This window comes from Streptomyces sp. CNZ301 (assembly GCF_004217425.1).
On record NZ_SHLG01000001.1, the window covers coordinates 5,028,996 to 5,144,338 of the forward strand.

The 115,343-nt window shown below is 72.1% G+C and carries 96 protein-coding genes and 2 pseudogenes (2 of these 98 cut by a window edge); 48 read left to right on the forward strand and 50 right to left on the reverse strand.

Annotated elements, in window-relative coordinates; genetic code table 11:
• Positions 1–534, reverse strand: partial view of a MurR/RpiR family transcriptional regulator gene (locus EV375_RS21750; protein WP_130301080.1) — the 5' portion only. 513 nt of this gene lie to the left of the window's left edge; only the first 534 of its 1,047 coding nucleotides appear in the window; it begins with the start codon at positions 532–534; the stop codon falls past the left edge of the window.
• Between the two features lie 220 nt (positions 535–754).
• Here EV375_RS21750 and EV375_RS21755 point away from each other — a divergent pair, with 220 nt between their 5' ends.
• Together EV375_RS21755 and EV375_RS21760 are read left to right on the forward strand one after the other, a co-directional pair.
• Positions 755–1,111: a hypothetical protein gene (locus EV375_RS21755; RefSeq protein WP_130301081.1), complete on the forward strand. Its 357-nt coding sequence runs from the start codon at positions 755–757 to the stop codon at positions 1,109–1,111.
• Positions 1,112–1,217: 106 nt separating this feature from the next.
• Complete coding sequence (locus EV375_RS21760; protein ID WP_130301082.1) at positions 1,218–1,496, forward strand: DUF4031 domain-containing protein; 279 nt, start codon at positions 1,218–1,220, stop codon at positions 1,494–1,496.
• Here the strand turns inward: EV375_RS21760 and EV375_RS21765 are convergent.
• The 7 genes from EV375_RS21765 to EV375_RS21795 form a co-directional block, all read right to left on the reverse strand.
• Positions 1,456–2,667 (reverse strand): Cmx/CmrA family chloramphenicol efflux MFS transporter, encoded by a 1,212-nt coding sequence (locus tag EV375_RS21765; RefSeq protein WP_165434791.1) that lies wholly within the window; start codon positions 2,665–2,667, stop codon positions 1,456–1,458. The genes EV375_RS21760 and EV375_RS21765 overlap by 41 nt on opposite strands.
• A gap of 510 nt (positions 2,668–3,177) precedes the next feature.
• Entirely contained in the window at positions 3,178–3,741 is a 564-nt protein-coding gene (locus tag EV375_RS21770; protein WP_130301086.1) for a TIGR03086 family metal-binding protein, read from the reverse strand.
• Between the two features lie 863 nt (positions 3,742–4,604).
• Positions 4,605–4,811 (reverse strand): hypothetical protein, encoded by a 207-nt coding sequence (locus EV375_RS29410; RefSeq protein ID WP_207228213.1) that lies wholly within the window; start codon positions 4,809–4,811, stop codon positions 4,605–4,607.
• Between the two features lie 275 nt (positions 4,812–5,086).
• Positions 5,087–5,917, reverse strand: a complete 831-nt coding sequence (locus tag EV375_RS21780) for an HD domain-containing protein (protein WP_486588629.1) — start codon at positions 5,915–5,917, stop codon at positions 5,087–5,089.
• Between the two features lie 117 nt (positions 5,918–6,034).
• Entirely contained in the window at positions 6,035–6,625 is a 591-nt protein-coding gene (locus EV375_RS21785; RefSeq protein ID WP_130301088.1) for a GNAT family N-acetyltransferase, read from the reverse strand.
• A gap of 250 nt (positions 6,626–6,875) precedes the next feature.
• Positions 6,876–7,667, reverse strand: coding sequence for a VOC family protein (locus tag EV375_RS21790; RefSeq protein WP_130301090.1), 792 nt, complete (start codon positions 7,665–7,667; stop codon positions 6,876–6,878).
• A 307-nt stretch (positions 7,668–7,974) separates the two neighbouring features.
• Positions 7,975–8,934: an NAD-dependent epimerase/dehydratase family protein gene (locus tag EV375_RS21795; protein ID WP_130301092.1), complete on the reverse strand. Its 960-nt coding sequence runs from the start codon at positions 8,932–8,934 to the stop codon at positions 7,975–7,977.
• Positions 8,935–9,184: 250 nt separating this feature from the next.
• Here EV375_RS21795 and EV375_RS21800 point away from each other — a divergent pair, with 250 nt between their 5' ends.
• Positions 9,185–9,967 carry a DUF899 family protein gene (locus EV375_RS21800; protein ID WP_130301094.1) on the forward strand — a complete coding sequence of 261 codons (783 nt, stop codon included), beginning with the start codon at positions 9,185–9,187 and terminating at the stop codon, positions 9,965–9,967.
• A 124-nt stretch (positions 9,968–10,091) separates the two neighbouring features.
• Here the strand turns inward: EV375_RS21800 and EV375_RS21805 are convergent, their stop codons facing one another.
• Positions 10,092–10,751 carry a DUF6226 family protein gene (locus EV375_RS21805; RefSeq protein ID WP_130301096.1) on the reverse strand — a complete coding sequence of 220 codons (660 nt, stop codon included), beginning with the start codon at positions 10,749–10,751 and terminating at the stop codon, positions 10,092–10,094.
• A gap of 150 nt (positions 10,752–10,901) precedes the next feature.
• The gene (locus tag EV375_RS21810; RefSeq protein ID WP_486588630.1) at positions 10,902–12,938 is read right to left on the reverse strand and encodes a HelD family protein; all 2,037 of its coding nucleotides are present in this window, start codon (positions 12,936–12,938) and stop codon (positions 10,902–10,904) included.
• 187 nt (positions 12,939–13,125) lie between these two features.
• Between EV375_RS21810 and EV375_RS21815 the strand changes: the two genes are divergently transcribed.
• Positions 13,126–14,586 (forward strand): glycosyltransferase 87 family protein, encoded by a 1,461-nt coding sequence (locus EV375_RS21815; protein WP_486588631.1) that lies wholly within the window; start codon positions 13,126–13,128, stop codon positions 14,584–14,586.
• Here the strand turns inward: EV375_RS21815 and EV375_RS21820 are convergent.
• The 4 genes from EV375_RS21820 to EV375_RS21835 all read right to left on the reverse strand — a co-directional run bounded on the left by EV375_RS21820 (position 14,514) and on the right by EV375_RS21835 (position 20,356).
• Positions 14,514–16,190, reverse strand: a complete 1,677-nt coding sequence (locus tag EV375_RS21820) for a DNA repair helicase XPB (protein ID WP_130301098.1) — start codon at positions 16,188–16,190, stop codon at positions 14,514–14,516. The genes EV375_RS21815 and EV375_RS21820 overlap by 73 nt on opposite strands.
• A 227-nt stretch (positions 16,191–16,417) precedes the next feature.
• A complete protein-coding gene (locus tag EV375_RS21825; RefSeq protein WP_130301100.1) occupies positions 16,418–18,052 on the reverse strand; it encodes a DASS family sodium-coupled anion symporter in 1,635 nt (544 codons plus the stop codon).
• Between the two features lie 146 nt (positions 18,053–18,198).
• Entirely contained in the window at positions 18,199–19,284 is a 1,086-nt protein-coding gene (locus EV375_RS21830) for a tartrate dehydrogenase (RefSeq protein WP_130301102.1), read from the reverse strand.
• 112 nt (positions 19,285–19,396) lie between these two features.
• On the reverse strand, positions 19,397–20,356 hold the full coding sequence (locus EV375_RS21835; protein ID WP_130301104.1) for a LysR family transcriptional regulator: 960 nt from the start codon (positions 20,354–20,356) through the stop codon (positions 19,397–19,399).
• 302 nt (positions 20,357–20,658) lie between these two features.
• On the opposite strand from EV375_RS21835, the gene EV375_RS21840 reads away from it, so the two are divergent.
• On the forward strand, positions 20,659–21,150 hold the full coding sequence (locus EV375_RS21840) for a hypothetical protein (protein WP_130301106.1): 492 nt from the start codon (positions 20,659–20,661) through the stop codon (positions 21,148–21,150).
• A gap of 100 nt (positions 21,151–21,250) precedes the next feature.
• Here the strand turns inward: EV375_RS21840 and EV375_RS21845 are convergent, their stop codons facing one another.
• Positions 21,251–23,803 carry a helicase-associated domain-containing protein gene (locus EV375_RS21845; protein WP_130301108.1) on the reverse strand — a complete coding sequence of 851 codons (2,553 nt, stop codon included), beginning with the start codon at positions 23,801–23,803 and terminating at the stop codon, positions 21,251–21,253.
• 97 nt (positions 23,804–23,900) lie between these two features.
• On the opposite strand from EV375_RS21845, the gene EV375_RS21850 reads away from it, so the two are divergent.
• From EV375_RS21850 to EV375_RS21860, 3 genes are all read left to right on the forward strand, one after another.
• Positions 23,901–24,971, forward strand: coding sequence for a hypothetical protein (locus EV375_RS21850; protein WP_130301110.1), 1,071 nt, complete (start codon positions 23,901–23,903; stop codon positions 24,969–24,971).
• Positions 24,972–25,003: 32 nt separating this feature from the next.
• Positions 25,004–25,957 (forward strand): carbon-nitrogen hydrolase family protein, encoded by a 954-nt coding sequence (locus EV375_RS21855; protein WP_130301111.1) that lies wholly within the window; start codon positions 25,004–25,006, stop codon positions 25,955–25,957.
• A 65-nt stretch (positions 25,958–26,022) separates the two neighbouring features.
• Entirely contained in the window at positions 26,023–26,688 is a 666-nt protein-coding gene (locus tag EV375_RS21860) for an HAD family hydrolase (protein ID WP_486588632.1), read from the forward strand.
• Here the strand turns inward: EV375_RS21860 and EV375_RS21865 are convergent.
• Positions 26,670–26,894: a hypothetical protein gene (locus tag EV375_RS21865; RefSeq protein ID WP_130301115.1), complete on the reverse strand. Its 225-nt coding sequence runs from the start codon at positions 26,892–26,894 to the stop codon at positions 26,670–26,672. The genes EV375_RS21860 and EV375_RS21865 overlap by 19 nt on opposite strands.
• Positions 26,895–27,098: 204 nt before the next feature.
• Here EV375_RS21865 and EV375_RS21870 point away from each other — a divergent pair, with 204 nt between their 5' ends.
• The gene (locus EV375_RS21870; RefSeq protein WP_028436716.1) at positions 27,099–27,482 is read left to right on the forward strand and encodes a cold-shock protein; all 384 of its coding nucleotides are present in this window, start codon (positions 27,099–27,101) and stop codon (positions 27,480–27,482) included.
• A gap of 40 nt (positions 27,483–27,522) precedes the next feature.
• Here the strand turns inward: EV375_RS21870 and EV375_RS21875 are convergent, their stop codons facing one another.
• Positions 27,523–28,476 (reverse strand): 1,4-dihydroxy-6-naphtoate synthase, encoded by a 954-nt coding sequence (locus EV375_RS21875; RefSeq protein WP_207228217.1) that lies wholly within the window; start codon positions 28,474–28,476, stop codon positions 27,523–27,525.
• Complete coding sequence (locus tag EV375_RS21880; RefSeq protein WP_130301117.1) at positions 28,473–29,159, reverse strand: futalosine hydrolase; 687 nt, start codon at positions 29,157–29,159, stop codon at positions 28,473–28,475. The genes EV375_RS21875 and EV375_RS21880 overlap by 4 nt, the downstream gene beginning before the upstream one ends.
• A 288-nt stretch (positions 29,160–29,447) precedes the next feature.
• Here EV375_RS21880 and EV375_RS21890 point away from each other — a divergent pair, with 288 nt between their 5' ends.
• Entirely contained in the window at positions 29,448–30,416 is a 969-nt protein-coding gene (locus EV375_RS21890) for an IS481 family transposase (RefSeq protein WP_130301119.1), read from the forward strand.
• 12 nt (positions 30,417–30,428) lie between these two features.
• On the opposite strand, the gene EV375_RS21895 is transcribed toward EV375_RS21890, so the two are convergent.
• Positions 30,429–31,844: an MFS transporter gene (locus tag EV375_RS21895; protein WP_165434832.1), complete on the reverse strand. Its 1,416-nt coding sequence runs from the start codon at positions 31,842–31,844 to the stop codon at positions 30,429–30,431.
• Positions 31,845–32,167: 323 nt separating this feature from the next.
• Here EV375_RS21895 and EV375_RS21900 point away from each other — a divergent pair, with 323 nt between their 5' ends.
• The 4 genes from EV375_RS21900 to EV375_RS21915 all read left to right on the forward strand — a co-directional run bounded on the left by EV375_RS21900 (position 32,168) and on the right by EV375_RS21915 (position 38,588).
• Positions 32,168–33,151: a DUF3027 domain-containing protein gene (locus tag EV375_RS21900; protein WP_130301123.1), complete on the forward strand. Its 984-nt coding sequence runs from the start codon at positions 32,168–32,170 to the stop codon at positions 33,149–33,151.
• Between the two features lie 411 nt (positions 33,152–33,562).
• Positions 33,563–36,883 (forward strand): sacsin N-terminal ATP-binding-like domain-containing protein, encoded by a 3,321-nt coding sequence (locus tag EV375_RS21905; protein ID WP_130301125.1) that lies wholly within the window; start codon positions 33,563–33,565, stop codon positions 36,881–36,883.
• Positions 36,884–36,967: 84 nt separating this feature from the next.
• Positions 36,968–37,615, forward strand: a complete 648-nt coding sequence (locus EV375_RS21910; RefSeq protein ID WP_130301127.1) for a dihydrofolate reductase family protein — start codon at positions 36,968–36,970, stop codon at positions 37,613–37,615.
• Between the two features lie 49 nt (positions 37,616–37,664).
• Positions 37,665–38,588 (forward strand): aminoglycoside phosphotransferase family protein, encoded by a 924-nt coding sequence (locus EV375_RS21915; RefSeq protein WP_130301129.1) that lies wholly within the window; start codon positions 37,665–37,667, stop codon positions 38,586–38,588.
• A 25-nt stretch (positions 38,589–38,613) separates the two neighbouring features.
• Here EV375_RS21915 and EV375_RS21920 read toward each other — a convergent pair whose 3' ends face one another.
• From EV375_RS21920 to EV375_RS21930, 3 genes are all read right to left on the reverse strand, one after another.
• The gene (locus tag EV375_RS21920) at positions 38,614–41,145 is read right to left on the reverse strand and encodes an HAD-IC family P-type ATPase (RefSeq protein WP_130301131.1); all 2,532 of its coding nucleotides are present in this window, start codon (positions 41,143–41,145) and stop codon (positions 38,614–38,616) included.
• 21 nt (positions 41,146–41,166) lie between these two features.
• Complete coding sequence (locus EV375_RS21925) at positions 41,167–41,460, reverse strand: ANTAR domain-containing protein (protein ID WP_130301133.1); 294 nt, start codon at positions 41,458–41,460, stop codon at positions 41,167–41,169.
• A gap of 264 nt (positions 41,461–41,724) precedes the next feature.
• Positions 41,725–41,982: a DUF2530 domain-containing protein gene (locus EV375_RS21930; RefSeq protein WP_130302028.1), complete on the reverse strand. Its 258-nt coding sequence runs from the start codon at positions 41,980–41,982 to the stop codon at positions 41,725–41,727.
• A 176-nt stretch (positions 41,983–42,158) separates the two neighbouring features.
• Here EV375_RS21930 and EV375_RS21935 point away from each other — a divergent pair.
• Positions 42,159–43,046 (forward strand): annotated as a pseudogene (locus EV375_RS21935) (solute carrier family 23 protein); the annotation flags it as partial.
• Here EV375_RS21935 and EV375_RS21940 read toward each other — a convergent pair.
• Positions 43,009–43,254, reverse strand: coding sequence for a ribbon-helix-helix protein, CopG family (locus EV375_RS21940; RefSeq protein ID WP_130301135.1), 246 nt, complete (start codon positions 43,252–43,254; stop codon positions 43,009–43,011). The pseudogene EV375_RS21935 and the gene EV375_RS21940 overlap by 38 nt on opposite strands.
• Before the next feature lie 138 nt (positions 43,255–43,392).
• Here EV375_RS21940 and EV375_RS21945 point away from each other — a divergent pair, with 138 nt between their 5' ends.
• The 4 genes from EV375_RS21945 (at position 43,393) to EV375_RS21960 (ending at position 46,957) form a co-directional block, all read left to right on the forward strand.
• A complete protein-coding gene (locus EV375_RS21945) occupies positions 43,393–43,860 on the forward strand; it encodes a MarR family winged helix-turn-helix transcriptional regulator (RefSeq protein ID WP_486588633.1) in 468 nt (155 codons plus the stop codon).
• Positions 43,861–43,984: 124 nt separating this feature from the next.
• The gene (locus EV375_RS21950; RefSeq protein WP_486588634.1) at positions 43,985–45,460 is read left to right on the forward strand and encodes an MFS transporter; all 1,476 of its coding nucleotides are present in this window, start codon (positions 43,985–43,987) and stop codon (positions 45,458–45,460) included.
• Between the two features lie 124 nt (positions 45,461–45,584).
• Positions 45,585–46,214 carry a 2'-5' RNA ligase family protein gene (locus tag EV375_RS21955; protein ID WP_130301139.1) on the forward strand — a complete coding sequence of 210 codons (630 nt, stop codon included), beginning with the start codon at positions 45,585–45,587 and terminating at the stop codon, positions 46,212–46,214.
• A 197-nt stretch (positions 46,215–46,411) separates the two neighbouring features.
• On the forward strand, positions 46,412–46,957 hold the full coding sequence (locus tag EV375_RS21960; protein WP_130301141.1) for a GNAT family N-acetyltransferase: 546 nt from the start codon (positions 46,412–46,414) through the stop codon (positions 46,955–46,957).
• A gap of 117 nt (positions 46,958–47,074) precedes the next feature.
• On the opposite strand, the gene EV375_RS21965 is transcribed toward EV375_RS21960, so the two are convergent.
• Positions 47,075–48,076 (reverse strand): aldo/keto reductase, encoded by a 1,002-nt coding sequence (locus EV375_RS21965; protein ID WP_130301142.1) that lies wholly within the window; start codon positions 48,074–48,076, stop codon positions 47,075–47,077.
• Positions 48,077–48,193: 117 nt separating this feature from the next.
• Here EV375_RS21965 and EV375_RS21970 point away from each other — a divergent pair, with 117 nt between their 5' ends.
• The gene (locus EV375_RS21970; protein ID WP_486588635.1) at positions 48,194–49,261 is read left to right on the forward strand and encodes a hypothetical protein; all 1,068 of its coding nucleotides are present in this window, start codon (positions 48,194–48,196) and stop codon (positions 49,259–49,261) included.
• An 82-nt stretch (positions 49,262–49,343) separates the two neighbouring features.
• On the opposite strand, the gene EV375_RS21975 is transcribed toward EV375_RS21970, so the two are convergent.
• Positions 49,344–49,682, reverse strand: coding sequence for a TetR/AcrR family transcriptional regulator C-terminal domain-containing protein (locus tag EV375_RS21975; protein WP_486588636.1), 339 nt, complete (start codon positions 49,680–49,682; stop codon positions 49,344–49,346).
• A gap of 52 nt (positions 49,683–49,734) precedes the next feature.
• On the opposite strand from EV375_RS21975, the pseudogene EV375_RS29860 reads away from it, so the two are divergent.
• Positions 49,735–50,019: pseudogene (locus tag EV375_RS29860) on the forward strand (ABC transporter permease); the annotation flags it as partial.
• A 78-nt stretch (positions 50,020–50,097) separates the two neighbouring features.
• On the opposite strand, the gene serC reads toward EV375_RS29860, so the two are convergent.
• The 3 genes from serC to EV375_RS21990 all read right to left on the reverse strand — a co-directional run bounded on the left by serC (position 50,098) and on the right by EV375_RS21990 (position 52,438).
• Positions 50,098–51,216: a phosphoserine transaminase gene (gene serC, locus EV375_RS21980; protein WP_130301146.1), complete on the reverse strand. Its 1,119-nt coding sequence runs from the start codon at positions 51,214–51,216 to the stop codon at positions 50,098–50,100.
• 279 nt (positions 51,217–51,495) lie between these two features.
• Positions 51,496–52,203: a DUF1990 family protein gene (locus EV375_RS21985; RefSeq protein ID WP_130301147.1), complete on the reverse strand. Its 708-nt coding sequence runs from the start codon at positions 52,201–52,203 to the stop codon at positions 51,496–51,498.
• A 19-nt stretch (positions 52,204–52,222) separates the two neighbouring features.
• Positions 52,223–52,438: a hypothetical protein gene (locus EV375_RS21990; RefSeq protein WP_130301148.1), complete on the reverse strand. Its 216-nt coding sequence runs from the start codon at positions 52,436–52,438 to the stop codon at positions 52,223–52,225.
• A gap of 75 nt (positions 52,439–52,513) precedes the next feature.
• On the opposite strand from EV375_RS21990, the gene EV375_RS21995 reads away from it, so the two are divergent.
• From EV375_RS21995 to EV375_RS29865, 12 genes are all read left to right on the forward strand, one after another.
• The gene (locus EV375_RS21995) at positions 52,514–53,260 is read left to right on the forward strand and encodes a DUF1990 family protein (RefSeq protein WP_130301150.1); all 747 of its coding nucleotides are present in this window, start codon (positions 52,514–52,516) and stop codon (positions 53,258–53,260) included.
• A 190-nt stretch (positions 53,261–53,450) separates the two neighbouring features.
• On the forward strand, positions 53,451–56,354 hold the full coding sequence (locus tag EV375_RS22000; protein ID WP_207228404.1) for an FAD-binding and (Fe-S)-binding domain-containing protein: 2,904 nt from the start codon (positions 53,451–53,453) through the stop codon (positions 56,352–56,354).
• Positions 56,355–56,453: 99 nt separating this feature from the next.
• Positions 56,454–57,260 carry a TIGR03084 family metal-binding protein gene (locus tag EV375_RS22005; protein WP_130301152.1) on the forward strand — a complete coding sequence of 269 codons (807 nt, stop codon included), beginning with the start codon at positions 56,454–56,456 and terminating at the stop codon, positions 57,258–57,260.
• A 65-nt stretch (positions 57,261–57,325) separates the two neighbouring features.
• Positions 57,326–58,993 carry an acyclic terpene utilization AtuA family protein gene (locus EV375_RS22010; RefSeq protein WP_207228406.1) on the forward strand — a complete coding sequence of 556 codons (1,668 nt, stop codon included), beginning with the start codon at positions 57,326–57,328 and terminating at the stop codon, positions 58,991–58,993.
• A complete protein-coding gene (locus EV375_RS22015; protein ID WP_130301154.1) occupies positions 58,990–60,591 on the forward strand; it encodes a carboxyl transferase domain-containing protein in 1,602 nt (533 codons plus the stop codon). The genes EV375_RS22010 and EV375_RS22015 overlap by 4 nt, the downstream gene beginning before the upstream one ends.
• Positions 60,592–60,686: 95 nt before the next feature.
• Positions 60,687–62,915: an ATP-binding protein gene (locus EV375_RS22020; protein ID WP_130302031.1), complete on the forward strand. Its 2,229-nt coding sequence runs from the start codon at positions 60,687–60,689 to the stop codon at positions 62,913–62,915.
• The gene (locus EV375_RS22025; protein ID WP_130301155.1) at positions 62,912–64,111 is read left to right on the forward strand and encodes an acyl-CoA dehydrogenase family protein; all 1,200 of its coding nucleotides are present in this window, start codon (positions 62,912–62,914) and stop codon (positions 64,109–64,111) included. Before EV375_RS22020 ends, EV375_RS22025 begins: the two co-directional genes overlap by 4 nt.
• A gap of 147 nt (positions 64,112–64,258) precedes the next feature.
• On the forward strand, positions 64,259–65,845 hold the full coding sequence (locus tag EV375_RS22030; RefSeq protein WP_130301156.1) for a 4-coumarate--CoA ligase family protein: 1,587 nt from the start codon (positions 64,259–64,261) through the stop codon (positions 65,843–65,845).
• A gap of 134 nt (positions 65,846–65,979) precedes the next feature.
• Positions 65,980–66,813, forward strand: coding sequence for an enoyl-CoA hydratase family protein (locus EV375_RS22035; protein WP_130301157.1), 834 nt, complete (start codon positions 65,980–65,982; stop codon positions 66,811–66,813).
• Positions 66,798–67,409: a TetR/AcrR family transcriptional regulator gene (locus EV375_RS22040; protein ID WP_130301158.1), complete on the forward strand. Its 612-nt coding sequence runs from the start codon at positions 66,798–66,800 to the stop codon at positions 67,407–67,409. Before EV375_RS22035 ends, EV375_RS22040 begins: the two co-directional genes overlap by 16 nt.
• A gap of 280 nt (positions 67,410–67,689) precedes the next feature.
• The gene (locus EV375_RS22045) at positions 67,690–69,255 is read left to right on the forward strand and encodes a sodium:solute symporter family protein (RefSeq protein WP_130301159.1); all 1,566 of its coding nucleotides are present in this window, start codon (positions 67,690–67,692) and stop codon (positions 69,253–69,255) included.
• 127 nt (positions 69,256–69,382) lie between these two features.
• Entirely contained in the window at positions 69,383–69,514 is a 132-nt protein-coding gene (locus tag EV375_RS29865) for a hypothetical protein (RefSeq protein ID WP_486588637.1), read from the forward strand.
• Positions 69,515–69,623: 109 nt separating this feature from the next.
• Here EV375_RS29865 and EV375_RS22050 read toward each other — a convergent pair whose 3' ends face one another.
• From EV375_RS22050 to EV375_RS22060, 3 genes are all read right to left on the reverse strand, one after another.
• Entirely contained in the window at positions 69,624–70,811 is a 1,188-nt protein-coding gene (locus EV375_RS22050; protein ID WP_130301160.1) for a S8 family peptidase, read from the reverse strand.
• Positions 70,812–71,082: 271 nt separating this feature from the next.
• Positions 71,083–71,274 carry a hypothetical protein gene (locus EV375_RS22055; protein WP_130301161.1) on the reverse strand — a complete coding sequence of 64 codons (192 nt, stop codon included), beginning with the start codon at positions 71,272–71,274 and terminating at the stop codon, positions 71,083–71,085.
• Positions 71,275–71,571: 297 nt separating this feature from the next.
• On the reverse strand, positions 71,572–72,672 hold the full coding sequence (locus tag EV375_RS22060) for a citrate synthase 2 (protein ID WP_207228221.1): 1,101 nt from the start codon (positions 72,670–72,672) through the stop codon (positions 71,572–71,574).
• A gap of 426 nt (positions 72,673–73,098) precedes the next feature.
• On the opposite strand from EV375_RS22060, the gene pdxH reads away from it, so the two are divergent.
• Both pdxH and EV375_RS22070 read left to right on the forward strand, forming a co-directional pair.
• Positions 73,099–73,740, forward strand: a complete 642-nt coding sequence (gene pdxH, locus EV375_RS22065; protein ID WP_130302032.1) for a pyridoxamine 5'-phosphate oxidase — start codon at positions 73,099–73,101, stop codon at positions 73,738–73,740.
• Positions 73,741–74,191: 451 nt separating this feature from the next.
• Complete coding sequence (locus EV375_RS22070) at positions 74,192–75,736, forward strand: PAS domain-containing protein (protein ID WP_130301163.1); 1,545 nt, start codon at positions 74,192–74,194, stop codon at positions 75,734–75,736.
• A 41-nt stretch (positions 75,737–75,777) separates the two neighbouring features.
• On the opposite strand, the gene EV375_RS22075 is transcribed toward EV375_RS22070, so the two are convergent.
• Positions 75,778–76,530 carry an SIS domain-containing protein gene (locus EV375_RS22075; RefSeq protein WP_130301164.1) on the reverse strand — a complete coding sequence of 251 codons (753 nt, stop codon included), beginning with the start codon at positions 76,528–76,530 and terminating at the stop codon, positions 75,778–75,780.
• Positions 76,531–76,765: 235 nt separating this feature from the next.
• On the opposite strand from EV375_RS22075, the gene EV375_RS22080 reads away from it, so the two are divergent.
• From EV375_RS22080 to EV375_RS22095, 4 genes are all read left to right on the forward strand, one after another.
• The gene (locus EV375_RS22080) at positions 76,766–77,461 is read left to right on the forward strand and encodes an iron-dependent transcriptional repressor DtxR (RefSeq protein ID WP_130301165.1); all 696 of its coding nucleotides are present in this window, start codon (positions 76,766–76,768) and stop codon (positions 77,459–77,461) included.
• A 667-nt stretch (positions 77,462–78,128) separates the two neighbouring features.
• Positions 78,129–79,046, forward strand: a complete 918-nt coding sequence (locus tag EV375_RS22085; RefSeq protein WP_130302033.1) for an alpha/beta fold hydrolase — start codon at positions 78,129–78,131, stop codon at positions 79,044–79,046.
• A 225-nt stretch (positions 79,047–79,271) separates the two neighbouring features.
• Entirely contained in the window at positions 79,272–80,660 is a 1,389-nt protein-coding gene (locus tag EV375_RS22090) for an NsdA family TPR-like regulatory protein (protein WP_130301166.1), read from the forward strand.
• Between the two features lie 139 nt (positions 80,661–80,799).
• Positions 80,800–82,701 carry a hypothetical protein gene (locus EV375_RS22095; protein ID WP_486588638.1) on the forward strand — a complete coding sequence of 634 codons (1,902 nt, stop codon included), beginning with the start codon at positions 80,800–80,802 and terminating at the stop codon, positions 82,699–82,701.
• A gap of 188 nt (positions 82,702–82,889) precedes the next feature.
• Here the strand turns inward: EV375_RS22095 and EV375_RS22100 are convergent, their stop codons facing one another.
• On the reverse strand, positions 82,890–84,185 hold the full coding sequence (locus EV375_RS22100) for an ABC transporter substrate-binding protein (protein WP_130301167.1): 1,296 nt from the start codon (positions 84,183–84,185) through the stop codon (positions 82,890–82,892).
• 214 nt (positions 84,186–84,399) lie between these two features.
• Between EV375_RS22100 and EV375_RS22105 the strand changes: the two genes are divergently transcribed.
• Both EV375_RS22105 and purU read left to right on the forward strand, forming a co-directional pair.
• On the forward strand, positions 84,400–84,846 hold the full coding sequence (locus EV375_RS22105) for an SCO4402 family protein (RefSeq protein ID WP_130301168.1): 447 nt from the start codon (positions 84,400–84,402) through the stop codon (positions 84,844–84,846).
• A 160-nt stretch (positions 84,847–85,006) separates the two neighbouring features.
• Positions 85,007–85,966, forward strand: a complete 960-nt coding sequence (purU, locus tag EV375_RS22110; RefSeq protein WP_130301169.1) for a formyltetrahydrofolate deformylase — start codon at positions 85,007–85,009, stop codon at positions 85,964–85,966.
• An 88-nt stretch (positions 85,967–86,054) separates the two neighbouring features.
• Here purU and EV375_RS22115 read toward each other — a convergent pair whose 3' ends face one another.
• Both EV375_RS22115 and EV375_RS22120 read right to left on the reverse strand, forming a co-directional pair.
• Positions 86,055–87,611, reverse strand: coding sequence for an MDMPI N domain containing protein (locus EV375_RS22115; RefSeq protein WP_130301170.1), 1,557 nt, complete (start codon positions 87,609–87,611; stop codon positions 86,055–86,057).
• Positions 87,608–88,192, reverse strand: a complete 585-nt coding sequence (locus EV375_RS22120; RefSeq protein WP_130301171.1) for a sigma-70 family RNA polymerase sigma factor — start codon at positions 88,190–88,192, stop codon at positions 87,608–87,610. Before EV375_RS22120 ends, EV375_RS22115 begins: the two co-directional genes overlap by 4 nt.
• Before the next feature lie 467 nt (positions 88,193–88,659).
• Between EV375_RS22120 and EV375_RS22125 the strand changes: the two genes are divergently transcribed.
• Entirely contained in the window at positions 88,660–89,037 is a 378-nt protein-coding gene (locus tag EV375_RS22125; protein WP_165434794.1) for an STAS domain-containing protein, read from the forward strand.
• Positions 89,038–89,442: 405 nt separating this feature from the next.
• Positions 89,443–89,937 carry an ATP-binding protein gene (locus EV375_RS22130; RefSeq protein WP_130301172.1) on the forward strand — a complete coding sequence of 165 codons (495 nt, stop codon included), beginning with the start codon at positions 89,443–89,445 and terminating at the stop codon, positions 89,935–89,937.
• Positions 89,938–90,020: 83 nt separating this feature from the next.
• Here EV375_RS22130 and EV375_RS22135 read toward each other — a convergent pair whose 3' ends face one another.
• Positions 90,021–91,085, reverse strand: coding sequence for a helix-turn-helix domain-containing protein (locus EV375_RS22135; protein ID WP_130301173.1), 1,065 nt, complete (start codon positions 91,083–91,085; stop codon positions 90,021–90,023).
• A 316-nt stretch (positions 91,086–91,401) separates the two neighbouring features.
• On the opposite strand from EV375_RS22135, the gene EV375_RS22140 reads away from it, so the two are divergent.
• Complete coding sequence (locus EV375_RS22140) at positions 91,402–92,784, forward strand: MFS transporter (RefSeq protein ID WP_486588639.1); 1,383 nt, start codon at positions 91,402–91,404, stop codon at positions 92,782–92,784.
• Between the two features lie 115 nt (positions 92,785–92,899).
• On the opposite strand, the gene EV375_RS22145 is transcribed toward EV375_RS22140, so the two are convergent.
• Positions 92,900–93,895 (reverse strand): GlxA family transcriptional regulator, encoded by a 996-nt coding sequence (locus EV375_RS22145; protein ID WP_486588767.1) that lies wholly within the window; start codon positions 93,893–93,895, stop codon positions 92,900–92,902.
• 184 nt (positions 93,896–94,079) lie between these two features.
• Between EV375_RS22145 and EV375_RS22150 the strand changes: the two genes are divergently transcribed.
• Positions 94,080–94,865, forward strand: a complete 786-nt coding sequence (locus EV375_RS22150) for an NAD(P)H-dependent oxidoreductase (protein WP_130301176.1) — start codon at positions 94,080–94,082, stop codon at positions 94,863–94,865.
• A gap of 37 nt (positions 94,866–94,902) precedes the next feature.
• Here the strand turns inward: EV375_RS22150 and EV375_RS22155 are convergent, their stop codons facing one another.
• Positions 94,903–96,039 (reverse strand): flavin-containing monooxygenase, encoded by a 1,137-nt coding sequence (locus EV375_RS22155; protein WP_130302036.1) that lies wholly within the window; start codon positions 96,037–96,039, stop codon positions 94,903–94,905.
• A 198-nt stretch (positions 96,040–96,237) separates the two neighbouring features.
• Entirely contained in the window at positions 96,238–96,885 is a 648-nt protein-coding gene (locus EV375_RS22160; RefSeq protein WP_130301177.1) for a TetR/AcrR family transcriptional regulator, read from the reverse strand.
• Positions 96,886–97,610: 725 nt separating this feature from the next.
• Here EV375_RS22160 and afsK point away from each other — a divergent pair.
• Positions 97,611–100,208: a protein serine/threonine kinase AfsK gene (gene afsK / locus EV375_RS22165; protein ID WP_130301178.1), complete on the forward strand. Its 2,598-nt coding sequence runs from the start codon at positions 97,611–97,613 to the stop codon at positions 100,206–100,208.
• A 91-nt stretch (positions 100,209–100,299) separates the two neighbouring features.
• Positions 100,300–100,680 (forward strand): VOC family protein, encoded by a 381-nt coding sequence (locus EV375_RS22170; RefSeq protein WP_130301179.1) that lies wholly within the window; start codon positions 100,300–100,302, stop codon positions 100,678–100,680.
• 19 nt (positions 100,681–100,699) lie between these two features.
• Here the strand turns inward: EV375_RS22170 and EV375_RS22175 are convergent, their stop codons facing one another.
• Positions 100,700–101,656 carry a hypothetical protein gene (locus EV375_RS22175; RefSeq protein ID WP_130301180.1) on the reverse strand — a complete coding sequence of 319 codons (957 nt, stop codon included), beginning with the start codon at positions 101,654–101,656 and terminating at the stop codon, positions 100,700–100,702.
• A 194-nt stretch (positions 101,657–101,850) separates the two neighbouring features.
• Between EV375_RS22175 and EV375_RS22180 the strand changes: the two genes are divergently transcribed.
• Positions 101,851–102,393 (forward strand): hypothetical protein, encoded by a 543-nt coding sequence (locus EV375_RS22180; RefSeq protein WP_130301181.1) that lies wholly within the window; start codon positions 101,851–101,853, stop codon positions 102,391–102,393.
• 435 nt (positions 102,394–102,828) lie between these two features.
• On the opposite strand, the gene EV375_RS22185 is transcribed toward EV375_RS22180, so the two are convergent.
• From EV375_RS22185 to EV375_RS29240, 10 genes are all read right to left on the reverse strand, one after another.
• Positions 102,829–103,077: a hypothetical protein gene (locus EV375_RS22185; RefSeq protein ID WP_130301182.1), complete on the reverse strand. Its 249-nt coding sequence runs from the start codon at positions 103,075–103,077 to the stop codon at positions 102,829–102,831.
• A gap of 221 nt (positions 103,078–103,298) precedes the next feature.
• Positions 103,299–106,253, reverse strand: a complete 2,955-nt coding sequence (gene afsR, locus EV375_RS22190) for an SARP-family global regulator AfsR (protein ID WP_130301183.1) — start codon at positions 106,251–106,253, stop codon at positions 103,299–103,301.
• Positions 106,254–106,515: 262 nt separating this feature from the next.
• Positions 106,516–107,724 carry a cytochrome P450 family protein gene (locus EV375_RS22195; protein WP_486588768.1) on the reverse strand — a complete coding sequence of 403 codons (1,209 nt, stop codon included), beginning with the start codon at positions 107,722–107,724 and terminating at the stop codon, positions 106,516–106,518.
• 71 nt (positions 107,725–107,795) lie between these two features.
• Entirely contained in the window at positions 107,796–109,184 is a 1,389-nt protein-coding gene (locus EV375_RS22200; RefSeq protein WP_486588769.1) for a cytochrome P450 family protein, read from the reverse strand.
• A gap of 188 nt (positions 109,185–109,372) precedes the next feature.
• Positions 109,373–109,948: a GTP-binding protein gene (locus EV375_RS22210; protein ID WP_055484464.1), complete on the reverse strand. Its 576-nt coding sequence runs from the start codon at positions 109,946–109,948 to the stop codon at positions 109,373–109,375.
• 139 nt (positions 109,949–110,087) lie between these two features.
• Positions 110,088–110,456, reverse strand: coding sequence for a DUF742 domain-containing protein (locus tag EV375_RS22215; RefSeq protein WP_130301185.1), 369 nt, complete (start codon positions 110,454–110,456; stop codon positions 110,088–110,090).
• Positions 110,453–110,878, reverse strand: a complete 426-nt coding sequence (locus EV375_RS22220) for a roadblock/LC7 domain-containing protein (protein WP_130301186.1) — start codon at positions 110,876–110,878, stop codon at positions 110,453–110,455. Before EV375_RS22220 ends, EV375_RS22215 begins: the two co-directional genes overlap by 4 nt.
• Positions 110,875–112,497: an ATP-binding protein gene (locus tag EV375_RS22225; protein WP_165434795.1), complete on the reverse strand. Its 1,623-nt coding sequence runs from the start codon at positions 112,495–112,497 to the stop codon at positions 110,875–110,877. Before EV375_RS22225 ends, EV375_RS22220 begins: the two co-directional genes overlap by 4 nt.
• 462 nt (positions 112,498–112,959) lie before the next feature.
• A complete protein-coding gene (locus tag EV375_RS22235; protein WP_486588770.1) occupies positions 112,960–114,459 on the reverse strand; it encodes a CehA/McbA family metallohydrolase in 1,500 nt (499 codons plus the stop codon).
• A 283-nt stretch (positions 114,460–114,742) separates the two neighbouring features.
• On the reverse strand, positions 114,743–115,343 hold the 3' portion of the coding sequence (locus EV375_RS29240; RefSeq protein WP_165434796.1) for a hypothetical protein. 8 nt of this gene lie beyond the right edge of the window; only the last 601 of its 609 coding nucleotides appear in the window; its start codon lies off the right edge, out of view; the stop codon is at positions 114,743–114,745.

Sequence of the window (115,343 nt, forward strand, 5' to 3'; positions counted from 1 at the left end):
GTCGAGGCCTGCCGCTGTGTCGGCCAGGGTCTGCCGCTCGTCGTGGGCGAGCTTGGCGACGACGTCGGCGATCGGATCGTCGACGGCGATGTCGGCGGTCACCGACGGCGCGGCGCCGGACTCCTGCTGCGCGGCGAGACCCGCGAGCGCGAGACGCAGATCGCGGTATCCCGGGAAGCCGAGCAGACGGGAGGTCCGCACGACGGTGGCTTCGCTCGTGCCGGTCCGTTCGGCGAGGCCGGTGACGGTGAGCTGCGCGCACCCCGCGGGATCTGCGGCGACGGTCTCGGCGACGCGCTGCATGGAGCGCGTCATGGACGGAGCCATGGTGCGGACCTTGGCTGCGAGAGCGCCCGGTCCGGGCGGTCCGGGCCTGCCGGTGGGCGCGGGCCGGGCGGCGGGCTGGCCCGTGGCGCCGGAACCGGCCCCCCGCGGGCCGGCGGCGTGGTGGGCGCCCCCTGCGGAGCTGCCGCCGCTGGGTCTGCCGTGCGGTCTGCCGCCTCTGGCGAAACTTTCTTTCAGGTAGGTGGTCATCGGTGGAAGGTATTTTCCCGTCATGCCCAAGTCAAGGGTTGTGCACATCGGTTCACCACGCTTCCGTTGCCGCATCTTCGCGGGACCTCCGCCGGACCCCGCGTGATCATCACGGGCCGTGGACGAGGCCGGTCCTGGGCTCCCGCGAGAGCCCCCGGACCGGCCTCGGCGACGGCCGAGACCGTCGCACGGGCCTCCGCGTCTTTGGTGCAATGGAGACATGGACCAGCTTGAGCAGACACTTCACGCGGCCCGTGCCCTCGTACTCGCCGACCTCGAGGCGGGCAAGGTCGCTCAGGCGGATGTGGTCTCGCTCGTCGAGGAAGCGGTCTCCCACCGCAGGTGGTGGGTCGAGCAGTGGCCGGAGGGCATCGGGTTCGTGAACGGGCTGATAGCCCAGGACGTGCAGGACGCGTTGCTCGACCGGTACGGGCGCTGGCCGCTGTGCCCCGTGTGTCTCGGCTCCGACCCGCATGCGCTGGAGGTCGAACCGCCGCTTGGAGAGGACCCCCACTGGGTCTGCACCGAGACCGAGACCTCCGTCGCCAGGGTGGGAGCGCTGAACAAGTGGCTCTGAGCGGACGGACGTTCCCGCACGAGCCCGCTGCGTGCGAACCGGCCTCTCCGCGGCGCGGAACGCGGAACCGGCCCGCTCCCCGCAGGCGCGGGCAGGCGGTGACGCGGTGACCGTATACATAGATCCGCCCGTCTGGCCGGGCGGCGGGCGGCTGTGGTCGCACCTGGTCAGCGACGTCTCCTACGACGAACTGCACACCTTCGCGGCCGTCATCGGCTGCCCGCGCCAGGCCTTCGACCGCGACCACTACGACGTGCCGAGCGCCCGCTACACGGCGGCCGTGGCGGCCGGCGCCGTCGAGGTCGGCAGCAAGGAACTGGTGCGCCGGCTGACCGACGCGGGCCTCAGGCGCCCCAAGAGCCGGGGGCCGTCGAGGGGCACGTGACGCCGGGCCGCCGGCGGGACCGCCGCCGCAGCGTGAGCGAGGCGAGAGCCGTGGTGGCCACGGCCGCGGCCGCGAGTACGGCGCCCGTCCATGCCACTGCCTGGTAGCCCCATCCGGCGCTGATGACCAGGCCGCCCAGCCACGGGCCGAGGGTGTTGCCGATGTTGAAGGACGACGTCGTGGTGGCCCCCGCCAGCGTCGGCGCGGCATCGGCGACTTCGAACATGCGGGCGTTCAGTGCCGGAGCGGCCGTGAACGCCGCCACTCCCAGCAGTACCGCCAGCGCGACCGCCGCCACCGGGCTGCGGGCCAGGACCGCGAGCAGCGCCAGCGTGACGGCCGAGGCGGCGATGCCGCCGTACATCGTGCCGAACAGATGACCGTCGGCGATCCGCCCGCCGATGGCGGTGCCTATGAGCCCGCCGAGCCCGAAGAGGGCCAGCACGGTGGGGAGCCGGTTCTCGTCCATGCCGGCCACGTCCGTCAGGAGCGGGCCGAGGTACGAGAAGACGGCGAAGACTGCGGCGGCGTTGAGCGCGATCGTGACGACATTGAGCCATACCTGCCTGTCCGCGTAGATGCGCAGTTCGCGGCGGAGCCGCGGCTTCTGCGCACCCCTCCCGGGCTCCGTCCGCGGAACGAGCGCGACCACCCCGGCCAGGGCGATCGCCGACATCGCCGCCACCGCCCAGAACGCCGAGCGCCACCCCGCGTGCTGTCCGAGCAGCGAACCGGCGGGCACGCCGAGGATGTTGGCGATGCTGAGCCCGCCGATCATGACTGCCATGGCGCGGGCCCGGGCGTCCACCGGCACCAGCGACATCGCGACCGCGGCACCCACCGCCCAGAAGCCCGCGCAGGCGAGGGCGCTGACAACGCGGGAGGCGAAGAGCACCCCGTACGTGGGCGCGAGAGCACCGGCGACCTGGCCGAGGCCGAACGCTGTCAGCAGCGCGACCAGCGTCAGGCGGCGCGGAAGCCGCAGCGTGACGGCCGCGAGGAGCGGGGCACCCACGACCATCCCGACCGCGAAGGCGGACACCAGGAGCCCGGCCCTGGGAATGGAGACGTTCAGATCACGGGCGAGTGGCTGGAGCAGCCCGGCGAGCATGAACTCGGAGGTGCCCAGCGCGAAGACCGACAGCCCCAGAACGTGGACGCCCAGCGGCATGCGGCGCCGTGGCGCACGGGGGCCGGAGCGGCCGCGCGCGGGACGGGACGGACCGCGGCCGGACGCACTCGACGACGCGGAGCCGGGCGCACCGGATGGCGCGGTGGCGGGCGCGCCGGATGGCGCGGTGGCGGACGGCCCCGCGGGGCCCGGCCCGGCGTGGCCCGATCCGGGGTGGCCCGGTCCCTCGTGCGCCGGCTCGGCGTGTGCGGGGCCGGAACGGGGGTCCGTCACCTGTCGCGTCTCCGGCCCTGCCTGGGCACCGGCTGATTCGGGGGGCATGCCAGGCACGAACCACCGCGCGCCGCCTCGCATTCCGGGCCGGGGCGGGGCGGCGCACTTCAGGGGCACTGTTCTTCGGGCGTACGAGGGCGAGGCTTTCGGACGTACGGGGCGAGGAGCGGCGGGTTCTCGGGACGGGGTCGCAGGACGGGGCGGGCACCGCCCCGGCTCGCCTCGGAGGCCCGGACGCCCCGCACGCCCCCATGCCTCAGGGGGAGTCGGAAGGCATCAGGGGTGCCGGCCGAGGAGCGCCACCAGCCGGTCCTGCGGCACCGCGTCGTCCGGGACCGGTACGGGCGGGTCGAAGATCCCGCTCTCGTGCCAGCTCTCGGCCTGCGGTGCGACGTGCTCGTAGACCGCGTCGGCGAGTTCGTCCGGCATCCGCGACCGCACGCCGATGCCCTGCGCCAGGTCCCAGCCGTGCACGGCGAGGTCCGTCGTCATCTGCCAGCCGTACTCGCTCGCCGGTGTCTTGCCGCCGGTGACGTGCACACTCCCGCGGAGCGCCCCCTTCCGGTGGAACGCCGAGCGTGACGCGCTGCCGGCCTGCTCCCACATCGCCACCGGGGCGTCGCCGACCACGTCGCCGTCGAAGCGGTCGCCGACCTCGGCGAGCGTCTCGCCGTTCAGTAGGTGCGGGGCCCAAAGATGCTCGCCGACAAGGTGGTTGACCAGCTCCCGCACATTCCACTCGCTGCACGGGGTGGGGTCCTCCCACTGCCGTTCCCCGACCTCGTGGACGAGCCGGTCCCATTCCTTGAAGGCCGTCTCGAAGGCGTCGATCAGTTCCATGCGTCAATCGTGCGCCCGTTGCCCGGTTCGGCATCCCGGGTCACCCGTACGAGGGCGCGGCCGGGTGACGGCGGGCATTCCCGTGACGGGCAGGCGGAACGGCCTGACACGAGCCGGTGTGACGCAGATCTCACTGACAAATGTCATACGTGCGGATCCGCACGCACGTGTAGCGGGTGCCCTGCCCCACCGTGGCAGGACGCAACGCGCGGTCCACGGGCCGCGCGTGCTCGGGGGAGTGCCGGGGCGCCCGAGACGGGTGACATGGCCTGCCGTCATGCCGGCCGCGTCGCTGCCGGACACGACAGCCACGTGTCACCCGTCCGGCGTCCCGGCACCGCGTCCCGTGGTGCCGGGCACGTCCGCCCGTCCCACGTCCGCCCGTCCCACGTCGGCCGCACCGGCGCGTGCTGCCGCGCGGGCTCGACTTCCGGCTCAGCTCCCCTGCTTTCCCTGCTTCCCCTGCTTCTCGGGCTTCCCGGGCTTCTCGGCGCCCGAGCAGAGCCGGACCTCGGTCGAGTTCCTGGTACGCACCCCCGGCAGCCAGCCCTCGAACCGCTTGCCTCCGCCGCCCCGGCTGCCTTCTCGAAGCCGTCCAGGTCCACCAGCACGACGACACCGGCCTGCCGCACGGTCAACTGCCGCAGCAGACGCACCGTTTCGAGTTCCGCCGTCCGCCGTTCCACACCTCCGTCGTCCCACTGCGCGCCCGGCGGCGGCATCCCCGCTCTCGCCGCGCCGTTCCCGCCGCCGGTCCCGCCCCCGCTCTCGCCGGTGAACTCGACGTCCGCGACGAGCACTTGGCGCTTCTCCTTGCGCCAGGCGTCGCGGATCACGCTGAGGAGGCAGGAGAAGGCGTATGCCTAGGGCTCGGGGTGCGCGAGGAACTTCCCGGGTCTGGCGGCCAGTTTGAGATACACCTCGTGCACGGCGTCCTCCGCCGACTGCCGCGACCCTGCGAGCATGGCGGCACGCCGGTAGAGCCGGTGGAGCAGTCCGCAGAAGACGTCGTCGAACGACGGGTCGGGAGAGTGGGCGTCCTCGCCGGTGGCGGTGGAAGAAGTGACCACGTGGCCTGCGATTCTCTGTGAGTGGTCTCTTGGCGGATGTGAAGTCTGTCGACGTGCGGGCGCGGGTGCGGTGCCGGTGGTGGCGGGCGGTGCCGCCGGTGTGCCGCGCGTGGGCGGCCAGGGCCCGCAGCGCGCGGGCTCGGGCACGCGGATCTGCCGACTGCGCGCCATACGCCCGTACTTCGTTCCCGGCCGCGGGGGTTCGGCGTCCACCCGGGGCCGGGCCGGCAGCAAGGGTGCTGGCAACCCGGGTTCGCCGCAAGTGGGTTCTTGAGTCAATCCCCCCTGACGAGCAACTCCATCTCCGTCCGCAGATTGCGGCGCGCCACATGTTCCCACCGACCCTGTGCGTACGGGGTGCGGAACAGGTGCGGCAGGCCCAGGAGTTGACGCAGCACCTCCGCGCGGCCCTCCAGGAACGCGCTGTCCGGCACGAAGCCGTACTCCCTGCGCACCGCTGCCGCGTACCGCGCGTAGTCGCCGGGCGATCCGGCCAGCACGGCGAGGTCGGCGTCGCACAGCAACTCGCCGTTGGTGTCGCCCGGTTCAGGGTCGTGGCTGACGGTCAGGCGCACCAGCCGGACGACTTCTTCCGTACGGGTCCGGGACACCCCGGCCTCGGGAAGCGCCCGTCCGGCGAGTGCGGCGCTGCGTTCCTCGTTCTCGCTGCGGTCGGGGCGGTAGACGGCGTCGTGGAACCAGGCCGCGAGCAGCACGGCGTCGACGTCCGCTCCCCGGGTGTGCGGGGCGAGTTCGTCGACCCGGTCGAGGACGTCCAGCAGATGGTCCGTGGTGTGGTAGTGGCGCTGGGGCTCCGACCAGCGGTCGATCAGGTTCCGCCCGTACGGGACTGGGTCCGGCTCCTCCTCGCCGTCCCTGGCGCTGACGAGCAGCGCGTTCCAGCGTGAGAGCAGCCGGTCGCGGATGCCGCGGCCGGGAGGCTCGGCGGTCCCGGACGTCTCCGATGTCCCGGCGGTCTCCGACGTCCCGGCGGTCTCCGATGCGTCGCCCGGCCCGGGCGTCCTGGGGGTCTCGGGCGCCCGGCCGGGGTGGCGTGCGGGTGCGGGGCGGGCGGCCCCGGCTCCGGAATCGTCGTGTGTCGCCATGGAGGCGATTGTGCCCGCCGGCCGGCGGCGCCCACGAGAACCGGTCGAGCCCGAGGCCGGACGGCGTCGGGCGGCAGGCTCTGTCGCGGGACGGGGCGGCGGGTGACCCGGAAGGGATCACCCGGGAGACGTGATCGCCCAGCGGTCGTGATCGCGCCACTGGCCGCCGACGAGCTGGAAGGCCGGTGAGCGGCCTTCCAGCCGGAACCCCAGACGCTCCACGAGCCTGGACGAACGGACGTTCCCGGGCTGGATGTTGGCCTCGAGGCGGTGGAGGCCCAGCTCCTCGAAGGCGTGACGGATCACGAGCCCCAGCCCTTCGGTCATATAGCCGCGGCCGGTGGTGGACGCGTACGCGACGTAGCCCAGGGCGCCGCTTTGAAGGGAGCCCCGCACGATGTTGTTGATGTTGACGGCTCCCACGATCCGGTGGCCGTGTGCGGAACAGCCCGCCCGGTCGCCGGTTTCCGCGGTGCCGCCACCCGTTGCGCAGAGGCAGATCACGAAGCCTTCATGGGTCGGCAGGCCGCAGCGGGCGATGTAGTCGGCGAACGCCTCGGGGGTCGTCTCCCGCCGGGGCACCCACGGCCGGTGCAGCTCGGCGCTCTCCCGGAGCCTGGCGGTGATTTCCGCGTAGTCGTCGTGTCCGACGTGCCTGATCGCCACGCGAGGTCCGCGGAGAAGCCAGGGTGCTTGTGGGGTCGGCATCGCTCGAAGTCGTCCGTTGGAACTCGAAGTCGTCGGCAGGGCAGGGGAGTCGGGAATTCTACGGCCCCCGCTGCCACGGGTGTCCGAGCCGGTCCGGCGGCCGCACACGCCCCGCCTCCGGCCCCGGCCCGACTGCTTGGTCGCGGGCGGAGCCGGCGGTCCGGGGCGGGGCGAAGCGGGGCGGCGGCAGGTTCCCGTGCGGTCGGGGCCGGGCTGAACCGGGCCGGGCTCAACCCGGGTCGCGGCGGGGTCACATGGACGGCTTGAGGACGACGAAGTCCGCGCCGAAGGGGTCGAGACAGACGGCCATGCGGCCGACGCCCTCCGCGTCCTCCGGGCCCATGACGATGTTGCCGCCGAGCTGGGTGACCTTCGCGATGGTCGCGTCGCAGTCGGTGGTGTGGAAGACGGGGTGCCAGAACGGGCTGCCGCCGGCCAGGGCGAGGGCCTCCTGCGGGACCTCCATCAGGCCGCCGTGCATCCGCTCCTGCGGCGCGCCGGAAGGGCCGATGATCGTGTACGTGCCGGCCTCGTCGCCGGGCATCGGCATGTCGGTGAACTCCCAGCCGTACAGGCCCCGGTAGAAATCCTTCGCCGCGGCGGCCTCGGTCGTGTACAGCTCGACCCACATCAGGGAGCCGGGCTCGTCCACGACATCCACGCCTTCCGTCTTGCCCGGCTGCCAGGCGGCGAACTGCGCGCCCTGCGGATCGGTGAACTGGGCCATGCGGCCTTGGTCGTTGACGTCGAACGGCTCGACCCTGACCGTGCCTCCGGACTCCCGGACCTTCGACACCGCAGCATCCACGTCGGGCGTGCTGAAGTAGATCATCCAGGCCGGGCGCGCCCCCTCGTCGAGGGGCCCGAGAGCGGCGACGGTCCTGCCCTCGGACTTGAAGAGGCCGAACTCTTCCTCGCCCGACCCGAACGGCTGGAACGTCCAGCCGAAGACCCCGCCGTAGAAGGTCTTCGCGGCGGCGGAATCCCTCACACCGAGATCGAGCCAGCAGGGGGAGCCAACGGAAAAATCAGTGGTGATCATGGCGATTCCCTTCGGGAGGTCCCTGACACGAATCAGGCTCCCACCGCCCACCGACACTCGCTCGCCGAGCGGATGCCCGTGCACCGGAGCCGGCGCAAACCCGCTGCTCACAGGTCCGGTGGTGGCTCCGAGGGTCCCGGAGTCCGCCGGCTCCGGGACAGCCGGCACCGCCGACTACCGCACTGCGGCGGGTCGTGCGAGCCGGACCGGCGCGGCCCGGTCCGGCCCCCGCGTCCTCGACCCCGTGTGCGCCGGTGGTGCCGTCCCCGGTCCGGCCGCCAGGACGGCCCTCCGACACCGGCGCCCGTCAGTCCGGCCGCGTGAGCAGACCTTCCGTGACGAGGGCGTTCACGGCTTCCTCGATCGCTTCGAGCGCCGTGTGGCGGGGCCGGTGGCCGAGCAGCCGGCGGGCCTTCTCCATGCTCCGGTGCGGGCTGTGCGCGATGTGGCTGTACGTCGCCCCGGCGTCCTCGGCGGAGACCGTCTCCCGCCACCGCTCCCACGGCACGAACTCCAGGCGGGGCTCCTGCCCGAACCATCCGGCGACGGCCTCCGCGTAACCGCGCAGCGTCACGGCGGTGGACGCGACGGAGTGGAAGCTCTCCCCGAGCGCCGCCGAGCGGCTGGCGATCGCGTCCATGAAGACCTGCGCGACGTCGTCGGCGTGGACGTGGTGGAGCGTCTCCATGCCGAGGTTCGGGAGCGTCACCGTCTCGCCGTCGGCGAGCGCCTGGAAGGTGCCCGGGTTCAGATTCCCCGCGGGATTCACGGGCACCCACCCCGGCCCCGTGATGTGGCCGGGGTGCACGACTGTGGCGGGGAAGCCGTTCAGCTGCGCCTCCGCCAGGAGGTACGCCTCGATGGCCGCCTTGTTTCGCCCGTACTCCTCCAGCGGGCGCCGCGGCTCGGACTCCGGCGAGGGGACCTGCCCGCTCGGCCCGTACACCCAGATCGTCCCGCAGTGCAGGAAGTGCCGTACCCGTCCGGCAAGCGCCTCCACCAAGTGGCGTGCGCTCTCCTCACGGAAGCAGATCATGTCGATGACGACGTCGGCCTCCAGCTCCGCGACGGAGGCGCCGAACGTCCCGTCCGCCTCGGCCGCCTCCCGGTCGGTCACCACCGTCCGCACGTGCCGCCAGGCACCGTGCGGTTGGTAGGGCTCCCGCTGCCCGCGGCTGACCACGACGACGTCGTGGCCCGCGCCGACCAGGCGCGGGACGAGGAAGGAACCGACATGCCCGCTGCCACCGAGTACCGCGACCTTCATGTGCCTGATCGTAGGTGCGGGCGCGCTCCCGTCCCAGGGGGCCGGCCTCACCGGTGGCCTCACCGGTCGGGCCACCGGTGAGGTCGTCGCTGAGGGGGCGCCTGTGAACTTCCCGGGCGGGTGCTGTCCGTGCATGCCTGGCCCAGGGGACCCCCTCTCGCGATGAGTTCCGGCCGGGGCGCGTGTCTGTTCCGGTGACCGTCGTAGCAGGCCGCGCGACGCCGCCCGGCACGAGACCACGGAGGACACCATGACGAGCACGCCGGACGAGACGACCACCGGGCTGCCCGGCCGCCCGCCCGTCGTCGACCTGGCCACCTGGCAGGCCGCGCGTGACGAGCTTCTGGTCCGCGAGAAGGCCCACACCCGCGACGGCGACGCGCTCGCCGCGGCCCGCCGCCGGCTGCCGATGGTGGAGTTCGACGGGACGGTCGAGGTCGTCGGACCCGACGGCCCGGTCCCGTTCCTTGACCTGTTCCAGGACCGCGACGAGCTCCTGGTCTACAAGCACATGTGGCACGACGGCGCGCCGCACCAGGGCCAGTGCGAAGGCTGCACCACAGCCACCTGGCATCTGAAGGACGCCGTCTACCTCAACGCCCGCGGCGTCTCGTTCGCCGTCCTGACCACGGGCCGATGGGACGAGGTGGCCTCCTTCGTCGAGTTCATGGGCTACACCCAGCCCTGGTACTCGGTGCGTGACGTGGAGGAGCCGGTCGGCGGCAGCATGGGTTACCTCGCCTGCTTCCTTCGCGACGGCGACCGTGCCTTCCTCACCTACTCCACGACGGGCCGCGGCAACGAGCCGGCCAGCGGGTTCTTCGCCCTGCTCGACATGACGCCCTACGGCCGCGGCGAGTCGTGGCAGGACAGCCCCGAGGGCTGGCCCGAGGGGCACGACCCGTGCTGGTACTGGCGCTCCGACGCGGACGGGAACGCCACCTGGGGCCCGACCAGCCGCCCCGTGCCGCAGTGGACCCGCCCCGGAGCGACCGCCGTGGAGAGCCTCGGCCGGCACGACCACAACCACTGACGCGCGACGCCGGCGGAGCCGGCAGAGGTGCCGGGCAGAGCCCTGACGCGGTCTGCCACCCGGTCTGCCGCCCGGCTGCGGACAGGTCTGCCGCCCGGCCCGCCGGCAGGTCACCGGCGAGGGGTCACCACCACGCCTCACCCCGCACCACCGGGTGCCGGGAGCGGCCCGAGAGCGCGTCCCTCAGCACGTCCTCCGCACCGCGACGGGAGCGTGCGAACCTGCCGCTGCGCCGCGAGCGCGAGCCCGCCGAGACGAGAGTGTCGTCTCCCTTCCCGACGTGCACGAACTCGCCGGTCACCACGGCCAGTACGCTTTCGTCGAGCACCTCCAGCAGGTCGTCCGACCCGCTGTCGCAGGCGTCGCACCCGCAGTCCGGCAGCGACTCCAGCAGCACCGCGGGCTCCCCGGCACCGACGTGCACCGCCACATCGGGTATGCCGCCCACGGCCCCGAACTCCAGCAGCAGCGGGACGGTCCGGGAACGTACAGGCCGCAGCCGCATGGTGCCGTTGGCCTCGGGGCCGGACGGCGGCTCGTCCCGCCACACGCCGGCGGCGTCCGCGGCTTCCTCGGCCACCGCCAGACCGGCCCCGGTGAGGGCCTGCCGCCAAGCCTCGGCCCGTGCCCGGAGAATCCGGTACTTGCCCGGCTCCAGGCAGCGCGAGTACTCCTCGTCGGCGGGGCTCTCCCCGCCCGGACGAGGGTCCGGCCACGGCGGCGTCTCCGCCCCCGTCACGGCGAACGCCTCGTCCGCGGCCTCACGAAGTCTCGTCGCGTCCATTCCACGAAGCTACGACGGCAACGGACGCCCGCTCACCTGGTTTTCGCGTGCGGAGAGCGGCGAGCCGGCAGGCGTGCGTTCCTCGTGCGGTGTCAACTCCGCGGTGCTGGTGCCCACTTCGGCCGCGACGGTCCGTCCCGGGCATCCGGGTCAGGTCAGCACGGCGGGCAGCGGCCGCGCGTGCAGCACCGCGAGGCCGGAGACGGCGCGGGTGAGGGAGACGTAGAGGCGGCGCAGCCCTGTGCGGATGTCGGGTTCGGCGGCGATGATCGCGGCGGGTTCGTCCAGGACGACGTAGTCGTACTCCAGGCCCTTGGCCAGCGTCGCAGGCACCAGCGTGAGCCGGGATCCTTCGTCGGTCCCGGAGCCCGGAGCCAGGTGCGGCATGCCCGCGGCCTCCAGGGCACCCGCCAGCGCGGGCACCCGTGCGTCCGCGGCGATCACGCCCACCGATCCTTCGTTCCGCAGCGCCGCCCGGCACGCCTCGACGACCTCGGCGTCCAACTCCCCCGCGGGGCAGGCCCGTACGGAGAAGTCCCCCGGCGACTCCCGGACGGAGGTGGCCTCCCGCAGACCCGGCGCGATCTCGGGCAGCAGCCGGGACGCGTACGCGATGACCTGACGCGGCACACGGAAGCCGAGCGTCAACTCCTCGACGGCGGCGGCCGGTTTGCCCAGATGGCGCAGGGCCTCCTCCCAACTGGCCGTCGCCCAAGGGGTCGTGCCCTGCGCGATGTCGCCGAGCACGGTCACGGAGCCCGTGGAGCAGCGGCGGCCGACCGCCCTGTACTGCATGGGTGAGAGGTCCTGCGCCTCGTCGAGGACGACATGGCCCAGCGAGGGGGTGCGCCGCACGAGGTCGTCGACCTCGTCGACGAGGACGGCGTCGGCCGCCGACCACGGCGCCGACTTGACCCCCCGGGCGGGCTTCGGCCACAGCACGGCCCGCTGCTCGGCCTCCGTGAGGATGCCCTCGGCCTGCTCGGCGAGGAACTCCGCGTCCGACAGCAGGCGCAGCACCAGCTTCGCCGGGTCCACCGCCGGCCAGCATGCCTTGACCACCGCCTTCACCGCCGCGTTCCGTGCCACCGCGTCCTGCACGCGATCGTCCGGAGCCTCGCCCGCCTGCTCCATGCGCACCAGCACCGCGTGCGCGATGCGTTGCGGCAGCGCTTCCCGCGCCGCCCCGTACCGCATGTCGCGGGCCAGCAACTCCTCGATCAGGGCGGCCAGTTCGTGCGCCGGGACCCGCCAGCGCCGCGAGCCCCGCACCACCACGCACGGCTCCTGCGGCATGCTCACCCCGGAGCGCACCGCCCTGCGCAGCACGCGCGCCATGCGTGCGTCGCCCTTGACGGCCGCCGCCTCCGCGCCGTCCTCGCGGCGTACGGGGACGTGCGCCACCAGTTCGGTGACCGTCGCCTGGCGCACCGACATCTCGCCGAGCGCCGGCAGTACCTGCTCGATGTAGCGCAGGAACGAGGAGTTGGGCCCGACGACGAGCGTGCCGGAGCGGGAGAGGCGTTCGCGGTGCGTGTAGAGCAGATACGCGACGCGGTGCAGGCCCACGGCCGTCTTCCCGGTGCCGGGCGCACCCTGCACGCACAGGGAGCCCTCGATCCCGGCCCGCACGATCTCGTCCTGCTCGGGCTGGATCGTGGCGACGATGTCCCGCATCGGGCCGACGCGCGGACGCTCGATCTCCGCCTGGAGCAGGCGCGACGTCGTCCCCTCGTCGCCCGGCTCGGTCAGGTGCTCGTCCTCGTACGCGGTCAGCTCGCCGGCGGCGTATCCGAACCGGCGGCGCAGCGCGACGTCCTGCGGGTCCTTCTTCGACGCCCGGTAGAAGGGCTGCGACACCGGCGCGCGCCAGTCGATCACCATCGGATCGCCCTCGGCGTCGTGGACGTGACGGCGGCCGATGTAGAAGGTCCGGGCGGGCACGTAGTCGAGGCGGCCGAAGAAGAGCGGCGTGTGCGCGAGATCGGCGAGCGACCTGATGCGCTCGTCGAGGCCGGCGCGCAGCACTTCGGCGTTGACCCAGTTCGTCGTGACGTCGGTGATGTCGAGGGATTCCGCGTCCTCGCGCATGGCACGGAGCGCGGCTCGGGAGGCCGCCAGATGGGCGCGTTCGTCGTCGAGGGGATTGCGGGCGTGGCCGGGGACGGAATGGGCAGGGGCGGACACTGTTTTGCCTCCGGGCGGAATGCGCGGTACGCGTACGGAACGGAAGGCCGACCGGTTTCCGAGCGGTCGGGGTCCTCCCCGGACCGGGAGGCGGCAGACGCGGAATCCTAGTGGCGCCGCGGCCGGCCGGGCCAACGGATTTCCCCCGTACGGGGCTGAGCCTCATCGGAAGGGAGAGACGGCGCAGGTGACACGGCGGCCGGACACACGCGGCGGGAGCGCCGGCAAGGGCAGGAGCACCACCGCCGACGACGGCAGCAGCGCCGGCACCGGCAGGAGCACCAACGGCACCGGCAGCACCATTGCCGACGGCAGGAGCACCGACTGCGGCGGCAGCATCGCCGACGGCAGGAGCACCGACTGCGGCGGCAGCATCGCCGACGGCAGGAGCACCGACGGCGGCAGTAACACCGCCGACGGCAGTGGGACGCCGGCCGCCGCCGCACTGCTCCTGCTCTCGCTGGGCGCGCTCGCGGCGCTGTTCGCGGTGCGGCGCTTCCCGGTGGCGGACCTGCTGGTCTACCGCGCCGAGGGTGCCGCCGTCGTCAACGGCGGGGACCTGTACGGCTTCACAGTCACGGCATGGGACCTCCCCGCGACCTATCCGCCGTTCGCGGCGCTGCTGTTCGTGCCCACCGTTTGGCTCTCACCCGCGGTTGCGAAGGCCGCGTTCGTCGCCGGAAACGCCGCCCTCGCCGCGTTCCTCGTCCACCTCTCCCTGCGTCTGGCGGACGGGCTGCCGGGCGGAAGCGGAAGCGGTCTTCGTCCGGGGCGGTGGAGCCGCCGGGCCGTGGTGCTGGCGGCGACCGCGGCCGCGCTCTGGCTGGAGCCGGTCTTCCAGACGCTGGTCTTCGGCCAGATCAATCTGCTGCTCGTGTGCCTCGTGCTGTGGGATCTGGGACGTCCCGACGGCGCACGCGGCAAAGGCCTCGCCATCGGCATCGCCACGGGCATCAAGCTCACGCCCGCGGTCTTCGCCGTCCATCTGCTGCTGACCGGACGCGTACGTGCGGGACTCACGGCCCTCGCGGGCTTCGCCGGTACGGTCGCCGCGGGCGCGCTCGTACTGCCGTCCGCCAGCTGGGAGTTCTTCACGCACCGGGTCTTCGAGACGGCCCGCGTCGGCAAGGTGTGGATCGTCGACAACCAGTCGCTCCAGGGCCTGATCGCACGTGTCGCGCACACGTCGGAGCCGGGTGTGCTGTGGCTGGTTCCCGCGGCCGCGCTCGGGGTGGCCGGGCTGGCGCTGGCCCGTCGTCTGCACGTGCGGCACGGGCAGGCCGCGTGGGCCGTCATGGCCGCCGCGTTCACCGCGCTGCTGGTGTCCCCGATCAGCTGGTCCCACCACTGGGTGTGGTGCGTGCCGCTGCTCGCCCTCCTCGCGGCCGAGCGGGCGCGGTCCGGCGCCGGGCTCGGCGCGGTGGCGGCCGTCGCGGCGGTGTTCGCGGCGCGCACGCTGTGGCTCGTGCCGAAGCGCGGCGCCGCGGACCTGAGGCTGGAGTGGTGGCTGCAGCCGTTCGCCTCGCCGTACGCGCTGCTGACGCTGGGCCTGCTGGCGACCGCCGCCCTGCGCTGCTACTCGGTGTCGCTCTCGGGAGCGGCCTCCGGCTGGGCCGTCAGCAGGTCCTGGGAGTCGACGATGCGGTAGGCGTAGCCCTGCTCGGCCAGGAAGCGCTGCCGGTGGGCGGCGAAGTCCTGGTCGATGGTGTCGCGGGCGACCACGGAGTAGAAGCGCGCCTCGTGGCCGTCGGCCTTCGGGCGCAGGATGCGTCCCAGCCGCTGCGCCTCCTCCTGCCGTGAGCCGAAGGTGCCGGAGACCTGGATGGCGACGGTCGCCTCCGGCAGGTCGACGGAGAAGTTGGCGACCTTGGAGACGACCAGCGTGCTCAACTCGCCCTCGCGGAAGGCGTTGAAGAGCTTCTCCCGCTGCTTGTTCGTGGTGTCGCCCTTGATGACGGGCGCGCCGATGTGTTCGCCGAGTTCGTCGAGCTGGTCGATGTACTGGCCGATGACGAGTGTCTGCTGGCCCTCGTGCCGCTTCACCAGCGCCTCGGTCACGCGCCGCTTGCTCTCGGTGGTCGCGCAGAAGCGGTACTTCTCCTCGGTCTCGGCGGTCGCGTACGCGAGCCGTTCCGCGTCGGTGAGGCTCACCCGCACCTCGACGCAGTCGGCGGGCGCGATGTAGCCCTGCGACTCGATCTCCTTCCACGGCGCGTCGAACCGCTTGGGCCCGATGAGGGAGAAGACGTCCGACTCGCGGCCGTCCTCCCGCACGAGCGTCGCGGTCAGGCCGAGGCGCCGGCGGGCCTGGAGGTCCGCGGTGAACTTGAAGACGGGCGCGGGCAGAAGATGCACCTCGTCGTAGATGATCAGGCCCCAGTCGCGCGAGTCGAAGAGCTCCAGATGCGGATGGATGCCCTTCCGCTTCACCGTCACCACCTGGTACGTGGCGATCGTGACCGGCCGGATCTCCTTGCGCGTGCCGCTGTACTCGCCGATCTCGTCCTCCGTGAGCGAAGTGCGGCGCACCAGCTCGTTCTTCCACTGGCGGGCGGCGACGGTGTTGGTGACGAGGATCAGGGTCGTCGCCTGAGCCTGGGCCATCGCACCGGCGCCCACCAGGGTCTTGCCCGCGCCGCAGGGCAGCACGACGACGCCGGAGCCTCCGTGCCAGAAGCCTTCGACGGCCTGCTGCTGGTACGGGCGCAGCGACCAGCCGTCCTCGACCAGGCCGACGGGGTGCGCCTCGCCGTCCACGTAGCCGGCGAGGTCCTCGGCGGGCCAGCCCAGCTTCAGCAGCACCTGCTTGATCTGACCGCGCTCGGAGGGGTGCACGGCGACGGTGTCCGTGTCGATGCGCTCGCCGGTGAGCGGCTGGATCTTCTTCGACCGCAGTACCTCTTCCAGCACCGGCCGGTCGCTGCTCTCCAGTACCAGGCCGTGCGTGGGGTGCTTGAGGAGCCGGAGCCGGCCGTAGCGGGCCATCGTCTCGGCGACGTCGACGAGGAGGGCGTGCGGCACGGGGTACCGGGCGTGGGCGACGAGGGCGTCGACGACCTGCTCGGCGTCGTGCCCTGCGGCACGAGCGTTCCACAGGCCGAGCGGGGTGAGGCGGTAGGTGTGGATGTGCTCCGGTGCCCGCTCCAGCTCGGCGAAGGGAGCGATGGCACGGCGGCATTCGTCGGCCTGCTCGTGGTCGACCTCCAGGAGCAGCGTCTTGTCGCTCTGGACGATCAGGGGGCCACCGTTCACGCGTGCTTCCTCCGTCTCGCGGTGCTGTGCGGGTGCGTCCGGGTCAATCGTCCAGTGTGCCGCATGCGTCCGAATGCGGGCTGTGGAGCTGCTGTGGAGAGGGCGCGCACGGCCACACGGGGGCGCCCTCGCCCGCCCGCACCCGGTGCCACGGGTGGGCGGGCGCAGGCGGCGCTCGCGTTCCGACCCGTACGTGATCTCGTACGTGTTGCCGGCCTCGCGTCCGCCTACAGCAGGGCCGAGGCCAGAACGGGCAGCAGGACGATGATGAGCAGTGCGCCGATGATGTCGAAGGAGAAGCCGGAGCGGATCATCCAGGTGATCGGCACGGTGCCGGAGCCGTAGACGATGGCGTTCTGCGGCGTGGACACCGGGAGCATGAAGCCGAACGACGCGGCGAACGTGGCCGCGATCGCCGGTATGAGCGGGTCGACCCCGGCGGCGGCCGCCAGCGGGATGACGATCGGAACCACGACCGCCGCTGACGCGGTGTTCGAGGTGGTCTCGGAGACCACGATCGCGAGCAGGGCGGCGAAGATCGTGATGGCGACGGCGCTGCCGATGTTCAGGGCGCCGAATGCTCCTTTGCCGATGGTCTCCGCCAGGCCTGTCTCCTCCAGCAGCGTGCCGAACACCACTCCGGAGCCGAACAGCACGATCGTGCCCCAGTCGATCCTCGCGGCGTCGCTCCAGCGCAGCGTGAACTCGCGTGACTTCCAGTCCGTGGGGAGTACGAAGAGCAGGCCCGCACCGAGCACCGCTGCGACGCCTTCGTCCAGGTTGTTCGACGCGGTCTCGTAGGCGGTGGAGCCGGTGCCGGCGACCAGGCCGACCACGGCCGGGAAGGTCCACAGGACGACCGTCACCGCGAACGCGAGCAGCGTGTTCTTCTCGGCACGGCTCATCGGGCCGAGCGCCGCCCGCTCCCGGTGGACGTAGTCCTCGACGCCCGTGAGGTGCCGGATCTCGGGGCGGTTGAGCAGAAGCAGTACGACGGCCAGACCCGCGAACATCAGCGCGCAGATCGGGAACGCCATGGCGATCCACGTCCCGAAGGGGATGGGCTTGTCGGTGGCCTTCTCGATCAGCTCGCGGCCGATGAGATTGGGTGGGCTGCCGACGGGGGTCAGCAGGCCGCCGACGCTGGCGCCGTAAGCCAGCATCAGCATCATCGCGAAGCCGACACGCATCCGGGTGGGGTCGAAGCGGTGCATGGTGCCGTTGGCCTCGTGCTTGTCCTGGACGAGATTGCCGATCACGCCGAGGATGCCGACCGCTGTCGGCATGAGGATCGCGACGGTCGCGGTGTTGGAGATCCACGCGGAGAGGAGGCAGGTGATGAGGCCGAACGCGATGACGATGCGGAAGGAGCTGCGGGCGACGCCGGGTATCGACAGGACGCGGAAGGCGAAACGCCTGGCCAGTCCGTGTACGAGCATGGACTGGGCCAGGATGAAGGCGCCGATGAAGGTGAAGACCGTCCCCGAACCGAACGGGGCCAGCACACCGTCGGCGCCCTCGTCGCCACCGACGCCGAGCAGCACCAGCAACGAGGCGCCGATGAGCCCCGACACCGGGATGGGGATCGGCTCGGTCACCCAGGCGACGATCACCCCCGCCAGAACGGCGGCGACATTGTGCTGGGTCTGCGGAAGGTCCAGGGGCAGGAGGAACACGATGATCGTGGCCAACGGCGCCAGGACGAATCCGGCTGTACGCCGGGCCTTCTCGAACCGCTCCTCTGCCGGGGACAGCTTCTGCTCGGCGAGGCCCCGGTAGGTGGACCCGCCCAGCAGTGCCTTCTCGACGTCGACACGCTCTGGTTTGCTGCTGGGTTTCGACTGATCGCCGGTGATGGCCATGTCATCTCCTTCGAGTTCGGTTCCCCCAGGGTTTTCGTGATGCGGCAACAGGCTGCGAGCGGGCTCCGCCTCGGTGCCGGCCGGCTGGTCGACTGAGTTCCGGCCGGTGAGACTGTCATCTCGCAGATCTCTTCGGAATGGGGCGGTCAGCCGTTGTCCAGATGGCCGATGACGGCCTGCGTGACCTCTTCGGAGGTCGCGGTGCCCCCGACGTCGCGGGTACGGATCCCGCTGCCCGTGGTCGCCTCGATCGCACGGCGGACGGTCTTCGCCTCGTCGCCGAGACCGAAGTGCTCAAGCATGAGGGCCGCGCTGCCGATCGCCCCGACGGGGTTGCAGAGCCCCTGACCGGCGATGTCCGGAGCCGATCCGTGCACCGGCTCGAACATCGAGGGGAAGCGCCGCTCGGGATTCAGGTTCGCGCTGGCCGCGAGACCGAGGCTCCCTGTGATGGCGCTGCCGAGGTCGGAGAGGATGTCGGCGTGCAGGTTGGTGGCGACGACCACCGAGAGATCCTCGGGCTGAAGGACGAACTTGGCGGCCATGGCGTCGACGAGGACGCTTTCGGTCTCGACGTCGGGGTAGTCGGCGGCGACCCTCGCGAAGACCTCGTCCCACAGAACCATGCCGTACTGCTGGGCGTTGCTCTTGGTGACGCTGGAGACCTTCTTGCGTGCGCGGGTCCGCGCGAGGTCGAAGGCGAAGCGCATGATGCGCTCGCACCCGGCCTCCGTGAAGAGCGCGGACTGGACGGCCACCTCCGCGCCGGCACCCCGGCTGGAGAGATTGCGCCCTCCGAGCCCGGCGTATTCACCCTCGGAGTTCTCGCGTACGACCACCCAGCCGAGGTCCTCGCGGTCAGCGGTGCGGAGCGAACTCGGTATGCCCGGCAGGAATTCGACCGGACGCACATTTGCCCACTGGTCGAAGTTCTGGCAGATCCGCAGGCGCAGCCCCCAGAGGCTCACGTGGTCGGGGACTGTCGGCCACCCCACGGCCCCGAAGTAGACGGCGTCGAAGTCCTTGAGCTGTTCGAGACCGTCGTCGGCCATCATCTTCCCGTGCTCGGCGTAGTAGGCCGAGCCCCACGGGAATTCGCTCCAGTCGAAAGCGAAGCGGCCGTTCGAGCGGGCAGCGAGTGCGTCCAGGACTGCTCGTCCTGACTCGACGACTTCGATGCCGACACCGTCTGCGGGGACGGCGGCGATCCGGAAGGTTTGCTCAGCGGTCACTGGTGATCCTCCAGCGTGTCGGCGTCGCGTGGCTCACGGGGGAGTGAACCGTGTGGGTTCCCGCGGCGTCCAAGACGGGCTGTTGATCCCGGTGATAGGCCCTGCCTATGGGTTACGTTCCATGGTCACGGGTGCCGTCGGGCAGCTGTGCGGCGTACCGCTCCACGCACACTGCGAAGGCCTGAGCCGCCGGGGTCAGCGCCGCCGTACGGGCCACGAAGAAGATCCGGAGCAGGGAGACCGGCTCGATGTGGCGGACGAGAGCACCCGCCCTCTCGGCCAGCTGGGTCCAGGACGAAGGCATCACAGCGTGGCCCACGCCTGCCAGGACCATGGGCAGGATCGACGTGCGGTGCTCGACCTCGACCACGATCTGGGCCCGCACACCGCTGGAGAGTATGTCGTCGACCAGTTGACGCATGAGACTCCCCGGCTTGCTGACGACGAGCCGCATCGCGTCGAGTTGCCGGCGCTGGATGGTTGCGGCAGGCCGTGTCACCGGCTGCGTCTGCTCGTGCCGCTCGCGCCGCGGCTCCCCCTCGTCTGCGTCGGGGGGCGAAATGAGCACCAGGGGTTGATCCTCGACGTGCAGGACCTTCAACCCTTCGGTCAAGGGCGTTGACGCCGCACCCAGCAGACCCAGTTCCGCTCGCCCCGTCTTGACCGAGTGAATGACCTCTTCCGGCGTGAATGCCGCTTCCACCGTCACCGAGACGTCGGGATGGGTGCCGGTGAAGTTGCTCGTGATCGTGGCCAGGGGCTCCATGCCAGGGCTCGGCATGGACACCAGCTCGACGCGCCCTCTTTGCAGGCCCCGGACGGACTGGACGGCGGCCTTGGCCGAGTCCAGGTCCCGCAGCACCTGACGGGCCGGCTCGACCAGCTGCGAACCCGCATCGCTCAGCACGATGCCCCGGCCGACACGGTGGAACAGCGGAACGCCGAGTTCGCGCTCCAGCGTTCTCATCGCCTGCGACAGCGACGGCTGCGCGATATGGAGCTGCTCGGCGGCGCGGCCGAAATGCTGGTGCTGGACGACGGCCAGGAAGTAGGCCAGCTGCCGTGCGTCCATGTGCCACCTCCGAAAGACGGACAGGCGCAGCCTACTGACGGGCCGGGGCCCGACCTCGTGCGCTTCCTTCCTCCCGCGCCTCCCGCGGTCGCCGAGCAGCGCGGACGGCTGCCGGGCCCGCCCTGTGTGCGGACTTGTTCGCCGCGCACGGCCACACGGGCGCCTGCCGTGCGTGTGGCCACGAACCAGGTGAAAGCGCCTATACGGTTATACGTCTGGGCACAAGGTGTAGTGGTCCGTATGAGATGCGTGACCGTATCCGAGGGCGCGTTGAACGGAACTGACGAAGGAGAGCGACCGGGATGGCGACGAAAGTTGCGGTAACCGGGCACATGGAGCTGTCCGAGGAAACGGTGCCGCTCGTACGGGCGGAGCTGGAGCGGCTGCTGCGCATGTTCGAGCCCTCCGGGCTCGTGGGCCTCTCGTGCGTGGCGGCCGGAGCCGACTCACTCTTCGCGGAGTCGGTGCTGGCTGCGGGCGGACGGCTGGTGGCGGTGCTGCCAAGCCGCGACTACCGGCAGGCCACGGTGAAACCGGAACATGCCGAGACCTATGACCGGCTCACCGCCGCGGCCGACGAGGTGCTCGTGCTGCCGTACGCGAACGCCGACCGCAAGGCGTACGAGGCGGCCAACGCGGTGCTGCTGGAACGCGCCGACCGGCTCGTGGCCATCTGGGACGGCCAGCCGGGATCGGAGGAGAAGGGCGGCACGACCGCGGACATCGTCGTGAACGCGCGGAACGCCGGTCTCGCCGTCGACGTGGTGTGGCCGGCGGGTGCGTCCCGGGGCTGACCGGTGAAGGGGCCGGGCCCGCGGCCGCACCGCCGGGCCCGGCCCTCGTCCGTGAGTTCGGGCGGGACCTCTGCGCGTGGAGAGCGGGGACTCCGCCCGGTCAGGGCCCGGCCAGTTCGGCGGCGCCCGTGATGCGGTGCAGCGGATAGGTGCGGATCTCGTCCGCGGTGTGGTCGTACGCCGTCACGAATCCGCCCTCCACGCGCACCGGCGCGATGACCCGCTGGCTGGCGGCCCCGTCGGCGTTGACGTAGCCGATCCACACCGCGTCTCCCGACTTCGCCGCCGACCGCATCGTGGCGATGGTGTCCGCCGACGTCGTGCGCGGCAGGGCGCCGCCCCCGGCGGCCGGGGGCTTCGGCACCCGTCCGGACGGCTTCGGTGCCCTGTGCTTCGCCGTCGCCGCGTGGTCGCCCGCCCGGATCGCCCGTACGGCGGCGGTGAGCAGCGCCGCGTCCGGCACCGGGGGGCCGTCGGGCACCGGGTCCGGAGGGGTGCGCGGCGGTGTGCGGCGGGCGTCCGCGCGGGCGATGACCACATCCCCCTCGGCGGACTCGGCGGCCGGTGCGTAGCCCATCTCCCGGAGCTTCGCGAGCAGTTGGTCGGGCGGAAGGGACGAGGCGAGCACCGTCGGCGCCAGCAGCCGCAGTTGCAGCGGCGCGGAGCGCCTGTCCGCGGTGATCTCCGTCAAGAGCGCGTCGTCGTCGCAGCGTACGTACGAGGACGCGGCTCCCACGCGCAGCCTGCCGTGCCTGCGTGCGACGTCGTCGACGAGGTAACTCAGCGGCTGCGGAACGGGAGTTCGCGAGTGCGCGGCCAGGAAGGCGTGGATGTCGCTCGCGGTGCGCCCGGCGTCGAGTGCCCGCCGGACGGACGCCGGAGTGAAGCGGTAGACGGTGGCTCCGCCCTTGGACTCCACGTCGGCGAGCACGCCGAGCATGGCCGCCAGCGGCCGCTGGAGCGGACCTGGCGCCACGGCCGTCAGGTCGGCCTGGAGCAGCATGTGGTCGAGCGGCTCGGGCAGGTGCGGCGCCAGTCCGGCCGCGGCCCGTGCCGCCGCGCTCTCCAGTTCACCCGCGGTGGAGGTGCCTCCCCCAGCTGCCGCTGGGGGTGCCCCCAGCTCGGGCAGGACCAGTTCACGCGCGTACGAGGCGAGGGCGCCGCGACCGGTCAGACCGATCGACTCGGCCTCGTGCAGGGCCCATTCGGCAAGCTGCGTGCGCAGGTCCCCCGCGGACTCGCCGGCTGCGCGCCCGGCGCCGCGCAGCGGGCGCTCCCACCGCAGCCGCGCCAGGACGGAGTGCTGCGCGGGTGCCGAACCCGGGTCGAGGGAGGCGAGCAGTTCGAGGGTGCGGCGGCGCACGTCGGCCGCGAGGCCGCGGTCCAGGCCCTGGCCGAGTGCGGCGAGGGTGCGGCCCTTGGTGTCGCGCGTGCCGACCAGTCCGGGCACGCGGGTGCCGGTGAGCCAGCTCAGCACGATGCGGGACCAGCGTTCGTGTGCCGGGCGGCGCAGCCACTCGTCGTACGCGGGCGTGGGCGCGTAGCCCTCGTCCGGTTCGCCGTCCGGGGCCAGCAGGCCCGCCGCGTAGGCGAGTTCGATCCAGAAGGCGGCCGTCGGCTCGGGCACGTCGAGGAAGGTGGCGGTGCGCTTGAGGTCCCGCACGCCGAGGCCGCCGGCGCGCAGTACGGACGGCGGGTCGGTCTCCCAGTCGGAGAGCAGGTCCTCCAGCGTGTCCAGAGCGGCGAGGGCCTGGCCCGCCGCCGTCTCGTCGGTGGCCTGCCGGGGATACTCCCGCCGGACCTCCAGTGGCGGAGCCAGCGGTTCGACGTCGCGGTGGGCGCGGCCCGCCCGGAGGCCGAGCGCCACCTCGCGGGGGAGTACGACGGTGCGGGGCGCGGTCCTCACCAGCAGGGCGCGGTCGAGCAGCCATCTCACGGGCGCCGAGGGCGAGTCGGTGTGCACGGAACCGTACGGCGGGCCCCACCGCAGCTTGTCGAGCATCGCGAGCGACTCGGGCGGTGCTCCGTCGAGAAGCGCGTCGGTGCGCTCGCGGTCCGCGAAGAGCGAGGTGAGCCCGGCAAGGGCGCTCACCGGGTCGTGCGTCGCGGGCAGGCCGGTCGCGGCGAGGATGTCCTGGAGCCGCCCGGGCGACATTCCGGACGTGGCCTCCGCGAGTGTCGGGCCGAGGCCGGTGGGCGACGGAACGGAGGGGGAGGGAGTGAGCAACTCCCGTGCGGTGCGCACGAGATGGAGCCGGTCGTCGCCGCCCCACAGCAGGGCCTGCTCGCGGAGCGTGCGCAGGGCGCGCGGCAGTTCGGCGGCGATGTCCTCCGGGTCGGCGTCCGCTTCGCCGGTGGCGGCGGGGTCTCCCGTGAGGAGGGCCTTGAGCGTGGCGTACGAGCACGGGTCGGGCGCCACGGCGATGGCCTCGGCGGTCTGCAGGGCGAAACGGTCCAGCCGCTCCACGGCCCGTACGACGGACGCCCTGGTGCCCGCGCGGGTCGCGAGCTGGGTGAGGTCGTTGGGGACGGGCGAGAGAAGGTCCGGGCGGCTGCGGAGCAACTCTGCGAGTGCCGCGTCGTCGCGGGCTCGCAGATCGTCGGCGAGCGTACGGGGTGCGGCGCCGCCGGCGCCGCTGTGCTCGGTGCTCATCCAGCCCACGTTAGCGCGGGCGGCGCAGGGTACCGTCGTGGGCAAGCCTGGCAAACGGCAGGGCAGGCGCCAAGGGCAAGCAGTCGTTGGGGAATTGGTGGGAATCGAGAGCGACAAGCTCGTATTCGATTATCTGAGCCGGATCGGCGACCTGGCCCACAGCACGTCGATGACGGCCGCCGAACGGGCGCGCCTCGTCAGCGGTCTGCGCGGCGAGATCGACCGGCTGCGGGCCGCCGAGGGCGGCGCCGAGAGCAAGGCCGCCGTGAAGAAGATCCTCGCGCGGCTGGGGCGGCCGGAGGAGGTCGTCGCGGCGCGCGGCTCGGCCACGGGCGGCTCGGCGGGCGGTTCCGCCGGAGCTCTGGGCGCTTCCACCGGAGGCGGAGGCGAGGGCGGCGACGAGGGCCCGAAGGTGCCGCTCGGCAAGGGCCGTTCCGGGCCGTCGGCGCCCACCGCCTCCTACGGCGCCTCCGCGCCGCATCTTGCGGGCATGGACGAGCTGGGGCCCGAGGAGTCCGACCCGGACTGGTGGCGTGTCGACCCCAGCCCTTACGGGGACGGGGGCGGCAGCCGCACGTTCGGCGAGCCGGTGCCCGGCTTCGTCGGCGGCATCGAGCTGCCGGAGCTGTTCAACCCGCCGCCCGGCGGCGAGGAGGACGGGGCCCGTCCGGGAAGCGGCCTGACGAAGGCTCCCGTTCCGGCGGCCCGCAAGGCTCCCGACGACGAGGCGGGCGGCGCCGGGGACGCCGAGGCCGGCGTGGCCCTGGCGGGCGGCCGCCGGCGGCTGTGGCCCGGGCGCTCGCGCCTCGTGGCGGCCGGGCCGCGGGCGGGCGGCATCGTGGAGTGGGCGGCGGCGGCGCTGCTGGTGGCGGGAGCCCTCATCGGCTCGCTGATCCCGCTCGGCGCGGGCTGGCTGGCCGCCTGGTGGTCGCCGCGCCTGAGCCGTACCGAGGCCAAGTGGGCAGCCGGCGGGATGCCGGGCCTCGTCGCGGCGGGCACCCTGGTGTGGCTGTGGGGACGTGTGGACGGACGGTGGGGCGAGCCCATCGCGGAGGGCGGCAAGGAACTCGGACGGGCCCTGACGGACTCGGCCCCTGTGGCGCTGCGTGTCGCAGCGGTCGCCAGCGCGCTGTTCCTCGTCTGGCGTGCCCGCAGGCCCCGGGTCTGAGTACGGGAACACGACAGCACAGGGAAGGGTCGATGGCCAGGCTGACGGTGGCGACCTGCCAGTTCCCGGTCGACGCCCGCATCGAGCGCAACTGCCGTTACGTCATGCGCCAGATGAGGTCCGCGAAGGACCGGGGCGCGGACCTCGCGCACTTCCCCGAGGCGGCCCTCTCCGGTTACGCGGGCACGGACTTCGCGGACCACCGGGGATTCGACTGGGAGTCGCTCGAATCCGCGATGCTGCGCGTGATGGGGCTCGCCGCGGAACTGCGGCTGTGGGTGGTGCTGGGTTCGGCGCACCGCCTCACCTGGGGGTCCCCCCAGGCCCGTCAGGGCCGAGGGGGAGGGCACAAGCCGCACAACAGCCTGTATGTCATCGACGACACCGGTGCTCTCGTCGACCGCTACGACAAGCGTTTCTGCTCCGGCGACCCCGACGGCCGCACCGGCGACCTCGCCCACTACACACCGGGCGACCACCCCGTCGTCTTCACCGTGGGCGGCGTCCGTTGCGGAACGCTGATCTGCTATGACTTCCGCTTTCCGGAGCTGTACCGCGAATACGGGCGGCAGGGCGTGCAGTTGGTGCTGCACTCCTTCCACGCGGGGCACGTGCCGCCGGGGAGGATGGCCGCGATCCGCGAGGCCATCGGCGAGGACGTGCTGCACCTCAACACCGCCGACACCTACCCGGGCATCGTGATGCCCGCGACCATGACCGCCGCGGCCGGGGCGAACCACGTCTGGATCAGCTGCCCCAACTCCTCGGCCCGGGAAAGCTGTTGGGGCGCGTTCTTCGTACGCGCGGACGGCGTCACCACCGGCCGCCTGCCGCGCAACCGTGCGGGCGTGCTGATCTCGACCGTCGACACGGACGCGCCGATTTACGACTCCACCGCGCACTGGCGCGGCAGGGCGATGGACGGCGTTCTCAACTCCGGTACTCCCGTGGAAGATCCACGCTCCGCCGACCGAACGTCGCTGTGACCGTCCCAGTTTCGCGGCCCCGTGCCGCCGCCCCGCGTGTGGTGAACGCGCCGCCGCGGGGCAGGATGGCCGGCATGGCACCGCACGACCAGGAAGACCCCGCGGCCGCGCCCGTACCGGCCCCCACCGTCGGCTTCGACCTGGACATGACGCTCATCGACTCGCGGCCCGGCATCAGGGCGGCCTACGAGGCGCTGTCCGCGGAGACGGGCGTCCACATCGACGCCGCCCTGACCGTGACCCGCCTCGGGCCGCCGCTGGAACAGGAGTTGGCCCACTGGTTCCCCGACGAGCAGATCCCCGAGGCCGCCGAGCGCTACCGCGAGCTGTATCCGCGGTACGCGATCGAGCCGTCCACCGCCATGCCCAACGCACGCGAGGCGGTCGCGGCCGTACGGGCGGCCGGCGGAAGAGCCGTCGTCGTCACCGCGAAGCACGAGCCGAACGCCAAGCTGCACCTGGAGCACCTCGGCATCGAACCGGACGCGGTGGCCGGCTGGCTGTGGGCGGAGGCCAAGGCCGAGGCGCTGCTCGAGTTCGGGGCGAGCGTGTACGTGGGCGACCACACCGGCGACGTACGCGGAGCCGCGACGGCCGGCGCCCTCTCCGTCGCCGTGCCGACGGTGCCCTGCGATGCGGAGGAGTTGCGGCGAGCCGGTGCGGATGTCGTGCTGGCCGGAGGGCTCGGCGAGTTCCCCGGCTGGTTCGGCGACTACTGCTCGCGGCGCTGACCCAGGGCCGACCTCACCAGGCCCGCGGCGGCCATCGCGAAGCCGACGCCCATGAGCATGCACACGAAGTAGGCGGGCGCGGGGAATGGCTCGGTGCCGAGGAAGAGCGGGGCCACAGTGATCAGTGTGGCGAGGGCGCCGATGAGGAAGACGACGCCCCCGGATCGTACGAGAAGATCACCGGGCCGGGACGTTTCAGTGTTCACGCGCCCAGGGTAGATCGGTGGGCAACTGTACGGAGAACCGCTCGGCGGCACCTTGTAAGCAGCCGCCGGGCACCGGGGGATTAGCCTTGGTGATGAGCGGGTCAATCGGCCCGCTCAACTTGCTCTCCGGAGCAAGATTCAGGACGAGACGCAGCTTTCAGGACGCAGCCGAGGCTGCCCGGCAGTACGAGGACGAGGACAGACGTGCCTACCGGCAAGGTCAAGTGGTTCAACAGCGAGAAGGGCTTCGGCTTCCTCTCCCGCGACGACGGCGGCGATGTCTTCGTGCATTCGTCCGTGCTGCCCAGCGGAGTGGACGCCCTGAAGCCGGGCCAGAAGGTCGAGTTCGGCGTCGTCGCCGGGCAGCGCGGCGACCAGGCCCTCTCGGTGAGCGTGCTGGACCCGGCCCCGTCGGTCGCCGCGGCGCAGCGCCGCAAGCCCGACGAGCTGGCCTCCATCGTCCAGGACCTCACCACGCTCCTCGACGGTGTGGCACAGGGCCTTGAGCGCGGCCGGTACCCGGACAGGCAGCACGGCCACAAGATCGCCGGGATGCTGCGGGCCGTCGCCGACCAGCTCGACGTCTAGACCGGCCAAGGCCTCTGGCTCCCCGTCGCCCCTCCGGCCGTCACCGTCCGGCGCGGCCGGGCGGCGGGAAGACGAGAGCGTCGTCGGGGATGGGCGGCACCAGGCCCTCCGCGGCGGCGCGGGTGAGCAGCCCGCGCACCGCGGCGATGCCGTCCTCGCCGAGGTCCGCGGTGAACTCGTTGACGTAGAGCCCGATGTGCTGGTCCGCGACGGCGGGGTCCATCTCCTGCGCGTGTTCCATCACATACGGGCGTGACGCCTCCGGGTCCTCCCACGCCATCCGCACCGACTCGCGTGCCGACTCCGCGAGGCGGTTCAGCATCCGCGTGCCCAGCGAACGGCGGGCGATGATGGCGCCGAGCGGGATGGGCAGGCCCGTGGTGTGCTCCCAGTGCTCGCCCATGTCCGCGAGCTTGTGCAGCCCGTACTCCTGGTACGTGAAGCGCGCCTCGTGGATCACCAGGCCGGCGTCGACCCGGCCGTCGCGCACGGCCGGCATGATCTCGTGGAACGGCAGCACGACCACCTCGCCGACCCCGCCCGACGGCACTTCGTCGGCCGCCCAGAGGCGGAAGAGCAGATACGCGGTCGACCGCTCGCTCGGCACGGCCACGGTGGCGCCCTTCAGCGACTCCCCCTGGGCCCGGGGGGAATCGCTGAAGAGACCCCCGCCCTGGGGCCCGTCGACCGGTTCGCGGGTGAGGACCAGCGGTCCGCATCCGCGGCCGAGCGCGCCTCCGCAGGGCAGCAGCGCGTACTCGTCCAGGACCCACGGCAGCATCGCGTACGAGACCTTCAGCAGGTCGCCCTCGCCGCGCTCCGCCATGCCGTTGGTGACGTCGATGTCCGCGAACGTGACGTCGAGCGGCGGCGCGTCCGGTACACGGCCGTGCGCCCAGGCGTCGAAGACGAAGGTGTCGTTCGGACACGGTGAGAAGGCGATGCTCAGTGCGGAAGCCGCGCTGCCGGTGCCGCCGTTGCCGTCGTTGCTCATGCCTCCCATGCTCGCAGCACCGGAAGCACCGTCGCGCATCCGGCCCCGAGAGCCTCCAGCGCCTCGGGAATCCGCCACGCCGCGCGGTCCCGCGGGCCGACGGCGTTGGAGACGGTGCGCAGCTCCAGCACCGGTACGCCGTGCGCGGCGGCCGCCTCGGCGACCCCGAAGCCCTCCATCGCCTCGGCCACCGCTCCGGGATGCCGGGCGGCCAACTCCCGGGCACGGGCGTGCGTTCCGGTCACCGTCGAGACCGTGAGCACCGGTCCTCGCGCTGCCCGCGCCGCCTCGGCCGCCGCCCGTACGAGATCCGGGGGCGGGCGGTGCTCGGCCTTGCCGAAACCGAGTTCCTCGACGGAGGCGAAGCCTGCCGGGCCGTCCCCGTCCGGCTCGGATGTGACGGCGCCCAGATCGGCCGCGACGATCGACGTCGCGACGACCGCGCCGCCCAGCGGCTGCCCGAAACCGCCGGCGATGCCCGCCGAGACGACCACGCCGAACGGCGCCCCGCCGAGGGCGGCCGAGGTGAGCGCGGTGGCGGTGGCCGACGCGGCGGCGGCAGGGCCGACGCCGGCGGCGAGCACCTCGGCTCCGGACGTCGCACCGCCGCGCTCCAGTCCGGAGAGCACCGCCTCCCGCTCTGCGGCGACGGCGGTGACGATCAGGATGCGCGGTGAAGGCATGGCCGAAGGCTAGGCCCTGTCTGACAAATCTCGCCTTGCTCGCGGCGGATGGCACGCACATCCGCTGCGTTGTCGCATCGACCGAGTAGCCCACTACGAGGGCGATCCTCCGCCTTGCGGCTGCACGCACCATCCGCCGCGAGCACCGCCTGGGGCGGACGGCGCCATTGTCAGACAGGCCCTAGCTGTATTGATCATGAGCGTTGTTGACGCCCGCAGGTCTTGATCATGGCGAAGACCTCCGGTGTGGTGGAGGTGTCTAGGCTTCACCGCACAACGGAGGTCTTCGTGTCCCACCGTAATGCCCGGCTGACCGTGCACGGCAGGCGGTTGCTGGTCGAACGTGTCCGCTCGGGGTTTCCGGTAGCGCATGTGGCTGCCCAGATGGGCGTCTCGCGCACCACCGCGCACAAGTGGATACGCCGGTTCGCTGCAGAGGGCGATACCGGCCTGGCCGACCGCTCCAGCCGCCCGCACCACCTGCCGAACCGCACACCGCCGGGCGTTGAGGCCCGCATCTGCGCCTTGCGGGCCGAGCGCAAACTCGGGCCTGCTCGCATCGGCCCGATCCTGGGTATGCCGCCCTCCACCGTCCACCGGGTCCTGACCCGCCATGGCCTGCACCGTCTGTCCTGGCTGGACCGGCCCACCGGCCGGCTCATCCGCCGCTACGAACGCAGCCGGCCCGGCGAACTTGTCCACGTCGATGTGAAGAAGCTCGGGCGCATCCCCGACGGCGGTGGCTGGCGCATCCACGGCCGGGAGGCGGCCCGGGCGGCCCGGCCGCAAAGCCGTCGCCGCACCGGCTACGACTACATTCACTCCGCCGTCGATGACCACACCCGCCTCGCCTACAGCGAGATCCATCCCGATGAGAAGGCCACCACGTGCGCTGCCTTCCTGCGCAGGGCGGCAGCCCACTTCGCCACGCTGGGCATCGACCGCATCGAACGGGTGCTGACCGACAACGCCTGGTCCTACCGCAAGAGCGACCTGTGGAAGCAAGCCCTGACCGATCTCGGCGCGGTCGGCAAGCGCACCCGCATCTACCGGCCGCAGACCAACGGGAAAGTGGAGCGCTTCAACCGCACCTTGCTCGATGAATGGGCCTACCTGCGGCCCTACGCCACCAACGACCAACGCGCCACAGCGCTGACAGACTTCCTCCACAGCTACAACCACCATCGCTGCCACACCGCACTCGAAGGCAAGCCACCGATCAGCCGTGTGAACAACGCATCAGGTCAATACACCTAGCCCTGCGCCACGTCAGGCGGCCCGGGGGTGCGGCGTGCCATGTCTGGCGGCGCGCAGCAGATTCCGTACGGAGAACACGGCGCCCGCGGTGATCACGACCGCCCCGACGCCCATCCCCAGCGGGCCGATCAGCGGCAGAGAGATGCCGAGCCCGCCGCCCACGACCCACGACATCTGCATCAGCGTCTCGGAACGCGCGAAGGCGGACGTACGGACCTCCTCCGGCACGTCCCGCTGGATCAGCGCGTCCAGTGACAGCTTGCCGAGGGCCTGGGAGATTCCCGCGGTCATCGCGACCAGCGCGACCGTGACCGTCCCGTAGACCACCCCTGCCGTGACGACCGCGCCCAGCGCGCAGGCCAGCACCCCCGCGATGATCACCTCGGGGGCCCTGGCCCTGAGCCACGCGCCGATCGCGGTGCCCAGCGCGTTGCCGCCGCCGGCGGCGACGGCAACGAGGCCCAGCGAGAACGCGCCGGACAGACCGGTCAGCGGCTGGTCGCGCAGGAGGAAGGCGAGGAAGAAGGTGAGGAAGCCGGACAGGCCGCGCAGCGCCGAGTTCGCCACCAGGGCACTGCGCACGGACGCGCCCACGGTCCGCAGCCCCGGCCGTCTCTCGCCCCGTCCGCGGCCCTCCCCCTGCCCGTCGCGCCCGTCCCGGCGGTCCCGGTCCGTCCGGCCGGGGTCCCGGAGCCGTGCCGGGGCGAGCCTCGCCTTGCGCTCACCCTTCGCCGAGTCGACCTTGCCGGGCAGGGAGAAGGACAGGAACGTGCCCAGCGCGAAGACGGCGAACGCCGCGTAGAGCGGCAGGGGCGACCCCAGCTGGTGCAGCCCCGCACCGATCGGCGCCGCCACACCCGTCGCCACGAGGCCCGCGAGGGTCACCCGGGAATTCGCCTTCACCAGCGAGAACGTCTGCGGCAGCAGCCTCGGCACCACCGCCGAACGCACCACCCCGTACGCCTTGGAAGACACCAGCACGGCCAGCGCGGCCGGATACAGCTCCAGGCGTCCCGACTCCACCGCGCCGGACATCGCGAGCGCGAGCAGCGCACGGGCCAGCATCGACGCGGCCATCGCGGCTCGGCGTCCGTGCGGCACCTTGTCCAGGAGCGGCCCGATCACCGGAGCGAGAAGGGCGAACGGCGCCATGGTGACGAGGAGATACAGCGCGACCCGGCCGCGCGCCTCCCCGGTGGGTACGGAGAAGAAGATCGTGGAGGCGAGGGCGACCGTGATCAGCATGTCGCCCGCGGAGTTGACCGCGTGCAGTTCGATGAGTTTGCCGAGGCCCGACTCGCCCGCGCCCTCCCCGTGCGTGAAACGCCGGAGTCGACGGGCCACAGCCGCGGGTGGCCGTCGCACGGCACGCGCGGCCCCGCGAAGCAGACGACGTCCGCGCCCAGGCTCGGCAGCCACGAGCTTCAGTCTGCCCCAACGGCGGTGACGGATGCGGACACTCCACGCCGGACGGACATCCGTGCACCCGCGGCTGAGGAATCCCTCCGGAACGGGTCACCGATTCCGTGGGGTAGCGTGGGCGGCGGTGCGTTCCGCACGGCCCCGAGCGGGGCGCGGACGTTCGCAGCGGCTCCCCGGTTCCGCTCCGTCCGCAAACCAAGGGGCGCCCCCGCCGACGGTATGGGGTCTCCCCGCCGCAGGCAGGGGAACCGTCCCTTCGCGGCCGCCTGCGGGAGTGCACGCCGACACCGGCGCTATGGCGTAGGAGAGACGATTCTTGTGAGTGCTGCATGACCGCCGCGACGCGAAGCGGCCGTACCCGTCGCGCCTCAGCCCCCGACCGGCTCTGCGCCGAAGCCGTCGAGCTCGCGCGCGAAGCGGCTCAGACCGCCGCGGGGCCCGGTCAAGTCGGCGATCACATCGAGGTCGTGGCCGACGCGGACCGCGTCGTCACGCACTTCTTCGAATGCCGGGAGTCGGCGTACCGAGGCTGGCGCTGGGCGGTGACCCTGACCCGGGCGTCCCGGGCGAAGGCGGTCACGCTGGACGAGACCGTTCTCCTTCCCGGCCCCGACGCACTGCTCGCCCCCGAGTGGGTTCCGTGGAACGAGCGGCTGCGCCCCGGTGACCTCGGGCCCGGCGATCTGCTGCCCACCGAGGCGGACGACTTGCGCCTGGTGCCGGGCTACGCGGAAGGCGCCGGAAGCGCGGCGGGCACCGGTGACGTGACCGGCGATACGGACGAGGAGGCGGGCGCTGCCGGTGCTGCCGGCGCGGAGGCCCGTACCGCCGAGGCCGACGCTGCCGCCCGTGCCGGGGGAGCCGCCGCCGAGGAGGTCCCCGCCGAGGAGGTCCCCGCCGAGGAGGCGGACTCCGAGCGCGACGAGGCAGAGCCGCAGGCGGAGATCCTCCCGCCTCCGGAGCGCGCCAGGATCGAGGCGGTCGCCGAGGAACTGGGCATGGGCCGCCCGCGCGTGCTGTCCCGCTACGGGCTGGAGACGGCGGCCGACCGCTGGGAGGACGAGTACGGGCCGGACACGGCCATGGCACAGTCCGCGCCGGCGAGCTGCGTCTCGTGCGGCTTCCTGCTGCCGCTGGCGGGCTCGCTGCGTCAGGCCTTCGGGGTCTGCGCGAACGAGTACAGCACTGCGGACGGCCACGTGGTCTCCCTGGCCTACGGGTGCGGCGGCCACTCGGAGGCGGCCGTCATGCCGAAGACTCCGCAGCCGCGGCCCCCGGTGATCGACGAGACGCAGGCGGACGAACTCTCCTGAGCGGCACGGGTTTCGCCTCCGGCGCGTGACGCGCACCGGAGGCGGCCGTGGCCGCCGTCGCCGCGAACCCGGCCTCGAACGGGCCCGGTTCTCCGCGCCGGAGGCGCCAGGCTCCGTCCGGATGCCGGTCGCCCCCCCGGCCTCGGGCCGCCCGCACCTGACCGCCCGCACCTGACCGTCCGGGCGGGACCCGGCGGGCGGGACTCGCACCTGACGGCCCGGGCGGCCTTTCGACAGGCCCTCCACCTCCGGCTCCAGCCCCGGTCCCAACCCCGCCCCGCCGCACCGCACACCGGCCGACGCGAACCGGCGTACGGGCCGACGTGAACCGGCGGGGGAGGAGCCGCCGGAGCGATGCCGTACCGTCACCGGCGGGGCGAGGGTGCCGGTTGCGCGACGAAGGAGACGGCGATGGGGCAGGAAGAACCGCTGGACACATTCGGCACGGCGCGGCTGCGGCGGGGTGTGCTGGACGCCTGGACGGCCTCTCCCGCGCGGTTCCGCGAGGACGCCAACGCCGAACAGCAACTGGCGCTCGGCGGCTACCGGGACCGGCTCGTCGTCGAGTTGGCCCAGAACGCCTCGGACGCGGCCGCCCGCGCACACACCCCGGGAAGGCTGAGGCTCACCCTCCGCGACGATGTTCTCGTCGTCGCCAACAGCGGCGCGCCGCTGGACGCCGAGGGCGTCGAGTCGCTGTCGACGCTGCGCGCGTCGGCGAAGCGCGACGACGAGGACGCGGCCGCCGTGGGCCGGTTCGGTGTGGGTTTCTCGGCGGTGCTCGCGGTCAGCGACGAGCCCGCCGTCGTCGGTACCACGGGCGGCGTGCGGTGGTCGCTGGCCGAGGCGCGGGAGATGGTCGGCGAAGCGGCGCTCGGCACGCCCGCCCTCGGGGAGGAGTTGCGCCGCCGCGAGGGCCACGCGCCGCTGCTGCGGCTGCCGTTGCCCGCGGAGGGCAGCGCACCCGAGGGGTACGACACGGCAGTGGTGCTGCCCCTGCGGGACGTGGGCGCACGGGAGTTGACGGAGCGGCTGCTCGCGGAGACCGACGACTCGCTGCTGCTGACGCTGCCCGGCCTGTGCGAGGTCGTCGTCGAGACCGGCGACGGTGTGCGCACCCTGACGCGCCACGTGGACGGCCCGTTCGTCGAGGTGCGCCGCGACGACGGCGACGGCCGAGGCGGCGCGCGGCGCTGGCGCGTGGCGCAGGAGAGCGGCGTCGTGGAGGGCGCCCTGCTGGAGGACCGTCCCGTCGAGGAACGGATGCGTCCCGCCTGGTCGGTGACGTGGGCGGTGCCGGTGGAGGACGGCTCTCCCGTACGGCCTCACACGGCCCCCTGCGTCCATGCTCCGACGCCGACGGACGAACCGCTGGGCCTGCCGGCGCTGTTGATCGCGAGCTTCCCGCTGGAACCGACGCGCCGCCACGTCGCGCCCGGCCCGCTGAGGGACTTCCTGCTGGAGCGCGCCGCCGACGTCTATGTGCGGCTGCTTCGCGAGTGGCGGCCGGTGACGGCGGATCTGGTGGATCTGGTGCCGGGCCCGCTGGGGAAGGGCGAACTCGACGGAGAGCTGCGGCAGTTGCTGCTGTCGAGGCTTCCGGGGGTGCCGTTCCTCGCAGGTGCCGGCAAGGACGAGGACGGCGAGGCCGTCGTGTTGCGGCCGCGTGAGGCGGAGATCGCGGAGGGGGCCGGCGCCGGCACCGTCGGTGTGCTGGCGGAGCTGTTCCCCAGCCTGCTGCCCGCCGGAATGGAGCGGCGGGCGGAGCTGCGTGCGCTGGACGTCGCGAGGGTGCCGCTCGGCGAAGTGATCGACCGGCTCGCGGGTGTGGTACGGCCCCCGGAGTGGTGGCGTCGGCTCTACGACTCGCTCGCCGGTGTGGAGCCGGACCGGCTCACCGGGCTTCCCGTGCCGCTGGCCGGAGGAACGGCGCGGACGACGATCGGACCACGCCAGGTGCTGCTGCCGCTGCCCGGCCCGTCGGCAGATGCGGGCAGGGCCGGGCAGTTGGCCCGTCTCGGGCTGAAGGTCGCGCACGAGGACGCCGTCCATCCGCTGCTGGAGAAGCTCGGCGCGACGAGCGCGACACCGCGCGCGGTGCTCACCACCCCGCAGGTGCGGGCTGCCGTCGCGGCGTCGCTGGACGAGGACGGCGTCCCCCTTCCCCTGCCTTCGGCGGGGAGGCCCCATGCCTTCGACGGGGAGGCCCCGTGGGAGGCAGGCCCCGGTGCGGAGAACGAAGGGCCCCTGGATGCGGAGGAGTTGGCGGAAGTCGTGCTGGGGCTCGTACGTGACGCGCGGCTGGGGCCGGGTGACGAGCCGTGGCTCGGCGCGCTGGCGCTGCCCGACGAGGACGGGGAGATCGCACCGGCCGGCGAACTCGTCTTCCCCGGCAGTGCCTTCGAGCGCGTCATCCGTGAAGGTGAACTCGCCGCTTGCGACGCCGAGTTGGCGGAGCGGTGGGGCGAGCAGCCGCTCACCGCGGTCGGTGTGCAGGCGGACTTCGCGCTCGTACGGGCCACGGACGTCGTCCTCGACCCGGACGAACTGGAGCCCCGCGAGGGCGACTTCGCGGAACCCGACGACGTGGGCCTGCTGGACGCGGTCGACGTGTGGTGCGAGGACGTGCTCGACCAGCTCCCCGAGTCGGAGGTGGCGGTGCCGCCCGTCGCCTCCGAACTCGTCGCGGTGCGCGATCTGGACCTCGTCGACGACGACAGCTGGCCCGAGGCCCTGGCGATGCTCGCCAGGCCGCCGCTGCGTGACGCGCTGACCGCGCCCGTGCGGATTCTGCTGCCGGACGGCGTGACGGAGACGGTCCGCCCGTACACCGCGTGGTGGCTGCGCGGCCACCCGGTGCTGGACGGGCGTCGCCCCGCGGGCCTGCGCGCGGCAGGCGGGGACCCGCTGCTGGACGGGCTCTACGAGGAGGCCGACGCTTCCCTTCCCCTGCCTTCGGCGGGGAGGCCCCATACCTACGGCGGCGACACCCCGACGCCCTCCGCCGGCGAGGCCGCCTCCGCCGGGGAGCCTGCCTCCGGCGGAACCTCGTGGTTCGGCGATGCGCAGGTGCTGCGGGCGCTGGGAATCCGCACGACCGCGGCGGCGCTGCTGGAGGAACCGGGAGGCGCGGCGGAGCTGCTGGGACGGCTCGCGGACCCGGACTCCGAGGTCTCCCACGCCCAACTGCACGGCCTCTACGGGCTGCTGGCCGGGTTGGACCCCGAAGAGGTCACGCTGCCCGAGGAGTTGCGCACCGTACGCGGCGGGCAGGGCGCCGTCGAGATCACTCCGAGAAGCGAGGCGCTGATCGCGGACGCGCCCGACCTGATGCCGCTGGCGGAGGGCCGGGCGCTGCTGCCGGTGGCCCCCCGGGACGCCGCGGCCCTGGCAGTGGTGCTGGACGTGCCGAGGCTGAGCGAGGAGGTCCCTGGCAGGATCGACACGGCCGAGTCCGGGGAGGGCACCGAGCGGGACGTGCCGGAGGCGGTGCGTGTGCTGCTGCCCGGGGCGCCCCGCACCTACCGCGAGCACGACGAGCTGATCGTCGACGGCACGGACGTGGAGTGGCGCCGCACCCCCGACGGCGTGCTGCACGCGGCGACGTTGGAGGGCGTGGCGGCAGGTCTGGCCTGGGCGGCGGGCCGCTGGGGGCGCCGCTTCGAGGTGGCGGCCCTGCTGGAGGACCCGGAGCGGGTGGCCGAGCTGGAGAGGGCACGCTGGTTCGACTGACCGGTGTGCGGCCGCGGCCGGGCGAGGCCCGGCCGCGCGGTGCGGAGGCAGATGAGTTCCGCCTCGCCGGCCGGTCGGAAGAGCATGACCACTCTCTCGCTCACCACATTCGTGTCCCTGGACGGCGTCATGCAGGCGCCCGGCGGCCCGGCCGAGGACCCCAGCGGCGGCTTCGAGCAGGGCGGCTGGGTCGTCCCCCACATCGACGACGGCATGGGTGCCTTCATCGCCAAGACGTTCGCCGAGGCGGGCGGCTTCGTGCTCGGGCGCCGCACGTACGAGATCTTCGCCTCGTACTGGCCGGGCGTCACCGACCCCGACGACCCGGTGGCCGCCAAGCTCAACAGCTGCCCGAAGTACGTGGCTTCCACGACGCTGAAGTCCGCCGACTGGTACAACACCACGCTGCTGCGCGAGAACGTCCCCGAGCAGGTGGCGGCGCTGAAGCAGCAGCATCAGGGGGGCGGAGAACTCCAGGTCCACGGAAGCGGCGTGCTCGCGCGGTCCCTGATGGCGAACGACCTCGTCGACGTGTTCAGGCTGCTGACCTTCCCCGTGGTCCTCGGCAACGGACGACGGCTGTTCGCGGAGGGGTCGAGGCCGATGGCGATGAGGCTGACGGAGTCCATGACCACCGGAACCGGAATCGCCATCCACACCTACGAGCGCACCGGACCGCCGGAGTACGGCGACTTCGCGCTGCCGGACGAGGACGACGCTCACGACAAGTGACAGGCCACGGCGGGGAATCCGGGCTCCGGCCACCGCCTACGCTGCCGGGATGGATGACGGCACGGAGAAGCAACGGCCGGCGACGGCGGACCGGCCGGTGGCGGGGCCGTTCACCGAGGCGCGGGCGCGGGACGTGCTCGCGTCCGCCGGTGAGCCGGCCGGGGACGCCCGGCTCCTGGCGCTCGGCGAGAACGCGGTCTTCGCGCTGGACGCTCCCGAACCCGTCGTCGTACGCGTCGGCCGCGACCCCTCGCTGCGGGAGCGCGCCGAGCGTGAACTGCGCGTCGCCGGCTGGCTGGAGGAGCATGAGGTGCCCGCCGTGCGTGCCGCGCGGTCCGGCGTCACCGTCGTCGACGGCCATCCCCTCACCTTCTGGCGGCGTCTGGACGAAGCCCGACGGGAGTCCGTGCCCGCGGACCTGGCGGAACTGCTCCGGCTCGTACACGCCCTGCCCGCCCCGCCGTTCGAGCTGCCGCGCCGGGACCTGCTCTCCGGCGTGGAGCGCTGGCTGCGGCTGGCCGGGGACGCGGTGCCCCCGGCGGACGCGGCCTATCTGCGGGCCCGGCGCGACGAGTTCGAGTCCGCCGCCGCCGGACTGACACCCGTCCTGCAGCCGGGTCCGCTGCACGGCGACGCCCTCCCGCGCAACGTCCACGTCGGTCCCGACGGCCCGCTGCTGCTGGACCTGGAGACCTTCTCCGACGATCTGCGCGAACACGACCTGGTGGTACTGGCGTTGAGCCTCGACCGCTACGGCCTGGACGAGGAGTCCTACTCGGGCTTCGTGCGGGTCTACGGCTGGGACGTGCGGGAGTGGCCCGGCTGCGCGGTGCTGCGCGGCGCCCGGGAGACGGCGGCCTGTGCGTGGGTCGCGCAGCACGCACCCGGAAACCCGGCGGCGCGCCGGGAGTTCGCACGACGCGTCGCCTCGCTGCGGCAGGAGGACACGGCCGTGCGCTGGTACGCGTTCTAGGGGCCGTCCGACGGATCTTCGTGGATCAGCGAGCGGCGCCGGCGGGCTCCCACCGGCGCCGCAGGGTGCACCAGGCGACCTCCAGCGTCACGACGGCCGCCGCCGCGACGGCCACCGCGGTCAGCGGCATCGCCCAGCCGACCAGTTCCAGGGCGAAGAAACGCTGAAGGGCGGGCGTGACCAGCACGGTCACGAAGGCGAGCCCCATCGTGGCCACGAGTGCGACCCGCCACCAGCTGTAGGGCCGCGCGACGACCGCGAGCACCCACATCGCGACCAGGAAGAGCGTCAGCGTCGCCACGCTCGTCTCGGCCGTCAGCGCCCCGCGCCCCGCGTAGTGGCCACGGGCCAGCAGATACGTCGCGAATGTCGCCGCCCCCGCGACGAGCCCCGCCGGCACCGAGTACCGCAGGACTCTCCGCACGAAGTGGGGCCGGGCCCGCTCCCGGTTGGGCGCGAGAGCGAGGAAGAAGGCGGGAATGCCGATGGTCAGGGACGACAGCAGCGTCAGATGGCGCGGCAGGAACGGGTAGGGCACCTGCCAGAGGATCACGAGCAGGGCCAGCAGCACCGAGTAGACGGTCTTGGTGAGGAAGAGGTGGGCGACACGTTCGATGTTGCCGATGACCCGGCGGCCCTCCGCCACGACGGAGGGGAGCGTGGCGAAGCTGTCGTCGAGGAGCACGATCTGGGCCACGGCCCGCGTGGCCTCGGAGCCGGTGCCCATCGCGACGCCGATGTCGGCGTCCTTCAGCGCGAGCACATCGTTGACCCCGTCGCCCGTCATCGCGACGTGGTGCCCGTGTTCCTGAAGGGCGTCGACAATCCTCTGCTTCTGCCGCGGTGAGACCCTGCCGAAGACGGTGCCGCTCTCCAGCGCGCGGACGATTCCCGCCGGATCCTCGGGGAGCCGGGCCGCGTCGACGGGGTTCTGCGCGCCCCGCAGCCGCAGCTTGCCCGCCACCGCGCCCACGGAGACCGCGTTGTCACCCGAGAGGACCTTGGCGGTGACGTCCTGCTCCGCGAAGTAGCGGAGGGTTTCCCCGGCTTCGGGCCGCAGCCGCTGCTCCAGCACGACGAGGGCCGCCGGGACGGCTCCGTCGACGGCGTCGGGGGCGTCCGCCACGCGGTCGGTGCGGGTCAGCAGCAGCACCCGCAGCCCCTCGCGGCTGAGCTCGTCGACGTCCGCGAGTGCGGGATGGCCGGGCGGCAGCAGGATGTCGGGGGCGCCCAGCAGCCAGGTGCGGCGGGTGCCGTCGTGCTCGACGAAGGTGGCTCCGCTGTACTTGCGGGCCGAGGAGAAGGGCAGCGACTGCGCGGTCCGCCAGGCCGTGCCGTCGCGCCCGTCGAGGGGGTAGGCGTCGACGATGGCCCGCATGCTCGCGTTCGGGCGGGGATCGGCCGATCCCAGGGCCGCGAGCGCCCGCTCCACGTAGGCCGTGTCCGCGGCCCCGCGACCGCCGGCACCGGGGTGGCCGTCCCCGTCCCGGTCCCCGGCGCTGTCACCGTCGCCGCTCCCGGGGCCGCTCCCGGCGCCGTCCCCGGAGGCCGCGTCGCCTGTGCCGTTCTCGAAAACGCGCACCTCCGCGACGTCCATTCCGCCCTCCGTCAGGGTGCCCGTCTTGTCCAGGCAGACGATGTCCACGCGCGCGAGTCCTTCGATCGCCGGCAGCTCCTGCACGAGGCACTTCCGGCGCCCCAGCCGCACGACGCCGATGGCGAAGGCGATCGAGGTCAGCAGTACCAGGCCCTCGGGCACCATCGGCGCGATGCCGCCGACCATGCGGCGCACGGAACTGTGCAGGTCGTCGTGCTCGACGACGAGCTGGCTGAACACGAGCCCCAGCCCGGTCGGCACGATCACCCAGCTCACGTACTTGAGCAGATCGTTGATGCCGCTGCGCAGCTCGGAGTGGACGAGGGTGAAGCGAGAGGCCTCCTCGGCGAGCTGGGCGGCGTACGCGGCACGCCCCACCCGCGTCGCGGTGAACGCGCCGCTGCCCGCGACGACGAAGCTTCCGGACATGACCGGGTCGCCGGGCTGCTTCGCGACGGGGTCTGCTTCACCGGTCAGCAGGGACTCGTCGATCTCGAGGCCGTCGGCCTCGGTCACCTCGCCGTCCACGACGCACTTGTCGCCCGGCCGGAGCTCCACGAGGTCGTCCAGCACGATCTGCGAGGCGCTGAGACGGACGGATGCGCCGTCCCGTCTGACGACGGGTTTCACCTCGCCGATGACGGCGAGGTTGTCGAGGGTCCTCTTCGCCCGCAGCTCCTGCACGATGCCGATGAGGGTGTTGGCGACGATCACGAACCCGAAGAGGCTGTCCTGCACGGGCCCGACGAAGAGGATGATCAGGAAGAGGGCGCCGATGACGGCGTTGACGCGCGTGAAGACGTTGGCGCGGACGATCTCCGTGAGCGAGCGGCTGCTGCGCACGGGTACGTCGTTGATCTCGCCGCGAGCGGTCCTCGCCTCCACGTCCGCGGCACTGAGCCCGCGCTGCCGGCCGTCTCCGGGAGCCGTCCCGGCGGCGGCGCCCGTCCGCTCCGTCATGCATCAGACGTTACGGGCGTTTCATACGCCTTGCCCTGGTTGATCCCGGGATGCGGTTTTCAGCGCCGTCCTCAGTGCGGTGCTCAGGTGGCCGGGGAGGTCCTTGCCCTGTGTCGTCTCCACCAGCGCCGCGGCCACATGGTGGAGCTTGGTGTTCGTGTGCTGGGAGACGGTGACGAGGACGTGCCACGCCGAGTCGGGCGTGCAACGGTAGGCCGCCATCAGGACACCGTGTGCCTGGTCGATGACCGGGCGCGTCGCCATGGCGCGGCGAAGCTGCTCCAGCTCGGCATGCGGATTCTCCGCGTCGCCCATTCCTGCCCCTATTCAGCTCAGGGTGACCCGTGACGCACCGCCGACACAGCGGGGCTGATGGGCATATGCCCTACCGCGTGATCATACGCATAGCGGTGCTGTGAACGGGAGTTAAGCGGACGACGGCGGACGGCGTCGGCGGAGCGACAGCGGTGCCACGTCCGGGCGGGCCCGGAGTCCGGCGCGGACGGAGGGTGCCGGCTCGCACCCCCGGCAGGGGAAGGGGCGCGGGGTGACGGGAGCAGGGCCGCGGGGTCGGTTCCGTCAGGCGGAGTCGCGAGCGTCCCGCTGCAGGGCCCGCTCCCGCACATGTACGTACCAGAGGCCGATCAGGCCGAGTCCGGCCCCCGCGGCACAGGTCCAGATGAACCAGGTGTGCCCGTGGTCCTCGTACCAGCCGTAGAAGGGGAGCTGCGCGAGAAAGAGGACGAACCAGATGCCGGTGCCGACCAGGACCGTGCCCCTGACCGGGCCTTCGAGCGGCTCGGGGGCCTCGCGCTGGCCGTCGGTCCACCGGTTCATGAGGCCCATCGCCGCAGCTTCCTCTCACGTTCGCTCGGCCGGCGCCGCTCATCCCGCGCCGTCGGCAGGGCACAGCCTATCGAGGGCCGGGAAAGTGCGGGAGGGCGGTGGTTCTACGCGCGGAGATGGAATTCCGCGGAGCTATTTGTTCATACTGCAACCAATTGGAGCTGGCCGGGCTCGGTCAGGGCGGGCAGCTCCAGGGCTGGCCCGTGCTGGTCTTCGTGCTCGGGGTGGCGCTGATGTTCGTGCTGATGGTCCGCAGGGTCAGGGGCGCGATCCTGATCGGCATCGTCACCATGACCGTCGTCGCGATCACCGTCAACGCGGTGGCGGACGTCCCTGCCGCGGCCTGGGGCCTGGATGTGCCGAAGGTGCCGGAATCGCTGGTGAGCACCCCCGACTTCGGACTGATAGGCCAGGTCAGCCTGTTCGGCGGCTTCCAGGAGGTCGCGCTGCTGACCGGCTGCCTCTTCGTCTTCACCGTGCTGCTGTCCGGCTTCTTCGACGCGATGGGCACGATCATCGGCGTCGGCGAGGAGTCGGGGCTCACCGACGAGAACGGCCAACTGCCCCGGATGGGCCGGATTCTGATGGTGGACGGCGTGGGCGTCGCGGGCGGGGGATTCGGCTCGTGCTCGGCGAACACCTGCTTCGTGGAGTCCACCGCCGGAGTCGGCGAGGGCGCCCGCACCGGCCTCGCCAACGTCGTGACCGGCGGCCTCTTCCTGCTCGCCCTCGTGTTCACCCCGCTCGCGACGATCGTGCCGTCGCAGGCGGCCACTCCTGCGCGGGTCGTCGTCGGCTTCCTGATCATGGCGTCGAACGTCGGCTCCATCGACTGGGGCGACTTCACGATCGCCGTTCCCGCCTTCCTGACGGTGGTGGCGATGCCGTTCACCTACAGCATCACCAACGGGATCGGCCTCGGCGTGCTGGCCTTCATCCTGCTCAAGGGTGTGACGGGGCAGATACGTCAGGTGCCGTGGCTGCTGCATGTCGTCGGAGCCTGCTTCCTCGTCTACTTCATGCTCGACCCGATCGAGCAGGCCCTGGGCGTTTAGCGAGCCGGCGCCGCACGCCGGCCGAGCCGAAGAAGCGCTCGGCCTCCTCGACGGATGTCTGGAGCCGTTCGTCGAAGTCGTCGCGCACGAGCGCACGGACCACGTAGTCCTGAACGCTCATGCCGCGCTTGGCGGCGTGGGTGTGCAGCCGGTCGAACAGTTCACCGTCCATCCGCAGGCTGAGCACCTTCGAGGTCGTCGGATTCATGCCTCAACGGTCCCGGGCGGGCCGGGGGTGATGTGTCAGATTTCCGTGCGATGTCACTCGTATGTGTGAGCTGGTGGACGGACGGTGACCAGGCCCCCGGCCTGTTCTTTAGGGCAAGTAATGAGTTACGCTAACAACATGCCGGAAACACCCGAGCGCCGCACCGGCGGCGCGGGCACAGCGAGCGAGCTCGACATGGCAGCGGTGAACTCGCTGCGCACCGCCGTCATGCGCCTCTCGCGGCGCCTGAAGCACCAGCGGGTCGACGAGTCGCTGAGCCCGACGGAGATGTCCGTACTGGGCACACTCGCCCGCTGTGGCTCCGCGACGCCCAGCGAGCTGGCCCGCAAGGAGCACGTCCAGCCCCCCTCGATGACCCGGATCGTCGCCATGCTGGAGGCGAAGGGGCTGGTCCGGCTGGAGCCGCACCCCGACGACCGCCGCCAGAAGACGGTCACGCAGACCGGGCGCGCGGAGTCCATGCTCGCCGCCAGCCGCGAGAAGCGGAACGCCTGGCTGGCCGAACTGGCCGGTCGCCTCGACGATGACGAATGGGAGCGGCTGCGCGCCGCGGCACCCGTGCTGGAGAAGCTGGCGCACTCGTAGCCGGGGAGCCCTGAGGGGGAGCTCTCGGAGCACCTGCGGCACACCCGTAAGGAGTAAAGGAGTAGGGGAGCAGTACGGCAAGACGGAGACGAACGACGCGGACGAATGAGGAGGCGAAGGCGATTTGAGTACGGGCCACGGAACAGATTCCGCACCCGCACCAGATGACAAGCCACAGCACGACCCACAGAACCCACAGCACGACCCACTGAACGGCGCACGGAACGAGCCGCGGGACGCGGCGATCGCCGCGGGCGGGAAGCGGCACCGGCACACGCCGGGCACGGAGGGAAAGCCCGCTCCCAGGCCCTCGATGTTCTCGTCGCTGCGCATCCGCAACTACCGGCTCTTCGCCGCCGGCCAGGCCGTCTCCAACACCGGCACCTGGATGCAGCGCATCGCCCAGGACTGGCTGGTGCTCAGCCTCACCGGCTCGGCCACCGCCGTCGGCATCACCACGGCGCTGCAGTTCCTGCCCATGCTGCTCTTCGGGCTCTACGGCGGCGTCATCGCCGACCGGTGCGACAAGCGCAAGCTGCTCCTGATCACGCAGTCCGTCATGGGGCTGACGGGCCTGGCGCTCGCGGCCCTGACCCTCAGCGGCCAGGTGCACGTCTGGCACGTCTACGCGCTGGCGTTCGTGCTCGGTCTGGCGACGGTGCTCGACAACCCCACCCGGCAGACGTTCGTCTCCGAGATGGTCGGCCCGGAACAGATAGGCAACGCGGTCTCGCTCAACTCCGCGAACTTCCAGAGCGCCCGCCTCGTCGGGCCCGCCATCGCCGGCGTGATGATCTCCGCCGTCGGCAGCGGCTGGGCCTTCCTCTTCAACGGCCTGTCCTTCGTCGCTCCGCTCGCCGGCCTGCTGCTGATGCGCACCGGCGAGCTGCACCGCATCGAGCGCGTGCCCCGCAGCAAGGGCCAGCTGCGGGAAGGGCTGAGCTATGTCCGCAGCCATCCCGAGCTGATCTGGCCGATCGTCCTCGTCGGCTTCGTCGGCACCTTCGGCTTCAACTTCCCGATCTGGCTCACCGCCTTCACCGACCGGGTCTTCGAGGAGGGCGCCGGGACGTACGGGCTGCTCAACACCCTCATGGCCGTGGGTTCCGTGGCGGGGGCGCTGCTGTCCGCGCGGCGGCGCGTGACCCGCATGCGGCTGATGGCCGGGGCGGCGCTGGTCTTCGGCCTGCTGGAGACGGCGGCGGCGCTCTCCCCGTCGTTCTGGCTCTTCGCCGCCCTGATGGCGCCGATCGGGATCATGGGGCTGACCTTCAACGTCACCGCCAACTCGGGCGTGCAGATGGCCTCCGACCCGGCGATGAGGGGCCGGGTGATGAGCCTCTACATGATGGTCTTCATGGGAGGCACGCCGATCGGCGGGCCGCTCATGGGCTGGGTCACCGACACCTTCGGTCCCCGGATCGGCTTCCTCTCCGGCGGCATCATCTCGGCGGTGGTCGCCGTCGGCGTCGGCCTGGCGCTGGCACGGGCCGGAGGGCTCCGGCTCCGCGTGGACCTGCGGCGCGGCCACCGGCACGTGAGGTTCGTGCCGCGGGAGGCGAGGGGCGCCGAGCGGGAGAAGGTGACCTCCGCCGCGTAGGGGCGGCCGGGCGTCGCGCCCGGCACGGGGCCCACGGCACCGGCGCCGGCCGCCGAACGGAACGGCCCCGCCGGCGGCCGGCGCCCGACCCCGGTACCCCGCGCGGCGGCGGCATGCTGGAGACATGAGACTCTTCACGGCTCTGCTGCCCCCGGACCACGTACTCGACGCATCCGGTCAACTGGCCGACAAGGTCGCGGAGTTGCGTTCCATGGACGATGGCGGGCACCTGCGCTGGACCGAGCGGGCCAACTGGCACATCACGCTCGCCTTCTACGGCGAGGTCGGCGGAGGGCAGCTGGACGAGCTGCACGAACGCCTTTCGCGCGCGGCCCGGCGCGGCCGGCCGCTGGGGCTGCGCATCGCGGGAGGGGGCCACTTCGGGCACCGGGCGCTGTGGGCCGCCGTCACGGGCGCACCCTCCGGCGCGGAGCCTCCCGCGGCGTACGAGGGCGCGGGCCACCGGCCCGGCGGCGAGGGCGTGCGGATGCTCGCCACGGCCACCGCCGCCGCCGGGCGCCGCGTGGGACTCGGCACGGACGATCCCCGCAGGTTCCGGGCCCACCTGACGCTGGCCCGCGCCCGGTCGCGCCCGTTCGATCTGCGGGCCTACACCGCGGCTCTCGACGAGTTCGCGGGTGAGCCCTGGACCGCCGGCGAACTCGCGCTCGTACGCAGCAACTTGCCGGAGAGCGGTGTGCAGGGAGAGCAGCCCCGCTACGAGCAGATCGCGGCCTGGCCGCTGGGCGGGTGACGGACTTGGTTACGGTTGGGGGCGTGAATACCAAGACGAGGACGCGCATCGTCAGCGGTGTGCTCGTGCTGATGCTCATCGTGGTGGCCGTCGCAGCTGCGGTCGGCGCCTAGAGTCCTGTGGTCGGCGCCCAGGGTCCACCCTCCCCCGGGGAAACGGATTGCCCCCGGGGCGGGAGCTCGCGTTGGCTGGGCACCATGACGGAACTGCACACCGATCGCCTCACCCTGCGCCGATGGCGCGACTGCGACCTTGAACCGTGGGCGGCGATGAACGCCGATCCGGAGGTCCGCCGGCACCTGGGCGGCCTGCTCACCCGTGAACAGAGCGATGCCTCCGTGGCGCGGTTCGAGGCCGACTGGGACCGGCGCGGCTACGGGTGGTGGGCACTCGAGATCCGGGCCACGGGCGAGTTCATCGGCTTCGCCGGCCTGGATCAGGTGGACGACGGCATGCCCTTCACCGGAGTGGAGATCGGCTGGAGGCTAGCCCGGTCGGCGTGGGGCCACGGCTACGCGACGGAGGCCGCGCGGACAGTCCTGGCCCATGGCTTCGAGACGCTCGAACTGCCGGAGATTCTCGCCGTGACGACTGCCGCCAACCTCCGTTCCCAGGCGGTGATGCGCAGGATCGGCATGACCCGGGACAGGGGAGCCGACTTCGACGACACGTCCGCACCGGAAGGACCGCTCCGTCCGAATGTGCTGTTCCGCATCTCCCGCGGTGACGCGCGCCGCCCGTGACGGACGCTCGCCGGACAGCTCGCCGTGCGGTGGCCGTGCGGTCACCGCACCGGCTCCCCGCGGAGGGGAGCGGCCCCGTGCCTGCCCTCGGGGCACGGGGCCGCGGCTGTCGGACGTCTACCAGGCGAACGCCTCCGGTGACGGCCCCGGGCCCGGGAAGATCTCGTCGAGCGCGGCGAGCAGTCCGTCGTCGAGCTTCAGTTCCACCGCACGCAGCGCGGATTCCAGCTGCTCCGGGACGCGCGGGCCGACGATCGGGCCCGTCACGCCGGGACGGGTGAGCAGCCAGGCCAGGGCCGTCTCACCCGGGTCGAGGCCGTGCTCGGCGAGCAGATCCTCGTACCGCTGGACCTGTTCGCGGAGCTCGGCCCTCCTCGCCAGGGCGTCCGCGGAGCGGCCCTTGCCGGCTCCTCCCGTACCGCCGGCGCCGCCCGCCTTGCGGATCGCGCCGCTGAGCAGGCCGCCGTAGAGCGGGGACCAGGGGATCACGCCCAGGCCGTAGCTCTGCGCCGCCGGGATCACCTCCATCTCGGCGCGGCGTTCGGCGAGGTTGTACAGGCACTGCTCGCTGACGAGCCCGTACATCCCGCGTCGCGCCGCCGTCTCGTTGGCCTGCGCGATGTGCCAGCCCGCGTGGTTGGAGGAACCCGCATAGAGGATCTTGCCCTGCTGGATCAGGACCTCGATGGCCTGCCAGATCTCCTCCCAGGGCGTCATGCGGTCGACGTGGTGGAACTGGTAGAGGTCGATGTGGTCGGTGCGGAGCCGCTTGAGGCTCGCGTCGACGGCCCGCCGGATGTTGAGCGCGGAGAGCCGGTCCTGGTTGGGTGTGCTGTCGCCCTCCGCGGCCATGCTTCCGAACACCTTCGTGGCCAGGACGGTCCGCTCCCGGCGGTCGCCGCCCTTGGCGAACCAGCTGCCGATGATCTCCTCGGTGCGGCCCTTGTCGGGGCCCCAGCCGTACACGTTGGCGGTGTCGAAGAAGTTGATGCCCGCACTCTGCGCAGAGTCCATGATGGCGTGACTGCCGGCCTCGTCGGTCTGCGGTCCGAAGTTCATCGTCCCCAGAACGATCCGGCTGACCTTGAGGCCGGTGCGGCCGAGCTGCGTGAATTCCATGGCTGTAGAGCCAAGCCCTTGGAGCGAGCTCGAAGCAAGGCCGCACGCCGGGCGGGAGGTCGTCCACGGCTCCCGGACTGGAGGCGCCGACAGGCTCCCGTACGCGAGACTGTGTCCATGTCTGTGCTTTGGCGCCGCGCCGCAGCGGCAGTGGGGGTCGGGGGAGCAGCTGGACTGCTCGCACTGGGGCCGGCGGCGGGGGCCTCCGCGGCGGCGCCCGTAGCGCCCGGTGCGAGGGCCGGGGGTGAGGAGGGCAGGGGCGCGTTCCGCATCAAGGACCCCCGCATCACGGAGTCGAGCGGGCTGGCGGCGAGCCGTACGCACAAGGGCATCTACTGGACGCACAACGACTCCGACGACGGGCCCTACATCTACGCCGTGGACTCCTCCACCGGCAGGACCGTCGCCACCGTGACCCTCGAGGGCGTCGAACCGCGTGATGTGGAGGCGATCTCCGCGGGGCCCGGCGGCGATCTGTTCGTCGGAGACATCGGGGACAACCTGGGCGGCGGCTGGAGCGAGGTGTGGATCTACCGCTTCCGCGAGCCGGAGAAGCTGCGCGATGTGACGGTGACGCCGACCCGCTACACGGTGCGCTACGCCGACGGTCCGCGCGACGCCGAGTCGCTGATGGTCCACCCGAAGACCGGACGCGTCTACATCGCCAGCAAGAGCCAGAACAAGAAGGGCGGCGTCTACGCCGGGCCGGCACAGCTGTCGGCGTCGGGCGTGAACGTCTTCCGCCGCGTCGCCCGTACCGAGGTCTGGGCGACGGACGGCGCCTTCTCGCCGGACGGGACGCGGCTGGTGCTGCGCGGCTACTTCGGCGGCGAGATGTTCCGCTGGCGGAACGGGAAGCCCGAGGCGCTGGACACCCCCGTCAGCGTGCCCATGGCCGGGCAGGGCGAGTCGGTGACCTTCACCGCCGACGGGCGCACCCTGATGTGCGGTTCGGAGGGCAGGGCCAGCACCGTCGACCCGCTGGAACTGGAGGGGGAGCTGCTTCCGGAGAGCGTCGCGGCCGGAGAGCGGGGGCCGGACGGCGGCGCGAATGGCGGCGGCGCCGCGAGCGGCGGTGACGACGTGAAGGTCGACGAGAAGACGGTCGTCGTGGGCGGGGCGGCGGTCGCGGCGGCCGTCGTGCTGTGGACGCTGCTGCGGCGCCTGTTCCGGCGGCGCGGCTGACTCGACGTCACCCGGCGCCGGGCATCCGGGCCGGAGCAGCGCCCGCCACGGGCTCGCCGAGGACCTGCCGGCCGCGGGGGACTCAGCTTTCCCTGCTCTCGATGAGCTTCTGGAAGCCGTCCAGCAGGGAGCGGAGCCCGTACCGCATCACGTCCTCGCCGCTCATCGAGAAGGCGTCCTCGGGCAGTGCGGCGATGTGCGGGTACTCGCCGGTCTCCATGGCCCGCTCCAGATAGGGCACTTGGGCCGTCCAGAACTCCTCGTCCGAGAGACCGGTCTGTGCCGCGGCCTCCTTCTGGAGCACGTGCGTGCGTGCCGCGCCCACGATGTATGCGTCGAGCGCGACGAGCAGGCCGATCTTCTCCTGGCCCGTCAGCGGCACGTCCTCCAGCGCCGACAGCGCGAACTCGAGACCGGCCATGGACTTGGGTCCGAGGACGGGACGCACCTGGCTGACCTGGAGCAGCCAGGGACAGGAGACGGCGGGCAACCTCTTCGCCGTGGCGTTCCCGTTCGGGATGGTCTCCAGCGTCTTCACCCCGCCCGCGTTCATGCCGGACTGGCTGGGAGCCGTCGCCATGTGGAACCCGGTCTCCTCCACCTCGAACGCCGTACGCGAGCTGTACGGCAACCCGCTGCCCACGGGAGGCAGCTGGATCGAGCAGCACTCCGCGCTGATGGCCGTTCTCTGGCCGGTGCTCATCACGGCGGTCTTCCTGCCGCTCGCGGTACGGAAGTTCCAGCGCCTCTCGACCTGACGCCGGCGGCAAGCGTGAGGCGGGCCCGGATGCCGTTCGTCCGGCTTCCGGGCCCGCCTCCCGACTCGCTTCGGTCAGCTACAGGTTCTCGATCACGTAGTCCACGCAGCGCGTGAGCGCCTCGACGTCCGAGGGCTCGATCGCGGGGAACATCGCGACGCGCAGCTGGTTGCGCCCCAGCTTCCGGTAGGGCTCGGTGTCGACCACGCCGTTGGCGCGCAGCACCTTCGCGACCGCGGCGGCGTCGATGTCGTCGTTGAAGTCGATCGTGCCGATGACCTGCGAACGCTGCTCCGGGTCGGAGACGAACGGCGAGGCGAACTTGGCGTCCTCGGCCCATCCGTAGAGCGTCCGCGACGACTGGGCGGTGCGGCGCACGGCCCAGTCCAGACCGCCCTGGCCGTTGAGCCACTCCAGCTGGTCGCCCAGCAGGAAGAGGGTGGCGACGGAGGGGGTGTTGTACGTCTGGTTCTTGCGCGAGTTGTCGATCGCGGTCTTCAGGTCGAGGAACGCGGGGATGTGCCGGTCGGATGCGGCGATGCGCTCGGCGCGTTCGATGGCCGCCGGGGAGAAGACGGCGATCCACAGGCCGCCGTCGGAGGCGAAGGACTTCTGCGGGGCGAAGTAGTAGACGTCGCTCTCGCGCACGTCGACGGGGAGCCCGCCCGCTCCGGAGGTGGCGTCGACGAGCACCAGGGAGCCGTCGTCGGCACCGGGGACGCGCGCGATGGGCATCGCCACGCCCGTCGAGGTCTCGTTGTGGGTGAGGGCGTAGACGTCGGTCCCGGCCTCGGCCCGTGGGACCGGGTGGGTGCCGGGTTCCGACTCGATCACCGTGGGCTCGCCGAGCCACGGGGCCTGCTTGGAGGCCTTGGCGAACTTGCTGGAGAACTCACCGAACGAGAGGTGCTGCGACCTGGACTCGATCAGGCCGTGCGTCGCGATGTCCCAGAAGGCGGTCGTGCCGCCGTTGCCGAGGACGACCTCGTAGTCCTCCGGCAGCCGGAACAGCTCCTTGACGCCTTCACGCACCCGGCCGACCAGGTTCTTCACCGGGGCCTGGCGGTGTGAGGTTCCGAGAAGCGAGGTGCCGGTGGCAGCCAGCGCGCTCAGCGCCTCCGTGCGTACCTTGGACGGGCCCGAGCCGAACCGGCCGTCGGCGGGCTTGATGTCTGCGGGAATCTGGAGATCAGCCACAGGGGCAGGGTAGTGCGTCCCTTCACACGGCACGGCATGAGGTCCAGCCGGTGAGACGGGCCCGGGGCCCGTGGAGGAGTGCGAGCCCCTCCACGGGAGGCATGTGCCCCCGTGGAGGGCGGTGACGGAGCTGTCTTCTCAACTGTCGCCACCTCATCGCGCACAGCGCTGCGGGATGTACTGGTGCGGGTCTCCGTTCATGCCGTGTTCAATCGTCCGTGGGGCGACCTGTGCGTGCGGGATGGAGCACCGGTCCTGCGGCCCGGCCGGGAGATCCGCTCACCGCCGTCCTGGAGCGATCACGAAGCGGCCATCGGCGGGGTGGCTCTCGTTGGCCGGAGCTGGGACGCCGCGCAGCTCCTGCCGGACCAGCCGGTGCAGCCGTGCCGCGCTCAGGCGGTAGAAGCGGCGCTGTGTGCGGCGGCCGAACAGCGCGAAGCCGAGGCGGATCACCGGGTTGCGGATGGGTGCCCGCCGCGAGTAGCCCGTGATGACGAAGGAGACCTCACCGGTGTGCAGGTGTTTGACGACCTCGTAGCGCAGCTCGCCCTGTTCGAGGTGTCCCTGGAGGGTCTGATAGCCCCACCCCCACACCCTGCGCGCCCGCTTTCCCGTGCCCAGGGTCTCGTCGGTGACGGAGCCGACGCGCACCCCCATGTCGAAGCGCAGGCCGCAGAAGCGCGCTTCGAGCAGCATGTCGCGGCCCGACAGGGGGGCGTCGGCGCGGAAGAGGGAGCGCAGGATGCGGGGCTCCGCGAAGCGGTAGTCCCGGACCAGCCGGCAGGCGGTCTCCCACGTGCCGCCGGACGTGGGGGCGCCGGGGGGCTCCGCGGGAAGCGACCGTACGAGCGAGTCGATGAACCAGCCGGTGCCGGGGGCGGGGGCCCGGCGGGCGGTGGGCGCACGGCGGTAGTTGACGTCAAGGCCCTCGAGGGCCCGCAGTGACGCGAGGGCACGGTCGCCGTGCAGGCGTCGCTCACGGATCATCCGGGCCCGGCTTTCGGGGTCAGTCGAACTCCCTCAGGGACTGGCTCATCAACCACAGAGTCGGCGCCCACATGGACACGAACAGCGCTCGCCGCTCCGCGTTGCCCCGGTCGTCCTGGTCGACGCTCGCCGCCCGCGACCACAGCGCGATGCACAGTCCGATCGAGCCCAGGGACGCGGCTTCCAGGTGCCAGCTGCGCAGGCCCAGCTTTCGCAACAGCAGTCCGGTGTGCATCTCGGCCTCCCGTCCTGTCGTCCTGGCAGACGACCTCAGATGTGGTCGAACCACTCATATGTTGTCATGAAGCACATGACCGCACCGGACCGGGACTCCCGCCCGCGCGTGACTCTCAGGCGGCGGGCGGGCGTCCTGCTGCGCCTTCCCGCGGGGCTCCTGCTCGTCTCCTGGCAGTACTTCTGGCGCATCACGGCCCTGCACCGCAGCGAAACCCCGGGGGACGCCGGTGACCTGCCGGGGCCGCTGCCGCCGGAGGTCGTGGACGAGCGCACCAAGCCGCTCTCCGAGGGGGTCGGCCCGATGTTCCACCGCCGATTCAGGGTGCGCATCGTGGACGCGAGGATGAGCGCGAGGGCACTGATCGCCACCGTCGCCGCGAACCTGAACAGGGCCGCCCCGTGGACCGTCGCGGTCTTCGTCAAGACCCGCGGCCGGGAGGGGGAGCTGCGCGTCGGTGACGAGTACCGCGTTCAGATGCCCGGCCCCTGGGACGGACCGGTACGCGTGGTCGGCCGGGACTCCACCTCGTTCACGCTCGGCACCCTGCAAGGGCATCTGGAGGCGGGACAGATCCGCTTCGGCGTCCGGGACGTCGACGGGGCGCTCGAGTTCGAGGCCGAGGCATGGGCGCGTGCGGGCGACCGGCTGGCGGACCTGCTCTACAGCCGGCTGAGGGTCGCCAAGGAGATCCAGTTCAACATGTGGGTGCACTTCTGCCTCAACGCGGCGGCCTTCTCCGGCGGGCGCCCCTCGGGTGGCGTCGTCATCGAGACCCGCGGAATCCCCGGGGAGCTGTGCCGCGACACCGGCGGGCGCTGACCGCACGCCGGGGCCCCGCAGCAGAACCCCGCAGCAGAACCCCGCAGCTGAACCCGCAGCTGAACCCGCCCGAGGTATTCGCCGGGGAGGGTGCCGTTCGGGCGCCGTCACCGTGCACGCTTGAGCCATGGCACAGGCACATGCACACACGCGGGCGGCGGCAGACGGACGGGCACAGCAGACGGAGCGGATGCGCGACGTCGAGGCGGCGCTGCGCGAAGCGGTACGGGGCGGCGAGGTCGAGTTCGACACGAGCACACGCTCGCTGTTCACGATGGACGCCTCGAATTACAGGCGCGTACCGCTGGGAGTCGTCGCGCCCCGGGACCGCGACGACGTGGAGGCGGTGCTGGCCGTCTGCCGTGAGCGGAGCGTGCCCGTGCTGGCGCGCGGAGCCGGCACGTCCATCGCGGGGCAGGCCACCGGAACCGGAGTGGTGCTCGACTTCACACGGCACATGGACCGCATCGAGTCCGTCGACCCCGGGTCGCGGACCGCGCTCGTTCAGCCCGGAGTGATCCTGGACCGGCTGCGCGACGCTGCGGCACCGCACGGCCTGACCTTCGGCCCCGACCCGTCGACGCACAGCCGCTGCACCCTCGGCGGGATGATCGGCAACAACTCGTGCGGCTCGCATTCGGTCGCCTGGGGCACGACGGCCGACAACGTGCGGGAGCTGGAGGTCACCGGCTACGGCGGGCAGCGCATGCGTCTCGCCCGCGGCGGCGAAGGCGTCCCGGACAGGCTGCGCGAGGACGTACGGGCCCTGGTCGGCGGGGAGTTGTCGCTGCTTCGCACCGGTTTCCCCGAGCTGCCGCGGCGCATCTCCGGCTACGCGCTGGACGAACTCCTGCCGGAGAAGGGCGAGGACTGGGCGCGGGCCTTCACCGGCAGCGAGGGCACGCTCGGCGTGCTGACCCGCGCGAGGGTCGCCCTCGTGCCGACGCCCGGGGCGCGGGTGCTGGCGGTGCTCGGCTACGCCGACGAGAGCGCCGCCGCGGAGGCGGCCGCGGGACTGCTCCCGCACGGCCCGCTCACGGTCGAGGGCATGGCGAACGACCTGGTCTCCCCGGCGGCGAGGGCCGGACTCCCGCGCGGCGGCGCATGGTTGTTCGTCGAGGTCGGCGGGGACGACGAGGCGCACGCGCGCGCACGGGCCGGAGAGCTGTGCCGGGCCGCCGCCGCGGACGGCACGACCGACCACCGGCTCGTGGTGCCCGCCGCGGAGCAGCGGGCGCTGTGGCGCATCCGCGAGGACGCCTCCGGCACGGCGACGCGCCTGCCGGACAGTTCCTCCGGAGGGGCCGGGACCGGGGTGACCAGGGAGGCGTGGCCGGGCTGGGAGGACTGCGCGGTGCCGCCGGCCCGGCTCGGGGCGTATCTGCGGGACTTCCGGGCACTGCTGCGCGAACACGGCCTGCACGGGCTGCCGTACGGGCACTTCGGCGACGGCTGCATCCATGTGCGCATCGACTTCGACCTGATGAGCGACGAGGGCATCCGGCGCTTCCGCGACTTCTCGTCGGACCTGGCGGACACCGTCGTCGCGCACGGCGGCTCCCTTTCCGGGGAGCACGGCGACGGGCAGGCCCGCGCCGAACTGCTGCCGAGGATGTACGGGGAGGAGATGGTCGGCCTCTTCGGGCGGTTCAAGGACCTGTGGGACCCGGCCGGGGGGCTCAACCCGGGCATGCTGGTGCGGCCCGCGCGCATCGACGAGAACCTGCGTTTCGCGCCGCTGCCGCGCAACCCCGTGCCGGTGGAGTTCGGCTACCCCCACGACGCGGGTGACTTCTCGGCGGCCGTACGGCGGTGCGTCGGTGTCGCGAAGTGCCGTAACACGGACGCCGGTTCGGGCGTGATGTGCCCGTCGTTCCGCGCGACAGGCGAGGAGCAGCACTCCACGCGCGGGCGTGCCCGGCTGCTGCACGAGATGCTGGCCGGCGAAGTGGTCACGGACGGCTGGCAGTCGGAGGAGGTGCGCGAGGCCCTCGACCTGTGCCTGTCGTGCAAGGGCTGCCGCAGCGACTGCCCCGTCGGCGTCGACATGGCCACGTACAAGGCCGAGTTCATGCACCACCACTACGAGGGCCGGCGCCGTCCGATGGCGCACTACTCGATGGGCAGGCTGCCGCAGTGGCTGCGCCTCGCCGCGGCGAGCCGTCTCGTGCCGCTGCTCAACGCGGCAGCGCGCGTACGGCCGTTGGCGGCTCTGGCGAAGCGGCTCGGCGGCATCGCGCCGGAACGCGACATCCCCGCTCTGCCGCGCGAGCCCTTCACTCGGTGGTGGCGCAGGCGGGCACGCGGCGGCGGGAGCAGCGCGGAGGGAGCGGGTGCGTCTCCCGCGACCGGGACGCAGACGGTGCTGTGGCCCGACACCTTCACCAACTACCTCTCCCCGGAGGCCGGTTCAGCCGCGGTGCGGGTGCTGGAGGACGCCGGGCTGCGGGTGAGCGTGCCGGACAAGCAGGTCTGCTGCGGGCTCACGTACGTCTCGACCGGCCAGCTCGACCAGGCCCGTGCCGTCATGCGCCGCACGCTCGACCGCATCGAACCGGCACTGGACGCCGGGCTGCCGGTCACGGTGCTGGAGCCGCCGTGCGCCGCGGCGCTGCGCACCGACGTCCCCGAACTGCTGGGCGACGACCCGCGTGCGCACCGGCTGGCCCGCTCCGTGCGCACCTTCGCGCAGACCCTGGAGGAGTTCGCGCCGGAGTGGGAGCCGCCGCGCGTCGACCGGCCCGTCGCCGGCCAGACCCACTGCCACCAGCACGCCGTCATCGGCGACGCGGAGGACCGGCGGTTGCGTGAACGTGCCGGGCTGACGGGTGAGTTGAGCAAGGGCTGCTGCGGCCTGGCGGGCAACTTCGGCTTCGAGAAGGGGCATTACGAGGTGTCCGCCGCGTGTGCGGAGGACCAGTTGCTGCCCGCCGTGCGCAGGGCCGGGCCGGACGCGGAGCTGCTGGCCGACGGCTACTCGTGCCGCACGCAGCTTGAGCAGCTGGGCGGACACAGCAGCCGTCATCTGGCCGAGGTGCTCGCCGAGGGGCTGGACGCCGCACGGAAGCGGGAGGGTTCACCGGCCAAGAAGTAATGCAAGCACGCTTGCTTGTTTTTCGCCGCGCTGTCACGCTCGTGGAAAGCCGCACGAGGTGTGACGGCGGGCTGCCGGCGGAAAGGGGCGGGGCGCTCGATGGACGACGCCGGAAACGTGACGGGAGCCGTCCTCGTGGACCTGCGGGACGAAGGACGGGCGCTGGACGGGCTGGTGGCGGGGCTCGAAGCGAAGGCGTGGGCCCTGCCGACGCCCGCGCCGCGCTGGACGGTCGCGCACCAGATCGCCCATCTCGCCTGGACCGACGAGCAGTCGCTGCTGGCCGTCACGGACGAGTCGGGCTTCCATGACGCCTCACAGGCGGCGCTCGCCTCGCCGGAGGCCTTCGTCGACGAGGGCGCGGAGGCCGGTGCCGCGCAGCCGCCGGAGCGGCTGCTGAAGCGGTGGCGTGCCGGCCGGGACGAACTGCTGCGTGTCCTGGGCGAGTTGCCCAAAGGGCGCCGCATCCCCTGGTACGGCCCGCCGATGAGCGCCGCCGGCATGGCGACCGCGCGGATCATGGAGACGTGGGCGCACGGTGAGGACGTCGCGGAGGCCCTCGGGGTGTCGCGGGAGCCGACGCCCCGGCTGCGTCACGTCGTCCGGATCGGTGTGCGCGCACGGGACTTCGCCTACGCCGTGCGCGGCCTCGACCCGCCGTCCGAACCCTTCCGCGTCGAACTGGAGGCCCCGGACGGCGAGTTGTGGGTCCATGGGCCGGAGGACGCCGCACAGCGCGTGACCGGCGACGCCGAGGGGTTCTGCCGGCTCGTGACGCAGCGGACGCACCTGGACGACGCGTGCGTACGGGCCGAAGGACCCGACGCGCAGCGGTGGCTGGAGATCGCACAGGCCTTCGCCGGGCCGCCCGGAGAGGGCCGCGCACCCCGCGAGGAGCGGCGGTGAGCGGGGCGGCGGACGTGCTGCGCGTCGGCAACTGCTCCGGCTTCTACGGCGACCGCTTCCGCGCCATGGAGGAGATGCTCACCGGCGGCGAACTCGACGTGCTGACCGGGGACTACCTCGCCGAACTGACCATGCTGATCCTCGGCCGCGACCGGCTGAAGGACCCCTCACGGGGATACGCGAAGACCTTTCTGCGGCAGCTGGAGACGGGGCTCGGCCTCGCGAAGGACCGCGGAGTGCGGATCGTCGTGAACGCCGGCGGACTCAACCCCGCCGGACTCGCCGACGCCGTACGGGAGTTGAGCGAGCGCACCGGTGTGCCGGCGGCGGTCGCGCACGTCGAGGGCGACGACGTGATGCACCGCGCGCCCGAGGGCGGCTGGGGTGAGGGCGTCCTGACGGCCAACGCCTACCTGGGCGGCGGCGGCATCGCGGCGTGTCTGCGCGCCGGAGCCGACGTCGTCGTGACCGGCCGGGTGACCGACGCCGCGCTCGTGAGCGGGGCGGCCGCCGCGCACTTCGGCTGGGCGGCCGACGACTGGGACGCCCTCGCCGGAGCCGTGGTCGCCGGCCACGTGCTGGAGTGCGGCACCCAGGCCACCGGCGGCAACTACGCCTTCTTCGCACGGGAGAACATCGACGTGACCCACCCCGGCTTCCCCGTCGCGGAGGTCGCGCGGGACGGAAGCGCCGTCGTCACCAAGCACCCCGGCACCGGCGGCGCGGTCACGCCCGGCACGGTCACGGCGCAGCTGCTGTACGAGACGGCGGGCGCCCGCTACGCCGGGCCGGACGTCACGGCGCGGCTGGACTCGGTGCGGCTGGCACAGGAGGGCCCGGACCGGGTGCGGATCGAGGGCGTGCGGGGCGAAGCGCCGCCGCCGCGGCTCAAGGTCGGTCTGACCAGGATCGGCGGCTGGCGCAACGAGATGACGTTCGTGCTGACCGGCCTCGACATCGAGGCCAAGGCCGCGCTCGTGCGCCGGCAGATGGAGGCCGGACTGGACGCGGGCGGACGCCGCCCGGCGGAGGTGACCTGGAGCCTCGCTCGCACCGACACCCCGGACGCGCCGGTGCAGGAAGAGGCGAGCGCCATGCTGCGGATGGTTGTCCGTGACCCCTCGGAGGAGGCCGTGGGGAGGGCGGTGAGCGGGGCCGCCGTCGAACTGGCGCTCGCGAGCTTCCCCGGCTTCCACGTCACGGCACCGCCCGGGAAGGGCTCCCCGTACGGCGTGTTCGAGGCGGAGTGGGAGGACGCGGCACAGGTGCCGCACGTCGCCGTGCTGCCCGACGGGAGGCGCAGGGAGGTCCGGGCCCCGCAGAAGACGAAGGCTCTCGAGCCCGTCGAGGAGCCCCGGCTGCCCGAACCGCTCCCTGATTCGTACGGGCCCTCCCGCAACGTCCCGCTCGGCGCCGTCGCGGGAGCACGCAGCGGCGACAAGGGCGGCAGCGCGAACGTGGGCGTGTGGGTGCGCGGGGACCTCGGGGAGGACGCGTGGCGCTGGCTGGCGCACGCCCTGACCGTGGACGAACTGCGGCGGCTTCTGCCCGAGGTGCGCGGCCTGCCGGTCACCCGGCACGTGCTGCCGAACCTGCGCGCGCTCAACTTCGTCATCGACGGGCTGCTCGGCGAAGGCGTCGCCTCGCAGGCGCGCTTCGACCCGCAGGCCAAGGCCCTTGGCGAATGGCTGCGTTCACGGCATACGGACATACCGGAAGGACTTCTCCCGTGAGTGTGCTGAACTCGGCACTGGACGTATCGGGCCCCGAATACGCCGGACACCGGCGGCAGATGCTGGAGCGGATCGCCGAACTCGACGCGGAGCTGGCCAAGTCGGTCGCCGGCGGCGGTGAGAAGTACACCGAGCGCCACCGCGAACGGGGCAAGCTGCTCGCCCGTGAACGCATCGAGCTGCTGCTCGACCCGGACACGCCGTTCCTGGAGCTCTCGCCCCTGGCCGGCTGGGGGAGCGACTACACGGTGGGCGCCTCGCTGGTGACCGGCATCGGCGTCGTCGAGGGCGTGGAGTGCCTGATCACGGCGAACGACCCGACCGTGCGCGGCGGCGCCAGCAACCCGTGGACGCTGAAGAAGGCGCTGCGCGCGAACGAGATCGCCTACGCGAACCGGCTTCCCTGCATCAGCCTCGTCGAGTCGGGCGGCGCGGACCTGCCCAGCCAGAAGGAGATCTTCATCCCGGGCGGCGCGCTCTTCCGCGATCTCACCCGGCTCTCCGAGGCGGGAATCCCCACCGTGGCCGTCGTGTTCGGCAACTCGACCGCCGGAGGCGCGTACGTCCCCGGCATGTCCGACCACGTGATCATGGTCAAGGAGCGGTCGAAGGTGTTCCTCGGCGGTCCGCCGCTGGTGAAGATGGCGACGGGCGAGGAAGCCGGCGACGAGGAGCTCGGCGGCGCCGACATGCACACCCGTGTCTCCGGCCTCGGTGACTACTTCGCGGTGGACGAGCCGGACGCGCTGCGCCAGGCCCGGCGCGTCGTCGCCCGCCTCAACTGGCGCAAGGCGCATGAGACTTCGGCGGCTTTCCCTGCACCCCCGAAGTACGACGAGGACGAACTTCTCGGCGTGGTCCCCGGCGACCTCAGGACGCCCTTCGATCCGCGCGAGGTCGTCGCGCGGATCGTGGACGGTTCCGACTTCGACGAGTTCAAGCCCCGCTACGGCACGAGCCTCGTGACGGGCTGGGCGCGGCTGCACGGCTATCCGCTGGGCATCCTCGCCAACGCGCGCGGCGTGCTCTTCAGCGAGGAGTCGCAGAAGGCCACGCAGTTCATCCAGCTCGCCAACCAGCGCGACATCCCGCTGCTGTTCCTGCACAACACGACCGGCTACATGGTCGGCAAGGAGTACGAGCAGGGCGGCATCATCAAGCACGGCGCGATGATGATCAACGCCGTCTCCAACTCCAAGGTGCCACATCTGTCGGTGCTGATGGGCGCCAGCTACGGCGCCGGCCACTACGGCATGTGCGGACGGGCCTACGACCCCCGGTTCCTGTTCGCCTGGCCCAGCGCCAAGTCGGCGGTCATGGGCCCGCAGCAGCTCGCGGGCGTGATGTCGATCGTCATGCGGGAGTCGGCGGCGGCGAAGGGAAAGCCGTTCGACGAGGAGGCCGACGCCGGGCTGCGGGCGATGGTCGAGCAGCAGATCGAGGCGGAGTCGCTGCCGATGTTCCTCTCCGGGCGGCTCTACGACGACGGCGTGATCGACCCGCGGGACACCCGCACGGTTCTCGGGCTGTGCCTCTCCGCGATCCACACGGCGCCGGTCGAGGGCGCGCGTGGCGGCTTCGGCGTCTTCCGGATGTGACGCGTGACGACTGCGACGGCAAGCGGAACGGCGACTGCGACGGGGACCGGGACGACTGCGACGGTGAGGCTGCGAGGGGCGGAGTGGAGCGGAAAATGATCACATCGGTGCTGGTCGCGAACCGCGGCGAGATCGCGCGGCGTGTCTTCCGCACGTGCGAGGAAATGGGCATCGCCACGGTCGCCGTCCACTCGGACGCCGACGCACACGCGCGGCACGTGCGGGACGCGGACGCGGCGGTACGGCTTCCGGGCGACTCTCCCGCGGAGACCTATCTGCGCGGTGACCTGATCGTCCGGGCGGCACTGGATGCCGGCGCCGACGCGGTGCACCCCGGCTACGGCTTCCTCTCCGAGAACGCCTCGTTCGCGCGTGCCGTGCTCGACGCGGGCCTTGTGTGGATCGGGCCGCCGCCGGAGGCGATCGAGGCGATGGCGTCCAAGACCCGCGCGAAGAAGCTGATGCGTGAGGCGGGCGTGCCGCTGCTGGAGCCCGTCGCCGACGGGGAGGCCACCGAACGCGACCTCCCGCTGCTTGTGAAGGCCGCGGCGGGCGGCGGCGGACGCGGTATGCGCATCGTGCGTGAACTCGCCGCGCTGGAAGGGGAGATCGCCGCGGCGGCGGCCGAGGCCGCGTCCGCGTTCGGGGACGGCGAGGTCTTCGTCGAGCCGTACGTCGAGGACGGGCGGCACGTGGAGGTGCAGATCCTGGCCGACGGGCACGGGACGGTGTGGGTGCTGGGCAGCCGCGACTGCTCGCTCCAGCGCCGGCACCAGAAGGTCATCGAGGAGGCCCCCGCACCGGGACTGAGCGGTGAACTGCGCGACGTGCTGCACCGGTCGGCCGCGGACGCGGCACGTGCCGTGGACTACCGCGGCGCCGGCACGGTGGAGTTCCTCGTCGCGGGCGGCGGCACGGGCGCGGGCGACGGCGACGGTGACGGCGGCAGCAACGGTGTGGGCGAGGGTGCCCGCGCCCACTTCCTGGAGATGAACACCAGGCTCCAGGTCGAGCACCCGGTCACCGAGTGCGTGCACGGAGTGGATCTCGTCGCGCTGCAGATCCGCGTGGCCGAGGGCGAGCCGCTGGACCCGGACGGCCCGCCGGTCCCGCGCGGCCACGCCGTCGAGGCCCGCCTCTACGCGGAGGACCCGGCCCGCGACTGGCAGCCCCAGACGGGCACGTTGCACCGCCTGGACGTACCGGCCGCCCACGAGGGCGGCGGCGTACGGCTGGACAGCGGCATCGCGGACGGCGACGTGATCGGCGTGCACTACGACCCCATGCTGGCCAAGGTCATCGCATGGGCGCCGACGCGACGCGAGGCCGTGCGCAAGCTGGCCTCCGCGCTGGAACGCGCGCGCGTGCACGGGCCGGTGACGAACCGCGATCTGCTCGTACGGTCCCTGCGCCACCGGGACTTCGCCGCGGCCCGCCTCGGCACGGGCTTCTACGACCGGAACCTTGAAGCGCTCAACTCGCCCCAGGACAAAGCTGATCGGGAGACGTCGCGCCGACTGGCCGCCGTCGCCGCCGCGCTGGCCGACGCGGAGCGCGCGAAGGCGGCCGGCGCCACCCTGTCCGCGCGGCTCGGCGGCTGGCGCAACGTGCCCGCACATCCCCAGTCGAAGACGTTCCGCTCGGAACCCTCGCAGGAGGAGATCGAGGTCCGCTACCGCCTCACACGGGACGGACCGGTCCTGGAGTACGACGGTTCTCCGGGGCCGGACGTGCGAGTGCTGGAGTCCGCCCCGGACCGGGTCCGTCTCGAAGTCGACGGTGTACGCCGGGACTTCGAGGTCGCCCGCTACGGGGACGACGGCGCACACGTGTACGTCGACTCCGCGCCGCCCCACGGCTCCCACGCCTTCACCGCACTGCCCCGGCTGCGCGAACCCGGCACGGCGAACGAGCCCGGTTCGCTGCTGGCGCCCATGCCGGGCGCAGTCGCCCGCGTCGTGCCCGGACTCGCCGTCGGCGCCGCCGTCAAGGCGGGAGAGCCGCTGCTGTGGCTGGAGGCGATGAAGATGGAGCACAAGGTCGTCGCACCCGCGTCCGGCACGCTCACCGCGCTGCACGCCGAACCCGGCCGCCAGGTGGAGGTCGGCGAACTGCTCGCCGTCGTCACCGAGGACGCGGACGGGAGCGGCGGTCCGGGCGACGCGGACGGGACCGGCCGGACACACCAGCAGGAAACCGCGGACCCGGCGGGGCGGCCGTCACCCCCGGAGCCCGCACAGCCAGGTCAGCCCGCACGACCCGATCAGCCCGCACAGCCTGAACAGTCCGCATCCGTCCCGCCCGCCGCGAAGGAGCCGTCATGACCAATGCGCTGCTGGAGACCGAGGAACAGCGTGACCTGCGAGCGGCCGTCGCTGCCCTCGGCAAGCGATTCGGACGCGAGTACTTCACCGGCGTCGTGGCCGAGGGCAAGCACACCGACGAGCTGTGGGCCGAGGCCGCGTCGCTCGGCTACCTCGGCGTCAACCTCCCCGAGGAGTACGGCGGCGGTGGCTCCGGCATGGCCGAACTGGCCATCGTGCTGGAGGAGTTGGGCGCGGCAGGCTGCCCGCTGCTGATGATGGTGGTCTCGCCCGCGATCTGCGGGACGGTCATCGCGCGCTTCGGCACCGAGGAGCAGAAGCGCGAGTGGCTGCCCGGCCTGGCCGACGGCAGCCGCAAGATGGCCTTCGGCATCACCGAACCCGACGCCGGTTCCAACTCCCACCGCATCACCACCACCGCGCGACGTGACGAGTGGGGGTCCCCCCGGACGGAGTCTGGGGGAGACTGGCTGCTCACCGGGCGCAAGGTCTTCATCTCCGGCGTCGACATCGCCGACGCGACGCTCATAGTCGGCCGCACCGAGGACGCCCGCACCGGCAAGCTCAAGCCCTGCCTGTTCATCGTCCCGCGTGACACGCCCGGCTTTACGCGGAGCCCCATCGAGATGGAACTGGCCGCACCGGAGAAGCAGTTCGAGCTGGTGCTGGACGACGTGCGGCTGCCCGCGGACGCGCTCGTCGGCGGTGGCGCCGGTGAGGACGCGGGGCTCCTCCAGCTCTTCGCGGGTCTCAACCCCGAGCGCATCATGACGGCCGCGTTCGCCATCGGCATGGGCCGCCACGCCGTCGACCGGGCGCTGGACTACGCCCGTACGCGCCAGGTGTGGAAGGAGCCCATCGGCAGCCACCAGGCCATCGCCCACCCGCTGGCGCAGGCCCACATCGAGCTGGAACTCGCCCGGCTGATGATGACCAAGGCGGCCGCCCTCTACGACGCCGGGGACGACATGGGCGCGGGCGAGGCGGCCAACATGGCCAAGTACGCGGCCGGGGAGGCCTGTGTGAGGGCCGTCGACCAGGCCGTGCACACCCTCGGCGGCAACGGGCTCACCCGTGAGTACGGCATCGCCTCCATGATCACGGCGGCGCGGGTCGCCCGCATCGCCCCGGTCAGCCGCGAGATGGTGCTCAACTTCGTCTCGCACCAGACGCTCGGCCTGCCCAAGTCGTACTGAGCGGGTGCGAGGAGTGCTCCCGAGGTCTTCTGAGGAGGGACGTAAGGCAGGAGACTGTGGGGCATCTCCGGTCATTTCGCGGGCGCCGCACCGTACGGCACGGGCGGCGCCGCACCGTCGGAGACCACGCCGCCCCGGGAGGACATCATGATTTTCCGCAGCGAGTACGCCGACGTACCCGTCGTCGACGAGCCCATCCACGACGCCGTGCTGGGCCGCTCCGCCGCCGAGCACGGCAGCCGCACCGCGCTGGTCGACGGCCTCGACGGCAGCACGCTCACCTACGCACAGCTCGACGCGTTCACCCGCCGCATCGCCGCGGCCCTGGCGGAGGCAGGGCTGCGCAAGGGCGACGTGCTCGCCCTGCACTCTCCCAACACCCTCGCCTTCCCCGCCGTCTTCTACGGCGCGACCCGTGCGGGCGCCGCGGTGAGCACCGTCCACCCGCTGGCGACGGCGAAGGAGCTGGCCCGGCAGCTCCGCGACTCCGGCGCGCGCTGGATCGTGACCGTCTCGCCGCTGCTGGAGACGGCCCGGCAGGCGGCGGAGTGGGCAGGCGGCGTAGAGGAGATATTCGTCTGCGACCGCGCGGAGGGGCACCGCAGCGTCCTCGACATGCGCGAGTGCACCGCGCCGGAGCCGCAGCCGTCCATCGACCCCGGGCAGGACCTGGCCGCGCTGCCGTACTCGTCGGGCACCACGTCCATGCCGAAGGGCGTGATGCTCACCCACCGCAACATCGCCACCAACCTCACCCAGCTCAACCCGCTGATGCCGGCGGGCCCCGACGACCGGCTGCTCGCGGTCCTGCCCTTCTTCCACATCTACGGACTGACCGCGCTTCTCAACGCCCCGCTCAGGCACGGCGCCTCCGTCGTCGTGCTGCCGCGCTTCGAACTCGGCCAGTTCCTCGCGGCGATCGAGCAGCACCGGGTCAACGTCCTCTATGTCGCACCGCCGATCGTGCTCGCCCTGGCCAAGCACCCCGACGTGGACAAGTACGACCTGTCCTCGCTGGAGTTCGTGCTCAGCGCGGCCGCACCGCTGGACGCCGAACTCGCCGTCGCCTGCGGGAAACGCCTCGACGTGCCCGTGGTCAAGCAGGCGTACGGGATGACCGAGCTGTCGCCGGGCACGCACGTAGTGCCCCGGAACGTCTCCGCGCCGGCGGGAGCGGTCGGCAAGCTGCTGCCGTCGACCGAGATGCGCGTGGTGTCGCTGGACGATCCCGACCGGGACGCCGCCCCCGGCGAGGAGGGCGAACTGCTCTTCCGGGGACCGCAGGTGATGAAGGGCTACCTGGGGCGCACCGGCGAGACGGACGCGATGATCGACTCGGACGGATGGCTGCGCACCGGCGACATCGGACGCGTCGACGACGACGGATGGCTGTACATCGTCGACCGCGTCAAGGAGCTCATCAAGTACAAGGGCTACCAGGTCGCCCCGGCCGAACTGGAGGCCGTGCTCCTCACCCACCCGGCGATCGCGGACGCCGCGGTGATCGGCGTGAGCGACGAGGAGGGCAACGAGGTGCCGAAGGCCTTCGTCGTCCGGCAGCAGAACGAGGCGGGTGCCGGGCTGACGGAGGAGGACGTGCTGGCCTACGTGGCGGAACGCGTCTCCCCGTACAAGAAGGTGCGGCGGCTGGAGTTCACGGCGGGCGTGCCGCGGGCGGTCAGCGGCAAGATCCTCCGGCGCGAACTGCGCGCGGCGGAGGCGGCGAAGGCGTAGGCAGGCAACGACAGCCCCGACCGGAGCTCCGGTCACTGGGTGGACGAGCGCACGAACACGCGCGGACGAGTGGACGAGCACGCGCGCACGAGCGGACGAGCACGCGCGCACGAGAGCGGAAGGACGAGCCAGAAGTGACCGGAACCGCCGAAGAGGCAAAGCCCGAAGGGCAGTTGGTGCGCACCGCGCACGAGCGCGGCATCACCACCCTCACGCTCGACTCTCCGCGCAACCGCAACGCGCTCTCCAAGGGCCTCGTCTCCCAGCTGTACGCGGGCCTGGAGCGGGCCGCGGGCGATCCGCGGGTGCGGGCGGTGCTGCTGACCCACACCGGCGGCACCTTCTGCGCGGGCGCCGATCTGCGGGAGGGCAGCGGCAGCCCGGGCGATCTCGCGGCGCTGCTGCGCACGATCGTGGAGCTGCCCAAGCCCGTGGTCGCACGCGTCGACGGGCACGTGCGGGCCGGCGGCACGGGCCTGCTGGGCGCGTGCGACATCTCGGTGGCCGGGCCCTCCTCGACCTTCGCCTTCACCGAGGCGCGCATCGGGGTGGCTCCGGCGGTGATCTCGATGCCGCTCCTGCCCCGCCTCGACGCCCGTGCCGCCGCCCGCTACTACCTGACCGGCGAGCGGTTCGGCGCGGCCGAGGCGGCCCGCATCGGGCTGGTGACGCTGGCGGCGGGCGACGGGGGAGAAGGGAGTGGCACAGAAGGGAACGGCGCGGACGGTACGGCCGCCGAAGACAGCGTGAACGCCGCGCTGCAACCCGTGCTCGACGGCCTCCGGAAGGGCTCACCGCAGGGCCTCGCGGAGTCGAAGCGGCTGGTCACGGCGGAGGTGCTGCGCACCTTCGACCGGGACACCGATAGCCTCGCGGAACTGTCCGCGCGGCTGTTCGCCTCCGGCGAGGCCCGCGAGGGCATGACCGCTTTCCTCGAACGACGGGAGCCCGCATGGGTGGAGCAGTGAACACCCGCGGTGCCGCGCCGAAGCAGGACCGCAGCCGGGCGACGCGGCAGCGGCTGCTGGAGTCGGCCGTCACCTGCCTCGCCGAGCACGGCTGGACGGGCAGCACCGTCACGGTCGTCGCCGAGCACGCCGGCGTCTCGCGGGGAGCGGCCCAGCACCATTTCCCCACCCGCGAGGACCTGTTCACCGCGGCCGTGGAGTACGTCGCCGAGGAGCGCTCCAAGGCGCTGCGGTCCCCCGTGAACGGCGAAGGACGGCCGGCCGGTACGCGGTCGGCCGTGGAGATGCTGGTCGCGCTCTACACCGGCCCGCTCTTCCGTGCCGCGCTGCAACTGTGGGTCGCGGCGTCGAACGAGCCCCAACTGGGGCCGCGCGTCACCGCGTTGGAGGCGCGGATCGGCCGCGAGACCCACCGCATGGCGGTCGAGCTGCTCGGCGCCGACGAGTCGGTGCCGGGTGTGCGGGAGACCGTGCAGGGTCTGCTCGACATGGCACGTGGCCTGGGGCTCGCCAACCTGCTGACGGACGACAGCGCGCGCCGTGAACGGGTCGTCGCGCAGTGGGAGTTGATCGTCCGGGACGCGCTCGCGCGGTAACGCCCCTCCGCCCCCGGAATCCGACTCCCACCACCCGACTCCCCTTCACACCCTTGTGGTTGGCATTCACCGATGTGGATGCGAGCCGCAAGGGTGTTGTGCGTTCCGGAACTTGGTGCGATCGCCGCCGAGTGTCTGTGCGCGGTATTGACGGTCCACGAGGCCACTTCTAGGGTGACGCTCGATTCATGGACCTGGCGAATGTTCAAGTTCATGAACAGGTCGACGGGTTGGCCGGAGCGCCGACGGGCCACCGCACGCTGAATGCCGAGGAGTCGTGATGTCCGCACTGGACTGGATCGTGGTCGGCGCCTACTTCTTCGTCATGCTGGCGATCGGCGTGTGGTCCAAGACCCGTGTCGAGAACGTGGCGGACTTCTTCACCGCCCGCGGCCGCGTCCCCTGGTGGCTCTCCGGCATCTCCCACCACATGTCGGGCTACAGCGCGATCATGTTCGTCACCTTCGCCGCCGTCGCCTACGACCACGGCGTCACCGTCTACTTCTGGTGGGCGCTGACCATCGGCATGGGCATCGGCATCGGCGCCTTCCTCTTCGCGCCCCGCTGGAACCGGCTGCGCGCCAAGCACGGCGTCAACTCGCCGCTGGCGTACCTCGCCGTCCGCTACAACCTGCCCACGCAGCAGGTGCTCGCATACAGCGGCGCGGCGCTGAAGGTCGTGGACATCGCGGCCAAGTGGGTGGCCATCGCCGTGCTGTTGCAGGGCTTCGCCGACATCCCGCTGGTCTGGGGCATCGGACTGACCGGCGTCTGCACCATGTTCTACGTGACCTTCGGCGGACTGTGGGCCGATGTCCTCACCGACTTCGGGCAGTTCGTCATCCAGGCCGTGGCCGGATTCGCGATGCTCTTCGCCGTCCTGGCGCACCTCGGCGGCGTCTCGTCGCTGTGGACGATGTGGGCAGACCTGCCGGAGGGCCACGGCGACCCCGTCGCGGGCGACGTCACCACGGGACTGCTGCTCGCGTTCCTGCTGGTGAAGACCTTCGAGTACAACGGCGGCATGTGGAACCTGGCGCAGCGGTACATGTCCGCGCCCAGCGGCTCCCGGGCCCGCAGGTCGGCTCTGCTGTCCAGCGCGCTGTGGCTGGTCTGGCCGTTCGTCCTCTTCGTGCCGATGATCGCGGCGCCCCTCGTCGTGCCCGGCCTGGACAACGCCGAGGAGTCCTACATCCGCCTCGCACAGGAACTGCTGCCGTCGGGCTTCATCGGGCTGCTGCTCGCCGGGTTCTTCTCGCACACCATGGCCATGGTCGCCTCCGACTCCAACGTCATCACGGCCGTCATCACCCGCGACCTCGCACCGGTCCTCGTACCGCGGATCAGGCGCATGACCCAGCGCGGCCAGCTGCTCTTCGCCCGCGTGACGACCGTGGCGTTCGTGACGGCCAGCATGGCCCTGGCGCTCCTCAGCGACCCGGACGGCTTCATCATGACCGTCGTCGTGAGCATCGTGGCGGCGACCATGGGGCCGATCTCGATTCCGCTGATGCTCGGGCTGCTGCCCTGGTTCAAGCGGACCGGGCCGCTGGCGGCGATCACCTCGTGGGCGGGCGGGCTCGCGGTGTGGTCGTACCTCTACTGGGGTGCCGGTGACGCCTCCGAGGCCGTCACCGTCGGCTTCCCGGTCCTCACCTCTCTGGTGCTCTACGTAGGCATCGGCCTGCTGCGGCCGGAGACGGACGACGAACGGGACGCTCTCGTCGACTCGCTCGGCAGCGACCCGACCGGCGAGGAACGGATCGCGCTGGAGCGCGAGTTCCTCGCCGAACCCGACAAGGGCGGCGAGCCGGGCGAGCCGGAACGGACGACGGCGTCGCGGTAGCGCCACCTGTCCGGAGGGCCGACCCACGAGAGCCTCGCCCCTTCGCTCCTGAGGAAGCAGACGTGGGGGGCGGCCGGGGTCAGGTCCAGGTCAGGCGTTGGCCGTCAGGCCCGACTGCACGCTGTACGTGGCGATTACGCGGCCGTACGGGATGCCCTCCTGGCCCCCTCGCGAGGACCTGTTCACCGCAGCCGTGGAGATGCTGGTCGCCCTCTGCACCGGCCCGCTCTTCCGTGCCGCGCTCGAACTCCAGACCTGACCGGCGTCCCGGGGTCTCGCGGTTCCAACACCCTACGTACGCAGTACGCATGCCGGGCCCGGACGGAAGGAAGGGAAGGAACCGGGCCCGGCACGAAGTGACTCGGCGGTCAGAGGTTGTTCTTGAACAGCAGCCTGTTGGGGGTGCCCGCAGGGTTGTTCTTGATCACGCCGCTGGTCGCGTTGCCGGTGATCCAGTTGTTGACGGTGGAGGAGGCGGCGTCGCCGTTCGCGCCCTTGTAGAGCGCGCCGACACCCGCGACGTGCGGGCTGGCCATGGACGTGCCGCTGATGGTGTCGGTGCCGCCGAGGAGCCAGGCGGAGGTGATGCCCACACCCGGTGCGTAGGTCTCAACGCAGGAGCCGTGGTTGGTGAAGGAGGCAGCGTTGTCGTTCATGTCGGAGGCTGCCACCGTCGTCACACCGGAGGCGCCGGCGGGCGACGAATTGCACGCGTCCTCGCTGTCGTTCCCGGCCGCGACGGCGAGGAAGACACCGGAGTCGCTCAGCTTGGTCGCCGCTTCGTTGACCGTGGCGGAGAAGCCGCCGCCGAGGGACATGTTTGCGACGGCAGGCTTGGCTGCGTGGGTGCGGACCCAGTCCATGCCCTCGATCACATCGGCGTTGGTTCCGACGCCGGCGCAGTTGAGGACCTTCACTCCGCGGAGCTGCACGCCCTTGGCCACGCCGTAGGTGGACCCGCCGACGGTGCCGGCGACGTGTGTTCCGTGGCCGTTGCAGTCCCGGCCACTGAGGCTGCTGAGGGCACTGAGGCCCCCACCGACGCCAGGGAGAGTGGCGTCGTAGGCGATCGCGGCCCGGTTGCCGAACTCGGGGTGATCGGGCTCGATGCCGGTGTCGATGATGTACGCCGTCACATCGGAGGCGGTGGTGTTGTAGTTGTAATCGTCGGACAGCGGCAGGTTGCGCTGATCGATGCGGTCCAGGCCCCAGGTGGCGTTTTCCTGGGTGGTGGAGGCGCGGACCTGCTGGTCCTCCTCGATACGCGAGACCTCGGGATTGGCGCGCAGCGCGTCGAGCTGGCCGGTGGTCAGCCTGGCCGCGAATCCGTCGACTACGGAGTCATAGGTGTGGGTCGGCTTTACGCCTGCGGCGCGAGCCAGGCTGCCGGGCTTCGCGCCTGCCTTGAGGGTGACGATGTACTGACCGGGGACTGCCGTTCCAGTGGCTTCGGAGACCTTGACCAGGGGGGCGTCCGGCGTGGCGGCGCTTGCTGGAGCGGGCAGGGCAGTCAGGGCCAGGGGGATTGCCACAAGGACGGGAACGCGCATCTTCATGGGGCCTTCTTCCTGTCGACACACACGGTGTCCGCCACGGCGCCCGGTGGCACGCCACAGCGGCTGATCCACGGGGGGTGGCAGGCGGGTTCCTGTCTGCTCTACGGGGACGGGCGGCCGGTCCGTCGCCGGAAGTACCACGAATCGCGGGAAGAACCACGAACCTTGTGCACGTGGGCAGGACTCTGAACGCGCCTCTCCCTCGGATGAAAGCAGGCGTGGGGCCGGCCCCCGAGCCTTCGGACAGGTCTTCCGGGGAGGGACCGAGTCCTCACAGGTAGAGCTGCACACCACAACTCGCGCAACAGATCTTGCCGTTGATCTCCTTGATGCCGGGATGGGTGCATTTGAGGGGCTTGGGCATCGTGCCTCGCGGCGGGGGATCGTCGCGTTTCCGCCGGGGCGGTGAGGTCATCGCTCCCACCTCCACCAGCGGCCGGATGAACGTCCCGCCGCGCTGCATGCTCCCGAACAGTCCTTGCGGCACGACTGCTGGTGGGCCATGTGGTCCAGCTCAGCTATGCACTGTCCGCAGCCGTACATCTGCCCCGTGGCGCCGGCTGCGTGCACGGGACCGAGCCACAACACTCCGCAGCGGTGGACTGGACACCTGAGGCCGGGGAACGCCCCGTCCGTTCCGCCCCGGTCGCGGTTCGCGGTTGCGGCACCGGGGTACCGCCATGCCCGCAGCGCATCAATTCCGCTGCGGGGCCTGTGCGTTCAGGCCGTGGCCTCGTCCACTGGCCCCGCGCAGCCGCCGTCAGTGCCGCACTTCGCCGTAACCGTCGATCTCACTCGGATCGCGCGAAGGCGGCCCCACGTACCGCGCCGAGGGCCGCACCAGCCGTCCCGTGCGCTTCTGTTCGAGGATGTGAGCCGCCCACCCTGCCGTGCGCGCGCACGTGAACATCGACGTGAACATGCTTGCGGGCACTTCGGCGAAGTCCAGGACGATCGCGGCCCAGAACTCGACGTTCGTGGAGAGCACCCGGTCGGGACGGCGGTTGTGCAGCTCCGTCAGAGCCGCTCGCTCCAGCGCCTCCGCCACCTCGTAGCGCGGCGCGTCCAGCTCCTTGGCTGTCCGCCGCAGCACACGCGCACGCGGGTCCTCCGCCCGGTACACGCGGTGCCCGAAGCCCATCAGGCGTTCGCCGCGGTCGAGTTGACGCTTCACGTACGCCTCCGCGTCGCCCGTCCGCTCGATCTCCTCGATCATGCCGAGCACACGCGAGGGAGCACCGCCGTGCAGCGGCCCCGACATCGCACCCACCGCGCCGGACAGCGCTGCCGAGACGTCGGCGCCGGTCGAGGCGATGACGCGAGCGGTGAACGTGGAGGCGTTCATGCCGTGTTCGGCGGCCGACGTCCAGTAGGCGTCGACGGCCTGGACGTGCTTCGGGTCGGGCTCGCCGCGCCAGCGCCGCATGAAGCGCTCCACGATCGTCTCCGCCTTGTCGATCTCCTGCTGCGGCACCATCGGCATCCCCGGCCCGCGCGCCGACTGCGCGACGTACGACAGCGCCATCACCGCGGCGCGCGCCAGGTCGTCACGTGCCTGCCGCTCGTCTATGTCGAGCAGCGGTTTGAGACCCCAGACCGGCGCGAGCATCGCCAGCGCCGACTGCACGTCCACGCGGATGTCCCCGGAGTGGACGGGGATGGGGAACGGCTCGGCCGGCGGCAGCCCGGGGTTGAAGCTTCCGTCGACCAGCAGCCCCCACACGTTCCCGAACGAGACGTGCCCCACGAGGTCTTCGATGTCCACGCCGCGATAGCGCAGGGCGCCGCCCTCCTTGTCGGGTTCGGCGATCTCCGTCTCGAACGCGACGACTCCTTCGAGTCCTGGTACGAACTCGGACATCAGGCGGCTCCTCATGCAGTTGGCCGGCGCCGGGCGCCCAGGGGCGCGGCCGGGTTCGCCGGTGTTCGGTCGGGTTGGGCGTGGCGGTTCCACCGCCGGTGAACGGCTGGCGGACCGCGACGTCGTCACCCTGGGGCCTGCCCCGTGCGGAGCGTGCTCACCCGCCGGTCTCCGGACGGTCGTGACGGAAGGCCGGCAGCTGACTCCTCGGGGCAGAGGCCGCGCGGTGACTCGGCAGAGGGTTCTGCCGCGCGGTGGCGCGGCAGACGATTCTGCGGCCTGCACGGGGTGCGCGGACATCCGTGGGCGGGGTGAGATCAGGCACACGTCCGCGGCCGGCGGACGGTGTTGCAAGATGAACGCGTGCCCGACGCTGACGAAGACGCCGCCCGCAACTTTCCCTTGACCGTTCTCGACCCCGCCGCGATGCGCGCCCGGTACCGCGCTCAGGGCCTCGCGGAGACGGAGCTCGCGCCCGATCCGTACGGCCAGTTCGCCCGCTGGTTCGCCGACGCCGCGGCGAGCGGGCTGCACGAGCCGAACGCGATGATCGTCTCGACGGCCGACGCGGACGGACGGCCCAGCTCCCGCACGGTGCTGATGAAGCAGTACGACGAGCGCGGCTTCGTCTTCTTCACCAACTACGGCTCACGCAAGGGCCGCGAGCTCGAGGCGAACCCGCACACCTCGCTCCTCTTCCCCTGGCACCCCATCGCCCGCCAGGTCATCGTCTCCGGCGTCGCGGAGCGGACCGGCCGGGAGGAGACCGCCGCCTACTTCCGCACCCGCCCGCACGGATCCCAGCTCGGCGCGTGGGCGAGTGAACAGTCCTCCACGGTGGCTTCCAGGGCGGAACTCGACCGCATGTACGCCGAGCTGGCCGAGCGCTACCCGGAGGGCGAGGACGTGCCGGCGCCGCCGGGCTGGGGCGGCTTCCGCGTGCGCGCGGACTCCGTCGAGTTCTGGCAGGGCCGGGAGAACCGGCTCCACGACCGGCTGCGCTACGTGCGTACGGAAGGCGGAGCCCCCGCCGCCGCGGGCTGGAGGGTCGAGCGGCTCTGCCCCTGACTGCCCAGACCGTCCCTGACTGTCCCTGAGCGTCTCTGACGGTCGCCGACTGTCCCGGACAGCTTCCCAGGGAGGACACAGGCACTGGCGCGCGAACGCAGACAGCCCGTGGGCTGCTCCGCTCGCCTGGGCGAACGGCGCCGGTCGGACGAGTCCGACGAGCCCACGGGCCGGGTGACTGCATTGAGATTGGCCGGCGATACCGGCGTCACACTGTGGCGTCGGCTCTAGGCCGCAGCCACCTCACGCGTCCGGGTAAGCATCATTTACCGGATCACCTCCTTTCTCGTGTACCCAGCACGCTAGGCAGTGCCGGAGGCACCTGCAAGCGATTTCGGGGCGGCAACGATTTCGCCGAAGGGCGTGTGCGCTGCGTCACGTTCGAGTTGAATGATCCGTGCGCGCAGCGGCAAGCGGCAGTCAATCGGCGCGTTCAGCTGGGGGTGCTTAGGTGTCCGCTCGATCCAGGACCCACGCTGCTTCGTCGTCCGACGGCGACGACAGGCACGGGCCCGACGACGAACTGCTCCTCGCCGCGCTGCTCGACGGAATGGACGCGGCACTGTGCGCCTTCGACGCCGACGGCGTCGTCACCCACTGGAACCGCGAAGCGGAACGGCTTCTGGGCTGGACCGCGGAAGAGGCCGTCGGGCGGCAGGGCCTGGCGGGGTGGGCGCTGCGCGAGGCCGACGCGGAGCAGGTGCAGGCGCGGCTGTTCGCCGCGATGCACACTGCCGGACGGCATGTGCACGAGTTCGCGCTGCTGACGAAGGACGGCCGGCGGCTGCTCGTACGCACCCAGGCGTCCGGCGTCGGCGCGGCGGACGGCAGCCCCATGGGCGTCTACTGCGCCTTCAGCGAAGTCCACGCGCAGATCGATCTGGAGCGCTCCATCGCGCTCAGCGAATGCCTCTTCGAGGACGCGACGTGGGGCGTCGTCCTCGTCGACGCCGATCTGCGCCCCGCCGTGGTGAACGCCTCGGCCGCGAGCGCCTTCCGCGTCTCCCGCGCGACGATGCTCGGACGCCCCCTGGGCGAACTCGTCGACCAGGGCGTCGAGGAACTGGAGGGCGCCCTGCAGCACGTGCTGGCCGACGGCCCGCCCGTCGCTCCGGCCGAGATCTGGGTGACGCTGCGCTCCGGACGCCGCACGGAGGAGTCCCGGGGCGCGTCCGGCGAGGCCAGCGGCACGCGCAGGTGCTGGCGCAGCGGCTTCCTCCGGCTGTCCTCGCCGATGGCGGAGGCACCGGTGCCGCTGGGCGTGGCCTGGCTCTTCCAGGACGTGACGGAGTCCAAGCGGCTGGAGCAGGAGGCCGACCGGCTGCGCTTCCGCGACAGCCAGCTGCATCGCGCGGCCCGTGCCGCCGCCGAGTGCGAGAACCCGATGGAGGCCGCCGGTGTCCATCTCGACTTCGCCCTCGCCGGCTTCGCCGACCACGCCCTGCTCGACCTCGTCATTCCGGACGGGGACGGCGGTGACGGGCCGGCGGCGGAAGCCGGTCAGGGGCTCGACGCGGACGGTCACGGCGCGAGCCCGCGCCTGGTGCGCGTCGCCGCCACGCCCGCCGCGGGCCCGGGCCCCGTCCCGCCGTTGCAGCAGGGCTTTCTCGGCGGGCAGGGCGGCCGGGGCGGCCTGGGGGCGCCCGGTGCCATTCCCGTCAGCTATGCCGAGGGGCACCCCGCACACCAGGCGTACGTGCGCTGCGGTTCGGTGCGGGCGAGCGTCGGCGGGGTCGCGGCGGCCGGAACCGGGGGCAGCAGCGTTCTCGAGGGGTGGGCCGCTGCCCGCAAGTGGCCGGACGGCACGGTCCACGGGCTGTGCACGGTGCTGCGCAGCCGGGGCCGCACGCTCGGTGTGGTCACGTTCCTGCGGGGCGCGAGCCGCCGTTCCTTCGACCGTTCCGACGCCGCCTACGCGGAGGACATAGCGGTACGCATCGCGGCGGCCGTAGACATGGCGCAGCTGACGCGGGCGGCGGACGGCTCCCAGCCGTAGGGCAGCCCCCGGGCCCCGGGGCCTACGCCTCGACGGCGGTGTCAGCGGTAGAAGATCCGGTCCGCGTAGCGCTCCATGACGGTGTCGTTCCACGCGAGGCCGCCGTCGACGTTGCCGGAGCGGAGCAGCGGCGGTTCGACGCCGCGGGAGACGAGCTCGCCCGCGGCGGTGGCGACCACGGCCTGCATCAGTGCGCTGGTGACGACGGTGGAGGCCGGGGCGAACGGCGCGGGGACGCCGTCGGTGGTCAACTCCGCGTCACCGACGGGGATGCGGCTGTCGAGGACGATGTCGCAGTGGTCCTTGAGGAAGGTCCCGCTGGAGTGCCGCGAGGTCGTCCCGTGCGCGTAGGCGACGGAGGTCACGCCGACGACCTTGATCCCGAGTTCGCGTGCGTGCGACGCCATCTCCACGGGCAGCGTGTTGCGGCCCGAGAGTGAGATCACGAACAGCAGGTCTCCGGCGCGTGCGGGCCCGGTCTCGAGCACGGCGGACGCGAGCCCCTCCACACGCTCCAGGGCGCTCCCGAGCGTGGCAGGGCGCACGTCGACGCCGACCGCGCCCGGTACGGGAAGCAGATTCATCACGGCGAGGCCGCCGGCGCGGTAGACGACGTCCTGGGCCGGGAGCGAGGAGTGGCCCGCGCCGAAGGCGAAGACGCGGCCGCCCTCCTCGACGGTGCGGGCGAGCAGCGACCCGGCGGCGGCGATTTCTTCTCCGTCGTGGTCCCTGACCTGCTGGAGCAGTGATATCGCGGCGTCGAAGAAGCCGTCCGCCAGCGTGTGGTCGCTCATCCCGCAGGTCCCCCCGGGTCTCGTGGTGCCCGTCGCCGCGGCGTTCGCCGCCGGCCGCCGGTTTCCCGTCCGTGCCCGGACCCGGCCGCGATCACGGTAGAGGTCTGGACCAGTGCTCTGTCAAGAGAGCAGCCCGTCCAGGGAGGGACGGTTGTCCGTGCGATGCGTCAGAATTGGAGCAGGGCCAGGGATGCACGTTCAGGGCCACAGATGCACTACTGACCGAGGGGCACGCATGTCCGGACTGATCGACACCACGGAGATGTATCTCCGCACCATTCTGGAGCTGGAGGAGGAAGGCGTCGTTCCCATGCGTGCCCGTATTGCCGAGCGCCTCGACCAGAGCGGGCCCACGGTCAGCCAGACCGTGGCGCGCATGGAGCGGGACGGGCTGGTGAAGGTCGCGGGGGACCGGCATCTGGAGCTGACCAGTGAGGGCCGCCGCCTCGCCACCCGCGTGATGCGCAAGCACAGGCTGGCCGAGTGCCTGCTGGTCGACGTGATCGGTCTGGAGTGGGAGCAGGTGCACGCGGAGGCGTGCCGCTGGGAGCACGTGATGAGCGAGGCGGTGGAGCGCCGCGTCCTCGAACTGCTGCGCCACCCCACGGAGTCGCCGTACGGCAATCCCATCCCCGGCCTGGAGGAGCTGGGTGAGGAAGCGGAGGCCGAGTCCTTCCTCGACGAGGGAATGGTCAGCCTCACGGATCTGGACGCGAGCGGCGATGCGAAGACCGTCGTCGTGCGCCGCATCGGCGAGCCGATCCAGATGGACTCGCAGCTGATGTACACGCTGCGGCGCGCGGGTGTGCAGCCGGGCGCGGTCGTGAGCGTCAACGCGGGTGCGACGGGCGGGGTGCAGGTCGGCAGCAGCGGCGAGGCTGCCGAGCTGGATTCGGACATCGCGGCTCACGTGTTCGTCGCCCGGCGCTGACCTGCGGCGGGCCGCCACCGCCTCCCGGAGCACCGCGCCTCACGCGCCTCAAGGGCACGGCCCCTCGCGGAGGCGGTGTTGTGATGCCCGGCGATTTTTGCTTTTCTGACGCTCTGTCAGCAGGTCATCGCATCTGCGCCGGGCAAGTGCGCCCGGACCGAAAGCGGAACATCTTCTCAAAAAGCCCTGCCGGTACGAAAGTTACGGTAAACCGAGTGCCCGGCCATGCGGCGTGCGACGCTGAGGCCACGCATGTACGGGTGGAGGGAGGCGTCGATGTATCGCGCTGAGCGGGCCGGCGGAGCGGGAAGAGCGAGGCGCCGCAGATCCCGGCGGTCCGGCAGACTCGAACCGCCGTGCGGCGCACCGGCCTTCGGGTCCCCGCCCCGTGTCCGGCCCGCAGGTTCCGGGCCCCTCTCGCGCAATGACAAGGGCCCCGGCGCTGTCCGCGGCCGGGGCCCCGCCTCCCCTTCTCCCCCAGAGGCGACCCAGAGCCCCGAGCTCCCGGGGTCGACCCTGCTCCCGGTAGCTGTCTTTCCACGCCCCCGGAGATCATTCCTTGAGTGCAGTCACTCGAAAGTAGGGGTTTCCTGCGGGCCGCGGCGCGTTCGAATAGAAGTTCGATAGCGTGGGGGAGCGGCCAGAAGGAATGGGGGTGCCCGAGCGGATGGTGCGACGGCTCGACGTGACTGGTTCAAGGGGAGTCCGGCTCGCGGCCTGGGAGTTCTCCGACATGCCCAAGTGCGGCCCGGAGACGGAGCCCGGTGCCGGTGCCGGCGGGAGCAAGGCGTTACAGCGTTCGAAGGGCGTTCTGCTGCTGCACGGCCTGATGGGGCGTGCGGCGCACTGGGCCGACACCGGCCGCTGGCTCTCGGGCCGCTACCGCGCCGTGGGGCTCGACCAGCGCGGCCACGGCCGCAGCGACAAGCCGGTCAGCGACGAGGGCCATTTCCCTTACGGCCGCGACGAGTTCGTCGCGGACGCCGAGGCCGCGATCGAACAGCTCGGTATGGGGCCCGTCGCGCTCATCGGTCACTCCATGGGCGCCCTCACCGCCTGGCAGCTCGCCGCGAAGCGGCCCGACCTCGTGCACGCGCTGATCATCTGCGACATGAAGGCGTCGGCACTGGGGGAGCAGTCGCAGCGCGAGTGGGAGGAGTGGTTCAAGTCCTGGCCCGTTCCGTTCGCGACGCTCGCCGACGTCCGCCGGTGGTTCGGGGAGGAGGACCCGTCGCTGGAGCGTCCGCAGCCGGCGAGAGGTGACTTCTTCGCCGAGGTCATGACCGAGAGGGACGACGGCTGGTGGCCCGTCTTCTCCCGGCGGCAGATGCTCGAGGTGAGGGAGGCCTGGGTGCATGACGCGCACTGGGACGAACTGGCACGCGTGGTCTGTCCCACGCTCGTCGTACGCGGCATCGACGGGGAACTCGGCCGCGCCGAGGCGCAGGAGATGGTGCGCGTGCTGCCCCGCGGCATCTACGCGGAGGTGCCGGAGGCAGGGCACCTCATGCATCTCGACCAGCCCGCCGACTGGCGTCGCGTGGTGGAACCGTTTCTTCAGGCGGTACTTCCCGCCGATGGCTGAGCCCGGTCCCCCTCCCGGCCGTGCCGGCTGCCCGGCAATCCGCGGCCGCGACCGTACGGACCCGCCGAGGGCGCATGGGGGCAGGCCAGGGGGCGCATGCGTAACCGCCCGGGCGTGACGGGTAATTGCACACTGTGCCGCGGTGTCCGGTCGGCGGTGGATGGCCCGGGACACGGGCATATGTCCTGGGCAGTGGTCATTTCGTTGTCGTCCTGAGGGGGATACATGACCGCCCGGCCTCTGGTCGCCAGGCAGCCCAACGAAAAGCTGCAGGCGCTCATCCAGGAAGCCAACTGCTCCAACTCGGGGCTCGCTCGGCGGGTCAACGTGTGCGGCAGGGAGCACGGACTGGACCTTCGCTACGACAAGACGTCCGTCGCGCGCTGGCTGCGCGGTCAGCAGCCGCGAGGACGTGCGCCGGCCATCATCTCGGAGGCGCTCGGCCGCAAGCTGGGGCGCACCGTCACGCCCGACGAGATCGGCATGGCCGAACCCCACAGCCAGTCCTCCGCCGTGGGCCTGCACTTCGCGCCGACCGTTGTGGGCGCCGTCGAGCAGGCATGCGAGCTGTGGCGCATCGACGTCGGCGGGCGCGGTGCCGTCGGCGCCTCGGCCGTCGCCACGTCGGTGCTGGTCGAGCCCAGCCGGGACTGGCTGATCACCGCCCCCGACGACCAGGTCGCGCGCACTGCGGGTGCCCGCGTGGGGCCCTCCGACGTGGCCGCCGTGCGCGCGACCATGAACTCCCTCGCCGAGCTGGACCACCGCTTCGGCGGCGGGCATGTGCGGCCCGTCGTCGTGCATTACCTCAACAGCGTCGTGTCCGGGCTGCTCGTGGGCTCGTACAAGGAGACGGTCGGCCGCGCGCTGTTCGGCTCCGCCGCGCGGCTCACCGAACTTGCCGGCTACATGGCCGTCGACACGGACCGGACCGGCCTGGCGCAACGGCACTACGTCCAGGCGCTGCGGCTCGCCCAGGCGGCCGGCGACCGTGCCTACGGGGGGTACGTGCTGGCCGCGGGCATGAGCCATCTGACGGCCTTCGTCGGAAATCCGCACGAGGGCGTCCAGTTGGCGCGCGCGGCGCAGGAGGGCGCCCGCGGGCAGGCCTCGCCGCGCACCGAGGCGATGTTCTGCGCGGCCGAGGCACGCGGACACGCACAGCTGGGAGACATGCGGGCGTTCCAGGAGGCCGCCGGCAGGGCGCAGTCGGCGATGGAGCGGGCGGGCGGAGGCGATCCGGAGGAGGACCCGGTGTGGATCTCCCACTTCGACCACGCCTATCTCGCCGACGAGTTGGCCCACTGCCACCGCGATCTCCAGCGGCCGGACGCCGCGGCGGAGAAGGCCCGCGAATCGCTCGCGGGTCATCCCGAGAGCCGCGTGCGGCGGCGGGCGATCGGAACCTTTCTCCTGGCGTCCGCCCAGTTGCAGAAACGTGAGCTTGAACACGCCTGCCACACCGGGATGAAAGGGGTGGAAATTCTCACAACTCTCCGCTCGGGGCGCGGCGTCGAGTACCTCGACGACTTCCGGCGCCGACTTGCGCCGTTTGTGAAGGAGCCGGTCGTGCGAGATTTCAGCGCACAGCTCAAGGGGGCGGCAGTCGGGTAAGTGCGTCTATCCACCGGTTTGATCCATATCTGAGGTGAAGGGTTGGTGTCGCCCCATCAGGTGCGTGGTCGCACCTCCTGGGCAGCCGGTACCGTGACCCGTCGGTTCGGATAGGCAGTTGATCGATCTAGGAGCCCCGGTGACAGCGCACAGCGGACGTGGACAGGGCGACCCGCCCCTCTACGAGGGTGTCGTGCTGCCGGCGAACGGTGACCCCTGGACCCCTGAACAGCAGCGCCAGGTCGACCGCGCGCACACTCAGCCGTCCGCGGGGCAGCCGTGGGGCCAGCCCTGGGGGCCCGAGTCGCAGGCTGCCCAGCCCTGGGGGCCCGAGTCGCAGGCCGTCATGACGCCGGGGGACCAGCCGGGTGCGTCCCTGCCTCCACCGCCGCAGTCACCGCCACCTCCGCCGCCCCAACAGCCGCCGTACATACCCCCGCAGCAGCACTCGCCCGGGGCGAACGCGGAGGAGGCGCTGCCCGGCGCCGGCGGGAGACACGGCGGCGGCCAGCAACCGCCGCCGCCCGGCTTCCCGCCCGCTGATCTCCCTCCGGCGTCCGTCCCGCCGCCTCAGCCGGCGGGCGCGGACCTGCCTCCGGCTCAGCCGCAGCAGCAGGGCCCGCAGGCACCGCAGGCGTCGTTCCTGCCCGAACGGCACAACGCCCAGGCGTTCGGCGGGGGTGCGCAGTTGCCGCCGCAGCAGGCGCCGCAACCGCAGCCCTCGCAGCAGCAACCGCAGCCGCAGCCCTCGCAGCAGCTCCAACAGCCGCCCACCGGCCAGCAGTTCGCACAGGGCCCCGGGCCGGTGCAGGCATTCCCCCAGCAGGGCGTCTCCTCGGCCATGCCCGCGGCCGCGCCGTCCGCGGCAGCCACCACTGCCGAATCGGACGCCACACAGTTCATCCCGCCCGTCGTCGGAGACCCCGGCCCCACGCAGCCCGGTCAGTACCAGGCCGCGCAGACGCCGCCGGCGATGGACGCCGACGCCACGCAGATGCTTCCCCCGCAGGCCGGCCAGGCCTCGGCCCGGGACCCGGAGGCGACGGCGCGGCTGCGCACGCCGCTCCCCCCGGAGGCACCCGCTCCCGGGCAGGGCGCCGGCGGCGGTCCCGGCGGTCGGCAGCAGCCGCCTGCCGGGTTCGAGAACCTCTTCCGTTCCGAGCCCGCCCCGGCCCCGGGGGGCTCCGGCGCTCCCGGCGATCCGGGCGCCACGCAGCGGCTGCCTCTCTTCGACCAGGCGGCGGCCCGCCAGCGCAACGGCGGCGGAGCGGGCCGCTTCGGCAAGTCGGGCGGTCCGGGCGGGCCGGCCGCCGCGTACGGACAGGGCCAGGGTGCAGGGCGGGACGCCGGGCAGGGCGGGCAGACCGGCCAGTGGGAGCCGCAGGGACGTGCCGCCCGTCGCAACGCCGAGCGGAGCACGCTCTCCCGGATGTCGCCCGCCATCCTGATCGCGGTCGGTGTCGCGGTCGTCGCCGGTGTGGGCATGGCGGCGGGTGCGGCGCTGAGTGGTGGAGGCGAGGAGGACGGCAAGAAGGAGAGCAAGTCCTCCGCCGCACGGGCCGGTGAGAAGTCCGCGGGGCCCGATCCCGTCGAGGCGCAGGCCAAGGAGCTCGACAAGCTCCTCGCCGACAGCAACAACAGCCGTGCGGCGGTGATCCGCTCGGTGGAGAACATCAAGAACTGCAAGAAGCTGGGCCAGGCTGCCGCTGATCTGCGGGCCGCCGCCGATCAGCGCAACGGCCTGGTCACCCGTCTCGGCAAGCTCGAAACGGACAGGATTCCCGCCGACGCGGAGCTCAGGTCCTCGCTCATCCGGGCCTGGAAGGCCTCCGCCTCCGCCGACAGTCACTACGCGGCCTGGGCCGACCAGGCCGCCGACAAGAAGGGCTGCCGCAAGGGCAAGGCCCGCGCGACCGCGCACACCGGGCAGGGCGCCCGCTCCAGCGGCGAGGCGACGGCCGCGAAGAAGAAGGCGGCGGGGCTGTGGAATCCGACGGCGAAGAAGTACGGGCTGAAGGAGCGCCAGGTCGTCCAGCTGTGAGCCGGCACGCGACGACGACGGGCACACGCCCCTTCTGGCACCGGGCCGGACCTATGCCCGGGCCGGACCTATGCCCGGGCCGGACCTATGCCCGGGCCGGGCCTACGCCCGGGGCCGGACCCATGCCCGGGCCGTCCTGACACCGGGCCGTAAGCACCCGCGGTGAGGGTGCTGGGGGCGCGAGCGCGTCAGACCGAGGGGCCGCTCTCCAGCGTCTTCTGTACGTCGACGAAGCCCCGGTGCACCGTCGTCAGCCGTCCGTCGCGCACTCGCTGATAGGTCACCTTCGTGTTCACGATGCGCGGGAAGTCGCGTGCGGCGAGCATGTTGCCGTAGGTCCAGTTCAGCTTCGGCGTCAGCCCTCCGGTGTCGACGGCGCCGCGCGTGTCCAGCGTGCGCCGCACGGACTTGGCCGTGACCTCTTCGTCGCCGAGGGACTTCAGCACTCGTTGCAGCACGGTGTAGGCGATCCATGTGGTCTGCACGCCGGGGTCGGTGGCGTCCACGCGGTTGTCGCCGAAGGCGTGGTCGTCTATCACCTTCTTCATCGGCTTCCAGCGCGGGTTGTCCGCGGCCGGGTACCAGCCCGTCGCGTACGCGCCCTCCAGAGGGCTGCGCTGTCCGCCCGACCTGTCGACCAGGGACTGCTGGAGGCTTCCCAGCACCGACGCCGTGCGCACTTGCGGACTGTCCTTCTGCAGCCGCCTGAACGAGTCGAAGAAGGTGCCGGTACGTCCGCCCAGCACCGCGGTGACGCACGGCCCGCCCTTCCGGTCCTCCGCCGCCGTGCCGAGCGGCGTGGCACCCCGGGTGTTCGCGCTGTCGAGGGCCTTGCGTGCGGGACGTGCGTACGCGAAGGCGTCCTCGGGAGCCCGTACGTCCGTGACCGGGCCCGTGCCGCTGTGTGCGAGACCGGCGTTGATGAGCCTGGGCAGCTTGTCGCCGACGCTGGTGTCGGGCCGCACCAGCGAGACGTGCGAGCAGCCACCGGCGGCCAGTTGACGGCCGTTCCCCGCGACGAGGGCGGGAAGGCCGCCGTTGACGGGGTAGGACAGCGGGCTGCTGAACTCCTGGTCCGCCACTCCGTAGCCCCCGATGTACGGGATGCCGGCCCGCTCGAGCGCGGACATGTACGAGCGGCCGTACTGGCTGTACGAGCCCACGACCGCGACCACGCCCTCCTTCAGCGCGCGCGACGCGCAGTGTGCGGCACGCACGGTGTCGTTGTGGTCGTTGCAGGTGAGCACCCGCAGACGGTGACCGTTGACGCCGCCACGGGAGTTGACCCAGCGCGCGTAGGCCTGAGCCATCGCCGGCATGCCCGGCATGTTCGTCGCCTCGGTGCCCTGCGGCGCCCACGTCATGACGGTGACGGTGTCGTCGGTGCTGCCCGGCATCACCCCGCAGCCGCCGAGCAGCAGCGCGCATGCTCCGGCGGAGGCGACAGTGGCGGACAGGGCGGGACGACGACGCCGTGCAGTCATGTGGCGCACGCTGCCGTCCGCCGCCCAACACCCGGGCCCCGGAACGTCGACGTCAGGTGACGCGGGGGTGAAGACCGCGTTCATGTCGGCCCATGTGATCGGAACTTCTCGCGGGCCGACCGCAAGTGGGCGGGGATTGCGCAACTGTGTCCGAAAGTGTTCTCTGCCGCAAGATTCCGTGAGGGCTTCCCGTCGCGGCCCCCCGTCCACCACCATGGGCACCATGCCCGTCCATGACATGCCCTGGTGGCGCTGGCGCAGCAACGTGCGCTCCGCGCTGCACATGCTCTCCGATCCCGCCTTCCAGCAGGAGTGCTGGGCGACGGGCCGGCCCGGTTACGGCGACGTCACCGACGCCGTGTACCGCCTCGTCGAGGACACCTGGCTGGACAACTGGTCGGCCGAGAAGTACGTCGGCACGATCTTCCGTGACTCGCAGGAGGCCGCCCTGGTCGACACCGCCGTGCTCCGGGTGCTGCGCATCATGCACCAGGTCGGCGCCGACGCCCCCGTCGTCTCCTACATGGAGCACCACGGCTGGCCCGAGGCTGTACGGGCGGCACGCGACGCGCACGTACGGATGGCGACGAACGACGGCGAGGACCCGGACGAGCCGCCCCGCTCCCTCGACGTTCTGGCGATCATGCTGCACTCGGTCTGAGGAACGCGGGCCGGGAACGCGGCCGGGCAGGCGGGCCGGGAACGCCGGACTCGATCAGCTCCCTCGTCTCCCTCGTCTCCAGAGCCTGTGGCCCGCAGGAGCGGCCGTACGCGAGGGCCTGCGGTCCTGAGGGCACGTCGGGCTGTGCAAGGCTTGACCCATGAGCGAGCCGCACGCCGATGCCGACAGCACACAGCACCACTCCGCCCGCCTCCCCGGAGGCGGAGCCGGCGGTGCGCGCAAGGGCGGAGAGGCCGCCGTGCGGGAGGAGTACATCCTCACGCTGTCCTGCCCGGACAAGAAGGGCATCGTGCACGCCGTCTCCAGTTATCTCTTCATGACCGGCTGCAACATCGAGGACAGCCAGCAGTTCGGCGACCACGACACCGGGCTGTTCTTCATGCGCGTCCACTTCTCCGCGGACCCGGGCGTGACGGTGGAGAAGCTGCGCGCGAGCTTCTCGGCGGTCGGCGACTCCTTCCAGATGGACTGGCAGGTGCATCCGGCGGCGGAGCGCATGCGTGTCGTGCTGATGGTCAGCCGTTTCGGCCACTGCCTCAACGACCTGCTCTTCCGCTCCCGCAGCGGGGCCCTGCCGGTCGACATCGCGGCGGTCGTCTCCAACCACACCGACTTCGAAGGGCTCGCGGGCTCCTACGGCGTCCCCTTCCATCACATCCCCGTCGCGAAGGGGAGCGAAGAGAGCAAGCAGGAGGGCGAGGCGGCGCTGCTGCGCCTGATCGAGGAGGAGAACGTCGAACTGGTCGTGCTGGCCCGCTACATGCAGGTGCTCTCCGACAACCTGTGCAAGCAACTGCCCGGCCGGATCATCAACATCCACCACTCCTTCCTGCCGAGCTTCAAGGGCGCACGGCCCTACCACCAGGCGCACGACCGCGGCGTCAAGCTGATCGGCGCCACGGCGCACTACGTGACGGCAGAGCTCGACGAAGGCCCGATCATCGAGCAGGAGGTCGAGCGGGTGGGCCACGAGGCCTCGCCGCAGCAACTGGTGGCGGTGGGACGCGACGTCGAATGCCAGGCGCTCGCGCGGGCGGTCAAGTGGCACAGCGAGCACCGGGTGCTGCTGAACGGGCACCGCACCGTCGTCTTCGCCTGAGGCGCGGCGGCGGATTCCCGCGGGTCCTTCCCGCACCCTGCACCCCCCGCGGCCGCCCCGGGCTCTTCCGCCCCCGCGGCGGCGCGGCCTACATCCGGGAGAGCGAAGCCGCCGCGAACAGGACGTCGCGCACCGCCTCGCGGTCGCCGTCCTGGCCTGCGGCCGTCTCCAGCGGCGGTACGTGGCCGGCGACGAGCTGGCAGAACTCGTAGCGGTCCAGCGCCACATGGGCCACCGCGTCGCCCGGACCGACCGAAGCCACGGGCGAGTCCAGCGGGATGTACCAGTCGCCTCCTCCGTCGCCCTCCACCTCCAGGTGCAGGGCGCGCCCGGGAGCGCCCGCGGCGGTCAGGCGCCGCGGCGCGGCGGACAGCCCGGCACGGCGGCGCCACGCGATCGTCCCGGGCAGCAGCCGTGCCGCCAGGTCCACCATGTGGTGCATGTGTCTGCCCTGCGGCGGCGCGTACGGGTAGTCGATCGCGTCGGCGATGTCCTCGGCGTGCATCCAGCACTCGAAGGCGCGGTCGAGCAGGGCGTCACGGACCGGGAGCGTGAAGTCGCCGTAGAGGACGTCGAGTCCGGCGACGTCGTCGCCGGCGAACGACGCGGAACGGACCAGGGCGTGACCCTGGTCCCGCCACGGTTCGCGGGCGCCCGGCGTGCGCAGCACGTCGGTGTCCGCGCGCCAGAACTCCTCCGTGCGGGCGGCGGGGCCCGCCGTGGCACGCGACGCGGCCTCCTCGGGCGCGGTGCTCCCGGTGCCGGTGTCCAGCGGGTCGGGCAGGCCCAGTGCGGTGGCCACCAGGCCGTCGACGGCGAACAGATGGCCGATGACGCCGCCGACGGTCGTCTCCCGCCGCGCATGCTCCTGCCCGTCGAACCAGCGCAGCAGGACCGGCGCGAGCCATTCGGCGTCCGCCATGTCCCGCAGCAGCGCGTCGAGCCGTGAGCTCTCCGCGTCGTACGGAGCCGCCCATTCGGGGACGGGCACGCGCGGCGCGCGCCGGCCCATGCAGCCCTCGAGCACCTGCGAGCGCAGCGTCGGGTCGAGGTCCAGACTGTCCTCGGGGTGCAGCAGCCCGACGGCGTCCCGCAACCGCAACGCCTCGTCCGCGCACGCCCCGCAGTCGCTCAGATGCCCCTCGACGGCGGCGGTCTCCTCGACGGAACAGGCGGAGAGCGCCCAGGCACCGAGCAGCGACTTCAGCACACGGTGGTCGAGCTGTGCGGGCAACTGCCCCGCCTGCGCGGCCTGTTCGGCGTCCGGGTGCGGGTGCGGGTGCGGCTCCGGCGACGGGACCGCCGGCTCCGGCGACGGCTCCGGACGCGGGGCGGCCGGTTCGCGTGGTTCATCCGGCCCGTACTGCCGTGGCACTTCCGGGAGTTCGGCCGGTGCGCCCGGCAGCGGGGCCTCGGGCAGGTCCGCGCGGAACGGCGAGTCCTCCGCGGGGCTGCGGGCAGGCGGTATGCGGTGCGCGGCTCCGTCCGGGCCCTCGCCGGGGCCACCGCTCCCGCTCGCGCGCCCGTCGCCGGGTCCGCTGCCGGTGCCGCCCGGGCCGCCGGCGCCCGGACCGCCGCCTCCGGGGCCGCTGTTGTCGTCCGGCTCCTCGTGCCCGCCGGAGAACTGTCCGTACGGCCCGTTCACCGGGGACGCCCGGGGCCGTTCGAGTGCGCCGGCATGGGATGGCTCGTGGCCGACGACAGCAGCTGGAGCCCCAGCCGCAGCCGCCGCCGTGCCTCGTCCTCCGTCACGCCCAACTGCCGTGCCGTCTGGCGGTAGTCACGGCGCTGGAAGTACGTCAACTCGAGCGCGGCGCGCAGCGAGGACGGCATGGACGTGACGATGTAGTCCGCGCGCGCCGCCGTGGAGGCGGCGCGTACCTTCTCCTCGATCTGCTCCCACCGCTCCGGGGAATCGGGGTACTGCGGTCCTTTCTCGCGGTGTTGCCTGCGCAGCCGTCCCGTCGCGATCTCCTGTGTGACTCCCGCTATCCAGGAACGCATCGGGCCCTGCTTCGGGTCGTAGGCGTGCGGGTTCTCCCAGATGTAGCCGAACACGTCGCGCGTGGCGCGGTCAGCCGCGGTCTCGTCCTCGAGCACGCGGTGGGACAAGCTGTGCACGAGCGAAGCGAAACGGTCGTACAACTCGCCCAGCGCAGCGGCTTCACCTCGCGCGAGACGCTGCTGCATCTTCCGGTCCCAGCGCGGTGGTGTCTCGTTCGCCATCGTGACTCCCAGCCGAAATCCGTGCCTCCCCCAGAGCCTTCGGCCTGGGTGGGGGTCCCCCTGGGGCACCTCCCGGCCAAGCCAGGGGGAGGAGCGAGGGGGAGTGCCCCTATTGCCGTGCCCGCCGCGGTCCTGTCGCAGGGCGGCACCTCGAATGTAGTGCGAGGGGCTGACAACGCACGGCCCTTTGCGGCAATGTGCTGCCAGTGCTGATCGCTGATGGTGTCGATCTCGTCACGTTGCGATATTGCTCAGGATGTACCGACCCGCGATCACACTCGAAAATGCCAGGGAGTTATGCGGGTATGACTGCGACCATTGCGGGGGAGAACGGCCATCGAGCGCACAGGCTCTGGTCACTGACTCGTTTTGACCGTGGGGGGTCGGGCAGCCGCACAAGGAAGGGAGCGTTCCGGTAAGTGCGAAGGGCCCGGGCAGGTGCAGTCGAGCGAAGGGGATACGAGGACGTGTCGTTGAAGGTGTCTGAGGAGGAACGGGGGGAGTGGGCCGTTCTCCGGGTCTCCGGGGAGATGGATCTGGTCACCTCACCCGCCGTGCGGCAGCACGTGCACGACGCGGTCGCCGACGGTCGGCGGAGCCTCGTCCTCGATCTTTCGGAAGTGCTCTTCTGTGATTCCAGCGGTGTGGGTGTCCTGATCGCCTCGCGTCGGCTGATGCGCTCCTGCGCAGGCCAGTTGCGGCTGATTCTCCCCGCACGGGGCGCCGAGGACGGATCGCATGTGAACCGTGTGCTGGCGGCGCTCGGCGTGCGCCGTCTCTTCGACTGCTACCCGGACCTCTCCACCGCGACCCAGGAGACGGCGGCCGGTCCCCTCTCTGCCTGAACTCGGTGTGAGCTCGCCCTGAGCACCCGTACGCCGGGCCTGTGTTCGCGCCCTTCCGCCCCGGTGCCCGCGCCCCGCCCAAGGGCCGATGCGATGCGATGCGCTCCGATGCGCCTCACGGCGTACCGCCTGCTTCTCGCGCCGATCCGGGCCCTCCCCGGATGCACTTCGGCGTGCGGCGTCCGCTCCGGCATGCCCGCTGAGGGTCGCCTTAGTCGCCTTACGTCACGTACCTCCCCGTAACACCCCTCCGAGTGGTGCCGCACAGTATGCAGTACCACTACTCCTTTGCGCCGGAATATGCCTGAAGCGCTTGTTGCCCCAACTATGCGTCAATCATGCTGTTCTCGAGGGGTCACGGTCCGTGATCTCCCGAGTGCTCGGCAGTTTCGGACGGAGTCAGCGGTGCGGGTGCTTCAGCTGCAGTTGGAGATCGGGGCGGACCCGGCGGAGGTGGGGCGCGCACGCAGGTGGGCGAGGTCGAGGCTGGCCTGCTGCGGCATCGGCATTGACGACGCGCTCGCCGAGACGCTGCTCCTGCTGGTCTCGGAGCTGGTGACCAACGCCGTTGTGCACGCGGGCACTCCGTCGGTGCTGCGCATGCTGCTGCCCGGCTGTCAGGCCGCGGGGGCCGTCCGCGTCGAGGTGGCGGATCTGAGCAACTGCCCGCCCCGGCAGCGTCACGCCGAGGGCGACGACACCAACGGCCGTGGCCTGGAGCTCGTTTCGGGCCTTGCGGACCGCTGGGGCTGGCAGCGCGAGGGTTTCGGCAAGTGCATCTGGTGCGAACTCGACCGGTCGGCGGGGGGTCACGGTGCCGCCCCCGCGCTCTCCGGCCTGCCCGTACGTCAGTTGACCGCGGGCGCGGTGGGCGGCGCGGACGCGGGCTTATCCGGTTAGGGCTGCGGCAGGGAAGGCCTGCCGGGCGTCGCGAGCCGGTGAACCTTTCCGGTCACAGCACTACTAGGTCCGCGGGCGGGGGCTCATCCCATCAGGTCGAGGGCCGCGGTCCCCTCCGCGCCCCCGCTGTCGCCGAGAACGTCGCGCCCCGTACCGGCGCCCCGGACCCTGAACGTGCGCCTGTAGGCGCTGGGTGAGACCCCGAGCGCCGCCTGGAAGTGCAGCCGCAGCGACGACGCGGAGCCGAAACCCGCCTCCCGCGCGACCTTCTCCACCGGCAGGGGGCCGCTCTCCAGCAGATGCCGTGCCCGCTCGACACGCTGGCGCGTGAGCCACACCTGCGGACTCATACCGGTCTCCTCGCGGAAGCGCCGCGTGAACGTACGTACGCTCATGGACTCCTGCTCCGCCAGTTCGCGCAGCCCGACCGGCCTGTCGAGGTGCCGCAGCGCCCACGCGCGGGCCGTGCCCGTGGTGTGCACACCCGGCTGCGGCACCGGACGCTCAATGAACTGGGCCTGGCCGCCGTCCCGGTGGGGCGGCACCACGGTGCGCCGCGCGACGGAGTTGGCGACCGCGGCGCCGAAGTCCTCGCGCACCATGTGCAGGCACAGGTCGATGCCCGAGGCGACGCCCGCAGAGGTCAACACGTTCCCGTCCGCGACGTAGAGCACGTCCGGGTCGACCTCGACGCCGGGATGCAGCCGCTGGAGACGCTCGCAGGAGGCCCAGTGCGTGGTCGCGCGCCTCCCGTTCAGCATCCCGGCCGCGGCGAGCACGAACGCCCCCGTGCAGATCGACGCGACCCGCGTGCCGGGCCGGATCGTGGCCATGGCGTCGGCCAGTTCCGGTCCGAGCCGGCCGCCGGCGTAAGGCTCGTCCAACTCGTGCGAGGCGGGCACGATCACCGTGTCCGCCTCGCCCAGCGCTTCCGGGCCGTGTGCGACGTGGACGGTGAAGTCCGCGTCCGTGCGGACGGGACCGGGCGTCACGGCGCAGGTGACGACCTCGTACAGCGGCTCGCCGTCCTCCTCCCAGGAGCGGCCGAAGATCCGGTGCGGTATGCCGAGTTCGATCGGCAGCAGGCCGTGCCGCACGAGCACGGCGACACGGTGACGCCCTTGGTGGCGGAAGGCGCTCGCATTCATGGCCCGATCCTCGCACAACGTGGCCTCCGGGCCACTCGTGCGCCGGGCGCCGCCGGCGGAGGCTGTTTCCGTGACCGAACGAGTGACCGGACCGGCGACGAACCCGGCGACGAAGCCGACCACGAACCCGCCGACGAAGCCGACCACGAAGCCGACCACGAACCCGACCACGAAGCCGACCACGAACCCGACGACGGACCTTGCGACCGGACGGGAAACCGGACCGACCACCGGACGGGAAACCGGACCGGTGACGGGGCAGGCGCCCCACCACCCGGGCCCGGCGACCGGACGGGAGGGCGACCCCCCTCCCCCTGTGGACGAGCTCGACGCCGGGGGCGGCAGCCGCACACCGCCGGGCCCGCGACGCGTCCCGCGCGTGCACCGCGCCTGGTGGGTGGCGGCCGTGTCGTTCGTGGCGCTCGTCGGCGCGGCCGGATTCCGTGCCACGCCGAGCGTGTTCATCGATCCGCTGCACGAGGAGTTCGGCTGGTCGCACAGCACCATCTCCGCCGCCGTGTCGGTCAACGTCCTGCTCTACGGCCTCACTTCGCCCTTCGCCGCAGCCCTCATGGAGCGCTACGGCATCCGCCGCGTCGTCTCGGGGGCGCTGCTGCTGATCGCGGCCGGAAGCGGACTGACCGTCTTCATGGACGCCACCTGGCAGCTCATCCTGTGCTGGGGCTTCCTCGTCGGGCTCGGCACCGGCTCGATGGCGCTGGCCTTCGCCGCGACGGTCTCCGGCAGGTGGTTCGTCGAGCGCCGCGGCCTGGTGAGCGGCATCCTCACCGCGGGCGGCGCCGCCGGGCAGCTGGTGTTCCTGCCGCTCGTGGCGCTGCTGGCCGAGGGCCCGGGCTGGCGCACGGCTTCGCTCACCGTCGCCGTGGCCGCGCTGGCGGTGGTGCCGCTCGTGCTGCTCGTGCTGCGCGACCGGCCGGAGGACGCCGGCCTGCTGCCGTACGGGGCCGGCCCCGGGTACGTCACGCCGCCGCCCCCGCCTCCCGGAGCCGCGAAACGGGCGCTGCGAGCCCTGTACGACGCGGCCCGCACCAAGGTCTTCTGGCTGCTGGCAGGGACCTTCGCCGTGTGCGGTGCGTCGACGAACGGGCTGGTCGGCGTGCACTTCGTGCCCGCCGCGCACGACCACGGCATGGCCGTGCCCGCCGCGGCCTCCCTGCTCGCCGTGATCGGCGTCTTCGACCTGGTGGGCACGGTCGCCTCCGGCTGGTTCACCGACCGCTTCGACGCGCGCAGGCTGCTGGCCGTCTATTACGCGCTGCGCGGTCTGTCGCTGCTCTTCCTCCCGATGCTCTTCGCGCAGAGCGTGCGGCCGCCGATGCTGTTCTTCATCGTCTTCTACGGCCTCGACTGGGTCGCCACCGTGCCGCCCACGATCGCCCTGTGCCACCGGCACTTCGGCGCGGACGGTCCGATCGTCTTCGGCTGGGTTCTCGCCTCCCACCAGGTCGGCGCCGCCGTCGTGGCGTTCCTGACGGGCCTGGTGCGGGACACGTTCGGCAGCTACGACGTGGCCTGGATCGCCTCGGGCGCCCTGTGCGGCACCGCGGCGCTGATGGCGCTGGTGATACAGGGACGGGACCGGCCGGGGGCGGAAACGGCGCGCCCCGGGGCGGTCCAGGAGGCGCAGGCGGCCGGCGCGGGGGCCGCCCGGGACATGCCCGACGGCTCAGGGCGCTGACCGTCCCGGGGCAGGGCCGGCCGCAGCCGTGCCGGTTCCCGCTCGGTGTCCGGTCACACGACGACCGGGCGTACGGGGACCAGCCGTAACCCCTGAGGCCGGGCCCGGCCCGGCCTCAGGTGGCACCTCCCCGGAACGTGACGCGATAGGCCCGTGGCGAGACGCCCAGCGCCGCGTGCATGTGCTGCCGCAGCGAAGCCCCCGTGCCGAAGCCCGACCGCGACGCGACGGCGTCCACGGGCATGTCGGTCTCCTCCAGCAACTGCCGTGCCCGTCCGATGCGTTGCCGCGTAAGCCACTGCACCGGCGTGAGCCCCGTCTCCTCGCGGAAGCGCCGCGTGAAGGTCCGTACGCTCATGGACTCCTGATCGGCCAGCTCGCGCAGCGACAAGGGGCGGTGGAGGTGGCGCAGCGCCCAGGCACGCGCGGCTCCCGTGGAGGCGCGCACCGTGGGCTCCGCGACCGGGCGCGGCACGAACTGGGCCTGGCCGCCCTCCCGGTGGGGAGGTACGACGGTCGCCCTGGCCACGTCGTTGGCGACCGCGGCGCCGTGGTCGCCGCGGATCATGTGCAGGCACAGGTCGATGCCCGCGGCCTCGCCGGCCGCCGTGAGCACCTCGCCCTCGTGGGTGTAGAGGACGTCCGGGTCGAGGTCGACGTGCGGGAAGAGGCGGCGGAAGTCCTCGGCCGACTTCCAGTGCGTCGTGGCCCGCTTGCCGTCCAGCCACCCGGCGGCGGCCAGTACGAACGCGCCCGTACAGATCGAGGCGATGCGCGTGCCGGGGCGGCGGATGCGGCGGAGGGCTCCGGCGAGAGGGGCGCCGAGGCGCCCGGTCGTCTCCGGGGCGTCCTCCTCGTGGGTGGCCGGGAAGATCACGGTGTCGGCCTCGGCCAGGGCCTCCGGGCCGTGTGCGACGTGGACGGTGAAGTCCGCGTTCGTACGGAGCGGGCCGGGTGCGACGGCGCAGGTGACCACCTCGTACAGCGGGGCGCCGCCGCCCGGGGTGTGTCCTTCAGGGGTCTGCACGTCCCCTTCCGTGCTTCCCGCACCGCGTTCCGGGCTCTTCGCGGCGCCGAACATCTGGTGCACCAGCCCCAGTTCGAGCGGCATCACCCCCGGGCGCACCAGCACGGCGACGCGGTGCCGTCCGTCGTCGTGGAACGCCGCGTCCGTGTGCGGGGAGGCGGAGGGCGAGCCGGATGGCGAGGGGGCCGCGGTGTTCATGGCCAGATTCTTCCACATGCTGACCATCTGGCCACTCGTTCGGCATCGGCCGCCGCCGCAGCATCGGGGCATGAAGGTTCTGTGGATTTTCGCCCACCCCGAGCAGCGCTCACTGAACGCGTCCCTCATGCGCGAGGGAGTGCGGGAGCTGACCGGGTCCGGCCATGAGGTCCGGATCTCCGACCTGTACGCCATGCGATGGAAGGCGGTCCTGGACGCGGCCGACGTGCGCCCCGCAGGGTCCGGCACGAGCGACGCACCCCGGCTGACCGTCGGCGCGGAGCAGGAGCGCGCCTACACCGCTGACGAGCAGAGCGAGGACATCCGGGCCGAGCAGCGCAAGATCGCTTGGGCCGACACCTTGGTCTTCCACTTCCCGATGTGGTGGTTCGGGCCGCCCGCCATCATGAAGGGCTGGTTCGACCGCGTACTCGTCCAGGGTTTCGCCTTCGGGCTTCGGGGGCCGGACGGGCGCACGCTGCGCTACGGCGAGGGCGGCCTGGCGGGCAAGCGCGCGCTGGTGATCACCTCGGTCGGCGGCCGCGAGCCGGGCTTCGCTCCGCGCGGCATACACGGATACGTCAACGACGTGCTGTGGCCGATGCTGCACGGCACTTTCTGGTACACGGGCATGGCCCCCCACCGGCCGTTCGTCGTGTACGGCGCGGACCGCCTCACCGACGAGGACCGGCGGGAGTACGCCGCCGCCCTGCGCGAGCGGCTGCGCACGCTGCCGGAGGCGGAGCCGCTCGCCTTCCGCAGCGAGAACGGCGGCGACTACGACGAGACCCTGACGCTTCAGCCGTGGATCGAACCCGGCGCCACCGGCCCCGCGGTCCACGAGGTGTGCGCGTGAGCCGCGGCCGCGCCGGCACCGGCGGGGTGCCGCCGACTCATGCCACCGCGCGCGTGACCGCCTTCGCGATCCGGCGCGCGTCGAGCGAAAGCTCCCGGAGCATTCCGCTGAGCGGGTTCGTGTAGCCGATGAAGTACAGCCCCGGGGCCTCCGGGTGGGTGCGGCGGCCGTGCGCCAGCGGACGTCCGGACTCGTCCAGAACGCCGAGGTGCCCGACGAGGTCCTCCAGGCCGCGCCGGTAGCCGGTCGCCGCTATGACGACGTCGGGGGCGACGGAGGAGCCGTCGGCGAGGCGGACCTTCGACCCGTCGAAGGACTCCACCGCGGCTACGGGCTCGACCGTTCCCTTCCGGACGGCGGCGATCAGGCCCACGTCCTGCACGGGGATCGCCCCTTGCCGGGCCCGGGTGTACAGCCCCGTGTCGGGACGCGGCAGCCCGCGCGCGGACAGGTCGGGGACGGCGATCTTCGCCATGCGGGCGGCGAGACGGTCCACCAGCCGCGTCGGCAGGCGGCGGCAGAGGATGCCGTTGGCCTGCGCGGGCCAGCCCAGCGTGGAGCGCCGCACGATGTGCGGGACGGTGCGTATCGACAGCCGCACGTGCGCGGCCCCGCCGGCGGCGAGGTCGGCGGCTATCTCCGCTCCCGTGTTTCCCGCGCCGGCGACGAGAACGTCCTTCCCTTCGTACGGCGCGGCGTTGCGGTACCGGGAGGCGTGCAGCACGTCGCCCTCGTAGCTCTCGCGCCCCGGCCAGGCCGGGATGTGAGCGGTGTGGTTGTAGCCCGTGGCCACGACGACGACGGGCGTGGTCAGCCGCCGTCCGCCGTTCGCGTGCAGCACCCAGTCCGGTCCGCTGCGCTCGACCGTGTCGACCTCGACGCCGGTGGCCACTTCGATCCCGTGGTGCTCGGTGTAGCTCTCCAGGTAGCGGACGAAGTCGTCGCGCGCGACCCAGCGTCCGTACGAGCGGGGTATCTCCAGCCCCGGCAGCGCCGACCAGCGGCGCGTGGTGTGCAGCCGCAGCCGGTCGTAGTGGGCGCGCCAGGAGGCGGCGACCGACGGGGCCTTCTCCAGTACGACGGTGCTGACGCCCTGTTCGTGCAGAGCGGCGGCGGTGGCCAGGCCGCCTGGACCGGCGCCGATTATGTGAACGGGAGTCCCCTCGTCGGTCATGGGCATGGCGGGGAGTTTAGTGCTGGTGACGCGGTGTTCCCGTCACGGGAACATCACGGGAAGAGCACGTGGGGGCCGCCGACCGCGAAGGGCGGGGGTGATTTCGGGAGATCGCGGAGAAGGCGCGGAGACGGAGGCTGAGAAGCGTCCCCAGGCGGAGGGGGAGAAACGTTTTTCGGAGTGTTCAGGGAAAACGGTTCATCTCGTGGGCTTGCGACCCGTCACACCGAGGTGGACCAGCAGCGCCAGATTCGGCTTCAGCTCCGCCTGCTTGACGCCCCAGGTCTGGAAGCCCTTCTGATGGCTCGCCACGGAGGCCAGCATCATCACGAGGGCACCCGCGGTGGCCGCCGGATTGACATCCTTGTCGACCCGGCCCTTGGCCTGGAGCTCCTTGATGGACTCCGTCAGCGGCTGGTTGACGGAGTTCAGGACCTTCATGCGGATCTTGTAGAAGCGCTTGTCGCCCTCGGCGGCACCCAGGTCGACGACCCGCAGGATCGCGTCGTTCTTGCGCCAGAACGCGAGGAACCCGTCGACGAACTCCTCGGCCGTGCGCCAGCCGGACTTGCCCGCCCACGAACGGTCGGCCACCAGATCGCTGAGCGCGGCGCCGTCCTTCGCCATGGACTCGGCCAGTTCGAGGACGGCGCCCTCGACGTCCGGGAAGTACTGGTAGAAGGTCGCCGGGGACGTGCCCGCCCGCCGTGCGACATCAATGACCTTGACATCGCGATACGGCGACGAGCTGAGCATCTCGCCGAGGCAGTCGAGCAGCTTCTGCCGCGTCGCCTGCCCGCGGCGACCCGCCACTCGCCCGTCGACGGTTCGAACTTGTCCTGTCATGCCGTTCAGCTTATCGACGGCGAACGAGCGCGCGATTCGGCCGCATCCAATGGGATGGCACCCGCCGTGATCCGGGGTGGGCCGGGCTCCGCGAGCGGGCAGACGCACATGACGCGGGACGGGGCGGGAAGCGGGACGGGAAGCGGGACGGGAGGGCGGGACGAGGAAGCGCACAGGAAGCGCGTTGAAGGGCGGAACGGGAAGCGGGACGAGAGGAGCGGCGTGAAAGGACGCACAGGCGGGCGCACCGGGACAGAACCCCGCGCGTTCGAATCATCGGCCTGCGGAGAGTCACGAACGCGGCTAGCGTGCCGTACGAGCGGAAAGGTCCGCGCACGCCGGGGGGCGGAGCAGAAGCACAGGCAGGGGCGAGGCAGGGGAGGCTGACGCGCCATGGCCGCAGCGGCAGAGGCATCCGCGGGGTGCGGACGGCGGCATCGCCGGGGAGCGCCGGTGACCTGCGTACCCGCTTCAGCGGGTACGGCGTGAGGGGCGAGCGGCCGCGCGGCGAACACCGGGCCGGTCCCGCACCGGCCTGCGCGCGGACCGGAATGAAGCCTCGCGCCTCACTGTTTGGCCTGCGCGGACCCGCAGGGGTGGCCCCCGGGTTCGCAACCACCGCGTTGGGCAGGAAGAATCAGCCTGTGGACCGTGTGGCCGGTACGGCAGTGAGAAGCTGCACTGGGGCGGGATTCGAGTGGCCCCGACGGGGAGGTGGCAGGTAAGTGGTGGAGCAGCTGACGCAGCACGATCCGCGACGGATCGGCCAGTTCGAGGTGCTCGGCCGACTCGGTGCCGGGGGCATGGGGCTGGTCTATCTCGCGCGTTCGGCGTCGGGCCGTCGTGTGGCGATCAAGACGGTGCGGACCGAGCTCGCCGAGGACCAGCTGTTCCGGGTGCGCTTCACGCGTGAGGTCGAGGCCGCGCGCGCCGTCAGCGGCTTCTACACCGCGGCCGTCGTGGACGCCGACCCGAGGGCCGCCGTGCCGTGGCTCGCGACGGCGTTCGTGCCGGCGCCCTCCCTCGAGGAGATAGTCAACGAGTGCGGGCCCCTGCCGGTGCAGGCCGTCCGCTGGCTCGCGGCCGGGATCGCCGAGGCGCTCCAGTCCATTCACGGTGCCGGGCTCGTCCACCGCGACCTGAAGCCGTCCAACGTCCTCGTGGTCGAGGACGGGCCCCGCGTCATCGACTTCGGCATCGCCTCCGGTGTGTCGAACACCCGCCTGACCATGACGAACGTTGCCGTCGGCACGCCCGCGTACATGTCCCCCGAGCAGGCACGCGACTCCCGCAGCGTCACGGGCGCGAGTGACATCTTCTCCCTCGCCTCCACCCTCGTCTTCGCCGCCACCGGGCACGCGCCCTTCCACGGCGCGAACCCCGTGGAGACGGTCTTCATGCTGCTGCGCGACGGCCCGGACCTGGAGGGGCTGAACGATGAGCTGCGCCCCCTCATCGACCCCTGTATGCGCATGGCGGCCGAGGAACGCCCCAGCCCTGCGGACATCCAGTCCCAGCTCGCCCCGCACCTCTTCTCGGCCGGAGGCGACGACAGCGGCACGGCTTCGGCCTGGCTGCCGGCGGGCGCCGTGGCCCTCATCGAGCGCAAGCGCGGGGCACGGCCCGCGCCGAGGCGGCCCTCGCACCGTCAGGACGGTCCGCCGGGGGGTGCCCCCGACGCGGGTGCCGCACCGTCCGCCGCTTCCGCTCCTCCTGCAGTCCCGGACGCGGCGCCTGCGCACGCCGCCGGCGGAGGCCGCCGCGGCGGCCCCAGGCACGCCATTCCGGCCGGTCCGGGAGGCCCGTCCGCCGTGGGTTCGCTCGCGTCGCACCCCGCCCCTTCGGCACGCGGCGGCCGTGCCGACGGCTCCGCACACGCCGCTGCACCCCTTCCTCCCGCCGAGGCACCTTCGCCGACCGGTGCGGCAGACGGTGCTTCCGTGCGGCTGCCCGGTTCGCAGGTGCCCATCGGGCCCGGGCCGCGCCGTTCCGAGGAGGCGCGCGCCGAGGCCGCGGGTGCCGCGACGGGATGGGTGCGGCCCCCGAACGGTGCACCGGTCTCCGCAGCGGGAGCGCCGGGGCCCGCCCCCGGCTCGGGCGGTGAGGCGTCTCCGCCTCCGCTCGCCGGACCGACCGGAGCGGTCCCGCCGCCCGGTGCCGTCGGCGAGGCCCCCGCGGGCCCGTCGCAGCCTCAGCGCTGGCGCCCGTGGCGGTTCCGCATGTCGAACGACGTGTGGGGCACCCCGGTCGTCGCCGACGATCTCGTCTACGTCACCTCCTTCGAGGTGCACGCGCTCGACGTCACCAGCGGCCGCCGGCAGTTCAGGACGCGCGAGGTGGCCTGGTCCATGGCCGTCTCCGACGGGCGTGTGCACGCCTCCGACGGACCCAGCCTCTACGCGCTGGACGCACGCGACGGCTCCGAGCTGTGGCGGCTGGCCACCGACGGCTGGGTGTTCTCGCTCCAGGTCGACTCCGGCACCGTCGTCACGGGTACGCGTGGCGGCGGCGTACAGGTGTGGGACGCGGCCGGCGGCGAGAAGCTGTGGGAACTCGGCGGCGCGCAGACCGAGTTCGAGACCCCCGAGGGCGGTCCCTCGGTGCACGACGGCACCGTCTACACGTGGGGCGAGGGCCGTCTGTTCGCGCTGGAGGCCCGCACGGGCGCCGAGCGCTGGTCGTACCCGGTGGGCGAAGCCGCAGCCACGGGCGGCGTTCCGCTGCGGCTGACCGCGGCCGAGGACGGCGTGGTCTACGTGTGCGCGGGTGCGCGCGTCCACGCTCTGGACGGCGTCAGCGGCGCGGAGCGGTGGCGCTTCGAGGCCCCGGCGGCCTTCCTCAGCCCTCCGGCCTTCGTGCCGGGCCCGGCCGTCGCGGGCGGCGGCGTGTACCTCGCCGACTACCTCGGCACGGTCTACGCCCTCGACGCCGTCACGGGCCAGGACAGATGGCGGATCGCGACGGAGGCCCGGCACTCGACGGAGCCGGTCGTGGTCTCCGACGGGCTCGTCCATCTGGGCAGCGGCGGCGCGCTCTACACCCTGGACGCGGTCAGCGGCACGCCGCGGTGGCGGTTCGCCGCCGGCGGCGACCTGGTGGGCGCGCCGGTCGTGGCGGACGGACGTGTCCACTTCGGTTCGGCGGACCACTGCCTCTACACGGTCGACGCCGTGGGCGGGCAGCTCCGCTGGAAGCTGGCCACGGGCGGCGAGATCACCGGGTCCCCGGTGGCCGACCGCGGTGTCGTCTACGCGTGCAGCAAGGACCGCTGCGTCTACGCACTGGACGCGGAGAAGGGCACGGGACAGGCCCGTCAGGCCTGAACACATCGGCCGCTGGTCCGGGACGGGTCACGGTCCCGGGAGCGACCACCGGCTTCGGGACGGACCACCGGCTTCGGGACGAGGAGGCGCCGTGAGTGGCGGACCGCGGACAAGGCTCTCCGGCATCGTGCTCGGCACACCCGATCCGCGTGCGCCGGCGGACTTCTACCGGCACCTGATGGGCTGGCGGGTGAAGTGGGACGAGCCGGACTGGGTGATGCTCGAGGCGCCGGACGGCGGGCCCGGGCTCTCCTTCCAGACGGAGCCGGAGCACGTGAGGCCGGCCTGGCCGGCGGGGCCCGGCGAGCAGCAGATGATGATCCATCTGGACATCGAGGTCGACGATCTCGACGTCGCTTCGGCGCACGCCGCCGGGGGAGCGGTCGTCGCGGATTTCCAGCCGCAGGACGGCGTGCGCGTCCTGTTCGACCCGGCGGGGCACCCGTTCTTCCTCTTCCTGCCGGGGCACTGACACCCAGCGGGGCCAGGAGTCATTCCTGCGTGCCGCCGCGGCGTGGGTCGGGTCTTCGTCGCGGGAGGCGCCGGGTGCCCTCGGAATTGCGCTCGTCCTGCTCGTCCTGCTCGTCCTGCCCGTCCTGCCCGTCCTGCCCGTCCTGCGCGTCCTGCCCGTCGGCCCCGGGGGCCCGAGGCTGCCGCTGCGGACCCTGCGGCGCCTGGTCGGCCGGTTCGTCCGACGCCTGGCCGGGCCGCTCGGCGGGGGGCTCCGCCTCCTCGGGCGGGCGGATGTAAGGGGGCCGGACGGTGGGCGGACGGTCGGGACGTCCCGCCGCCCACGGGTCCCACTCCTCCGCCGGGGTGGAGTCGTCGTCGAAGTACGGGTCGTGACCCCGCCCGTGGGCCTGCCAATCGTCTGCCCGGTATGCGCCATGCGGCCCCGGTGCCGGTTCGAACGGGCCGCCGGGCTGCGGCAGTCCGGAGTAGTCGTGGTTCTCGTGCGGGACCGCCGGGGAGGCGGCTGCGCTGTTGTCGTCCACGCGGGCACGGCGTCCACGGCTCTTGCGGCGGCGTCCCGTGGGACGGCGTCCCCGCATCACCAGCGCGGCGAGGAGCATCAGCACGCCTCCGGCAACCGCGTAGCCGACCCCTTCGGCCAGTCCGCCGGCGCCGACGGTGAGCGTGCCGGCCTCCTGCCCCTGGCGGACCATCCAAAGGACGGTGAAGCCGAGCACGATCGCTCCGGCAAGGGTCACCAGCAGGCGGGAACGCAGCAGCGCCGCGAGGAGGGCGATCAAGGCTGCGACCAGCATGGGAAGGAACAGGCCGGTCCACAGACCGGCCTGGGTGCCTGTGATGCCGGTGGGTGTGAACAGCTCACCGACCCGGTAGTCGCGGCCGAGCCGACCGCCGTACCAGGTGAGGAAGGGACTCCACGCCGCCGCGGCCGCCCCCACGAGCGCGATCAGCATGCCGAGCAGATTCCGGACCATCGGCCACGCCTCGCTTCCGGCGCCGGGTCACTCCTCCCCGCGGGTGCTCGCCCGTCGGGAAGCAGGCGGACGTCGCAGGCGTGCGTCGTCCCGCAGAAAACGGTACGCCGGGCGGAACCCTTCGGCCACCGCACGGCGTCCCCTCACGGGGCACCAGCCCTCAATGGCCATGCCAAGAATCGGGGGTATCAACCATGTCGCGCCATCTCAAGCTCATCGCGGCCGTGGCAGTCGTACTCGTCGCGCTGAGCGGATTCAGTCCCGGCCGCAAGGGAGGGGGCGGTCACCGCAGCGGCGGCAAGTCCGGCGGCTGCAGCAGTTCGACCTCCAGCAGCCACAACAGCAGCGGGAGCGGTCACGACAGCGTGAGCAAGGAAAGGCACGGATCGGGCGGCGGCTCCTACAGCGGTTCGCGGCGCTACAACAGCACTACGGGGACGACGGGTTCGAGCAGCGGAAGCGCCGCCGACCGGTCACCCGCCTCGGGGACCGTGACGCAGTGCGCGGCGCGGAGCGGCAGCGAAGCGAAGGCCGTGGTGGAGGTCCGTAACCCGAAGAGCTACACCAAGACCTACCGGGTGAAGGTCAAGTTCGTCGACACGTCCGGGCTCGGCGTCGACTCCGGCGAGGCGCGCGTGAGGGTCGGCAGCAGGGACACCGAGTCCGTGGACGTACCGATGGCGCACCCGAAGCGCATCGGCGACGTCTCCGAATGCCTTGTCGAATCGGTGAGTTGACGTCCGAGCGCGGCGGGGCGGGGTGCCGGTGGGCTGACTGCCTGTCTTCCGGACCCTGATGCCGAGGACGAGAACGACATGGAGGTGGCGGGCCGCGATCGCGGCCCGCCACCTCCGGTGAAGCGTCGGACGTCAGGGCGCGTGCTCCTCCTCGGTCCCGTTGATGTGGACGCCGTGCGCGCTCGTCGCGTGGGACGGCGCAGCTGCGGCGGCCACTGCTGGAGAGGCTGCTCCGACTACGAGTAACGAGCAAACGACGAGCGTTCTCAGGGCTTTGAGCATTTCTCTCCTCGGAGTTCCGTGGTCGTGCGGGCAGCGAACGACGGGCAACTTCAGGATTCCCCCTGGGCCGGCGCTCAAGCAGCGGGCGTGGCGTCAGCGGCGCCCCCTCCGCGCCGCTGACGCCACGCCCGCTGTGTCCCCCGTGGAACGGGCCTACTGGCCCGGGCTTTCCGCCTTCACCGACTCGGCACTGATGGGCGCGTGCTCGTCCGTCGCCGATTCGGCGCCGATCGGCGCGTGCTCGTCCGTCGCCGACATGGCGCCGATGGGCGCGTGTTCATCCGTCGCCGATTCGACGCCGATGGGTGCGTGCTCGTCCTTCACCTCTACGCCGCCGTCGGTGCCGACGGTCTGCAATTCCTTCTCGAGGTCCTCGACAGTGGACTGCGTTGTCTCGCTCATGGCCGAACTCCTGTGGCTCAGTGGCCGATTGTGCTTACGTGCCCGCCCAGCGACTCCCCCGTGGGCCGCCGGGCGGGCTTTGGGCCGCTCACCATAGCCGGAGCGCGGCCTCCCCCCAGACTGATCCGCCTGCCCCCCGACGCGACGGATCGATGCGATAACCATGCCGAGCCGCGATAAACGATCGATGAACGCCCGATAAGTGCGCCTGAGGTGGGCGTTTACGCGGCAGGAGCAGCGGTGAGCAGTCCGCGGACCTCGTCGGCGTCGGAGGCTCCCATGTCCTCGAAGACTGCCAGTGCGTCTTTCCAGCACACGCGTCCTCGGTCGTGCTGACCCAGCGCCACCAGCGCACGGCCCAAAACGGTCAGCATCCTGCCGCGCATCCACTCGCCGCCGATACCGCGCAGTGCCAGGGCCTGTTCGGCATGCCCGGCTGCCTGGTCCGGACGGCCCGCCGCCAAGTGCGCCTCGGCAATGCGGAAATGAGAGGTCCCCTCCCACAACGGCTGCCGGGTCTCACGGAAGAGCGCCACGGCCTTGGCCAGTTGCTCGAGCCCTTCGGGAATGCGGTCGGCTCCCGCGAGAGCCCGCCCGAGCGCGTATCTCCCGTTGGCCATGCGCATTCTGTGGTCGAGGCTCTCGTAGATCTCCAGGCCCTGCTGCGTCAACCGGATCGCCCGGTCCACGTCGCCCGACGCCAGGCTGACCGCCGACAGATTGCACAGGGCGCTCGCTTCGCTGGGGCGATTGCCGTCCACCCGGAAGGCGTCGATCGCCCGGAGCAGGAAAACCTCGCTGTCGGCGTAGCGGCGCTGGCAGATGGCGATGATGCCGCGCTGATTCAGTGACCAGCAGGTCGTCAGCGTGTCGTCGGCGGCTTCGGCGAGACGGCTGGCCTGTCGTGCTGTCTCGTCCGCCTGGTCGAAGCGGCCCGAGACGATGTGCGCGTGCGTCAGCATCGACTGGACCCGGGCTTCGGCCAGAGCGTCGTCTGCGGCGCGGGAGGCGTCCCGTACAGCGGCGGCGGCCCGTTCGTACCGCAGGGAGTGCACGCCGGAATCGGCGCAGTCCTTGACGGCGATCAGCAGATCGGCGGCGTGGCGCAGCATGCCGCGGTCCGCCGCCTGCTGCACGCACGAGAGGACGCAGTCGGCCTCGGAGAAGAGCCAGCCGAGTGCGTCGTCCCGGTCCGCGAAGTACATGCCCTTGGAGCTGGGCTGCATGAGGTGGTCCAGAGCCCGTTCACCCGGCCGTTCGAGGGCGAAGACCTTCGAGGCCGTGGCGAGGTAGAAGTCCAGCAGCCGGGCGAAGGCATCCTCCCTCAGGGCGGGGGGCTGTTCGTCGCGCTCGGCGCAGGCACGGGCGAACAGCCGCACCAGATCGTGGAACCGGTAACGGCCCGGCGCCGCCGATTCCAGCAGGGACGCGTCGACCAGCGACTCCAGCAGGGACTCCGTCGTCGCGACGGTGCGGTCCAGGAGTGCCGCAGCCGCCTGAAGGGAGATGTCGGGGCCGTCGGCGAGGCCCAACAGACGGAAAGCGCGGGCCTGTTCGGAATCGAGTTGCCCGTAGCCCAGTTCGAACGTTGCCTTCACCGCCTGGTCGCCGATGCGGAGTTCGTCGAGGCGACGGCGCTCGTCGGCGAGCTTCTCGGCGAGCGTGGCGACCGTCCAGGTGCGCCGTGAGGCCAGCCTGGACGCGGCGATACGGATGGCCAGCGGCAGGAATCCGCAGGCACCGACCACGGCCATCGACGCCTGGCGCTCCGTGGTGACACGCTCCTTGCCGACGATGCGGGTGAACAGCGTCAGCGCTTCCTCGGGGCTCATCACATCGAGGTCGATGAGGTGCGCGCCGGCCAGATCGACCATGCGTACACGGCTGGTGACCAGTGCCGCGCAGCCCGCCGCCCCGGCCAGCAGCGGACGGACCTGCGCCGCGTCGCGCGCGTTGTCCAGGAACGTCAGCACCCGGCGGCCCGAGAGAAGCGACCGGAACAGCCCGGCCCGTTCGTCGACGCCCTCCGGAATCTGCTTGTCCTGCACACCGAGCGCCCGCAGGAACGCTCCCAGGACCGCTTCGGGTTCGCACGCCGAGGGGCCCGCTCCCTGGAGGTCGACGTAGAGCTGGCCGTCCGGGAAGTACTCCGCAGCGGCGTGCGCGACGTGCACGGCGAGAGTGGTCTTGCCGACGCCGCCGATACCCGCGACCGCCGACACCGCCATCACCGTGCCCTCCGCCTGGGCGAGTTGCTCCTTGAGCTCCGCGACGAACGCCTCGCGGCCGGTGAAGTCCGGAACTGTTGCGGGCAGTTGAGCGGGCTGGGCGGGCCTGGGAGTGGCAGGGCCCGCCGGCTCGTCCGGAGCGAGGGCGAGGCTCTCGTCGCCCTCCAGGATCCGCTGGTGGAGATCGATGAGCTCGGCGCAGGGGTCCACGCCCAGTTCGTCCGCGAGCATCCGTCGCGTATCGGCGAAGACCGCCAGTGCCTCGGCCTGCCTGCCGCTGCGGTACAGCGCCAGCATCAGCAGCTCCCGCAGCCGCTCGCGCAAGGGGTGCGCTGCCGTCAGTGCCGTCAGTTCACTGACTGCCTCGGTGTGACAGCCCAGTTGGAGACTCAGATCGATGCTGTGTTCCTGAAGGGAGAGCTGCCATTCCGTAAGACGGCTGCGCTGCCGCTCCGCGAAGGGCCCTGGTACGTGCGCCAGCGCCTCCCCGCTCCACTGCGCGAGCGCTGCGGCGTAACTCTGCCGGGCACCCGGACGGTCGCCGCTCCCGGCTGCCTTCTCCGCTTCCGAGGCGTGCGCGTTGGCCGCGTCCACGTCGAGGACGACGTCCGAGGGCGCACGCCCCGGGCGGATCGCGTACCCGCCGGACTCGCTGACCATCAGCTCCGCGTCGCCGCCGAGCGCCTTGCGGATGCGGGACGCGTACGTGCGCAGCGCGGCCTTCGCCTGGTCGGGGGGCTCCTCGCCCCAGATGGCGTCGATCAGCTCCTCGGCCGTCGCGGTGTGACCGCCCCGCAGCAGGAGGGCGGCGAGCAGGGCACGCTGCTGCGGCGAGCCCATGGGGATCTCGTGGTCACCGCGGTGGGCACGGACCGGTCCGAGCACGGTGAAGCACAACCGGTGCTCCTGCCGCTCGTTCACGCGGCCGATTTTCCCCTCGGCGCCCATGATTTGGCCCCCTGCGCTCCTTATCCCACTCCCGCAGGGGTCAGTCTGCCTTGCTTGTCAGCTATACGTCATCAGGGCCCCAGGTCCTCCACGGGTCCTTCGAACTTCCCGCGGAACAGGGGCGATTGGTGTGGTACCGGGCGAGGCGCGACAGCGTCCGGCGCCGACCGGCCGACCGGCAGACCGGCCGACCGGTCGACCGGTCGACGGACCGGCCGGCCGGACGGCGCCGGCGCCGGCACCGTCCGAGCCGAATCCGATGTCAGCGCCGCCCGTGAAGCAGGACCGGCAGCGTGCGGTAGCCGTGTGCGATGAAGGATTCCACCTGCTCCAGCTCCTGCGGCGGTACCGCCAGGCGCAGTGCCGGGAATCGCTCGAAGAGCGCGGGAAGCGCGGTGCGGGCTTCCATGCGCGCGAGGGGGGCGCCCAGACAGAAGTGCACGCCGTGCCCGAACGACAGGTGCTCCACATCGGTGCGCCGGACGTCGAACTCCCCCGCGGTGGCGCCATGTCTGCCAGGGTCGCGGCCGGCGGCGGCGTAGGTGGCGAGAATGGCATCGCCCTGACGGATCGTCGCGCCCCCGGGCAGCTCGATGTCCTCGACCGCGTAACGCAGCGGCAGCGACGCGATGCTGGGCGCCCAGCGCAGCGTCTCCTCGATGACGCCGTTCCACGACACCTCTTCGTTCAGGACGAGTTCGAGCTGCGCGGGGTGTGTGAGCAGGGCGTGCACCGCGTTGCCGATGAGGTTGACCGTGGTCTCGTGTCCGGCGCCCACGACGAGCAGGAGAGTGTCGAGCAGTTCCACCTCGGAGAGCTTCGAGCCGGTCTCGTCGTCGCGGGCGGAGACCAGCACGCTGGTCAGGTCCTCACCGGGCTGCTCCCGCTTGAGCGCGACGAGCGCGCCGAAGGTGCTCTGCACCTCCTGCGCCGTGCGCGCCGCCTCCTCCGGCGATGCGGAGGTGTCCATGATCTGTTCGACGAGGCGGGCCACACCGGGGCGCTGCTCCTCGGGAATGCCGAAGAGTTCGCAGATCACACCCATCGGCAGCGGATGCGCGTAGGCGGCACGCAGGTCGACCGGCTCGCCCTCCGGTAACGCGGCCATCGCGTCGAGCAGTTCGCCGGTGATCCGCTCGACGCGGGGGAGCATCGCCTCCGTGCGGCGGCCCGTGAAGGCCGGGGCGACGAGCTTGCGGAGGCGGCGGTGTTCGGCCCCGTACGAGCTGAACATGTTGGTCACGCCGACCCAGGAACGTATCCAGGAGTCGTGGAACTCGCCGCGCTGCCAGGCGGGCCAGTGCTGACGGGGGTCCTTGGAGACGCGGTCGTCGGTCAGCAGGCGCTTGAGCAGGTCGAAGCTGCTGATGGACCAGGCGGGGATCCCCGCGGGGAGCTCCACGAGGACGGCGGGGCCGGATACGCGGAGCCTGTCGGCCTCCCCGTGGATGTCACGTCCGGCCGGGTCGATGGGGACCGGGCGGGTGTGGACGGGGTCTACGGGGCCTGCGTCTACGGAACCTGCGTCTACGGGGCCTGCGTCTAGGGGAACTTGGCCGGCGGGACCTGGGCCGGCGACGCGGGTCGGGGAGCTTCCGGGGCCGTGGGTGGTCGACCGCTGCCCCCGCTGCTGCCCGGGTCCCTGCTCCCCGTCGTGTGCCTGCTGTCCCTGCTGTCCCATGGAGTGGCTCCTGCCTGGTCGGGGCTGATCGGAGTGAATCGGGCGGGCAGTTGTACGAGTGCGCGGTGGAACGGCCCCGGCCGGTAGTCGAGTTCGTCGTGCGGGACGGCCAGCTCGATGTCGGAGAGCCAGGCCGTGAGCCGTTCGATGGCGGTGGTCGCGATGAGCAGTGCGTGGCGGGGAACGGGGCAGGAGTGCGGGCCGGCCGACCAGGCCAGATGGGCCCCGCCGCCGGAACCGCTCACTCCGCTGCCGCTGCCGCCGGTTGCGGTTCCGGCGGCGGCGCGGCCGTGTGCGGCGCCGGCGGCCGCGTAGGAAACCATGACGAGCTGCCCGGTACGGACCCATGTGCCGTGGAAGTACACGTCCCGTCTCGGGAAGTGCGCCGAGTAGTTGGAGATCGGGGGCTCGTTCAGCAGCACGTCCTGGATCGCGTCGCGCGGGGTCAGGGCGCCGCCGGAGAGCGTGCTGTAGTAGCGCTCGTCGGTGAGCATCCGGGACAGGGCGTTGCCGATCAGGTTGGTCGTGGGCTCGTGGCCCGCGCCCATCGTGAGGACGATCTGGTGGGTGACCTCCTCGTCGCTGAGTTCCGCGGGATGATCCAGGAACCACGACGTCAGGTCCCGGCCCCGGGCACTCTTCTTGGTGGCGATCAGCTCACCGATGTAGCCCTGGAACTCGGCGTTCGCCGCCGCCGCCTCCGCCGGATCGCCCTCCATCATTCCCGCGAGCGAGGAGATGAGCCGGCCGCTGTAGGAATCGGGCAGCCCGAAGAGCCGGTTGAAGAGTTTCAGCGGCAGCACCCGGGCGAATTGGCCCATCAGGTCGGCACGGCCGTCCGCGCCGAAGCCGGCGATGAGCGAGTCGGCGATGCTCACCACCGTGCTCCGCAGGTCGTGCGGCGGGACCCGGTCGAAACCGTCGGTGATCACCTGCCGGTAACGGGCGTGCTCGTCCCCGTCGTTGAACATGACGTTCGGGCGCCAGCCCAGCATGGGGAGGATCGGCGAATCCTCCGGCAGCGCCTCCTGCCAGAGCCGTGAGTCCTTCGACCAGGTCACGGGATCGTGCAGCAGATCGAGGGCGGCCCGGTAGCCGGTGACCAGCAGCGCCGGCACCCCGGGCGAGATCTCGACGGGCGCGAGCGGGCCGTACCGACGAAGCCGGTCGTACACCGCCTGCGGATCGGCGGCGAACTCCGGCCCGTAGAGCCGTACGACGTCGTTGTCCGGCTCGCTGCCCGGCGGCATGGCCCGGACGGATGCGCCGGGGCCGGGTTCGGCTTGTTCGGCCGCGGCACGGTCGGTGGTGCCCGGTTCGGTGGTGCCCGGTTCGGTGATGCCTGGCTCGGTGGTGACCGCCTCGGGTGGCCGGGGGGTGCCGGGTTCGGTCGTCTCTCGTGCCGATGGTTCCGGGGCGTCCGGTTCGGGGGCGGAGGTCACGCGGTCTCCTGGGGTGTGTAGGCGAGCACGTGGCCCACGAGTCCGATGAGCGCGTCCGTGGCCTGGTCGCGGTCGCGCGCGTCGCACAGCACGAGCGGGGTGTCGGGCAGCAGGTCGAGGTGGTCGCGGAGCGTGGAGGGATGGTGCGAGGGCGAGTCGGGGAAGGCGTTGACCGCGACCGCGTACCGCAGCCCCGCGTCCTCGATCATGTCCATGACCTCGAAGGAGTCGGACAGCCGGCGGGTGTCGGCCAGCACGAGTGCTCCCAGCGCTCCGCGCGAGATGTCCTGCCACAGCGGCGAGAAGCGACGCTGCCCGGGCGTGCCGAACATGTAGAGAACGAGGTCGCCGGGCAGCGTCAGCCGGCCGAAGTCGATCGCGACGGTCGTCGTGGACTTCTCGCGGATACCGGAGAGGTCGTCGACCAGCGCACTGCCGCTGGTCAGCACCTCCTCCGTGTGCAGCGTTTCCGTCTCGGACAGGGAACGTATGAACGTGGTCTTGCCCACCCCGAACGGCCCGGCCACCAGCAGCTTCACCAGGGTCTGGGGCCGTTCGGCGTCGAGGTAGATGCCCCTCTCCGGCGGCGGAACCGCGCCGTTGCGCCCCGCCTCCCCGTTGCGGCCGGCGGCCGGACGTACCTCACCTTCGTCCGCGGGGGAGTTGCCGGGACCGCCGCCGGGGTCGTCACCCTTGTCGTCACCGGGGTTGTCATCGCGAGGACTTGAGAGTGCGGAGTCCATCCAGAACCTTCTCCAGAATCTGCCGCTCGGGCAGTTCGGCTTCGGGTACGGGGGCGCGGGCCGCCAGCCGGCCCGCGTCGACGAGATCGGCCACCATGACCTTCACGACGCTGACCGGCAGCCGCAGATGCGCCGCCGTTTCGGCCAGGGACAGCGGACCGGGCTGAAGCAGCTCCAGCAGGCGCCGCTGCTCGGGCCGCAGCCCGCTGCCCTGCGGGTCGCCCGGGGCGTGCAGCACCGTGAGCCGGTCGAGCGTGTTGCGGCTGGGCCGCGCGCGTCCGGTCGTGGCCAGATACGCGGGCACGAGCCGTCGGTGGTCACGCGGCGGCGGATTCATGCCGGGCTGTCGCTCCGTGTCGGACGGCTCATGGCCTTGGAGCCGAGGGTGGCCACCTGGACCTGCATCTGATGCGTGACGACCCCCATGTTGACCTCCGGCCCGGCGAAGACGGCAAGGCAGGTGTTCTCCCCGGCGGGTATCGCGAAGACCCAGCCGAGATCGGACTCGATCACGGTCTGCCGCAGCTTGACGTCGTACCGGCCGGCGAAGGCCGCGGTCGTGGTGCGGGCGGCGCCCTGCAGCGCGGAGATCATCGCTGCGACGCCCTCGGCGGAGTCACGCCCCAGTTCGGGCGAGCGGCCCTCGATGAGGCCGTCGCCCGAGATCACGGCCGCGTGGATCACGTGGGGCAGTTCGAGGAGCGGAGCGAGCACCCAGGAGGTGTCCTCTCGGACGGAACGGTGCGCGGGAGTGGTCATGTCGGCTGGTCCCCTTCGGATGCACCGGAGCCTGGGTCGCCGGCATCGCCGGCCCTGTCGGTCTCGTTCGTCTTGCCCGAGCTGCCTGTGTTGCCTGCGGGGCCTGCGGTGCCTGAGCTGTCCGTGGCGCCCGGTGTGCCGGGCGCATCCGTTCCTGCGGCTGCTCGTCCGGACGCGGTGCCCTTCTGGAAAGCGGACCAGCGCTCGGCGCTCTCCTCGGGTGTCGAGGGCGGAGCGGGGCCCGTGCCCGTCCGCGGGCCCCGCAACAGATCACTCCCGCCGGCCTCTTCCGCTCCCGTACCCCCTGCGCTCTTGCCGCTTGCTCCTGTATCTCCTGTTGCTCGTGCATCTACTGCTTCCGTGCCGCGGCCGTCCGGGGCGTCCGCCTCCTCCTCGGCGTCGGCAGGGCGCCGCCTGCGCCGGCGTGGCAGCTCCGCTCCCGTTGTCGGGGCCGCCGTCGGTGCCGTCGTCGCGGGGGTACGTGCGTCCGTTGCGGGCCGCCCCGGCAGCACGGGCAGGCTGTGCGGCTGTGAGGGGGCCATCACCGACATCGGGTGCTCTGCCTCGTCGAGCAGGGTGAGCAGGGGCTCGCCGGGGATGTGCACGATGGCACGCACGCCTCCGTACGGCGACGCCTCCACGTGCGCGCTGAACCCGTACTGACGGACGAGCTGTCCGACGGCGGCGAAGCCGTTGCGCGGAGGGTCGCCGAGCTCGGTGACGAGGAGCGCCTCGGCGCCCGACATCAGCCGTTTGGCGCGGGCGAGTTCCTCGGCGTTCATGCCGACTCCCGCGTCGTCGATGATCACGGACGCTCCGCGGTTGCCCTGCTGGAGAGTGACGGTGACGGGCAGTTCGGGGTGGGAGTGGTGGAGGGCGTTCGCCATCAGCTCCGTGAGGGTCACGGCGACCGGCTCGACCGCGCGGGCGATCACGCCGACAGGGTCGCGCAGCAGGTTGGTGACCTGCACGCGCTCGTATCCGCTGAGCCTGGACGAGGCGCCGACGACGATGTCCGCGAGGTGCGAGTTCTCCCGCGTCAGGCCCGGCCAGGCCCCGCACACCACGGCGGTCGACTGGATGCGGCGCAGCGCCTGTTCGTTGAGGAAGTCGGCGGCGAGCAGGTCTTCGGCGACGAGCGGGTCCTCGTACTTCTCCTGCATCCGCTGGAGGAGAGTCTGGAGCTGGTAGAGCAGCGCCTGGATGGTCGTGGTTGCGCCCCGCATGGCTGCCTGGGCGGCGGCGTCGACGCGGATGCGTTCCTTGGCGACCTCTTCGCGGACCTGGACCAGCACGGCGTCGATGGAACGGTCCAGCTCCGGGCTGAGCGTCGCGGTCCCGAGCGGGCCGGGGACGGGGACGTGGGAGTGGGCGAGGGAGGTCGCCAGGTCGGGGATGCGGGATTCGACGAGATGTCTGAGTTCGGCCTCGGCGGCCCTGAGTCTGGCCCCGAGGTCGGCGGAGTACCGTGACGCGCGCTCGAGTTGCGTCCCGGCCGCCTCGACGTGCAGCTGCGATCTGCTCAGCTCTTGCCGCGAGCGGACGAGAAGGAGAGCCAGAACGACGGCGACCGTACCCAGGGCGAGGAATACGATCAGCACCACCGGAGTGTCGGTCATCGGCGTCCTTGGTCAACTGGGTTTCTGTGATCGATGGTTCGGACGAGCGCGGGGGAGCGAACCGTGCCCATGGGTACCGGCCCATCGGTACTCGTCGCCCGGGGGTCCCCACATGCTGCCGCAGACCAATCGCGTGCACACCCGTAACGGGAACATCCGTACACATCGACTGAGCGCATTCCGCCTCCAACGGGGGCGTTCGGACACGGCGTGCCGTAGCCCCGTTCGTGAGTGACAAGTTCTGTTTGTGACAACCCTTGCGGCGGCCTTCGAGACCGGCCTTCGAGACCGGCCTTCGAGACCGGCCTTCGAGACCGGCCTTCGAGACCGGGGGTCTTGTGACGTCTGGCAGTCGGCCCTTCCACAACCGCCGGGAGACGCCGCGCCGGGCCCGGCAGGCGCGGTACGTGGAGGCGTCGCCGGGGGCGGACCCTGCGTCGGCTGTCGCCTCGCATCCGTGCCTCAGCCGTCGTCGCGTCCGAGCCGCACCGGGTTGGTCATCGCGGCCATGGCGCCGGGCAGTTCGGCGGGCGAACCGACAGGCGGACGGTGACGTATCTCGGCGCGCACGTACGCGGCCAGCGAGGCCGTCGTGCGCCACTCCAGAGGTTCCGCGGAGACCGGCCCCGCGAACATCTCGCCCTGGTCGGTGAGGAACCTCGCCGTCGCGCCCTCAGGAGCGCCCGAGACCTCCAGCCGGACGGTGACCTCCGCGTCTCCGTCCACCCTCAACCGCTCGCCCATGCCTGCGTGTTCACCGTGCGGGCCGGAGGCGGAGAACTTCACGGAGACCACCGAGGACTCCGCGATGTAGCTGCGGCCCTTGCGCATGCCCTCCAGCAGGGCCTGTCGGGAGAGATCGTCCGCGAGGACGACCGTATGCGGCAGCCCCACCTTCTGCGGCTCGGCATGCGCGTCACTGTTGCCGATGGCGGGGAGCGGCCCCCGGCCGGTCGGCGGAGCCATCAGCATGTTGTCCCAGGCGGCGACCGCGAGTTCGTCGTCCACCGTCCACGGCCCGTTCCACACCTCCACGGCGTCGGCGTCCTCGTAGCCGAACTTCCACTGGCAGCCCACGAAGGGGCAGTCGGGATGGGCCGGGACGACCAGGCCGCCGGCGCGGCGAATGCGGCGGGCGAAGCGGGAGAAGTGACCGTCCCTCGCCCTGTAGCGCCAGTCGACGAACGTGCCCGCGTCCGTGCCGAGGGCCAGAACGTGGCCGTTGCGCGTGGTGATCTCCTCGCCGCACAGAATCAGGAAGTCCTCGTCCCACAACCCCGCCCAGGCGCCGTGCCCCGACGTGGTGTTGTGCTCGGTGGTGGCGATGAAGTCGAGCCCCGCCTCGCGTGCGGCCCCTGCGGTCTCCTGCGGGGTGCGCTTGCCGTCCGAGTGCACCGTGTGGAGATGGCAGTCGCCCCGGTACCAGGCGCGGCCGCGGCCCCGTGCACGCTCCGGCGGGTGGACTGGCCGCGGCGTGGTGCCCGGACTTCCGTGCCGGAGGGTGACGGTCACCTCGTAGTCCAGCCCCTGCGGGGCGACGGTGTACGGGCCGAGGACGACATGCCACGTGCCTTCGCGCACCGGGCCGGCCAGATAGCCCGGTGTCGCCTTCTCGGCGCTGATCGAGAACCGGTCGCGTGCGCCGCCCGACCAGCCGCGGAACCCCCGGCCGCCGAGCGCTGTGCCGCGCTCGTCGAAGATGCCGATGTCCAGGGCGTTGCCCTTCGTGCCCTCGGGCACGGACGGCTTGTCGTAGGTGTACGCCACCTCGATCTCGCGGACGCCGGACGGGATCTCGACCGGCAGGTACACGAAATCGGGTGCACCCGTGGGCAGGTGGCCCTTCACGGTCCTGGACCTCTCGGAGCCGTCGGCGGCGGCGGCGAAGCTCACTCCGCCGAGAGTGAGTACGCCCGTGGCGCCCGCCACCGCCGACAGCCGCAGCACGTCACGTCTTTCCACGCCCGACATATGTGCCTCCCCCTGCGAGCGGCTCGCTGCCGCAATCCCCGCACCCGTAGTCCCGCGGCGCCTGTGTGACGCCACGAGTCACTGTTGTACGCGCGGGAGACGGGCGGGGAAACCCCTGTGGAAAACTCCGCCCGCACCCGCGACGGGGGGTGGCACCGGGCGGGGAGCGTACGGCCGGACGAGGCGGCCCGCGGGGGCGCGAACCGCCCGGGCGCGACAGTCGGGAGCGGCGCCCGGACGCGACGGTCGGGAGCGGCGCGCCCGGACGCGACGGTCAGGAACGGCGCCGGGACGCGATCACGAGGACGAGTGCCACCACCGCGATCACGACGATGAGCAGCGGCACCAGCAGCCACAGCCACCAGCGGCTGCTGCTCTTCTTCGTGTGCGCCGGCCCGGGGCTGCCGTGACCGCCGGAGCCGGTCGTGGTGGTCGTCGCGCCGCCGAGGCTCGACGTGCCCTTCGAGGCGCCGCCCGAACTGGTCTTGCTGACGCCGCCGCTGGTGCTGACGGTGCCGCCCGTGCTGCCGGAGCTGCTTGTACTGCTGCCCCCACCGGTGCTGCCGAGGCTTCCGCCCGTGCTGCTGGTACCGCTGCTGCTCTTACTGCCGCCCGTGGTGCTGCTCGTGCTCGAACCGGAGGAGCCGCTGGTCGTGCCGCCCCTGCTGCCTCCGCCGGATATCCGGCCCGGCGCAGCCCGCGTTTCTACCTCGTCGCCGCCCCCGCCGGCAGGCGCCGCCGACGTCCCGCCGGAGGCCGCCGCGGAGATCCCGCCCGAAGCCCCGCCGGCCGGCCCGCTCTGCGCCGCGTGCGCCGCGACCGAGCCCCCGCCCAGTACGGCGAGGACCAGCGCGGCGGTGGTCGTGACAAAGCGA

Coding starts and splice junctions, on each gene's coding strand:
- EV375_RS22185 (WP_130301182.1), bottom strand. CDS start 103,077: ATGAGCGAGACAACGCAGTCCACTGTCGAGGACCTCGAGAAGGAATTG.
- EV375_RS22145 (WP_486588767.1), bottom strand. CDS start 93,895: ATGCCGCTCGAACTGGGGCTGGTGCACCAGATGTTCGGCGCCGCGAAG.
- EV375_RS21855 (WP_130301111.1), top strand. CDS start 25,004: ATGGCCAGGCTGACGGTGGCGACCTGCCAGTTCCCGGTCGACGCCCGC.
- EV375_RS22045 (WP_130301159.1), top strand. CDS start 67,690: ATGTCCGCACTGGACTGGATCGTGGTCGGCGCCTACTTCTTCGTCATG.
- EV375_RS22005 (WP_130301152.1), top strand. CDS start 56,454: ATGGACGACGCCGGAAACGTGACGGGAGCCGTCCTCGTGGACCTGCGG.
- afsR (WP_130301183.1), bottom strand. CDS start 106,253: ATGGGCGCCGAGGGGAAAATCGGCCGCGTGAACGAGCGGCAGGAGCAC.
- EV375_RS21780 (WP_486588629.1), bottom strand. CDS start 5,917: ATGGCGACACACGACGATTCCGGAGCCGGGGCCGCCCGCCCCGCACCC.
- EV375_RS22135 (WP_130301173.1), bottom strand. CDS start 91,085: ATGAATGCGAGCGCCTTCCGCCACCAAGGGCGTCACCGTGTCGCCGTG.
- EV375_RS22220 (WP_130301186.1), bottom strand. CDS start 110,878: ATGACCACTCCCGCGCACCGTTCCGTCCGAGAGGACACCTCCTGGGTG.
- EV375_RS22180 (WP_130301181.1), top strand. CDS start 101,851: ATGTCGCGCCATCTCAAGCTCATCGCGGCCGTGGCAGTCGTACTCGTC.
- EV375_RS22000 (WP_207228404.1), top strand. CDS start 53,451: ATGCGCGACGTCGAGGCGGCGCTGCGCGAAGCGGTACGGGGCGGCGAG.
- EV375_RS21770 (WP_130301086.1), bottom strand. CDS start 3,741: ATGGAACTGATCGACGCCTTCGAGACGGCCTTCAAGGAATGGGACCGG.
- EV375_RS21860 (WP_486588632.1), top strand. CDS start 26,023: ATGGCCGGCATGGCACCGCACGACCAGGAAGACCCCGCGGCCGCGCCC.
- EV375_RS21795 (WP_130301092.1), bottom strand. CDS start 8,934: ATGAAGGTCGCGGTACTCGGTGGCAGCGGGCATGTCGGTTCCTTCCTC.
- EV375_RS21825 (WP_130301100.1), bottom strand. CDS start 18,052: ATGGCCATCACCGGCGATCAGTCGAAACCCAGCAGCAAACCAGAGCGT.
- EV375_RS21875 (WP_207228217.1), bottom strand. CDS start 28,476: ATGAGCAACGACGGCAACGGCGGCACCGGCAGCGCGGCTTCCGCACTG.
- EV375_RS21840 (WP_130301106.1), top strand. CDS start 20,659: ATGGCGACGAAAGTTGCGGTAACCGGGCACATGGAGCTGTCCGAGGAA.
- EV375_RS21765 (WP_165434791.1), bottom strand. CDS start 2,667: ATGCCGCTGGGCGTCCACGTTCTGGGGCTGTCGGTCTTCGCGCTGGGC.
- EV375_RS22080 (WP_130301165.1), top strand. CDS start 76,766: ATGTCCGGACTGATCGACACCACGGAGATGTATCTCCGCACCATTCTG.
- EV375_RS22085 (WP_130302033.1), top strand. CDS start 78,129: ATGGTGCGACGGCTCGACGTGACTGGTTCAAGGGGAGTCCGGCTCGCG.
- EV375_RS22020 (WP_130302031.1), top strand. CDS start 60,687: ATGATCACATCGGTGCTGGTCGCGAACCGCGGCGAGATCGCGCGGCGT.
- EV375_RS22090 (WP_130301166.1), top strand. CDS start 79,272: ATGACCGCCCGGCCTCTGGTCGCCAGGCAGCCCAACGAAAAGCTGCAG.
- EV375_RS22010 (WP_207228406.1), top strand. CDS start 57,326: ATGGAGGAGATGCTCACCGGCGGCGAACTCGACGTGCTGACCGGGGAC.
- EV375_RS22055 (WP_130301161.1), bottom strand. CDS start 71,274: ATGCAGCGCGGCGGGACGTTCATCCGGCCGCTGGTGGAGGTGGGAGCG.
- EV375_RS21940 (WP_130301135.1), bottom strand. CDS start 43,254: ATGAATCCGACGACCTCGAAGGTGCTCAGCCTGCGGATGGACGGTGAA.
- EV375_RS21910 (WP_130301127.1), top strand. CDS start 36,968: ATGACCACTCTCTCGCTCACCACATTCGTGTCCCTGGACGGCGTCATG.
- EV375_RS21905 (WP_130301125.1), top strand. CDS start 33,563: ATGGGGCAGGAAGAACCGCTGGACACATTCGGCACGGCGCGGCTGCGG.
- EV375_RS21985 (WP_130301147.1), bottom strand. CDS start 52,203: ATGATCCGTGAGCGACGCCTGCACGGCGACCGTGCCCTCGCGTCACTG.
- EV375_RS22040 (WP_130301158.1), top strand. CDS start 66,798: ATGGGTGGAGCAGTGAACACCCGCGGTGCCGCGCCGAAGCAGGACCGC.
- EV375_RS22200 (WP_486588769.1), bottom strand. CDS start 109,184: ATGCCGCCGGGCAGCGAGCCGGACAACGACGTCGTACGGCTCTACGGG.
- EV375_RS21925 (WP_130301133.1), bottom strand. CDS start 41,460: ATGGGCGACGCGGAGAATCCGCATGCCGAGCTGGAGCAGCTTCGCCGC.
- EV375_RS22075 (WP_130301164.1), bottom strand. CDS start 76,530: ATGAGCGACCACACGCTGGCGGACGGCTTCTTCGACGCCGCGATATCA.
- EV375_RS21930 (WP_130302028.1), bottom strand. CDS start 41,982: ATGAACCGGTGGACCGACGGCCAGCGCGAGGCCCCCGAGCCGCTCGAA.
- EV375_RS21990 (WP_130301148.1), bottom strand. CDS start 52,438: ATGCACACCGGACTGCTGTTGCGAAAGCTGGGCCTGCGCAGCTGGCAC.
- EV375_RS21790 (WP_130301090.1), bottom strand. CDS start 7,667: ATGATCACCACTGATTTTTCCGTTGGCTCCCCCTGCTGGCTCGATCTC.
- EV375_RS22215 (WP_130301185.1), bottom strand. CDS start 110,456: ATGAATCCGCCGCCGCGTGACCACCGACGGCTCGTGCCCGCGTATCTG.
- EV375_RS21835 (WP_130301104.1), bottom strand. CDS start 20,356: ATGGACGCACGGCAGCTGGCCTACTTCCTGGCCGTCGTCCAGCACCAG.
- EV375_RS22175 (WP_130301180.1), bottom strand. CDS start 101,656: ATGGTCCGGAATCTGCTCGGCATGCTGATCGCGCTCGTGGGGGCGGCC.
- EV375_RS22225 (WP_165434795.1), bottom strand. CDS start 112,497: ATGACCGACACTCCGGTGGTGCTGATCGTATTCCTCGCCCTGGGTACG.
- EV375_RS21965 (WP_130301142.1), bottom strand. CDS start 48,076: ATGGAATTCACGCAGCTCGGCCGCACCGGCCTCAAGGTCAGCCGGATC.
- EV375_RS22060 (WP_207228221.1), bottom strand. CDS start 72,672: ATGTCCGAGTTCGTACCAGGACTCGAAGGAGTCGTCGCGTTCGAGACG.
- EV375_RS21805 (WP_130301096.1), bottom strand. CDS start 10,751: ATGGACGCGACGAGACTTCGTGAGGCCGCGGACGAGGCGTTCGCCGTG.
- pdxH (WP_130302032.1), top strand. CDS start 73,099: ATGCGCGCCCGGTACCGCGCTCAGGGCCTCGCGGAGACGGAGCTCGCG.
- EV375_RS22050 (WP_130301160.1), bottom strand. CDS start 70,811: ATGAAGATGCGCGTTCCCGTCCTTGTGGCAATCCCCCTGGCCCTGACT.
- EV375_RS22120 (WP_130301171.1), bottom strand. CDS start 88,192: ATGGCGAACGAGACACCACCGCGCTGGGACCGGAAGATGCAGCAGCGT.
- EV375_RS21880 (WP_130301117.1), bottom strand. CDS start 29,159: ATGCCTTCACCGCGCATCCTGATCGTCACCGCCGTCGCCGCAGAGCGG.
- EV375_RS21970 (WP_486588635.1), top strand. CDS start 48,194: ATGTCTGTGCTTTGGCGCCGCGCCGCAGCGGCAGTGGGGGTCGGGGGA.
- EV375_RS22100 (WP_130301167.1), bottom strand. CDS start 84,185: ATGACTGCACGGCGTCGTCGTCCCGCCCTGTCCGCCACTGTCGCCTCC.
- EV375_RS21945 (WP_486588633.1), top strand. CDS start 43,393: ATGCCGGAAACACCCGAGCGCCGCACCGGCGGCGCGGGCACAGCGAGC.
- EV375_RS21995 (WP_130301150.1), top strand. CDS start 52,514: ATGACCGCACCGGACCGGGACTCCCGCCCGCGCGTGACTCTCAGGCGG.
- EV375_RS21800 (WP_130301094.1), top strand. CDS start 9,185: ATGACGAGCACGCCGGACGAGACGACCACCGGGCTGCCCGGCCGCCCG.
- EV375_RS22030 (WP_130301156.1), top strand. CDS start 64,259: ATGATTTTCCGCAGCGAGTACGCCGACGTACCCGTCGTCGACGAGCCC.
- EV375_RS22025 (WP_130301155.1), top strand. CDS start 62,912: ATGACCAATGCGCTGCTGGAGACCGAGGAACAGCGTGACCTGCGAGCG.
- EV375_RS21845 (WP_130301108.1), bottom strand. CDS start 23,803: ATGAGCACCGAGCACAGCGGCGCCGGCGGCGCCGCACCCCGTACGCTC.
- EV375_RS22105 (WP_130301168.1), top strand. CDS start 84,400: ATGGGCACCATGCCCGTCCATGACATGCCCTGGTGGCGCTGGCGCAGC.
- EV375_RS21915 (WP_130301129.1), top strand. CDS start 37,665: ATGGATGACGGCACGGAGAAGCAACGGCCGGCGACGGCGGACCGGCCG.
- purU (WP_130301169.1), top strand. CDS start 85,007: ATGAGCGAGCCGCACGCCGATGCCGACAGCACACAGCACCACTCCGCC.
- EV375_RS22150 (WP_130301176.1), top strand. CDS start 94,080: ATGAAGGTTCTGTGGATTTTCGCCCACCCCGAGCAGCGCTCACTGAAC.
- EV375_RS22155 (WP_130302036.1), bottom strand. CDS start 96,039: ATGACCGACGAGGGGACTCCCGTTCACATAATCGGCGCCGGTCCAGGC.
- EV375_RS21755 (WP_130301081.1), top strand. CDS start 755: ATGGACCAGCTTGAGCAGACACTTCACGCGGCCCGTGCCCTCGTACTC.
- EV375_RS21920 (WP_130301131.1), bottom strand. CDS start 41,145: ATGACGGAGCGGACGGGCGCCGCCGCCGGGACGGCTCCCGGAGACGGC.
- EV375_RS21900 (WP_130301123.1), top strand. CDS start 32,168: ATGACCGCCGCGACGCGAAGCGGCCGTACCCGTCGCGCCTCAGCCCCC.
- EV375_RS21785 (WP_130301088.1), bottom strand. CDS start 6,625: ATGCCGACCCCACAAGCACCCTGGCTTCTCCGCGGACCTCGCGTGGCG.
- EV375_RS22160 (WP_130301177.1), bottom strand. CDS start 96,885: ATGACAGGACAAGTTCGAACCGTCGACGGGCGAGTGGCGGGTCGCCGC.
- EV375_RS21975 (WP_486588636.1), bottom strand. CDS start 49,682: ATGGCCGGTCTCGAGTTCGCGCTGTCGGCGCTGGAGGACGTGCCGCTG.
- EV375_RS21955 (WP_130301139.1), top strand. CDS start 45,585: ATGAGACTCTTCACGGCTCTGCTGCCCCCGGACCACGTACTCGACGCA.
- EV375_RS21960 (WP_130301141.1), top strand. CDS start 46,412: ATGACGGAACTGCACACCGATCGCCTCACCCTGCGCCGATGGCGCGAC.